The 115,343-nt window shown below is 59.4% G+C and carries 93 protein-coding genes, 1 tRNA gene, 1 other RNA gene, 1 pseudogene and 1 riboswitch (2 of these 97 only partly in view); of the genes and pseudogenes, 50 read left to right on the top strand and 46 right to left on the bottom strand.

The features are described from left to right. Positions 1 to 92, top strand: the 3' portion of a protein-coding gene (cmoB, locus tag ACQKEN_RS07510) for a tRNA 5-methoxyuridine(34)/uridine 5-oxyacetic acid(34) synthase CmoB (RefSeq protein WP_427684792.1). 868 nt of this gene lie to the left of the window's left edge; the window shows 92 of its 960 coding nt (coding positions 869-960); its start codon lies off the left edge, out of view; it ends in the stop codon at positions 90 to 92. A gap of 165 nt (positions 93 to 257) precedes the next feature. Here the strand turns inward: cmoB and pdxJ are convergent, their stop codons facing one another. The 11 genes from pdxJ to rpoE form a co-directional block, all read right to left on the bottom strand. After that, positions 258 to 1,004: a pyridoxine 5'-phosphate synthase gene (gene pdxJ, locus ACQKEN_RS07505; RefSeq protein WP_108122243.1), complete on the bottom strand. Its 747-nt coding sequence runs from the start codon at positions 1,002 to 1,004 to the stop codon at positions 258 to 260. 89 nt (positions 1,005 to 1,093) lie between these two features. Beyond that, positions 1,094 to 1,783, bottom strand: a complete 690-nt coding sequence (gene recO / locus ACQKEN_RS07500) for a DNA repair protein RecO (RefSeq protein ID WP_427684789.1) — start codon at positions 1,781 to 1,783, stop codon at positions 1,094 to 1,096. Positions 1,784 to 1,958: 175 nt separating this feature from the next. After that, positions 1,959 to 2,861, bottom strand: coding sequence for a GTPase Era (era, locus tag ACQKEN_RS07495; protein ID WP_074888856.1), 903 nt, complete (start codon positions 2,859 to 2,861; stop codon positions 1,959 to 1,961). Continuing rightward, the gene (gene rnc, locus ACQKEN_RS07490) at positions 2,854 to 3,543 is read right to left on the bottom strand and encodes a ribonuclease III (protein ID WP_037014347.1); all 690 of its coding nucleotides are present in this window, start codon (positions 3,541 to 3,543) and stop codon (positions 2,854 to 2,856) included. Before rnc ends, era begins: the two co-directional genes overlap by 8 nt. After that, the gene (locus ACQKEN_RS07485; protein WP_427684787.1) at positions 3,540 to 3,917 is read right to left on the bottom strand and encodes a DUF4845 domain-containing protein; all 378 of its coding nucleotides are present in this window, start codon (positions 3,915 to 3,917) and stop codon (positions 3,540 to 3,542) included. The genes rnc and ACQKEN_RS07485 overlap by 4 nt, the downstream gene beginning before the upstream one ends. A 100-nt stretch (positions 3,918 to 4,017) precedes the next feature. Further along, a complete protein-coding gene (gene lepB / locus ACQKEN_RS07480) occupies positions 4,018 to 4,872 on the bottom strand; it encodes a signal peptidase I (RefSeq protein ID WP_074888847.1) in 855 nt (284 codons plus the stop codon). Positions 4,873 to 4,881: 9 nt separating this feature from the next. Continuing rightward, on the bottom strand, positions 4,882 to 6,678 hold the full coding sequence (gene lepA / locus ACQKEN_RS07475) for a translation elongation factor 4 (protein WP_133772455.1): 1,797 nt from the start codon (positions 6,676 to 6,678) through the stop codon (positions 4,882 to 4,884). 171 nt (positions 6,679 to 6,849) lie between these two features. Next, positions 6,850 to 8,286, bottom strand: a complete 1,437-nt coding sequence (locus ACQKEN_RS07470) for a DegQ family serine endoprotease (RefSeq protein WP_427684784.1) — start codon at positions 8,284 to 8,286, stop codon at positions 6,850 to 6,852. Between the two features lie 292 nt (positions 8,287 to 8,578). After that, entirely contained in the window at positions 8,579 to 9,541 is a 963-nt protein-coding gene (locus ACQKEN_RS07465) for a MucB/RseB C-terminal domain-containing protein (RefSeq protein ID WP_427684782.1), read from the bottom strand. An 8-nt stretch (positions 9,542 to 9,549) separates the two neighbouring features. Then, positions 9,550 to 10,137 (bottom strand): sigma-E factor negative regulatory protein, encoded by a 588-nt coding sequence (locus ACQKEN_RS07460; protein ID WP_133772449.1) that lies wholly within the window; start codon positions 10,135 to 10,137, stop codon positions 9,550 to 9,552. Positions 10,138 to 10,170: 33 nt separating this feature from the next. Then, entirely contained in the window at positions 10,171 to 10,752 is a 582-nt protein-coding gene (gene rpoE / locus ACQKEN_RS07455) for an RNA polymerase sigma factor RpoE (RefSeq protein ID WP_037014368.1), read from the bottom strand. A gap of 494 nt (positions 10,753 to 11,246) precedes the next feature. On the opposite strand from rpoE, the gene nadB reads away from it, so the two are divergent. Continuing rightward, positions 11,247 to 12,863, top strand: coding sequence for an L-aspartate oxidase (nadB, locus tag ACQKEN_RS07450; protein ID WP_427684779.1), 1,617 nt, complete (start codon positions 11,247 to 11,249; stop codon positions 12,861 to 12,863). On the opposite strand, the gene ACQKEN_RS07445 is transcribed toward nadB, so the two are convergent. Both ACQKEN_RS07445 and ACQKEN_RS07440 read right to left on the bottom strand, forming a co-directional pair. After that, the gene (locus ACQKEN_RS07445; RefSeq protein WP_427684778.1) at positions 12,832 to 13,299 is read right to left on the bottom strand and encodes a protein YgfX; all 468 of its coding nucleotides are present in this window, start codon (positions 13,297 to 13,299) and stop codon (positions 12,832 to 12,834) included. The genes nadB and ACQKEN_RS07445 overlap by 32 nt on opposite strands. After that, complete coding sequence (locus ACQKEN_RS07440; protein ID WP_427684776.1) at positions 13,283 to 13,537, bottom strand: succinate dehydrogenase assembly factor 2; 255 nt, start codon at positions 13,535 to 13,537, stop codon at positions 13,283 to 13,285. Before ACQKEN_RS07440 ends, ACQKEN_RS07445 begins: the two co-directional genes overlap by 17 nt. 142 nt (positions 13,538 to 13,679) lie before the next feature. Between ACQKEN_RS07440 and ACQKEN_RS07435 the strand changes: the two genes are divergently transcribed. Together ACQKEN_RS07435 and ACQKEN_RS07430 are read left to right on the top strand one after the other, a co-directional pair. Continuing rightward, the gene (locus ACQKEN_RS07435; RefSeq protein WP_427684774.1) at positions 13,680 to 14,621 is read left to right on the top strand and encodes a YgfZ/GcvT domain-containing protein; all 942 of its coding nucleotides are present in this window, start codon (positions 13,680 to 13,682) and stop codon (positions 14,619 to 14,621) included. Positions 14,622 to 14,717: 96 nt separating this feature from the next. Continuing rightward, positions 14,718 to 15,539 carry an HDOD domain-containing protein gene (locus tag ACQKEN_RS07430; protein ID WP_427684772.1) on the top strand — a complete coding sequence of 274 codons (822 nt, stop codon included), beginning with the start codon at positions 14,718 to 14,720 and terminating at the stop codon, positions 15,537 to 15,539. An 18-nt stretch (positions 15,540 to 15,557) separates the two neighbouring features. Here ACQKEN_RS07430 and ACQKEN_RS07425 read toward each other — a convergent pair whose 3' ends face one another. Both ACQKEN_RS07425 and ACQKEN_RS07420 read right to left on the bottom strand, forming a co-directional pair. Then, positions 15,558 to 16,982 (bottom strand): sensor histidine kinase, encoded by a 1,425-nt coding sequence (locus ACQKEN_RS07425; RefSeq protein WP_427684771.1) that lies wholly within the window; start codon positions 16,980 to 16,982, stop codon positions 15,558 to 15,560. Next, positions 16,975 to 17,646 carry a response regulator gene (locus tag ACQKEN_RS07420; RefSeq protein WP_427684770.1) on the bottom strand — a complete coding sequence of 224 codons (672 nt, stop codon included), beginning with the start codon at positions 17,644 to 17,646 and terminating at the stop codon, positions 16,975 to 16,977. Before ACQKEN_RS07420 ends, ACQKEN_RS07425 begins: the two co-directional genes overlap by 8 nt. 495 nt (positions 17,647 to 18,141) lie before the next feature. On the opposite strand from ACQKEN_RS07420, the gene ACQKEN_RS07415 reads away from it, so the two are divergent. The 4 genes from ACQKEN_RS07415 to ACQKEN_RS07400 all read left to right on the top strand — a co-directional run bounded on the left by ACQKEN_RS07415 (position 18,142) and on the right by ACQKEN_RS07400 (position 22,211). Continuing rightward, complete coding sequence (locus ACQKEN_RS07415; protein ID WP_427684769.1) at positions 18,142 to 19,122, top strand: Bug family tripartite tricarboxylate transporter substrate binding protein; 981 nt, start codon at positions 18,142 to 18,144, stop codon at positions 19,120 to 19,122. A 75-nt stretch (positions 19,123 to 19,197) separates the two neighbouring features. Continuing rightward, complete coding sequence (locus ACQKEN_RS07410; protein ID WP_427684767.1) at positions 19,198 to 19,656, top strand: tripartite tricarboxylate transporter TctB family protein; 459 nt, start codon at positions 19,198 to 19,200, stop codon at positions 19,654 to 19,656. A gap of 1 nt (position 19,657) precedes the next feature. Beyond that, entirely contained in the window at positions 19,658 to 21,172 is a 1,515-nt protein-coding gene (locus ACQKEN_RS07405; protein ID WP_427684766.1) for a tripartite tricarboxylate transporter permease, read from the top strand. Further along, positions 21,165 to 22,211, top strand: coding sequence for an AbrB family transcriptional regulator (locus ACQKEN_RS07400; protein WP_427684765.1), 1,047 nt, complete (start codon positions 21,165 to 21,167; stop codon positions 22,209 to 22,211). Before ACQKEN_RS07405 ends, ACQKEN_RS07400 begins: the two co-directional genes overlap by 8 nt. 199 nt (positions 22,212 to 22,410) lie before the next feature. On the opposite strand, the gene ung is transcribed toward ACQKEN_RS07400, so the two are convergent. Further along, on the bottom strand, positions 22,411 to 23,106 hold the full coding sequence (gene ung, locus ACQKEN_RS07395; protein WP_133772428.1) for a uracil-DNA glycosylase: 696 nt from the start codon (positions 23,104 to 23,106) through the stop codon (positions 22,411 to 22,413). A gap of 171 nt (positions 23,107 to 23,277) precedes the next feature. Here ung and ACQKEN_RS07390 point away from each other — a divergent pair, with 171 nt between their 5' ends. Then, the gene (locus tag ACQKEN_RS07390) at positions 23,278 to 24,390 is read left to right on the top strand and encodes an enoyl-CoA hydratase/isomerase family protein (protein WP_427684764.1); all 1,113 of its coding nucleotides are present in this window, start codon (positions 23,278 to 23,280) and stop codon (positions 24,388 to 24,390) included. Between the two features lie 152 nt (positions 24,391 to 24,542). On the opposite strand, the gene ACQKEN_RS07385 is transcribed toward ACQKEN_RS07390, so the two are convergent. Next, positions 24,543 to 25,115: a hypothetical protein gene (locus ACQKEN_RS07385; protein ID WP_427684763.1), complete on the bottom strand. Its 573-nt coding sequence runs from the start codon at positions 25,113 to 25,115 to the stop codon at positions 24,543 to 24,545. A gap of 277 nt (positions 25,116 to 25,392) precedes the next feature. Beyond that, positions 25,393 to 25,494: riboswitch (guanidine-I (ykkC/yxkD leader) on the top strand. 59 nt (positions 25,495 to 25,553) lie between these two features. Here ACQKEN_RS07385 and ACQKEN_RS07380 point away from each other — a divergent pair. From ACQKEN_RS07380 to ACQKEN_RS07330, 11 genes are all read left to right on the top strand, one after another. Beyond that, positions 25,554 to 26,621 carry a putative urea ABC transporter substrate-binding protein gene (locus tag ACQKEN_RS07380; RefSeq protein ID WP_427684762.1) on the top strand — a complete coding sequence of 356 codons (1,068 nt, stop codon included), beginning with the start codon at positions 25,554 to 25,556 and terminating at the stop codon, positions 26,619 to 26,621. Positions 26,622 to 26,639: 18 nt separating this feature from the next. Next, entirely contained in the window at positions 26,640 to 27,455 is an 816-nt protein-coding gene (locus ACQKEN_RS07375) for an ABC transporter permease (protein ID WP_427684760.1), read from the top strand. Beyond that, positions 27,452 to 28,216 (top strand): ABC transporter ATP-binding protein, encoded by a 765-nt coding sequence (locus ACQKEN_RS07370; protein ID WP_427684759.1) that lies wholly within the window; start codon positions 27,452 to 27,454, stop codon positions 28,214 to 28,216. Before ACQKEN_RS07375 ends, ACQKEN_RS07370 begins: the two co-directional genes overlap by 4 nt. A gap of 12 nt (positions 28,217 to 28,228) precedes the next feature. Next, the gene (locus ACQKEN_RS07365; RefSeq protein WP_427684758.1) at positions 28,229 to 28,954 is read left to right on the top strand and encodes an urea amidolyase associated protein UAAP1; all 726 of its coding nucleotides are present in this window, start codon (positions 28,229 to 28,231) and stop codon (positions 28,952 to 28,954) included. An 11-nt stretch (positions 28,955 to 28,965) separates the two neighbouring features. Further along, positions 28,966 to 29,601 carry an urea amidolyase associated protein UAAP2 gene (locus ACQKEN_RS07360; RefSeq protein WP_427684757.1) on the top strand — a complete coding sequence of 212 codons (636 nt, stop codon included), beginning with the start codon at positions 28,966 to 28,968 and terminating at the stop codon, positions 29,599 to 29,601. A gap of 135 nt (positions 29,602 to 29,736) precedes the next feature. Beyond that, a complete protein-coding gene (gene uca / locus ACQKEN_RS07355; protein ID WP_427684756.1) occupies positions 29,737 to 33,375 on the top strand; it encodes an urea carboxylase in 3,639 nt (1,212 codons plus the stop codon). Positions 33,376 to 33,524: 149 nt separating this feature from the next. Then, positions 33,525 to 36,950, top strand: coding sequence for a dermonecrotic toxin domain-containing protein (locus tag ACQKEN_RS07350; RefSeq protein ID WP_427684755.1), 3,426 nt, complete (start codon positions 33,525 to 33,527; stop codon positions 36,948 to 36,950). Between the two features lie 161 nt (positions 36,951 to 37,111). After that, positions 37,112 to 37,330: a cysteine-rich CWC family protein gene (locus ACQKEN_RS07345; RefSeq protein WP_427684754.1), complete on the top strand. Its 219-nt coding sequence runs from the start codon at positions 37,112 to 37,114 to the stop codon at positions 37,328 to 37,330. Beyond that, positions 37,320 to 38,012, top strand: a complete 693-nt coding sequence (locus tag ACQKEN_RS07340) for a pseudouridine synthase (protein WP_427684752.1) — start codon at positions 37,320 to 37,322, stop codon at positions 38,010 to 38,012. The genes ACQKEN_RS07345 and ACQKEN_RS07340 overlap by 11 nt, the downstream gene beginning before the upstream one ends. A gap of 83 nt (positions 38,013 to 38,095) precedes the next feature. Further along, positions 38,096 to 38,980, top strand: coding sequence for an alpha/beta fold hydrolase (locus tag ACQKEN_RS07335; RefSeq protein WP_427684750.1), 885 nt, complete (start codon positions 38,096 to 38,098; stop codon positions 38,978 to 38,980). Between the two features lie 185 nt (positions 38,981 to 39,165). Continuing rightward, positions 39,166 to 39,239, top strand: a tRNA-Gly gene (locus ACQKEN_RS07330). A 378-nt stretch (positions 39,240 to 39,617) separates the two neighbouring features. Here the strand turns inward: ACQKEN_RS07330 and ACQKEN_RS07325 are convergent. Then, positions 39,618 to 40,448 (bottom strand): hypothetical protein, encoded by an 831-nt coding sequence (locus ACQKEN_RS07325; protein WP_427684748.1) that lies wholly within the window; start codon positions 40,446 to 40,448, stop codon positions 39,618 to 39,620. A 443-nt stretch (positions 40,449 to 40,891) separates the two neighbouring features. On the opposite strand from ACQKEN_RS07325, the gene ACQKEN_RS07320 reads away from it, so the two are divergent. From ACQKEN_RS07320 to ACQKEN_RS07305, 4 genes are all read left to right on the top strand, one after another. Further along, positions 40,892 to 41,539: a TetR/AcrR family transcriptional regulator gene (locus tag ACQKEN_RS07320; RefSeq protein WP_427684746.1), complete on the top strand. Its 648-nt coding sequence runs from the start codon at positions 40,892 to 40,894 to the stop codon at positions 41,537 to 41,539. A 470-nt stretch (positions 41,540 to 42,009) separates the two neighbouring features. After that, positions 42,010 to 42,945: a hypothetical protein gene (locus ACQKEN_RS07315; RefSeq protein WP_169867463.1), complete on the top strand. Its 936-nt coding sequence runs from the start codon at positions 42,010 to 42,012 to the stop codon at positions 42,943 to 42,945. 71 nt (positions 42,946 to 43,016) lie between these two features. Then, the gene (locus tag ACQKEN_RS07310) at positions 43,017 to 43,763 is read left to right on the top strand and encodes a hypothetical protein (protein WP_169867462.1); all 747 of its coding nucleotides are present in this window, start codon (positions 43,017 to 43,019) and stop codon (positions 43,761 to 43,763) included. A gap of 144 nt (positions 43,764 to 43,907) precedes the next feature. Beyond that, positions 43,908 to 44,801 (top strand): viroplasmin family protein, encoded by an 894-nt coding sequence (locus ACQKEN_RS07305; protein ID WP_427684744.1) that lies wholly within the window; start codon positions 43,908 to 43,910, stop codon positions 44,799 to 44,801. Positions 44,802 to 44,882: 81 nt separating this feature from the next. Here the strand turns inward: ACQKEN_RS07305 and ACQKEN_RS07300 are convergent, their stop codons facing one another. After that, a complete protein-coding gene (locus ACQKEN_RS07300) occupies positions 44,883 to 46,184 on the bottom strand; it encodes an FRG domain-containing protein (RefSeq protein WP_427684742.1) in 1,302 nt (433 codons plus the stop codon). A 118-nt stretch (positions 46,185 to 46,302) separates the two neighbouring features. Next, positions 46,303 to 48,450, bottom strand: coding sequence for an AAA family ATPase (locus ACQKEN_RS07295; RefSeq protein ID WP_170040587.1), 2,148 nt, complete (start codon positions 48,448 to 48,450; stop codon positions 46,303 to 46,305). 317 nt (positions 48,451 to 48,767) lie between these two features. Between ACQKEN_RS07295 and ACQKEN_RS07290 the strand changes: the two genes are divergently transcribed. The 8 genes from ACQKEN_RS07290 to ACQKEN_RS07255 all read left to right on the top strand — a co-directional run bounded on the left by ACQKEN_RS07290 (position 48,768) and on the right by ACQKEN_RS07255 (position 59,643). Then, the gene (locus tag ACQKEN_RS07290) at positions 48,768 to 49,829 is read left to right on the top strand and encodes a tyrosine-type recombinase/integrase (RefSeq protein ID WP_427684740.1); all 1,062 of its coding nucleotides are present in this window, start codon (positions 48,768 to 48,770) and stop codon (positions 49,827 to 49,829) included. 184 nt (positions 49,830 to 50,013) lie between these two features. After that, a complete protein-coding gene (locus ACQKEN_RS07285; protein WP_427684738.1) occupies positions 50,014 to 50,226 on the top strand; it encodes a hypothetical protein in 213 nt (70 codons plus the stop codon). Between the two features lie 335 nt (positions 50,227 to 50,561). Further along, entirely contained in the window at positions 50,562 to 51,044 is a 483-nt protein-coding gene (locus ACQKEN_RS07280) for an HAD family hydrolase (protein ID WP_427684736.1), read from the top strand. An 81-nt stretch (positions 51,045 to 51,125) separates the two neighbouring features. Next, complete coding sequence (locus tag ACQKEN_RS07275; protein WP_427684734.1) at positions 51,126 to 55,085, top strand: DUF4365 domain-containing protein; 3,960 nt, start codon at positions 51,126 to 51,128, stop codon at positions 55,083 to 55,085. Between the two features lie 375 nt (positions 55,086 to 55,460). Then, positions 55,461 to 56,093, top strand: a complete 633-nt coding sequence (locus ACQKEN_RS07270; RefSeq protein WP_427684871.1) for a hypothetical protein — start codon at positions 55,461 to 55,463, stop codon at positions 56,091 to 56,093. A 171-nt stretch (positions 56,094 to 56,264) separates the two neighbouring features. Further along, complete coding sequence (locus ACQKEN_RS07265; RefSeq protein WP_427684733.1) at positions 56,265 to 57,983, top strand: ATP-dependent nuclease; 1,719 nt, start codon at positions 56,265 to 56,267, stop codon at positions 57,981 to 57,983. Between the two features lie 154 nt (positions 57,984 to 58,137). After that, positions 58,138 to 59,358 (top strand): UvrD-helicase domain-containing protein, encoded by a 1,221-nt coding sequence (locus ACQKEN_RS07260; RefSeq protein WP_346274607.1) that lies wholly within the window; start codon positions 58,138 to 58,140, stop codon positions 59,356 to 59,358. 105 nt (positions 59,359 to 59,463) lie between these two features. Then, a complete protein-coding gene (locus ACQKEN_RS07255; protein WP_427684732.1) occupies positions 59,464 to 59,643 on the top strand; it encodes a 4-fold beta flower protein in 180 nt (59 codons plus the stop codon). 385 nt (positions 59,644 to 60,028) lie between these two features. Here the strand turns inward: ACQKEN_RS07255 and ACQKEN_RS07250 are convergent, their stop codons facing one another. Continuing rightward, positions 60,029 to 60,946 carry an RES family NAD+ phosphorylase gene (locus ACQKEN_RS07250; RefSeq protein WP_427684731.1) on the bottom strand — a complete coding sequence of 306 codons (918 nt, stop codon included), beginning with the start codon at positions 60,944 to 60,946 and terminating at the stop codon, positions 60,029 to 60,031. A 1,086-nt stretch (positions 60,947 to 62,032) separates the two neighbouring features. Between ACQKEN_RS07250 and ACQKEN_RS07245 the strand changes: the two genes are divergently transcribed. Then, positions 62,033 to 63,097 (top strand): toll/interleukin-1 receptor domain-containing protein, encoded by a 1,065-nt coding sequence (locus tag ACQKEN_RS07245; protein ID WP_427684730.1) that lies wholly within the window; start codon positions 62,033 to 62,035, stop codon positions 63,095 to 63,097. 580 nt (positions 63,098 to 63,677) lie between these two features. Here ACQKEN_RS07245 and ACQKEN_RS07240 read toward each other — a convergent pair. Next, entirely contained in the window at positions 63,678 to 65,162 is a 1,485-nt protein-coding gene (locus tag ACQKEN_RS07240) for an SIR2 family protein (protein WP_427684728.1), read from the bottom strand. A gap of 673 nt (positions 65,163 to 65,835) precedes the next feature. Here ACQKEN_RS07240 and ACQKEN_RS07235 point away from each other — a divergent pair. After that, entirely contained in the window at positions 65,836 to 66,645 is an 810-nt protein-coding gene (locus ACQKEN_RS07235) for an EAL domain-containing protein (protein ID WP_427684726.1), read from the top strand. Between the two features lie 57 nt (positions 66,646 to 66,702). On the opposite strand, the gene ACQKEN_RS07230 is transcribed toward ACQKEN_RS07235, so the two are convergent. The 3 genes from ACQKEN_RS07230 to ACQKEN_RS07220 all read right to left on the bottom strand — a co-directional run bounded on the left by ACQKEN_RS07230 (position 66,703) and on the right by ACQKEN_RS07220 (position 69,038). Next, positions 66,703 to 67,473, bottom strand: a complete 771-nt coding sequence (locus ACQKEN_RS07230; RefSeq protein WP_427684725.1) for an alpha/beta hydrolase — start codon at positions 67,471 to 67,473, stop codon at positions 66,703 to 66,705. A gap of 633 nt (positions 67,474 to 68,106) precedes the next feature. Beyond that, positions 68,107 to 68,583: a hemerythrin domain-containing protein gene (locus ACQKEN_RS07225; protein ID WP_427684724.1), complete on the bottom strand. Its 477-nt coding sequence runs from the start codon at positions 68,581 to 68,583 to the stop codon at positions 68,107 to 68,109. A gap of 257 nt (positions 68,584 to 68,840) precedes the next feature. Then, entirely contained in the window at positions 68,841 to 69,038 is a 198-nt protein-coding gene (locus ACQKEN_RS07220; RefSeq protein WP_427684723.1) for an SPOR domain-containing protein, read from the bottom strand. A gap of 211 nt (positions 69,039 to 69,249) precedes the next feature. On the opposite strand from ACQKEN_RS07220, the gene ACQKEN_RS07215 reads away from it, so the two are divergent. After that, positions 69,250 to 70,284 carry a DUF4917 family protein gene (locus ACQKEN_RS07215; protein ID WP_427684721.1) on the top strand — a complete coding sequence of 345 codons (1,035 nt, stop codon included), beginning with the start codon at positions 69,250 to 69,252 and terminating at the stop codon, positions 70,282 to 70,284. A gap of 35 nt (positions 70,285 to 70,319) precedes the next feature. On the opposite strand, the gene ACQKEN_RS07210 is transcribed toward ACQKEN_RS07215, so the two are convergent. Then, positions 70,320 to 70,550, bottom strand: a complete 231-nt coding sequence (locus tag ACQKEN_RS07210; RefSeq protein WP_427684719.1) for a hypothetical protein — start codon at positions 70,548 to 70,550, stop codon at positions 70,320 to 70,322. A gap of 383 nt (positions 70,551 to 70,933) precedes the next feature. Here ACQKEN_RS07210 and ACQKEN_RS07205 point away from each other — a divergent pair, with 383 nt between their 5' ends. After that, positions 70,934 to 71,833: a DMT family transporter gene (locus tag ACQKEN_RS07205; protein ID WP_427684718.1), complete on the top strand. Its 900-nt coding sequence runs from the start codon at positions 70,934 to 70,936 to the stop codon at positions 71,831 to 71,833. Here the strand turns inward: ACQKEN_RS07205 and ACQKEN_RS07200 are convergent. The 4 genes from ACQKEN_RS07200 to ACQKEN_RS07185 all read right to left on the bottom strand — a co-directional run bounded on the left by ACQKEN_RS07200 (position 71,830) and on the right by ACQKEN_RS07185 (position 75,490). After that, positions 71,830 to 73,047 carry a class I SAM-dependent methyltransferase gene (locus ACQKEN_RS07200; protein WP_427684716.1) on the bottom strand — a complete coding sequence of 406 codons (1,218 nt, stop codon included), beginning with the start codon at positions 73,045 to 73,047 and terminating at the stop codon, positions 71,830 to 71,832. The two genes, ACQKEN_RS07205 and ACQKEN_RS07200, sit on opposite strands and share 4 nt — an antisense overlap. 437 nt (positions 73,048 to 73,484) lie before the next feature. Further along, on the bottom strand, positions 73,485 to 74,102 hold the full coding sequence (locus ACQKEN_RS07195) for a TPM domain-containing protein (protein WP_427684715.1): 618 nt from the start codon (positions 74,100 to 74,102) through the stop codon (positions 73,485 to 73,487). A gap of 27 nt (positions 74,103 to 74,129) precedes the next feature. Further along, entirely contained in the window at positions 74,130 to 74,927 is a 798-nt protein-coding gene (locus tag ACQKEN_RS07190; RefSeq protein ID WP_427684713.1) for a TPM domain-containing protein, read from the bottom strand. Further along, positions 74,927 to 75,490 (bottom strand): LemA family protein, encoded by a 564-nt coding sequence (locus ACQKEN_RS07185; protein ID WP_420793016.1) that lies wholly within the window; start codon positions 75,488 to 75,490, stop codon positions 74,927 to 74,929. The genes ACQKEN_RS07190 and ACQKEN_RS07185 overlap by 1 nt, the downstream gene beginning before the upstream one ends. Before the next feature lie 341 nt (positions 75,491 to 75,831). On the opposite strand from ACQKEN_RS07185, the gene bglX reads away from it, so the two are divergent. From bglX to ACQKEN_RS07150, 7 genes and pseudogenes are all read left to right on the top strand, one after another. Beyond that, the gene (bglX, locus tag ACQKEN_RS07180) at positions 75,832 to 78,129 is read left to right on the top strand and encodes a beta-glucosidase BglX (protein ID WP_427684711.1); all 2,298 of its coding nucleotides are present in this window, start codon (positions 75,832 to 75,834) and stop codon (positions 78,127 to 78,129) included. A 43-nt stretch (positions 78,130 to 78,172) separates the two neighbouring features. After that, positions 78,173 to 79,936 carry a sensor histidine kinase gene (locus tag ACQKEN_RS07175; RefSeq protein ID WP_427684709.1) on the top strand — a complete coding sequence of 588 codons (1,764 nt, stop codon included), beginning with the start codon at positions 78,173 to 78,175 and terminating at the stop codon, positions 79,934 to 79,936. Next, positions 79,930 to 81,276, top strand: a complete 1,347-nt coding sequence (locus tag ACQKEN_RS07170) for a sigma-54-dependent transcriptional regulator (protein ID WP_427684707.1) — start codon at positions 79,930 to 79,932, stop codon at positions 81,274 to 81,276. Before ACQKEN_RS07175 ends, ACQKEN_RS07170 begins: the two co-directional genes overlap by 7 nt. Positions 81,277 to 81,530: 254 nt before the next feature. Further along, positions 81,531 to 82,211: pseudogene (locus ACQKEN_RS07165) on the top strand (sulfite exporter TauE/SafE family protein); the annotation flags it as partial. Between the two features lie 181 nt (positions 82,212 to 82,392). Continuing rightward, entirely contained in the window at positions 82,393 to 83,775 is a 1,383-nt protein-coding gene (gene hemN, locus ACQKEN_RS07160) for an oxygen-independent coproporphyrinogen III oxidase (RefSeq protein WP_427684705.1), read from the top strand. Between the two features lie 149 nt (positions 83,776 to 83,924). Continuing rightward, complete coding sequence (gene fnr, locus ACQKEN_RS07155; RefSeq protein ID WP_427684703.1) at positions 83,925 to 84,659, top strand: fumarate/nitrate reduction transcriptional regulator Fnr; 735 nt, start codon at positions 83,925 to 83,927, stop codon at positions 84,657 to 84,659. Between the two features lie 63 nt (positions 84,660 to 84,722). Continuing rightward, positions 84,723 to 85,271: an adenine phosphoribosyltransferase gene (locus ACQKEN_RS07150; protein WP_427684701.1), complete on the top strand. Its 549-nt coding sequence runs from the start codon at positions 84,723 to 84,725 to the stop codon at positions 85,269 to 85,271. A 176-nt stretch (positions 85,272 to 85,447) separates the two neighbouring features. On the opposite strand, the gene recR is transcribed toward ACQKEN_RS07150, so the two are convergent. The 4 genes from recR to dnaX form a co-directional block, all read right to left on the bottom strand. Continuing rightward, positions 85,448 to 86,050 (bottom strand): recombination mediator RecR, encoded by a 603-nt coding sequence (gene recR / locus ACQKEN_RS07145; RefSeq protein WP_065988697.1) that lies wholly within the window; start codon positions 86,048 to 86,050, stop codon positions 85,448 to 85,450. 69 nt (positions 86,051 to 86,119) lie between these two features. After that, entirely contained in the window at positions 86,120 to 87,148 is a 1,029-nt protein-coding gene (locus ACQKEN_RS07140) for an NADP-dependent oxidoreductase (RefSeq protein ID WP_427684700.1), read from the bottom strand. A 183-nt stretch (positions 87,149 to 87,331) separates the two neighbouring features. Then, positions 87,332 to 87,658, bottom strand: coding sequence for a YbaB/EbfC family nucleoid-associated protein (locus ACQKEN_RS07135; protein WP_037011416.1), 327 nt, complete (start codon positions 87,656 to 87,658; stop codon positions 87,332 to 87,334). Between the two features lie 100 nt (positions 87,659 to 87,758). Continuing rightward, the gene (dnaX, locus tag ACQKEN_RS07130; protein WP_427684697.1) at positions 87,759 to 89,906 is read right to left on the bottom strand and encodes a DNA polymerase III subunit gamma/tau; all 2,148 of its coding nucleotides are present in this window, start codon (positions 89,904 to 89,906) and stop codon (positions 87,759 to 87,761) included. A 182-nt stretch (positions 89,907 to 90,088) separates the two neighbouring features. Between dnaX and ACQKEN_RS07125 the strand changes: the two genes are divergently transcribed. Both ACQKEN_RS07125 and acpA read left to right on the top strand, forming a co-directional pair. After that, entirely contained in the window at positions 90,089 to 90,850 is a 762-nt protein-coding gene (locus ACQKEN_RS07125) for a substrate-binding periplasmic protein (protein WP_427684695.1), read from the top strand. A gap of 320 nt (positions 90,851 to 91,170) precedes the next feature. Continuing rightward, positions 91,171 to 92,877, top strand: coding sequence for an acid phosphatase (acpA, locus tag ACQKEN_RS07120; RefSeq protein WP_427684694.1), 1,707 nt, complete (start codon positions 91,171 to 91,173; stop codon positions 92,875 to 92,877). 268 nt (positions 92,878 to 93,145) lie between these two features. Here acpA and ACQKEN_RS07115 read toward each other — a convergent pair whose 3' ends face one another. The 5 genes from ACQKEN_RS07115 to ACQKEN_RS07095 all read right to left on the bottom strand — a co-directional run bounded on the left by ACQKEN_RS07115 (position 93,146) and on the right by ACQKEN_RS07095 (position 97,476). Further along, entirely contained in the window at positions 93,146 to 94,363 is a 1,218-nt protein-coding gene (locus ACQKEN_RS07115) for an MFS transporter (protein WP_427684692.1), read from the bottom strand. Between the two features lie 100 nt (positions 94,364 to 94,463). Next, positions 94,464 to 94,832 (bottom strand): Rap1a/Tai family immunity protein, encoded by a 369-nt coding sequence (locus ACQKEN_RS07110; protein WP_427684690.1) that lies wholly within the window; start codon positions 94,830 to 94,832, stop codon positions 94,464 to 94,466. Next, positions 94,832 to 95,758, bottom strand: coding sequence for a type I pantothenate kinase (gene coaA / locus ACQKEN_RS07105; RefSeq protein ID WP_074889248.1), 927 nt, complete (start codon positions 95,756 to 95,758; stop codon positions 94,832 to 94,834). The genes ACQKEN_RS07110 and coaA overlap by 1 nt, the downstream gene beginning before the upstream one ends. Before the next feature lie 102 nt (positions 95,759 to 95,860). Continuing rightward, entirely contained in the window at positions 95,861 to 96,532 is a 672-nt protein-coding gene (locus ACQKEN_RS07100; RefSeq protein WP_427684688.1) for an HAD family hydrolase, read from the bottom strand. 656 nt (positions 96,533 to 97,188) lie between these two features. Beyond that, a complete protein-coding gene (locus ACQKEN_RS07095) occupies positions 97,189 to 97,476 on the bottom strand; it encodes a DUF3892 domain-containing protein (protein ID WP_427684686.1) in 288 nt (95 codons plus the stop codon). A gap of 131 nt (positions 97,477 to 97,607) precedes the next feature. Between ACQKEN_RS07095 and ACQKEN_RS07090 the strand changes: the two genes are divergently transcribed. Both ACQKEN_RS07090 and ACQKEN_RS07085 read left to right on the top strand, forming a co-directional pair. Further along, positions 97,608 to 97,964 (top strand): helix-turn-helix domain-containing protein, encoded by a 357-nt coding sequence (locus ACQKEN_RS07090; RefSeq protein ID WP_427684685.1) that lies wholly within the window; start codon positions 97,608 to 97,610, stop codon positions 97,962 to 97,964. Beyond that, positions 97,964 to 98,842 carry an ImmA/IrrE family metallo-endopeptidase gene (locus ACQKEN_RS07085; RefSeq protein WP_427684683.1) on the top strand — a complete coding sequence of 293 codons (879 nt, stop codon included), beginning with the start codon at positions 97,964 to 97,966 and terminating at the stop codon, positions 98,840 to 98,842. Before ACQKEN_RS07090 ends, ACQKEN_RS07085 begins: the two co-directional genes overlap by 1 nt. Before the next feature lie 216 nt (positions 98,843 to 99,058). Here the strand turns inward: ACQKEN_RS07085 and ffs are convergent. Then, positions 99,059 to 99,155, bottom strand: an RNA gene (gene ffs / locus ACQKEN_RS07080) — signal recognition particle sRNA small type. A 236-nt stretch (positions 99,156 to 99,391) separates the two neighbouring features. Between ffs and ACQKEN_RS07075 the strand changes: the two genes are divergently transcribed. Further along, positions 99,392 to 99,886 carry a GNAT family N-acetyltransferase gene (locus tag ACQKEN_RS07075; RefSeq protein ID WP_427684682.1) on the top strand — a complete coding sequence of 165 codons (495 nt, stop codon included), beginning with the start codon at positions 99,392 to 99,394 and terminating at the stop codon, positions 99,884 to 99,886. A gap of 4 nt (positions 99,887 to 99,890) precedes the next feature. Here the strand turns inward: ACQKEN_RS07075 and ACQKEN_RS07070 are convergent, their stop codons facing one another. From ACQKEN_RS07070 to ACQKEN_RS07045, 6 genes are all read right to left on the bottom strand, one after another. Next, positions 99,891 to 101,696 carry a putative bifunctional diguanylate cyclase/phosphodiesterase gene (locus ACQKEN_RS07070; protein ID WP_427684680.1) on the bottom strand — a complete coding sequence of 602 codons (1,806 nt, stop codon included), beginning with the start codon at positions 101,694 to 101,696 and terminating at the stop codon, positions 99,891 to 99,893. Positions 101,697 to 101,867: 171 nt separating this feature from the next. Further along, positions 101,868 to 103,034: a zinc-binding metallopeptidase family protein gene (locus ACQKEN_RS07065; protein WP_427684678.1), complete on the bottom strand. Its 1,167-nt coding sequence runs from the start codon at positions 103,032 to 103,034 to the stop codon at positions 101,868 to 101,870. Between the two features lie 970 nt (positions 103,035 to 104,004). Beyond that, complete coding sequence (gene ligA, locus ACQKEN_RS07060; protein ID WP_427684676.1) at positions 104,005 to 106,353, bottom strand: NAD-dependent DNA ligase LigA; 2,349 nt, start codon at positions 106,351 to 106,353, stop codon at positions 104,005 to 104,007. 227 nt (positions 106,354 to 106,580) lie between these two features. After that, positions 106,581 to 107,429, bottom strand: a complete 849-nt coding sequence (zipA, locus tag ACQKEN_RS07055) for a cell division protein ZipA (protein ID WP_065988711.1) — start codon at positions 107,427 to 107,429, stop codon at positions 106,581 to 106,583. 274 nt (positions 107,430 to 107,703) lie between these two features. After that, entirely contained in the window at positions 107,704 to 111,192 is a 3,489-nt protein-coding gene (gene smc, locus ACQKEN_RS07050; RefSeq protein ID WP_427684674.1) for a chromosome segregation protein SMC, read from the bottom strand. 3 nt (positions 111,193 to 111,195) lie between these two features. Continuing rightward, positions 111,196 to 111,855, bottom strand: a complete 660-nt coding sequence (locus ACQKEN_RS07045) for a GntR family transcriptional regulator (RefSeq protein WP_133775840.1) — start codon at positions 111,853 to 111,855, stop codon at positions 111,196 to 111,198. Positions 111,856 to 112,173: 318 nt separating this feature from the next. Between ACQKEN_RS07045 and xdhA the strand changes: the two genes are divergently transcribed. Next, entirely contained in the window at positions 112,174 to 113,643 is a 1,470-nt protein-coding gene (gene xdhA / locus ACQKEN_RS07040) for a xanthine dehydrogenase small subunit (RefSeq protein ID WP_427684673.1), read from the top strand. Next, positions 113,636 to 115,343: the 5' portion of a xanthine dehydrogenase molybdopterin binding subunit gene (gene xdhB / locus ACQKEN_RS07035; protein WP_427684672.1), read on the top strand. 701 nt of this gene lie beyond the right edge of the window; 1,708 of the gene's 2,409 nt are visible here — the first part of the coding sequence; the start codon lies at positions 113,636 to 113,638; its stop codon lies beyond the right edge, outside the window. The genes xdhA and xdhB overlap by 8 nt, the downstream gene beginning before the upstream one ends.

Below are 115,343 nucleotides of genomic sequence, written 5' to 3'. Positions count from 1 at the left end.
TGAGTGACTTCCTCGATCCGGCAGACCACAGCAAAACCGTGGAAGGACTGCCAGCGCCGCGGCGTGCGGTGATTGTCGGGCGCAAGCCTTAACTGCTGAAAGTCGCCACCGCGCGCCGATCAAACATGACAACACCGCAGATATAACTGCCGACGCATTACCTGTAGGAGCGCGCTTGCCCGCGATTGCATTGTCAGTGACTGAAAACTAACCTGATAAACCGCAATCGCGGGCAAGCGCGCTCCTACAAGATCGCCTCAGGCCTTCGCTGCCGCCGCCAGAATCAACGCCTTCATCTCCGACACCGCCGACTTGAAGCCGACGAACAGCGCATGGGCCACCAGCGCGTGGCCGATGTTCAACTCGTTGATGCCCTTGATCGCCGCGACGGCTTCAACGTTGTGATAGTGCAAACCATGGCCGGCGTTGACGATCAGGCCCTGGGCCAACCCAAAGGCGACGCCGTCGGCAATGCGCTTGAGCTCTTCGGCCACTTCCGCCGGGGTTTCGGCATCGGCATAACGGCCCGTATGCAGTTCGATGGCCGGCGCGCCGACCCGGGCCGACGCTGCAATCTGGCGCTCATCGGCGTCGATGAACAACGACACTTCGCTGCCGATGGCCGACAACCGTTCAACCGCTGCCTTGATGCGCGCTTCCTGACCGGCCACATCCAGCCCGCCCTCGGTGGTCAATTCCTGACGGGTTTCCGGCACCAGGCAAATGTGCGCAGGCCGGATGCGCTCGGCGAATGCCATCATCGCTTCGGTGACGCCCATCTCGAAGTTCATGCGCGTTTGCAGCACGTCTTTGAGCAGCAACACATCGCGCTCCTGAATGTGCCGACGGTCCTCACGCAAATGCACGGTGATGCCATCGGCGCCTGCTTCTTCAGCATCCAGCGCTGCCTTGACCGGATCGGGATAGCGCGTCCCTCGGGCCTGGCGCAGGGTAGCAACGTGGTCGATGTTCACGCCGAGCAGAATGCGGGTGCTATGGGTCACGGGGTTCTCCTGATAACTGAAGCGGTGCCAGCCAGTGGCGGCTGATTGCGCAAGCGAGGAAGGATTTTCTAGGTTTGCGCCGCAGGACGCTAGAGTTTGCGAAACAATTCACGGCTGACCAGCGGGCGCCCGCCCAGATGCACCGCCAGGGCCTGGCGCATTAGACGCTTGGCCGCCGACAGCGCGCCCGGCGAACTCCAGTCCGCTTCAGACATCGCCTGCAATTCGGCGCCCTGAAACAATCCTGGCTGAAACAGATAAACCCGCTCAAGGCCTGCGTCCACCTGAAGCCGGTACATGCCGTCGCTGGCCAGTGGATCGCCGTTGATGTCCGCGTCCAGCGCAAAGCCGTAGCCGAGATCGTCCAGCAGCCGCCACTCGAACGAGCGCAGCAGCGGTTCCAGAGCGCGCCCTTCGGCCAACGCAACAAGCGTTGCAGCATAGTGTTCGAACACGCCCGGGTGCGGGTCTTCGGCAGGCAGCAGGCGAATAAGCAGCTCATTGAGGTAAAGACCGCTGAACAGCGCATCGCCTTCCAGCCACGTGGCGACGCCGGCGCCTTCCATCCGCCCCACGTTCTTCAGCTCGCCCCGCCCGCGAAACTCGACTTCCAGCGGCACAAACGGCCGCGCCATCGTTCCCGCCTTCCCCCGCGCGCTGCGCAACACCGCGCGCAAACGACCCTGCGGGGTGATGAAGTCGACCAGCGCGCTGTTTTCGCGGTACGCACGGCTGTGCAACACATAGGCGAGCTGACCGACGGGAGGTGTCTGTGACATGGCTATCTCGATGAAAGAACGCGGCCGAACAGGCATCTGAAACGACTGTGGGAGTGAGGTTGCTCACAAAAACCGGGTCCATCCGCTAAATCTTCAGCGGCTGAATCGCCGTCTTCGTGAGCAAACTCACTCCCACAGTGTTACGTGACACAGAGCAGCGGTGCCGACCGCCGTGTTACAAGTCGCCGTAACCCAGCGAGCGCAACGCGCGCTCGTCATCTGACCAGCCGCCTTTGACCTTGACCCACAGATTGAGCATGACCTTGGAGTCGAACAGCACTTCCATGTCACGGCGCGCATCCGAGCCGATGCGCTTGATGCGCTCGCCCTTGTCGCCAATGATGATTTTCTTCTGCCCGTCGCGCTCGACCAGGATCAGCGCGTGGATATGCAGCGTCTTGCCCTGCTGCTTGAATTGTTCGATCTCGACAGTGATCTGATACGGCAGCTCGGCGCCGAGCTGACGCATGATCTTCTCGCGCACCAGTTCCGCTGCGAGAAAACGGCTGCTGCGGTCGGTGATCTGATCTTCCGGGAAGAAGTGCTCGTTCTCCGGCAGATGATCGGCGATGACCTTTTCCAGCGCTTCCAGGTTATGCCCCTGCTGCGCCGAGATCGGGATGATCTGGGCGTTCGGCAGTTGCTCCTGCAGCCAGGACAAATGCGGCATCAGCGCGCTCTTGTCTTCGATGCGGTCGGTCTTGTTCAAGGCCACGATCAACGGGCCGGTCACGTACTGCACGCGCTCGAGGACCATCTGGTCTTCTTCGGTCCACTTGGTGCGGTCGACCACGAAGATCACCACGTCGACGTCTTTCAACGCTGCCGAAGCGGTCTTGTTCATGTAACGGTTAAGCGCTTTGTCGCTGTTTTTGTGCATGCCGGGCGTATCGACGTAAACCGCCTGTACGGCGCCCTCGGTCTTGATGCCGAGCATGTTGTGCCGGGTCGTCTGCGGCTTGCGCGAGGTGATCGCCAGTTTCTGGCCAAGGATGTGGTTCAGCAGCGTCGACTTGCCCACGTTTGGCCGGCCAACAATGGCAACATAGCCACAGCGTGTTGCAGGTGAATCAGTCATTGCCATTCTCCACACCCAGGGCGATAAGGGCTGCGGCCGCTGCTACCTGTTCGGCAATGCGACGGCTGACGCCTTGTCCCCGGCTTTTTTCATTCAATAAAGAGATCTCGCATTCGACGAAAAAAATTCGGCAATGCGGCTCGCCCTGAATATCCACCACTTCATAGCGGGGCAGATCACAGGCGCGTGACTGTAGGAATTCCTGCAGCCGTGTTTTGGGGTCTTTGTTGGTGTCGACAAGCGTCAGGGTTTCGAACTCGCTGGCTAGCCAGGCGAGCACGCGATCCCTTGCCATGTCCATGCCGGCGTCGAGGTAGATCGCACCGATCAGGGCTTCCAGCGCATCGGCCAGAATCGACTCACGGCGAAAGCCGCCGCTCTTCAGCTCACCCGAGCCCAGGCGCAGGTACTCGCCCAGATCGAAACCGCGGGCCAGCAGGGCCAAGGTCTCGCCTTTCACCAGCCGGGCGCGCAGACGGGACAACTGACCTTCGCGGGCCTGGGGGAAACGCTCGAACAGCGCTTCGCCGGCGACGAAGTTAAGAATGGCATCACCCAGGAATTCCAGACGCTCGTTGTTGCGTCCGGCAAAGCTTCGGTGGGTCAGGGCCAGGATCATCAGTTCCTGATCCTTGAAGGTATAGCCGAGCTGACGCTCCAGGCGACTCAATGAAACGCTCACGGTTTACCCACGCTGAATTCGTGGTCGAACTTGACCACCAGATCGATGTTCTGGATCAGTGACTCACGTTTTTCGTAGTTCAAATGGGCGAGGAACCTGTTGTTCGCCGTCGTCACAGTTAACGCCTTGTTCAAATCCAAATCCCGAATGTTATTAACCTGCATGCCTTTGGCCACGTAGGCGTAAAGGTCACCGGCGTTGGTGATGTCTGCCGTGCGGTCAGTGCCGGCACTTTCGATGATTTTCTTCATCGACAGGTAGTCCATGTAGTGCGGCACGATCTTGGCGGCAGCGCTCCCGGCGAAGGCCAAAATCGCCAGCAACACCAGCCAGCCGATGAACGACAGGCCTTTTTGCGGACCGGCAGACGTCATGATCGCTTTCAAGAGTAGCCCTTCCCTGTCACCTGCAAGATCGACCACGCAACATGGCCCTGAATGACATACGGCGCTGCCAGTGGCAGCGCCGCATCGATTACTTGATCAGACCGACTCGCGAGAAGTTCGGAAAGTGGCTGAGCTTGGGTTCAGGCCAGCTCATCCAGACCGCGAAGGCCTTGCCGACGATGTTCTTGTCGGGAACCATTCCCAGCTCGTCCTTGGGAATATTGGGGTCATCCCAGTAACGGCTGTCGTTCGAGTTGTCGCGGTTGTCGCCCATCATGAAGTAATGCGCGGCCGGAACGGTCCATTCATGATCAGGCGGCGCACGGTAGCGGCTCATTTCCTGACGGATCTGGTGTTCCACTTCGCCCAGCTTCTCGTTGTAGAGCTCTGCGCTGCCGAGCGTGCCCGGCTCGGAACCGATCAACTGCTTGGCCACCAACTGACCGTTGATGAACAACTGCTTGTCGTTGGTGTAGCGAATCACATCCCCTGGCAGGCCGACGACGCGTTTGATGTAGTTGACGTTGGGGTCGCTTGGGTAGCGGAACACCATCACGTCGCCACGCTGAGGGTCGCCGACCGGGATGACCTTCAGGTCGATCACCGGCAGGCGGATGCCGTACGAGAACTTGTTGACCAGAATGAAATCGCCCACGTCCAGCGTTGGCTTCATCGAGCCCGACGGGATCTGGAACGGCTCAACCAGAAACGAGCGCAGGACCAGAACGATGAACAACACCGGAAAGAACGATTTTCCGTATTCGACAAGAAACGGCTCCTTGTTCAACCGCTCCACGACCGCGACATCAGGCTGGCTCACGCTGCCCTGATAGTTCGCTATCGCGTTGCGGCGACGCGGCGCCAATATGATCAGATCGAACAGGGCCAGCAAACCGCAGACAAACACGGCGACGACCAGCAACAGCGGGAAATTTAGTGACATAGGGCCTGACTATTCCAACCTGAGCACTGCAAGGAAGGCTTCTTGTGGAATTTCCACATTGCCGACCTGCTTCATGCGTTTCTTACCGGCCTTCTGCTTCTCGAGCAGCTTGCGCTTACGGCTGACGTCGCCACCGTAACATTTGGCCAGTACGTTCTTTCTGAGCGCCTTGACGGTTGTACGCGCGATAATCTGGCCACCAATGGCAGCCTGGATTGCCACGTCGAACATCTGACGAGGAATCAGTTCTTTCATCTTTTCAGTCAACGCGCGGCCTTTGTAGGCGGCGTTGTCACGGTGCACGATCAGCGCCAGAGCGTCGACCTTGTCGCCGTTGATCATCACGTCCAGGCGAACCAGATTGGCCGACTGATAACGATCGAAATGGTAGTCCAGCGAAGCATAACCACGGCTGGTCGACTTCAGACGGTCGAAGAAATCCAGAACCACTTCGTTCATCGGCAAATCGTAGGTCACTTGCACCTGCGACCCGAGGAACAGCATGTCGTGCTGAATGCCACGCTTCTCGATGCACAACGTAATGACGTTGCCCAGGTGCTCTTGAGGCACAAGGATATTCGCCCGCACGATCGGCTCGCGCATGTCCTCGATGGTGGACAGGTCCGGCAATTTCGACGGGTTGTCGACGTAAATGGTTTCACCGGTCTTCAGCAGCAGCTCGAAGATTACCGTCGGCGCAGTGGTGATCAGGTCCAGGTCGTACTCGCGCTCGAGGCGCTCCTGGATGATCTCCATGTGCAACATGCCGAGGAAGCCGCAGCGGAAGCCGAAGCCCAGCGCGTCGGAGCTTTCCGGCAGATATTGCAGGGACGAGTCATTCAGCGTCAGCTTCTGCAGCGCGTCGCGGAAGTCTTCGAAGTCATCGGAGCTGACCGGGAACAGACCGGCGTAGACCTGCGGCTGAATACGCTTGAAGCCTGGCAACACCGGGACGTCCGGGGTGGTGCTCAGGGTCAGGGTATCGCCCACTGGCGCACCGTGAATGTCCTTGATGCCGGCAATGATGAAGCCCACTTCGCCGGCTTTCAGATCAGCGGTGGCGCTGTGCTTGGGGTTGAACACGCCCACGCTGTCGACCAGGTGCATCTTGCCGGTCGACTTGACCAGAATCTTGTCGCCTTTCTTGACGCGGCCGTGACGCACACGCACCAGGGAAACAACGCCCAGGTAGTTGTCGAACCACGAATCGATGATCAGCGCTTGCAGCGGGTCTTCGATGTTGCCGGTCGGCGCGGGAATGGTCTGGACCAGACGCTCGAGCACTTCGTCGACGCCGAGACCGGTTTTGGCGCTGCAGGCCACGGCGTCGGTGGCATCGATACCGATGATCTTTTCGATTTCTTCCTTGACGCGGTCCGGATCGGCCTGAGGCAGGTCAATCTTGTTCAGAACCGGCATGACCTCCAGGCCCTGTTCGATGGCGGTATAGCAGTTGGCGACGGATTGGGCTTCTACGCCCTGACCGGCATCGACCACCAGCAACGCGCCCTCACATGCCGCCAGCGAGCGGCTGACTTCGTAGGTGAAGTCAACGTGGCCCGGGGTGTCAATGAAGTTCAGCTGGTAGGTGATCCCGTCTTTTGCCTTGTAATAAAGCGTGACGCTGTGGGCTTTGATCGTAATCCCGCGCTCACGCTCCAGGTCCATGGAATCAAGCACCTGAGCTTCCATCTCGCGCTCGGTCAGACCGCCGCACATCTGGATGAACCGGTCAGCCAGCGTCGACTTGCCATGGTCAATGTGGGCGATGATGGAGAAATTGCGGATATGACTCAAATCACTCACGGATCAACACTCGAAAAAGGTCGCAGGCAGACTGCCCGCCAAAAATAGCCGGGAATTGTACCTGAAGGAACGATCAGGCGTCACGTTCGCGCGCAGGGCCTGCACTCCACGCACCGTAGGGACATAAAAAAAGGAGCGGTCAGGCCGCTCCTTTTTGCTGTGACCGGCGGGTTATTCCGCCAGCTTGAACGTGATGAATGTCGCACGACCCTGACGCAGAACGCGCATGGACACAGAGCGATTCTTCGGCAGGTCCTTGGCCACTTCTGTGAACTGTTTCGATGAAGTAATGGCCTGGTTGTTCAGGTGAGTGATGACGTCACCCGCCTGCAGACCGATCAGCGAAGCCGGACCGTCCTGAACTTCCTTGATGACGACGCCGCCCTTGAGGTCCAGCGACTTCATCTGCTCGGCGGTCAGGTCGACCACCGAAACGCCCAGACGGTTGCTGCTGCGCTCGACTCCGGTGTCGGCCGCGCCCATCTCTTCGCCTTCGGCCGGCAATGCACCCACGGTGACGGTGAGCTTCTGACGCTTGCCGTCGCGAATCACTTCGAGCTCGGCCTTGCTGCCATCCTTCAGGTTGCCGATCAGGTGCGGCAGGTCTGCGGACATGACGATCGGCGTACCATTGGCGCTCAGAATCACGTCGCCGACCTGCAGACCACCCTTGGCGGCCGGACCGTCTTCAAGCACTTGCGCCACCAGCGCACCGGCCGGCTTGTCCAGACCGAAGGACTCGGCCAGGTCCTTGTTCACTTCCTGAATCACGACACCCAGCCAGCCACGATTGACCTTGCCGCTGGCCTTCAGCTGGTTGGCCACATCCATCGCCACGTCAATCGGGATCGCGAACGACAGCCCCATAAAGCCACCGGAGCGGGTGAATATCTGGGAGTTGATACCCACGACTTCACCCGCCATGTTGAACAGCGGACCGCCCGAGTTACCCGGATTGATCGCCACGTCGGTCTGAATGAACGGCACGTACGTGTCATTCGGCAGACTGCGGCCCTTGGCGCTGACGATACCTTTGGTCACCGAGTGATCGAAGCCGAACGGCGAGCCGATTGCCAGCACCCATTCACCGACCTTCAGCTTGTCGGAGTTACCCAGCTTGACAGTGGGAAGGTCCTTGCCATCGATCTTCAGCACCGCGACGTCGGTACGAGGGTCGGTGCCAATCAATTTGGCCTTCATCTCGCTGCGATCTGAGAGACGCACGAGAATCTCGTCAGCGCCATCGATCACGTGATTGTTGGTCAGGATGAAGCCGTCAGCGGAAATGATGAAGCCCGAGCCGAGTGACTGCGCCTCACGCTGACGATCACCCTTGCCGCCACCCGGTGCACGGGAGCCTGGCGGCGTGCTGCGTTCGAGGAATTCGCGAAGCATCGGTGGCAGCCCTTCCAGATCAGGCATCTGACCCTGGGCAACCGAGCGTTCCGGCAACTTCTGACGCGTACTGATGTTGACGACTGCAGGGGAAGCCTGCTCCACCAGAGAGGTGAAGTCTGGCAAGGCTTCGGCCTGAGCGGTGACGACCTGTCCAAGCATCAGCACAGCGGCCATCCAGGCCAGGTAAGGTTTCAAGCGTGGTATCGACATATGGCTCCCGTTTACAACGAGCGTGGTTAAGCGGTACGAGCCCGCAGGCTCGCGAAGCATCTGTACGTCACGGTTTCCCGGGACGCCTGTATCTGCTCCAGTTTCCTGGACCCTGAAACAACAAAGGCCACAGCTGCGAAGCTGTGACCTATAGAAAAAAACACATCCGATTGCAACCGACAAAGCGCACTAAACATTTCAGCATTACCAGTGAAGCCCATATTTAAAGGCTTGTGAACGTGAAATGACCAAATGAAACCTTTTTCATAGTGGGCATCACCGGTGTGCAGAATCAGTTTTTGCTCGTGGCTGCAGCGTCGTCCCGCATGGACAGAGCAATACGCTCGGCCGTCCCGATCGGAATCTCGCCCACCACGGTCACCATCGCATCGCCCTTGGGCGTTGTGACGCGACGGGAGACAGCGACGGTCGGACCCAGCTGGGTGCGGATATCCGTTACCGCTGCGCCGCTGACGGGCTCGACGAACACCGAGAAACGAGCAAGACCGTCGTCATACATCAGGCTGGTCACCAGATTCTTCGAATCCGGGTCCTTGCGCGCCGCAGCACTGCTCAGGTCAAAGCCCGGCGGCAACCAGTCAGAGCGCCATGCGACCTTCTGCTTGGGAGCGTCCGCTTTGGCCTTGACCACCTCAACAGGCTTGCAGTCTGCGTCTGGCGAAAGCATCTGATCAGTCAGTGACTGCGAGGTATTGAGGTCAGTGAACTGAAAACGCTCAAGCAACTGGCCCTTGTCGCTGAGCAATAAAGACTTCAGCGGCAGGCCGGTTTCGCTGTCCAGATGCAGTTCGATGCCGTAACGGTGCTGATCACGAGGGGTCAGTGTCACCACATTCGCCAAACGTCCGGCGACACGCGATGTACCTGCCGACTTGATGTCATACCAAGATGACAACCTGGCAGCGTCAAAAGCACGGGCCGGAGAATCGGGAACACTGGAAACGCCCTCTTCAAGAGTGCCACTGACGCATTGGGTCACCCCATTGACGCGCAGCACTTCCTGAGGAGAGCCATCCAGTTGGAGAAGATGCTCCCGAACCTTGCCGTCGGCGACGCGCTGCCAGATTCGGTGAGTGGAGAAGCTGCCGTTGCGCTCGTAAACGAACGTGCCGGTATAGCTTTGCTGCTGCTCAGCCTGCGCAAGACGTTTGAGCTGGTCTTGCGCATCATCGGCGTGAGCTGGAAGGACCAGCCATCCACCCAGCAGAAGCGGCAGTAGAGGGATGGCGCGCATGATCCTCCTTAACGGTTTTCCAGGCTTGCAGCACGAGCGTATGGCAGAGCGCCTTCAGCGCCTTTCATCGCAGCTTGCTGTGCATGCTGACGCAGATAGCCTGGCAGACGCTGGTCATGCCAGCCGGCCTGGTTCTGCAACACACCGCTTGCCATTGGACCCGGGGACTGCTCGCCCTCGGTGTAGCCTGCCAGCACCGCCGGGCCCTTGGCCTGCGGCATTGCAACGTTGGTCGGCTGCGATTGCTGGGCCAGTTGCGCCCCTGCAATTTCGTCCTGATTGTAAAGACGTACGCCCGCCAGAACGGCAACGGTTACTGACGCAGCTACGGCCAGACGACCCAGCGTGCGCCAAGGACCGCGACCGGCCTTGAGCGGACTGACTTCATCAGCGATTCCGGCAGCAACGGCGGCCGAAATATCCAGATGAGGTATCAGTAGTTCTTTATGCATCGCTGCACGGGCAATCTGATAACGGGACCAGGTGGCACGTGTGTCCGCATCTTCAATGGCGCTAAGCACGCGACGCAGTTCCAATTCGTCCGCTTCGTTATCCATCACCGCGGACAGCGATTCCTGCAGGGCTTCACGACTCATGGCGGTTCCTCTCTTGTGGCTATCGCCGCTGTCTCAGGTTTCCTGCAACAGAGGTTGCAAGGCTTTGTCGATGGCTTCCCGAGCGCGAAAAATGCGAGAGCGCACGGTACCAACCGGACATTGCATGACGCTGGCAATGTCTTCGTAACTCAGACCGTCGAACTCACGCAAAGTTAAAGCTGTACGCAAATCTTCTGGCAGTAGCTGAATGGTTCGATGGACGGTGCCCTCGATCTCATCCCGCAGCAATGCCCGTTCTGGCGACTCGATGTCCTTGAGGCCGTGGTCGCCGTCATAGAACTCCGCGTCTTCGGATCTGACATCGCTATCCGGCGGCCGCCGACCTCGCGACACCAGATAGTTCTTCGCCGTGTTGATGGCGATACGGTACAGCCACGTATAGAACGCACTGTCACCGCGGAAGTTACCAAGTGCGCGGTAGGCTTTGATAAACGCCTCTTGCGCAACATCCTGGGCTTCGTGGGTGTCGTGAACAAATCTCACGATCAACCCAAGAATCTTGTGCTGATATTTCACCACTAGCAGATCAAATGCTCGCTTGTCGCCGCGCTGTACGCGTTCAACCAGCTGCTGATCTTCTTCCTGGGTTAGCATGAACACTCCTCATAAAGCTTAAAGGAGCATCGCATCGGCTCTTTCGCAGGCTTGCAAACATAGACTCGGGCTTTAGGCAAAAGTTCTCCCCCCTTCAAGCAAGTTTCCGGCGAGCGTCTGTTGCCCGCACAGAAAACGCCGCTCGAACCAGGTCGGCTGCGTAAATAATCTTGTCGTCAAAAACGTTCGTATTGGCTTGAAACTACCAGTGCGTAACGCCGACGCTGTTCCTTTATGGGCAACCCACTATTGAACGTACGGGTTCATGAAAAGTTCCCATCGTTCATTATTGGGCGTAAGACACACGTCCGTCAGTTGTAGGACTCAATCCGTATGGAGCTGTAGGAAAGATCGCGACCATCAAACGGGGTGCAGGACGTTGCGGGGTAGCGCACACTCCGCTCCCACCGTGCTTCACCGTTGCCATAAAGCGCGGCCATTGTGCCGTTCCACCCTTGCTTATACTAGTGGCCATTTAGACGCCGAGACCCGAGATGAGTCAGCATTTCCAGCACGACGTATTGGTAATAGGCTCCGGCGCAGCCGGTTTGAGCCTTGCGCTGACATTGCCCGGGCACCTGCACGTGGCGGTCCTCAGCAAGGGCGATCTGGCGAACGGTTCGACTTTCTGGGCCCAGGGCGGCGTTGCGGCAGTGCTGGATGACGCCGACACCGTGCAGTCCCACGTCCAAGACACCCTGAATGCGGGCGGCGGCCTGTGCAACGAGGACGCAGTCCGGTTTACCGTCGAGCACAGTCGCGAAGCCATTCAATGGCTGATCGACCTTGGCGTGCCCTTCACCCGGGATGATCCGTCGACCGTTGTGGACGGCGGGTTCGAGTTTCACCTCACCCGCGAGGGCGGGCACAGCCACCGCCGGATCATTCACGCCGCCGATGCCACCGGCGCGGCGATCTTCCGCACCTTGCTGGCGCAGGCCAGGGCACGCCCCAATATCGAACTGCTGGAACAGCGCGTGGCGGTCGACCTCATCACCGAATCGCGGCTGGGCCTGGAAGGTCAGCGTTGCCTGGGCGCCTATGTGCTGGATCGCTCGACGGGCGAAGTCGATACCCACAGCGCACGCTTCACTATTCTGGCGTCCGGCGGCGCGGCGAAAGTCTATCTGTACACCAGCAATCCGGACGGCGCTTGCGGCGACGGCATCGCCATGGCCTGGCGCGCCGGCTGTCGCGTGGGCAATCTGGAGTTCAATCAGTTCCACCCCACCTGCCTGTACCACCCGCAAGCCAAGAGCTTTCTGATTACCGAAGCCCTGCGCGGCGAAGGCGCTTACCTGAAACTGCCCGATGGCGAGCGCTTCATGCAGCGTTTTGACTCTCGGGCCGAACTGGCGCCCCGTGACATCGTTGCCCGCGCCATTGACCACGAGATGAAACGCCTGGGCGCCGACTGCGTGTTTCTGGACATCAGTCACCAGTCCGAAGACTTCATCAAGAGCCACTTCCCGACGGTGTACGAGCGTTGCCTCACCTTCGGCATCGACATCACGCGTCAGCCGATTCCCGTGGTTCCGGCGGCGCACTACACCTGTGGCGGCGTTCTGGTTGACCAGCAAGGCCGCACTGATGTGCCCGGCCTTTACGCCATTGGCGAAACCAGCTTCACCGGCCTGCACGGCGCCAACCGCATGGCCAGCAACTCGCTGCTGGAATGCTTCGTGTACGCCCGCTCCGCTGCGGCAGACATCGTGACTCAGCTCGAACACGTCCCGCAGCCGCAACATCTGCCGGGGTGGGATTCGAGTCAGGTGACCGATTCCGACGAAGACGTGATCATTGCCCACAACTGGGATGAGCTGCGTCGGTTCATGTGGGATTACGTCGGCATCGTGCGCACCAACAAGCGTCTGCAGCGCGCCCGGCATCGGGTGCAGCTGTTGCTGGACGAGATCGACGAGTTCTACAGCAACTATAAGGTCAGCCGCGATCTGATCGAGCTGCGCAACCTGGCCCAGGTAGCTGAACTGATGATTACCTCGGCGATGGCGCGCAAAGAAAGCCGCGGGCTGCACTACACGCTGGATTATCCGGACATGCTGCCCGAAGCGCTGGACACTATTCTGGTGCCGCCCACCTTCGCCGGCTGAACTTCAGGCGTAAACGCAGGCGTCGGTGGTTGTCCGGCGCCATGGCGTCTGCCGGGATGCACAGGCTTTGCACCCGCGAGCGGCTCAGCCAATGGCCTGTCACCCCCCTGAAACGCAGCACGACCATGTGCGGCAGCGCGAGGCTGTCGGGTCGTAGCTGCACCGGCTGCCAGCCACCCTCCTCACTCCACAACGCCCAACCGCTGCTGTCACGCCGCAGCCCGGTGGGCGACTGCGGTCGATCGAGCAGAATGAAGAAGCGAAGACTGCGTGATGCGTGCAAGGCGCACAGCAGGACGCCGATGGCTTTCGCCCACAGGGGAATTGAAAGGAGAGCGGTGGACGCCAGCGCTAGGATTAGCGTGACGAGGTACGCCGTCAGCAGCGCTCGGGAGGGCGGCCAACGGCATTCGAAGCGATCACTTCGGCTGGACACGGTCCAGAATCATCCGAACCATGCGTTGCAGCTCCGGGTCTTCCGACTCCGCGCGCTGCATGAACCAGCCGAACATGTCCTGATCTTCACAGGTCAGCAGGCGCACGTAGAGGTCGCGATCGACCTGGCTGAGGGTTGGGTAGACTTCTTTGACGAACGGCACCAGCAATACATCCAGCTCGAGCATGCCGCGACGGCTGTGCCAAAAGAGGCGATTCAGTTCAACATCTTCGACCATGGAGGGCTCCTCGAATTTGCCGGCGAGTATACAGGCGCATCGTCGTGGGGCGTACTTGCAGTTGGTCGCAGCTTTTTGCGTATACCCATTAACGGCACGCGGCACTATGATGGTGCCCCAGACTTCTACCCTGCGATGACTCATGGCCGTTCCAGCATTTTTCTGCCCCCTGTCCCATGAAGGTGTGCTCGCCGTTCGCGGCGTGGATGCCGGCAAATTCCTGCAAGGCCAACTGACTTGCAACATTGATTACCTGAGCGAAGGCAAAGCCACCCTCGGTGCGCGCTGCACGCAAAAAGGCCGCATGCAGTCGAGCTTCCGCACCCTGCTTGAAGGCGACGGCGTGTTGCTGGCAATGGCCAGCGAGCTGATCGAAGCGCAACTGCTGGACCTGAAGAAGTACGCCGTCTTCTCCAAATCCAAACTGACCGACGAAAGCGCGTCCTGGGCGCGATTCGGTTTGCAGGATGGTGACGGCGCGCTGGTCAGCCTCGGCCTCGACCTGGCGCAGGAGACCGACTCGGTGGTCCGCGCCAATGACCTCATCGCGATCCGCGTCTCTCCTGCCCGCGCCGAACTGTGGGTACGTGCCGATCAGGCCGAGGACGTGCGCAGCCGGCTGATCGCCCATGTGCCGGAGGCGCCGCTCAACGACTGGCTGCTGGGGCAGATTCGCGCCGGCATCGGTCAGGTGTTCGGGCAGACCCGCGAAGAATTCATTCCGCAGATGATCAACCTGCAAGCCGTGGGCGGTGTGAGTTTCAAGAAAGGTTGCTACACCGGCCAGGAAATCGTGGCGCGCATGCAATACCTCGGCAAGCTGAAACGCCGGCAGTATCGCCTGACCATGGCAGGCACTGAAGTGCCTGAACCGGGCACTGCGCTGTTTTCGCCTGTTCATTCAAGCGCGGTAGGCAACATTGTGATCGCGGCCCGGTCTGATGTCGGGATCGAGGTGCTGGCGGTCTTGCAGGCGGATGCGGCGGAGGATGGGCGGATTCATCTGGGCGCGGCAGAGGGCGAGGCCCTGCAATTAAACGAATTGCCCTACACGCTCGACGCGAAGCTCGAAACCCAGCGTTGAACCCGGTTGAAGCCTGTGCAAGACGTCAGCGTAGTTGCCAGCGCCGTACCCTCTAGGGGCGGCTGCTGGCCGGAATGCAATGTCCAGAGATCCAATATGAGTAGCATGGCTGACGAAGTGCAGAGGGATCTGATCAAGGCGATCGACAAGGATGCTCTGTTTCTGCCAACTCTCCCCGAAGTTGCACTGAGGATCCGCCTGGCGGCGGAAGACTCGGAAATCTCCATCGCTGCGCTGAGCAAAGTCATTGGCAGCGACACCGCGCTGTCGGCCCGGTTGATCAAAGTCGTCAACAGCCCTTTGCTGCGGCCGAATTTCGAGGTCAGCGACGTGCTGACGGCGGTTCGACGTCTGGGCGTGAACTACAGCTGTAACCTGGCCATCGGGCTGGTAGTGGAGCAAATGTTTCACGCCAAGTCCGACGTCATCGAAACCAAGATGCGCGACATCTGGAAACTCAGCATGCAGGTGGCCGGGGTCAGTAATGTCCTCAGTTACAGGAGCCCGCGCCTCAAGGCTGACAAGGCCACGCTGGCCGGACTTATTCATCTCATCGGCGTGCTGCCGATCCTGACCTACGCCGAAGACAACTACGAGTTGCTCGCCGACCCGATCAGCCTCAATCATGTCATCGAACGCATCCATCCAATCATCGGCGAGCGGCTGCTGCGCTCATGGGATTTTCCGGAAGGCCTGGCGATCGTGCCCCGGCAATTCCAGAATTTCAGCCGTGTTTCGGATCAGGCTGACTATGTGGATCTGGTGCAGGTCGCGACGATTCACATTCACGAAATGAACGGCACGCCGTATCAGAATCTGCATTTTCAGTCAGTGCCGGCCGTGGCGCAGTTGGGCCTGAACATGGCCGATGGCGGGCTGATCAACGAGATGAACCAGGCGATGACGTTGTTGTACTGATCGCGTTGGCCTGACCGCTCAAGCCAGTCCCACCAGCCCGGACTCCGGGACCATAAAGCTCACCCTCACCTTCAAGCCTCGCTGTGCGCCGTCATGCAAGGTGATGCGCGCCAGATGGGCCCTGCAGATCTCTCCCACAATTGCCAGCCCCAGGCCGGATCCCTTGCTCTGCTGGTTGCGCCGGTAGAAGCGCTCGAACACTCGGTCGCGCTCGTGGGCCGGGATGCCGGGGCCGTCGTCCTCGACTTCAAGCACGCACGGGGAGTGAACACGCAGAATCACGTTGCCGCCCGCCGGAGTGTGGGCCAGGGCGTTGTCCACCAGGTTACTCAGCAGTTCGTTGAGCAACGTGGGTTCACCGCGCATCCACACCGGCTCGTCGGCTTCCAGCGCCAACGCCACACCCCGGGCGTGGGCCAGCGGTGCCATGGCCATCCCCAGCTCCCGCGCCAGTTGGCTGAGGTCAAGCAATTGCGCGCCGCCTTCGGCAATGGCCCGCGCACCATTTTCGATGCGCGCCAGCGACAGTAACTGGTTGGCCAGGTGGGTCAGTTTGTCGGTGCCGGAGGCGGCGCTTTCCAGGGTGTTGCGCCACGCCGCAGGCTCCTGATCACGCAGCCCCAACTCCAGCCGCGCCTTTAATGCAGCCAGCGGCGTACGTAATTCATGGGCCGCGTCGGCGATGAATTGCGCCTGGCGCTCGAACTGCATGCGCAGCCGCTCGGTAAAGTGGTTGAGCGAGCTGACCAGTGGGCGCAGCTCGTGCTGCACTTCGACCAGCGGCAACGAGCGCAAATCGTCAGGCTGGCGTTCCTCAACCGCCGTGCGCAGACGGTCCAGTGGACGCAACGCGGCGCTGACCGTGAACCAGACCAGCAACAATGCGCCGCTGCCGAGCATGCCCAGACGCAGCAGGGTATCGGCCATCAGCGCCTGGGCCATGTCCACCCGTGCCTCCTCGGTTTCCGCTACGCGGATCTCGGCCATGCCGTTCATGTTCGGTTCGCTTACGGCCTTGAGCAGGCTGACCACCCGCACATCCTGGCCCTGATAGCGGCCGCTGTAGAACTTGGCGAGGGCCGGATAAGCGTCGGTGCGCGGCGTGCCCGGCGGCGGCGCGGGGATGTTTTCGTAGCCGGAAATGAGCTTTTGATTGATGTCGTTGACCTGGTAGTAAATGCGCCCCGCGCTGTCATAGGCGAAGGTGTCCAGGGCCACATAGGGCACGTCGGCGCTGAGGGTGCCGTCGTGCTCCGACAGGCCGGCGGCGATGGTCCGCGCCGAGGCCAGCAGGGTGCGATCATAGGCGGTGTCTGCTGCTTCGCGTCCGTTCCAGTAAGCGCTCATGCCACTGGCGATCATCAGCACCACCAGCAGCAAACCCAGGTTCCACAGCAAGCGCCAGCGCAGGCTGTTTTCCGCTGAAGGAAACGGATTAAGCATCCCGGCTTTCCAGCAGATAACCCAGACCCCGAAAGGTGACGATCGCAATCGGGTGGCCATCGAGTTTCTTGCGCAGACGGTGCACGTAGATTTCGATGGCGTCGGCGCTGGCTTCTTCGTCCAGCCCAAACACCTGCGCCGCCAGTTGCTCTTTGCTCATCACCCGACCAGGCCGGGCGATCAGCGATTCAAGCACCGACTGCTCGCGGGACGTCAGCGTGAGGAGTTCTTCACCGAGGGTGAAGCGGCGCGTGTCGAGGTCATAGACCAGTTCGCCGCAGCGTTGCTGGCGTTCGCCGCCGAGTACGCTGCGGCGCAGCAACGCCTTGACCCGCGCTTCCAGCTCGGACAGCTCGAAGGGCTTGGCCAGGTAGTCATCGGCGCCGAGGTTCAAGCCATGAACCCGGTCCTTGACGTCGCTGCGGGCGGTCAGGACCAGCACTGGCGTGTTCTTGCCCCGGGCCCGCAGACGGGCCAGCACTTCGAAGCCGTCCATACGCGGCAGGCCGACATCGAGCACCACCACGGCATATTCTTCGCTGCTCAGGGCCAGATCAGCTGCAACGCCGTCGTGCAGAACATCAACGGTCAGGCCGCTGCTCTTGAGCGCAAGCGCGACACTTTCAGCCAGTTGCAGATGATCTTCGACGAGCAGGACACGCATCGACATTTCCCCAGTGAGCATTTTATGCACCGAGTTTACAGGCGCGCCGTCGTCTGTGAAGGGCCGGCACGCCGGAATGATCGCGGCGCTGATGAGGGATGTCCTGGGAGGGTTCTGCAGCCCGCCAACTGAAAGCTAATTGAAAGGTAGTTGAAAGGTTCACGAAAGCTTCGCTGATTAGGATCCCGCTACGACTTGTCACTCTTGCGCCCCGTGTGACGCTGCTGGTGCCAGGTTCGTGACGAAAAACGCCTCGATGCGTTTTCTACAATAAAAACAATATCGGAGTCATCAGTGATGCCCTCACTGCAATCCTCGGCCCTGGTGCCGCCTGAATCCCGTTGTGTTTACTGTTCACCTCGCAGCCCTGTTGCGCGGTGTTTCGTCACGTCCGCATTGTGTGGGCCCACGCGCTTGCCACTCAGTGGCACGCCTGCCTGACGACCGTATGACTGCCTGATCCCATTAAAACAACAACTCCTCTGGAGACGGACCATGAACCTATCGTTGCGCCATATCAGCGTTGCCGCCAGCTGCATGCTGATGGCCACCCAATTGTGGGCCGCCGAGCCCGGTCGTCCTGAATGTATCGCGCCGGCCTCGCCCGGTGGCGGCTTCGACCTGACCTGCAAACTGGCGCAAAGCGCTCTGGTCAATGAGAAAATCCTCACCAAACCGATGCGCGTCACCTACATGCCGGGCGGCGTCGGCGCCGTGGCGTACAACGCGGTGGTGGCTCAGCGGCCAAGCGACGCCGGGACTCTGGTGGCCTGGTCCAGCGGCTCGCTGCTGAACCTGGCCCAAGGCAAGTTCGGCCGTTACGATGAAAACGCCGTGCGCTGGCTGGCCGCCGTCGGCACCAGCTATGGCGCGATCGCCGTGAAGGCTGATTCGCCTTACAAGAACCTGGACGATCTGGTCAAAGCGCTGAAAACCGACCCCGGCAAAGTGGTCATCGGCTCCGGTGGCACCGTGGGCAGCCAGGACTGGATGCAGACCGCACTTATCGCCAAAGCGGCCGGTATCAATCCGCGCGAACTGCGTTATGTCGCCCTCGAAGGCGGCGGCGAAATCGCCACGGCCCTGCTCGGCGGCCACATCCAGGTGGGGTCCACCGATATTTCCGACTCCATGCCGCACATCCTCAGCGGCGACATGCGCCTGCTGGCGGTGTTCTCCGAAGAGCGTCTGGACGAGCCGGAAATGAAGAACATTCCGACCGCCAAAGAGCAGGGCTACGACATCGTCTGGCCGGTGGTGCGCGGTTTCTATCTGGGGCCAAAGGTGTCGGACGAGGACTACAACTGGTGGAAAGCGGCGTTCGACAAACTGCTGGCCTCGGAAGACTTCGCCAAGCTGCGCGATCAGCGTGAGCTGTTCCCCTTCGCCATGACCGGTGAAGAGCTGGACAAGTACGTGAAAACCCGCGTCGCCGAGTACAAGACGCTGGCCAGGGAATTCGGCCTGATTCAGTGATTGAACTGCATTGACCGGTTTTCGATTGACTGAGGATTGCGCCGCCTGCGCGGTGGCGTGATCCGGGAGTTTTCCATGGTGATACAACGACTTTTCGCTGTCGTGCTGCTGCTGGTGTGCATCGGCCTGGCAATGATGGCCTGGCCTTATAAGGCGCCCTTTTCCTACGAACCCGTTGGCCCCCGTGCCTTCCCGCTGCTGATGCTGGCGCTGATGGGTATTTCGCTGCTGTACATGGCGATTCGTCCGACACCGATCGTGCATTCCGAGGAAGAGCCGGCGCTGGACCGTCCAACGCTGATCAAGATCGGTATCTGCACCGTGTTGTTGCTGGTGTTTGCCGGGTTGTTCGAGCCGCTGGGCTTTGTGTTGAGCAGCATCCTGGTCGGCATTCCCATGGCGCGCTTGTACGGCGGCCGCTGGCTGCCGAGTGTCGTGATCATCACGTTGATGAGCATCGCGCTGTACGTGCTGTTCGACAAAGTGATGGATGTGCCCCTGCCTCTCGGCCTGCTCGACGTTCTGGAGAACTGATATGGACACTCTCGGCTATCTCGGCCAGGGCTTCGGCGTCGCGCTGACCCCTTACAACCTGATCACCGCCCTGTCCGGCACGCTGATCGGCACCGTCGTCGGCCTGCTGCCCGGCCTGGGCCCGATCAACGGCGTGGCGCTGCTGATCCCGATTGCCTTCGCCCTGGGCCTGCCACCGGAGTCAGCACTGATTCTGCTGGCAGCGGTGTACCTGGGCTGCGAATACGGCGGCCGCATCAGCTCTATCCTGCTCAACATCCCCGGCGAAGCTTCCACCGTCATGACCGCGCTGGACGGCTATCCAATGGCGCGTCAGGGCATGGCCGGTGTGGCGTTGTCACTGTCGGCGTGGAGTTCGTTCATCGGCGCGCTCATCGCCACCTGCGGCATGGTCATGTTTGCGCCGTTACTGGCGAAATGGGCGATTGCCTTCGGTCCGGCGGAGTACTTCGTGCTGATGGTGTTCGCCATCGTGTGCCTGGGGGGCATGGCCGGCGATCGACCGCTGAAGACGTTTGTGGCGGCGCTGATCGGGCTGTTTCTGTCGAGTATCGGTATCGACGCCAACAGCGGCGTGTACCGCTTTACTGGCGACAACATCCATCTGGCCGACGGCATCCAGTTCGTCGTGCTGGTGCTGGGCCTGTTCTCGATCAGTGAAATCCTGTTGTTGCTGGAGAAAACCCATCGCGGTCAGGAAGCGGTGAAAGCGACCGGCCGCATGATGTTCAACGTCAAGGAAGCCAGCTCAGTCTTTTTTGTGAACATCCGTTGCGGTCTGATGGGTTTCATCATGGGCGTGTTGCCAGGTGCGGGCGCGACGCTGGCCAGCGCCGTGACCTACATGGCTGAGAAACGCATCGCCGGTGCAAGCGGCAAATTCGGCCAGGGCGACATGCGCGGTCTGGCAGCGCCAGAAACTGCCATCGGCGCGGCGGCCTGCGGTGCGCTGGTGCCGATGCTGACGCTGGGGGTTCCGGGTTCGGGCACCACCGCAGTGATGATCGGCGCCCTGTCGCTGTACAACATCACGCCGGGGCCGCTGCTGTTTCAACAGCAACCCGACATCGTCTGGGGCCTGATCGCCTCGTTGTTCGTCGCCAACGTCATGCTGGTGATCCTCAACATTCCGATGATCCGCATCTTCACCCGCATTCTGTCGGTGCCGAACTGGGCACTGGTGCCGGTGATCGCGATCATCACCGGGATCGGCGTCTACGCGGTGCATGCCACCACCTTCGACCTGTTCCTGATGGTCGGCATCGGCATCTTCGGCTACATCCTGCGCAAGCTGGACTTCCCGCTGTCGCCAATTTTGCTGGGGTTCATCCTCGGTGGGCTGATGGAGCAGAACCTGCGCCGTGCGTTGTCGATTTCCAACGGCGGCCTGGAAATTCTGTGGTCGAGCCCGATCACCCTGGGCATGTGGGTCGGAACGGCGTTCATGCTGGTGTTCCCGCTGATCCGCATCTGGCGCAAGCGCTCCAGGCAGCGTCGCGCGCTGGCCGATGTCTGATCGACCCTTCAGTACGTGGTGGGGCACACCGCTGGTTGGCCTGCTGGGGGGATTCCTCGCCAGTCAGGTCGGCTGGCCACTGCCCTGGATGGTCGGCTCGTTACTCGCGATCATCCTGGTCCGCTGCCTCACACCGTGGCAGCTGGCTGAAATCCCCGGCGGCCGCAAATGCGGCCAATGGGTGGTCGGCATCGGCATCGGCCTGCACTTCACACCCGTCGTCATCGAACAAGTCCTTTCCCACTTCGGCCTGATCTTCATCGGCGCACTGGTGACCAGCGTCTCCAGCGTGGTCGGCGTGTGGCTAATGCTACGCACCGGTGAAGACCGCGCCACGGCGTTCTTTTCTAGCATGCCCGGCGGCTCGGGCGAGATGGTCAACCTCGGCGCACGCAACGGCGCGATTCTCAGCAACGTCGCCGCCGGGCAAAGCCTGCGGGTGCTCGCGGTGGTGCTGTGCGTGCCGGCGATCTTCAAGTATTTGATGGGCGACGGCGGCCCGCCTTCCCATGCGACGGTGGTGGACTGGCGGTGGCTGATGCTGCTGTTTCCGCTGGGCGCGCTGGTGGCCTGGGGCTGGCAGCGGTTGAAACAGCCCAATCCGTGGTTGTTCGGGCCGCTGTTGATCAGCGCGGTGATCAGCGTCAGTTTCGATTTGCACATCGGCCTGCCCCAGGGTGGCAGTCAGTTGGGGCAGTGGCTGATCGGTAGCGGTCTTGGCTGTCACTTCAACCGCGCGTTCTTTCGTCGTGCGCCGTCGTTCATTGGCCGCACGTTGCTGGGGACGGCGTTGACGATGAGCATCGCGGCGTTGTGCGCACTGGGGCTGAGCACGCTCACTCACTTGGACTTACGGTCATTGACGCTGGGGATGATGCCGGGCGGAATTGCAGAAATGAGCCTGACGGCGGAGGTGCTGCAACTGTCGGTCCCGCTGGTCACGGCGATGCAAGTGATGAGGCTGTTGTTTGTGTTGTTTCTGGCCGAGCCGTTGTTTCGGTATTGGGATCGCAAGGCCTGCGCAGGCAAAAAATTGTAGGAGCGTGGCTTGTCCCGCGATCTGGCGCGCAGCGGCAGCACACCAGCCATCGATTTCTTCCCTGATCCACCCCATGCGCCCATTCCACGCCCGGTTCCCGGCCGATCGCGGGACAAGCCACGCTCCTGCATGGGGATCTGCGGCCGGCGCAGATATTGGGCGCGCTCCTAGAAAATTCGCGGCGGACGAAGCATTTGCGTCAGACGCTGGCTGGCAATCGCCACTCGATCGGCGCCAGGCCGTTCTGCTCCAGAAACTTGTTCGCCAGACCAAAATGCCCGCAGCCCAGAAACCCTTTGTACGCCGACAGCGGCGACGGGTGCACAGCGGTCAGGATCAGGTGCTTGGACGCATCGATCAGTTTTTTCTTGCTCTGCGCATGGGCGCCCCACAGCAGGAACACCAGGTGCGGCTGCCGGGCGCTGACGGTTTCGATGATCTTGTCGGTGAAATGCTGCCAGCCCTTGCCGGCATGGGACGCGGCGTTGGCGCGTTCGACGGTGAGCGTGGTGTTGAGCATCAAAACACCCTGCTCGGCCCACGATTGCAGATAGCCGTGGTTGGGGATGTCGATATTCAGGTCGCGCTTGAGCTCTTTGTAGATGTTGACCAGCGAAGGCGGCGCCGGCACGCCCGGCTGCACCGAGAAGCACAGGCCGTGGGCCTGATTGGGGCCGTGGTAGGGGTCCTGACCGAGGATGACCACTTTCACGTTATCCAGCGGCGTGGAGTTCAGGGCATTGAAGATCAGCGGCCCCGGCGGATAGATTTCCTTGCCTGCCGCATGCTCCTGACGCAGAAATTCGCGCAGCTCGCCCATGTAAGGTTTTTCGAACTCGTCGCGCAGGGCCTGCTTCCAGCTGGCCTCCAGTTTGATGCGGTCGTCGTTTGTCATGGTGTGATCCGGCAGAAACAATGCGCAACTTTAGGGACTGTGGCTGATTATTTCCAGCGCGGCGCCGTCGGATCTTCCTACACTCGTTCACAGCCGCCGGTTTGCAACTTCCGGGCGTCGAGGGGACTCACATTTCTGGATAGATCCCCGTACCACTGACAAGAGGTCACGATGAATCTGCAATTTGAAGAGCTCACCGGCACGGACGGCGCCCGCCTGGGCATCGCCACGCTGGATGCGGAAAAATCCCTCAACGCCCTGTCGCTGCCGATGATTCTCGCGCTGCAGGACCGCCTGAACGACTGGGCCAGCGACCCGCAAATCGTCTGCGTGTTGCTGCGCGGCAATGGCGAAAAAGCCTTCTGCGCCGGCGGCGACGTGCGTGCGCTGGTCGAAGCCGGGAGCGGTCAGCCTGGCACGGTTCCGCCGCTGGCTGCGCAGTTTTTCGCGGCGGAATACCGACTGGATTACACGCTGCACACCTACCCCAAACCGCTGATCTGCTGGGGCCACGGCTATGTGCTGGGCGGCGGCATGGGCTTGCTGCAAGGGGCGAACATCCGCGTCGTCACGCCCAGCAGCCGGCTGGCGATGCCGGAGATCAGCATCGGCCTGTTTCCTGACGTGGGCGCCAGCTGGTTCCTGTCGCGACTGCCGGGCAAGCTGGGTTTGTTCCTAGGATTGACCGGCGCGCACATCAACGGCCGTGACGCATTGGATCTTGGGCTCGCCGACCGTTTTCTGCTGGATGACCAGCAGGAGGAAATGATCGACCGGCTGCTGCAACTCAATTGGCAGGAACAGACGAAAGTGCAACTGACCAGCCTGTTCAGAGCGCTGCAGCTGGAAGCGGTGGATCAGATGCCTGCCGCGCAATGGCTGCCTCGTCGCGAGACCCTTAATGAGCTGCTGGACGTCGCCGACGCACCGAGTGCCTGGCATGCATTGAAACATCACCTGAATGTTGATGACCTGTTACTGGCCAAGGCGGCGAAGACCCTGACCGACGGCTGCCCGATGACCGCGCATCTGGTGTGGGAGCAGATCGAACGGGCGCGCCATCTGTCGTTGGCTGAGGTGTTTCAGATGGAATACACCATGGCCCTCAACTGCTGCCGGCATCCCGAGTTCGCCGAGGGGGTGCGTGCGCGGCTGATCGACAAGGATCAAAAACCCCACTGGCACTGGCAGGACATTTCAACCATCCCGCTGGCAGTGGTGGATGCGCATTTCGAAAAAGCCTGGGAAGGACGGCACCCGCTGGCGGATTTGTCGGAGTACTGAGCCTGTCATTCACACCACACACGTGAGGGTGCCCATACCGGCCTCTTCCCGGCTGAAGCCGGTCCCACAATTGGGATGCGTGCACCCTCATGGGCAGGATTAAACATTCAACACAAAAAACGGCGCTCCTCGGAGCGCCGTTCTTGTATCACTCAGCGATTACCACCGCCCGGCCCGCCGTGTCCGCCACGGCCGAAACCGCCGTCTTCACGGTGATTGCCGCCCGATCCACCAGGACCGGGACGGGGCCCGCCGCCACCGCCACCGCCGGGATTGCCATGCCAGCCGCTGCCGGGACCGGGACCATTGCCGCCTCCGGGTCGTGGACCTTGTGGCGGTGGACGATAGCCGTTGCCGCCACCGTTGTAGCCACCCCCTCCATGGTATCCACCGCCTCCACCATTCCAGTTACCGCCGCCATAACCGGGACGACCACCGTAGCCGGGGCGACCTCCCCCATATCCAGGCCCGTAATATCGGGGTGGAGGCGCGTAATAACGCGGTGGCGGTGCGTAGTAGCGAGGCGCCGAGTAATAACGCGGCGAGGAGTAATACACCGCACCGCCGGAATACACCGGAGCGACCGGGCGATAACTGTCGTACACATAACCGCTGCTGTAGCTACTGCTATAGATCGGCTGCGTGTAGCTTTCTGATTCGTAATAACCTCCGTAACAACCTGCCAGGGACAACGTCATCAAAGCGGTAAGCAATCGTCGATACATGGCGGCCTCCCGGACCGCGGTAGAGCTCGAACCAGCGGCGCTGGTCGGCGTTCCCGAAACTGCCGAGAACGTTAACTCAGACTCTTGAATCCAGAGCGAGTGCCCCACCGCAGTCCCCAGCCGCCAGACGGCGCCCTGCATCAGTGCACGTCTCGTCCTTCGTTGAACGACCTGCGCCTGCCCGACTCAGGCGCCACAAGGGTTTGCGCAACTTGGCACAACTCTCGCTTGAGGGATCCTGTGCAGGAGTCACCTCAGGTTCGCGGCACCACAATTTGCAATAGCCGACTAGGGTTCCGGCTCGCCTCAAGCGAGTGGCTGGTCCGAGAGTTGGCGACCTCCAGTAGAGGTTACACGGCGGGATAAAAGCCCGGGAGACAGGACACCAGTGGTGTCGCCGTACTCCTGACCGCCCTTTTCGCTACTGGAGACACCCCCATGCAAAAGTCCCGTATGTTCAGCTTGCTTACCGCAGGCGTCTTCGCGGCGTTGAGCCTCTCGGCCACCGCCGCTCCGAAAAAGGATTTCGACGTCTGCTGGACCATTTATGCCGGCTGGATGCCATGGGAATACGCAGGGACCCAAGGCATCGTCGACAAGTGGGCCAAGAAATACGGCATCCACATCAAAGTCACTCAGCTCAACGACTACGTCGAATCCATCAATCAATACACCGCCGGCCAGTTCGATGGCTGCACCATGACCAACATGGACGCCCTCACCATCCCCGCCGCCGGTGGCGTTGAAAGCACCGCACTGGTGGTCAGCGACTTCTCCAACGGCAACGACGGCATCGTCCTCAAGGGAGACGGGAAGAAAGTCACCGACCTCAAGGGCATGGACGTCAACCTGGTCGAGCTGTCGGTGTCCCACTACCTGCTCGCCCGCGCGCTGGATTCAGTGGACCTGACCGAAAAAGACCTGAAAGTCGTCAACACCTCCGACGCCGACATCGCCGCTGCTTTCAACACCAGCGAGGTCAAGGCCGTCACCACCTGGAACCCGATGCTCTCGGAGATCAAGGCCAAGCCCGGCGTCACCGAGGTGTTCGACTCCAGCAAGATCCCTGGCGAGATCATGGACATGATGGTGGTCAACACCCAGACCCTGAAAGACAACCCTGCATTGGGCAAAGCCCTGACCGGCGCGTGGTTTGAAGTGGTGGCGCTGATGAACGCCAAATCCGCCGAATCCAAAGCCGCGCTGGAGCACATGGCCCAGGCGTCGGGCACCGATCTGGCCGGCTTCCAGTCGCAACTGGACACCACCAAGCTGTTCGCCACGCCCAAGGAAGCGCTGGAATTCGCCACCAGCAAGCAACTGCCGATGACCATGCGCAAGGTCGCGGACTTCTCCTTCGACCATGGCCTGCTCGGCGAAGGTGCGAAAGACGCCAGCGCGGTCGGCATGACCTTCGCCAACAGCGTGACCGAAGGCGACAAGGCCAACCTCAAGCTGCACTTCGACCCGAGCTACGTGCAGATGGCTGCCGACGGCAAGCTGTAACAACCAAAGGTCTTTGCCATGCGTTTGATAAACCGCCGCCCGGATCGCGCCAGTCGCCTGATTCTGGTGCTCCTGCCGTTCGCCCTGTTGCTGTTCGCCTATTTCACGGGCTCGGCGACGCGGCTGACGGAAAACCCCAACGACAAGCTGTTGCCCAGCGCCGTGCAGATGACCGATGCGGTCAAACGGGTGGCGTTCGTGCCAGACCAACGCACCGGTGAATACCTGCTCTGGCAGGACACCGGCGCCAGTCTCCAGCGCCTGGCTATCGGCCTGACCATCAGCGCGGTGGTCGGGTTGTGCCTGGGCATCGCGTCGGGGGTGCTGCCGTTGTTCAGCGCGCCGCTGTCGCCGTTGCTGACGGTGCTGTCGATGGTGCCGCCGCTGGCGATTCTGCCGATCCTGTTCATCGTCTTCGGGCTGGGCGAGTTGTCGAAGGTGATGCTCATCGTCATCGGCATCACCCCTGTGCTGGCCCGTGACCTGGAGCAGCGCGCCCGGGAGATTCCGGTCGAGCTGCTGATCAAGGCGCAGACCCTGGGGGCCTCGACCTGGACGCTGATCCTGCGGGTGGTACTGCCGCAATTGCTGCCGCGCCTGTTGATCTCGCTGCGGCTGGTGCTGGGGTCGGCGTGGCTGTTTCTGATCGCGGCTGAAGCCATCGCTTCCACTGACGGGTTGGGTTACCGGATCTTTCTGGTGCGGCGCTATCTGGCGATGGACATGATTCTGCCTTACGTGGTGTGGATCACCCTCCTCGCCTGGCTGATGGACTGGGGCCTGAAAGCCCTCACCCGCAAAGCGTTCCCGTGGTACGAAGGGGCACGCCCATGAGCTTTATTTCGGTCAAAAACGTCTGGCAGCAATACGGCGATCAGGTGGTGCTCGAAGGCCTGAACCTGAGCATCGCCGAAGGCGAGTTCTGCACACTGGTGGGCGCCTCCGGCTGCGGTAAATCGACGTTCCTGCGCCTGCTGCTGGGCCAGGAAGTCGCCAGCAAAGGTTCGATCCTGCTGGACGGCCAACCGCTGGCGAACGAACCGGATTCGACGCGAGGCGTGGTATTTCAGCGCTATTCGGTGTTCCCGCACTTGTCGGTGCTGGACAACGTCGCTTTGGGCCTCGAATTGCCCCGCTCGGGGTTGCTCGGGCGGCTGTTCGGCGCCGCCAAGCGTGACGCCCGCGAACAGGCGGCGGCGCTGTTGCACAAGGTCGGCCTCGATCACGCGCTGGACAAGTACCCGACGCAATTGTCGGGCGGCATGCAGCAGCGTCTGGCCATTGCTCAGGCACTGATCATGAAGCCTCGGGTTTTGCTGCTCGATGAGCCTTTCGGCGCCCTCGATCCCGGCATCCGCAAGGACATGCATGGGCTGCTGCTGGAGCTGTGGCGAGAGACGAAACTGACGGTGTTCATGGTCACCCATGACCTGTCGGAAGGCTTCAACCTCGGCACTCGACTGCTGGTGTTCGACAAGGTCCGCATCGACCCCCACGCCCCCGGCGCCTATGGCGCGCGCATCACTTACGACATTCCCCTGAACAGCGATCGTCGCGCCGCCCGGGTGGCGCTCGATTCGCTGAAAACGGCTTGAAGGACATTGACCATGACTGATTCAACCACGCTGTTCCCCGTGTTCGCCGAAGAGCTGCTGCCCGGCGGCGGCCACCTGTCGTTCGTGCTCAAACGTGGCGAATTGTTGCGTCTGACCGATCTGAACGGCAACGCCAACATCAGCCTGACGCTGTTCAACGCCCATGAAAAAACCGAGCGCCTTAACCTGCCTGACAGCCTCAAATGCCAGCACACCGCCAAGCTCACCACCGGTCACTGCCTGTATTCGGACATGGGCCGCGTACTGGCGGCGATCACTGCCGATACCTGCGGCTGGAGCGACAGCATCGGCGGCGTGCTGTGCGCCGAAGAGGTCAGCGAGAAATACGGCCAGGGTCGCTATCAGGAACTGCGCAACGGCTTCTTCCGCAACGGCGCCGACAACCTGCTGGTGGAGATGGGCAAGTGGGGCCTGGGGCTTTCCGACCTGCTGATGACGCTGAACCTGTTCAGCCGGGTCAACGTCGACGATCACGGCGCGCTGACCTTCGTACCGGGCAACTCGAAAGCGGGCGACAGCATCGAGCTGTACGCGCCGATGGACACGCTGGTGGTCATGACCGCCCTGCAACACCCGATGGACCCCAACCCCGAGTACGCGCCGCAGCCGGTCAAGCTGAGCTGGATGAAGGCTGACCCCAGCGTTGCCGAACACTGCCGCACGTCCCGCGAAGAAAACGTGCGCGGTTTCATCAACACCGATCGCCTGTTCGCCTGAGGAGGCTTGCCATGAGCACTGCACACTCTCATCACCACACGAACGCCCCCGTTTCCATCACCCACATCCCGGCGGGCGAGCCATCGCTGACCGAACTCAAGGCCGGGCAAACCCTGCGCCTGCTCGACCTCGAAGGCAATCAGGCGGTCGACACGCTGTTCTACAGCCTGGCCAACCCGCGTGAGCGGTATGACGTGCAGCGCACGTTGCGCCGGCAGAACAACGTTTACCTGAGCAAAGGCAGCGTCCTGTATTCGAACCTGGGCAAGCCGATGCTGACCATCGTCGAAGACACCTGCGGACGCCACGACACCCTCGGCGGCGCCTGCGCCCAGGAGAGCAACACCGTGCGTTACGCGCTGGAAAAAAAGCACATGCACAGCTGCCGCGACAGCTTCCTGCGCGCCTGCCTCCATGACGGTCGGCTGAGCAAGCGCGACATCAGCCCGAACATCAACTTCTTCATGAACGTGCCGGTCACGGCGGACGGCGGGCTGACCTTCGAGGACGGCATTTCCGGCGCCGGCAAGTACGTCGAACTGCGCGCCGAGATGGACGTGATCGTGCTGATTTCCAACTGCCCGCAACTGAACAACCCGTGCAACGGCTACAACCCGACCCCGGCAGAACTGCTTGTCTGGGACTGACCGCTGACCACAGATTCAAGTGTTCAGGGCTTCAAGGCTTCGGCGCGAGGGACGGCCTTCGTGCAATGCGTACCACAGCGGGACGGCCCGCTACCCAGTGTGGGGTTGATCGCTATCGATCCCCGGGTCTATGCCATGTTCGACAAACTGCTGATTGCCAACCGCGGCGCCATTGCCTGCCGCATCCTGCGTACCCTTCGCGCCCTGCAGGTCGGCGGTGTCGCGGTGTACGCCGAAGCGGATGCTGCCAGTCTGCACATCCTGCAAGCCGACGAAGCCCACAGCCTGGGCGAAGGTGGCGCCGCCGGCACCTACCTGGCGGTGGACAAGATTCTCGCCATCGCCCAATCCACCGGCGCCAAAGCGATTCATCCGGGTTACGGCTTTTTGTCCGAAAACGCGGCCTTCGCCCAGGCCTGTGAAGACACCGGCATCGCCTTCATCGGCCCGACACCTGAGCAACTGCGGATCTTCGGACTCAAGCACACCGCCCGCGCCCTCGCGAAACAGCACGGCGTGCCGATGCTCGAAGGCACCGAACTGCTGGACAGCCTTGAATCCGCGTTGAGCGCTGCCGAAACCATCGGCTACCCGGTGATGCTGAAGAGCACGGCGGGCGGCGGCGGGATCGGCATGCGCGTGTGCCGCAGCGCCAGCGAACTGAGCGAGTCGTTCGAGGCCGTGAAGCGGCTGGGCCAGAACAACTTCAGCGACGCCGGCGTGTTCATCGAGAAGTACATCCAGCGTGCCCGCCATCTGGAAGTGCAGGTGTTCGGCGACGGTCGTGGCGAGGTGATCGCCCTGGGCGTGCGCGATTGCTCGGTGCAGCGTCGCAATCAAAAAGTCCTCGAAGAAACCCCCGCGCCGAACCTGCCCGCTGGCATGGCCGATGAGCTGTGCGCCGCGGCGATCAAGCTGGCGAAAGCGGTCAATTATCGCAGCGCCGGCACCGTGGAGTTCGTCTTCGACAGCGACGATCAGCGTTTCTACTTTCTGGAAGTGAACACTCGTTTGCAGGTCGAGCATGGCGTGACCGAGCAGGTCTGGGGCGTGGACCTGGTGAGCTGGATGATTCAGCTCGCGGCCGGCGATCTGCCGCCGCTGGTTGAATTGCGCACGGGTTTACAGCCTGTCGGCCATGCGATTCAGGCGCGTGTGTACGCCGAAGACCCCGGCCGGGATTTTCAGCCGAGCCCGGGCTTGCTGACCTCGGTGCACTTCCCCGCCGCCGACGGTAAACACCTGCGCATCGACACGTGGGTCGAGGCCGGGTGTGAAATTCCGCCATTCTTCGATCCGATGATCGCCAAGGTTATTAGCTGGGCGCCGGACAGGGCGTCGGCCAGCGACGGTCTGGCCCAGGCCCTGAGCGAAACGCGGCTGTACGGCATCGAGACCAATCGCGACTACTTGCGCCAGATCATCGCGGACGTGCCCTTCGCCAGCGGTCAGCCGTGGACGCGGTGCCTTGAAGGGCTAAGCTATCGCGCCGACACCTTCGAAGTGCTAAGCGGCGGCACCCAGACCAGCGTTCAGGATTACCCGGGGCGTCTGGGTTACTGGGCGGTGGGCGTACCGCCTTCGGGTCCGATGGACAGTCGCTCATTGCGTCTGGGCAATGGTCTGGTGGGTAACGCGGAAGGCTGCGCCGCGCTGGAAATCACCATGAGCGGGCCGACGCTGCGCTTTAACACCGATGCGGTCATCGCCGTGACGGGCGCGGTCATTCCGCTGACGCTGGATGGCGACGCGCAGCCGATGAATCAATCGTTCCTCGTTTCAGCAGGCTCGACGCTGGCCCTCGGCACCATCGCCGGCGCCGGTGCCCGCAGTTATCTGTGCGTGCGCGGCGGGCTGGACGTGCCGGATTATCTGGGCAGTAAAAGCACGTTCACCCTGGGCCAGTTTGGCGGGCACGGTGGGCGGGCATTGCGTGCGGGGGACGTGTTGCATGTCGCGCCGCTGGTGGACCGCAGCGCAGGCAAGCAGTTGGCACCCGCGCCGATCCCCGAGCTGCCGGCAGTGCGGGACATTCGGGTGATCTATGGCCCACACGCCGCTCCCGAATATTTCACTGAGCGGTACATCGAGACCTTCTTCGCCACCGATTGGGAAGTGCATTTCAACTCCAGCCGCACCGGTGTGCGCCTGATCGGGCCGAAGCCGGAATGGGTGCGCGCCGACGGCGGTGAAGCGGGCCTGCACCCGTCGAATATTCATGACAATCCGTACGCCATCGGCGCGGTGGATTTCACCGGGGACATGCCGGTGATCCTAGGGCCGGACGGGCCGAGCCTGGGCGGGTTTGTCTGCCCGGTGACGATCATCGAGGCGGATCTGTGGCAGTTGGGGCAGCTCAAGGCCGGGGACAAGGTGCGGTTTTATCCGGTCAGCGTCGAAGCAGCCCGCTCGCTGAAACTGAATACCGATCTGGGTAGGAGTGAGCTTGCTCGCGAAGAGGGCGGTACATCCGATGAATGTTTAGCGCCTGAGCCATTGCATTCGCGGGCAAGCGCGCTCCTACAGTCACCCATCGTTCTTGATATAGGTGAAGACGACACCCGCCTCGTTGCTCGACTTTCTGGCGACACCCATCTGCTGCTGGAAATCGGCGCGCCGGAGCTGGACCTGGTGCTGCGCTTCCGCGGCCATGCGCTGATGCAGGCGCTGGAACGCAAGCAACTCAACGGCGTGATCGACCTGACGCCCGGCATTCGTTCGCTCCAGGTGCATTACCAGCCCGAGCAACTGCCGCTGAACACGCTGCTCGATGTGGTCGCCGGGGAGTGGGACGGCGTCTGCGCCAGCAAGAACCTGGAGGTGCCGTCGCGCATCGTTCATCTGCCGCTGTCCTGGGACGATCCGGCCTGTCAGTTGGCCATCGAGAAGTACATGACCACCGTGCGCAAGGACGCGCCCTGGTGCCCGAGCAACCTGGAATTTATCCGCCGCATCAACGACCTGCCGAACCTCGACGAAGTGCACCGCACCGTCTTCGACGCCAGCTATCTGGTGATGGGGCTGGGGGATGTCTACCTCGGTGCGCCGGTCGCCACGCCGCTGGATCCGCGCCATCGGCTGGTCACCACCAAATACAACCCGGCGCGAACCTGGACCGCCGAGAACTCCGTCGGCATCGGCGGCGCCTACATGTGCGTCTACGGCATGGAAGGTCCCGGCGGTTACCAGTTCGTGGGGCGCACGTTGCAGATGTGGAACCGCTACCGCGCGGTGGCAGCATTCGATGGCAAACCGTGGCTGCTGCGGTTTTTCGACCAGATCCGCTTCTACCCCGTCAGCGCCGAGGAGCTGCTGACCATCCGCCGCGATTTCCCCCTCGGTCGATACCCGCTGCAGATCGACCACAGCACGCTCAATCTGACGGACTATCAGGCCTTTCTCGCCGATGAAGCGCAGAGCATCGCGGCCTTCCGCAACCAGCAGCAGAGCGCGTTCAACGCCGAGCGGGAGCGCTGGATCGCCAACGGCCAGGCCTCGTTCGAGAGCGACGAAGCGGTGGCCGAATCCACGGAAGAAGCCGCGCTGGAAAGCGGGCAGACCAGCATCGACAGCCACATTGCCGGCAATCTGTGGCAAGTGCAGGTCAGCGTCGGTCAGCGCGTCGAGGCAGGCGAAACGCTGGTGATTCTGGAGTCAATGAAGATGGAAATCCCGCTGCTGGCACCCCACGCCGGTGTGGTCAGCGACGTCCGCGTGCAACCCGGCTCAGCGGTGCGTGCCGGGCAACGGGTGGTGGTGCTGGACGTTGGCTGATTGGCACTGTTGTTACTTGCAGCTTGCAGCTTAGCGATTGCAGCTTTGCCCCAGGCATAAAACGCGGTGGCATACGCGATACATAGTTAACGCCATTGCAACCCGGCATCGCGCCATAGTGGGCACCTTTCCCCGTGGCGCGATTTTCCATGAACGACAGCAGCTCCCACCCCGCGAGCGGCCTTGACCTGACCTCCAACGACAACCTCCCCGATGGCAGCGCTTTCAGCGTTTCGCCATTCGCGGAGCACGTGCGCCCTGCAGAAACCCTGGAGCCCGTCGCCGTCGCGCCCGCCGAACCTCACACGCTCAACCACAAACGTTTGATGCGTCAGGCCGCCAGCCCGGTCGCCGAATTGTTGTACGGATCAGTCTGGGTGCTGAAGGCCTGGCAGCTCGATCTGGCGTTTCCGCCCTCGGTCGTCCGTCATCTGGACCAGAGGCTGGAGGAAACACTGCTGGCACACGTTGGCGGCCCAATTGACATCGATGAGCTGCACATCCACTTCAGCACTGCGCTGGAGCCGGCCGTGGAGGCCGATGGCCGGGAGCGTTTCGAGTGGCGCCTGACATTGCGGGAGCTGGGCCGGGAAGTGCTGAACCCGCCCGCGTTGCTCGCACTTCGACGCTGCGCCGAGCCTGATCGCCCGCTGTCGGCCTCGACGCCCGCCCTGACCGTCTCGGTGTTTTTCGAACTGCTCATCAAGGCCCGATGGACGCTGGAATATGAGCAGGTGCAGCGTCAGTTCTGGGAGCAGCACGGCGACACCTGGGAGATGCTCGCCAAGCTGGCGTTTCTCGATGGTGTGACCCGTTTGCATTCGCGCAAGCGCCTCGATAACGAGGGCCATCTGTTGGCGCTGGATGCGCTAGGGCTCAAACGTTTCCCGCAACACCTTCAGGACCTGCAGCCGATCAAGCCGCCGGCACGCTCGATCGTGTGCGGAGTGGCGCTGAACGGTGAGATCATCCCCGGTATCTTCCATGTACGATCCAACACCACGGGACATTGCTATGTCCATGTGCTGGGCAGCGCGCCTCACTGCCATGAGTACATCAGCGATGACGCGCCCTGGAAGGCGGACAAGGTGCTGGAGGCGATCAACGCATCGGCCTGGCATCGACTCAATCTCACCCTCGAGAGCGCGCAAACCACCCTCACGCTGGCGGACCCTTCAAACGACGTGTTCACTCAACTGCGTGCCGCCCAGCAACAGTTCTGGGCCGCGCGACTGACCGGCAGCGACGCGGTTGAATTACCAGAGGCACTCATCGACGACGACCATGCAGCACTGATGCCCATCGAACCCGCGATGGCATTGGTCAGCGCCCTTGATCACTGGCATCACCATGAGCCGTTGCTGGCGCGAATCCCTACGCCTCTCGGGGTGGCGAACCGGCTCATGGGCCAGTGGCTCAGGCAGATGTCTCCCCGGTTCAATCGGGTCCCGTTGAAGCAAACGCATGCCCTGATCACAGACCCGCAGCGGGTGTTCGTCCGCTACCTGCCCGGCGCATCGAGGACGCCCTGGGGTCATGCGCGGATTGCCGCGGCGAACGTGATCGTCACGCCGGATGAAACGCCCGTCACCCTGGGTCAGGCACTCATGCGCCGGTTCAGGGCACATCAGCCTCAGGGGTACGACGATGAAGGCGGTCGCTGGGTCGTCTATGCAGACCCGAGCGGCGATGGGACGTGGTCGCCCGAGGCGGAGCTGAATATCAGCGCGGCCAGCGTCGAGGCGTACATTCAGGGCATCGACTTTCTCGACCTCATGCAGCGCCGACTCGACCCGTTCTGGCAGCAGCAACGCGCTGATATCGAGCGTTCGCTCTGGTCGACGTTCGTCAGCCAGGCGCTGCTGGCCCTCAAGACCGGCGATCTTGACGTGGACAGTTTCGGAAGGGTCATCGATGCCGTGGAGCAGGTTCAGCGGGGTCATCTGCCGGAAACGCCGCGTCCCGTGACAGCAGCCACACGCTGGCGCGCAGCAGGCTTTTATGTGGGCAACGGCCTGCCACTGGGCGCTGACTGTCCTCCCTGCGTCGGCTTGCTGATGATCAGCGCTCCAGACCAGGAAGGCGGCGTGCTTTATCAGGCCGGACAGCCCACGCCCTTCGTGCCATTCAGTAATCGTCAGCAACTGATCAGCCATTTCAAGGCCGCAGCCGCCAACCCGGCATGGCGCGAGACAGTGCTCAGTTACATGCCGCGCCGTTTTCACGGCAGGCTCAGCTACATCCTCGAACTGTGGGGCGGCGTTCGTGCGCCGTCCGAACCGGTTTCGATCCTGCGCCCCTGGACCGAGCCGCTGTACAACCCGGACACCCATGCCGCCCGACAGCATCAGCTGTGCGAGCATGAGGTGTCCGGCTCGCCCATGGGATTCATCTGTGAGGGCCTGCGGCTTAACAGCCAGTACGACGCCGAGGACAGCATCGTGACCGACCGCGAGCAGTCCCTCGGCGCCTGGATTCAACACCTCAATCGTCTGCAACTGCTGTTGGCACCGATAGCGCTGGTGCTACCGGCCGCCTCCTTGGCCGCGCTGACGGCCAGCGCGGCCAGCGTTGCGCTGGGGATTCAGGCCGCCATCCTTCCCGGCGACCGCCAGGAGGAACGGCGCCAGGTGATGTTCGCCATCCTGTCCCTGGGGCTGTTGCACCTGGCGCCGGCTACCCCACGTCTGTTCCAGGCGTTCAGCAAACTGGCAGCGCCGACTGCTGCCCTGAGCCGAGGGTTTGGGCGGGGGCTGCAACAGGGGCTTCGACAGGGGCTTGCGCGAGACCATTCTGCTCCGCCTGTCCGTCGTTTTGGCGACTGGCTGCGGCGTGCGACTCAGCCGCGCAAAACGCTGATCAAGCCGTTTTTCAACGGGACTGCACTGATGAAGACGTGGAGCGTGGCGGGCAACGCCGAATTCGGCACCTCAGCGGTTCAGGTGTGGAAGCTGGGGCGCAAGTTTCTGCTGTGGACATCGGACCGGAGCCAGGCCCGCACCCTGGTCGTCAGCAGCCATGGGTATTACCTGCCGTGGACGCGCACGACGGCCATTCCCAATGGCACCGAACTGCGAACTTTCGCGCCCCACGGTCATGAACTGGTTGACCCGATGCTGCACCGTATCGCCAGCCAGTCGGTAAGGCCCTACGCGATGCTGAACAGTACACAGACGCTGCCCGGCCCGGGTGTCGGGCCCTTTCCTGACCTGATCGCCCGGGACACGCTGATGGCCGGCACCTCGCTGCCGGGGCGCATCAAGAACTACACCCTGGCGAAATTTCAGAGCGAGCGCTATGAGAGTTATCGGGACATCAGCCAGATCGTGCGCAACAGTCATCAGCCGCCGTTGCCCAGCCCGCTCCCTGCAACGCCCATGGATGTGCTGACCGTGCGCAACCGGTTCGGCATGACCAATCCGACCCTGCAGGACCTATTCGGGGAATTGCATCGGCAAGGGATTCATTACGACAAGATCCTGCTGGTGCATTGCCGCTGCCCTGCCGTGGGATCACTGCTGGGGCGCTCCCCCTCTTTTGTGGCACCCAAGGGCCCGTCGCCGATCACCCCGTAGCCGCGTTGCCCGAGATCACAGGCTCATGGCGCGAGACAGGGCCGCGCGCTAGCATTGGCGACGTTACAATCCCGCGCAAACCGGATCAGCCCGCAAGACAGGTGCTGTTCAGCGCAAGGCAGCGCGTCCATCACCCGCGACACTTGAAGGCAACGCCGTCCATGGACACTCACATCATCGACACCCGCATCTGCCCTGTTTGCGGCGCCAGTAATCGCTGCACCCTGGCTGATCCGCGCACAGTGGATCAAGCCTGCTGGTGTTTTACCGTCGCTATCGACCCTGAGGTATTGGCAGCATTGCCCGAAGCGGTGCGTGGACAGGCGTGTCTTTGCCCGCAATGCGCAGGCGTTGAGGCGAAGCGTCGCGATGCGTCTTGACCGTTTCCTCAGCAACCTGCCGCGCTTCAGCCGCAAAGATGTACGACTGGCGCTAATCGCAGGCCGCGTGCAGGTCGACGGGTTGCCGGTAAAAGACCCGCTGCATGAGGTGCGCGAATTCAGTCAGGTGCGGATCGACGACGAAGTCCTCCAGCTCGGCAAACCCGCCCGGTATTTCATGCTGCACAAACCCCAGGGCTGCGTCAGCGCGACCGTCGATCCGCAGCACCCTACCGTGCTCGACCTGCTGGATGAACCCGACAAGGACGATCTGCACATCGCCGGCCGCCTGGATTTCAACACTTCCGGGCTGATGCTCATCACCAACGATGGCCAGTGGTCGCGCCGGCTGACGCAGCCGACCACCAAACTGGCGAAGGTCTACTACGTCGAAACCGAAGACGACATCAGCGCGCATTACATCGAGAAGTTCGCCGAAGGGTTTTATTTCGCGTTTGAAGACCTGACGACACAGCCCGCCGAGCTGACGATTCTCGACAGTCATCGCGCCCGGTTGAGCATCGTCGAAGGGCGTTACCACCAGGTCAAGCGCATGTTCGGCCACTTCGACAACAAGGTGACCCGCCTGCACCGGGAAAGCATGGGGCCACTGAGGCTCGACTCCGCGCTGGAACCCGGACAGTACAGAGCACTGAGTGCCGATGAAATCGAGTTGATCTGAAACCTGCGTCAAATGGCCTACCTGTCACGAAACCTGTGCAACGTGTCTCTGCGCACCCCGTTTTTTCGTCAGGAGACATGGAGATGAAGCCAGAAATCGCTGTGCTGGACATACAGGGCCAGTTCCGGGTTTACACGGAGCTCTATCGTGCGGACGCCGCCGAGAAGACCATCATTCTGGTCAACGGCTCGCTGGCCACGACCACCTCCTTCGCTCAGAGCGTGCGCAACCTTCATCCGCAATTCAACGTCGTGCTGTACGACCCGCCTTACGCAGGCAAATCAAAACCCCACAATGTCCATGAACGCCCCCTGACCAAAGAGCTGGAAGGACAGTTGCTGCTTGAGCTCATTGACCATTTCAACGCTGAACTGCTGCTGTCGTTCTCATGGGGTGGTGCGGCGGCGCTGGTCGCCCTGGCGCACCGGCCCAAGCGTATCGAAAAGGCCGTGATCAGCTCGTTCTCCCCCGTCATCAGCGACCCGCTGCGCGATTACCTCGAGCGCGGCCTGCAGCACTTTGGCACTTGCAACGGCCACGGGGTCGGGGAGTTGCTCAACAGCACGTTGGGCAAACACCTGCCCTCGCTGTTCAAGCGCTACAACCACAAGCACGTCAGCTCCCTGGATTTGCACGAGTACGCGCAGATGCACCACCACATCAACCATGTGCTGGACGCGAGCAATCACCCTCAGATGAAAGCGGCCAAGCGCATCAACGTGCCGGTGCTGTTCATGAACGGCGCATGGGACGAATACACCTCGGCGGCCGACGCCCGGCACTTCGCCCACTACATCCGCGACTGCCACTTCAGCACCCTTCAGGAGGCCGGGCACTTTCTGGACATGGAGAACAAGGCGGCATGCCTGGCATCGAAAAGCGCACTGCATGCATTCCTGACGCCCGCACCCGAACCCCGCCGCGTTCACTACAGAACGGTTCAGTCTCAACAGGCGTTTTCGATGTGACTGGAACGGGAAATGAAAGGGCAGCACACGGGGAAGGAATGGGTCTGTTGCGAACTCTGATGAGTGCCAGTGGACGGCGAATCAGGGGTGAGCGAGATGGCAGTGGATCGGTGCGGCATATAACGCTTCAATTAACACGCGGCATCTGGTACAAAGTCAGCCGCGCCAAAGGCGTCGATTCAAAAGCGGGTATAGTTTAGTGGTAAAACGAAAGCTTCCCAAGCTTTAGTTGAGGGTTCGATTCCCTCTACCCGCTCCATCTCAAAGCCAGTAAATCCGGGCATTCCAGACGATCCCACCAAGCCCTGAAGAGCTATCAAAGCATCTCCGTCTAGCCTTCAAATCCTACCCGAGAGTCACCAAGAGTTACCAAAATCTGGTGCACCGTCGACGCTGTCCACAAGGATGACTTTATCGCTAGCTACCTGGCCAGCTCCCCTTCAATACATCCTCAAAGACTCGCTCCGACGCCATGTCTTAGAGCCATCCCTCGCTACCCTCAGGCCAACCCAAATCGAACCGAGCCAAGCCAAGCCGAGCCGAGCCAAAAACTAAATTCAGAAAGGGAGTTAGCGGACACCCCTCCTGATCCAGAAAACCCTCTCCCCCCGCAAGCACGCAGTAGCCAATTAGAAGCTCAGTCGCCCGACACCGGCCTCTCCCTCTTCGTGCGATCACGCTCACGTTGGCGGTAGCGTTTCACAAAGCTAGCATCAACTAAGTCCTCAACTCGCAACCCGATCCCACAGTTGACCAATGAGGCCATGGAACTATCCGACAGTGAAAACTCATCGGGGATAAGTCCGTTATTCTCCACTCTATTTTTATCAAGCGTCGCCTCAAAGGCTTTCAGAAAGTCAGCCAATCCAGGGCGACGAGCTTCAGTAGCCGCAATTGCCGTAGAGTCGCGTGCGACTGTGACCGCATTAGCCGCGTCAAAACCGATTTGCGCCACCACCGCACTAATGGCCGCCCAGTATTTCAGGTCATACTGATAGGCCAGGCCTTCTAATTTCCCCTTCAAATAAGAGCTAAAAAGCCCATTCTCCTCAGAAGCCCCTTCCACCACGTCGACAATGTGGTAGTAGGTATCACAAGTAAAACTCGATCTCTCTTTAACTTCCGTCCGGCGCGAAAGCAACTCAGATAGCATTTCTGAAACCTTTGCAATGCGCACATTCAGTTCAGTCAGCTCCTCCTTATCCTCCCGTGCCTTTTTTATTTTCTGAGGACTCCAGGAGGTGACTGCCGTGGTGTACATCTCAAAGAAATACTTTAAAGCCTCCGAATCAGCAGACAATCCATCACGAAGCTCGACGTAAGCATCGGCAAGCTCATGGCTACGCCCCAGCAGGCTTTCGATGAGACGATTGGTACTGCCCAAGATCCTGTGCTCAGCGTTGTATTGATAGTCTCCACGCAGTACGTCTTCACACAGTTCGACAGCAGCACGAGTGTTAGCATCCATTTTCAAAACCCCAATTAAAGAATAAACCGATGATAATTCCTCAACCGGAAGACGTCGGTACCTATCTGAAAAAACTCTGCCTTCTTCGGGTACCCATCCAACTACACCCCCTTTGAGCTGGCCGGCCAACACGATCCCATAACCACAGACAATCACGACCCGGAATCATCGACAAGCCGGCTCAAAAAAAAGACATGATCAGAGCAAAGGCCAATCCCGATATTTCAAAAAACCAAACAACTTTCCTTATCCCCATCAGCGCGACCTAATAAACCAACCTCACGCAAATGTTCAAATATTCCAACAGCAACTAAACCTACTCACCACCCGCACAACCAAAGCAGCTTTACTTTACACCCCAGTCAAGTTAATTAGATAAAACATGGGTGGCGTATTGCAGCTCTTTCAGTAACACTAAACCTATTCTGCTACAGGTAACCAATATGAATGCAGCCAGCCACTCCCCCGTCGAAGACCTGCTCAATCCTGGCGAAAGCGCATCACGCCCGGTCAGGATTCTCGCCGCTGCGGGTCGAATGTTCATCGAGCACGGGTGCGAAGGTGCCAGTATGGAGGAGATCGCTAAAGCCGCAGCGGTGACCCGCCAGACTCTGTACAACCGCTTCCCCGAAGGCAAGGAGTCCCTCTTCGTGGCGGTGGCAGAGCGGATGTGGAAGGCCTTCCCTGTTATGAATGTGGCAACGGATGAGCGCGCGTTGGCCGACCCTCGAAGCGGCCTCACACAGATCGCGACCGATTTCGCGTGCTTCTGGTCAGGCCCGACCGCCGCAGACTTCCTGCGCATGGTGATAATGGAGGGTCGACGGTTCCCCATGCTTGCAAACCGCTTTGACGAGGTTATCCAGGCGCCGGCGATGACCGTTGTCAGCGACTACCTCGCCGAGCTGAAACGCCGAGGTGTCCTGGCAGTTCAAGAGCCCGAGGCTGCTGCCCGCGATTTCATGGAGATGCTTGACGGTCGGATCCTCTGGAAGCAGGTCAAAGGTAACAGTGACCCGCTTGCCCGCGATGAGATTGAGCAGATTGTCGAACGCACAGTAGACGCCTTCCTACGGTTGCTTCGACACTGAGATGCCGCAACAACAAGACTGAGCCCGAGAGGCTGAGGGCTCTCTCTAACCCCGAATCCGAATGCAAACCAAACCAAACAAGACCAGGCGAGACCAAAGACCGCAGTTGGATCAGAAGCCCCCTTCCATCCGCATTGCCTGCATGCTTGTCGACAGCGGACGCATATAGTCCTGCAATGACCGTTTGTCCTCCGGTAGCGCCTGGCCATCCGTGTCGTACTTCACCTGCCGGATCCCGTGGCAGATAAGGCTGTCAGGGACATACTCGATGCAAGGCCCTAGCCACGACTCGTGCGAACGGCGATCTGTCACAGTTCGAGTACCTGGCCGAGCTGAAACGCCGTGGCGTGCTCCAGAATGACTTCTCCCAGGAGGACGCTGACAGGCTGGCAACTGAGTACGTCGCCGCTTGATTTGATGTCAAAGCCCCCATGCTCTCGGTATGCTGATCAATTTCCGGGAGCACATGCATGACGCTGATTGTGGCTGGTCACACGCTGGAACAATTGGACTTTGAAGGTATCAAGAGCGTTCATGGCCGAGGAACGTTCTTTGCCTCTGACAGTAGCATCACTCAGAAAGGCGAGGTGCTAGTCAATGGTTACAAGAAAGTCTACGAGATTCCCATTCGCGTGAACGGTGTAAACCTGCTTGGCAATTGGTTCAACGGCTATCACGGGTTCATCTATGAAGACGGCTGTGCTATCGCGTTTGCAGGAAGCACTCTTGTTTCCCAGCACATCATGAACTCGATCCGTAACCACCTGGGAGAGTTGAAACCGACCTATCGTGACGACAAATACCAGCTGGCCATGCCATGCGAGAGGCATAAATTCATCGGTCAGCACTGCGACGGCGATATGTTCAAGCGCAGCGACTATGGGCCCAATTATTTGCTGAGCGCCGCGTTCATTGCTGGCGTAGTTCAGCACTCGATTCAAGCTGTACTTGACCGCGCTAGCGAGCACAAGGGAATGAAAAAGAACTTCACCGCTTATCAAGCCGAATTCGTCCTGAGCGTGCGCTGCCCGCTTACGAGCAAGTACCACATCTATCAATACGACATCGTGCCAGGGCCTGACGATGGAGACGGGAGCAATGCTGACTCCATACCAGCTGTTGCTCAGATGGCGGAGATACCTGAGGGCAAGGTCGCAGTCATCGGCATGCGTGAATTCTTTGAGAAAGAGGCCAACGACGCATTCGCCGCCGCGATGGACGCAGGCCAGCGAACTGATGCTGCCATGCTCGAATTCGTAACAAACGCGATCCTTGATCAGAACGCTATCGGCGCTTTCGGCATCGGCCTTCCAGCCTTCCTTTACGAGCACCAAGGAATGCGGCTGGAACAGACAGAACGCAACGACGGATCCAGAGTTTCAGCGGTAAGCTCAGCAGTTGATTGACACACCAAGCTCATTTGATGTCAAAGCGCCTCCCTGCGGCTAAGCTAGCGGGCATTCACGGAGGTAAGTGTATGTGGATTTGGCGGGAAACGCGGGAGAAATGGTTGCTTGGCGCGGCACTGATGGTGTTGGCGCTCATCGTCCTGATTAACCTTAAGCTGGACTTGTGGCCTTTCCTGGAGGGCGGTCGGGTTCCTGCCTTTTTGCGTGCTGATGCCACAGCAAGCGTTTCCAGCGACCTGCTTGTAGGGCTTTTCTCAGCGTATATTTTCTACGTAATCGTTGAGCTTGTGCCCAAGAATCGCAGAGAGACGCTGACACTCCATCCGCTTAATCTCATCGCCGCTTCAGTCATCCATGCTTACGAGAGATCCAGTGTTTTCGGTCATGAGACGCCCATCACTTCCGTCGACAGTGCGGTGCTGGACGTAGAGAACCTGAAGCTATTGAAAAGCGGGATGCTTGAGCAGAAGAACATCATTAGTCTCAAATCTGCGATGGAAACTGCTCACTCCAGGCTTCCGGACTTTCATCACGCACTGAGCATGGCCGCTTCAATCTCTCCTGGACACGCCTTGGACTGGCTGGTGTTAACGGACAAAATCCGCCTGCTGGCCGAGGAACTCAATACCTGGCCGATCAGCCCTTTCGTGAATAGTCCTGGCGGCATAGCGAGTTTGCAGGAGCGTCTCGACCCAGCTTGGCTTGAGGCTCAGGCAGCTCATCAATTTGAAATCGTTAAGATGACCGGCGGACTGAAGCTACGCGTGATGGAAGCAATTGAAGCGACCATTTTCTGGATGGAAAGACAGGCCTAGAGCCCCAAACGCCCAGGGATGTCCCTATCGACGACGCCTTGACGCTTCTTGCGCTATCGAACATGGGGTTAGTGCCTGAATGGCTTACAAGGTTTACAGATCTGATCCTCAGGTCGAGTAAGTCATTCAGGGAGGTTGCACAGGATGGCCAAGAAACCGAAGTTCTACGCTGTCGTCCACGGACGGAAAATCGGGATTTTCAATAGCTGGGAAGGTGGAGCTCGCTTGTCGATTGACCGCTTTCCGGACGCGAGACACCAGTCATTCGCAACGCTCGCGCTCGCTGAGGAGTGGTACCGCCAGAACACCCCCACGCCAGGTTCGAACCACTCACCGGTTCTTCACTTCAGCACGCAAGCGTCGGAGCAACAGCCGACCGTCGTCCCTCAACAGTCGATCTTGGAAGGCGTGGTTGCCAAGCATTATGTCGTCTACCTGATCATTGATCCCGTGACGGAGGAGCCCTTCTACGTGGGGCAGACAGGCGACTTCGAAGGCCGACAGCGTGGCCATCTTGGGAAAGCCAAACACGACTGCAAGCGTGCGGCAGCCAAAATTGCCCAGATACTTGATGACGGGATGACCCCAGCATTCAAAGTCGTGGAAAACTGCGAGTCTGAACAAGCCTCATTGGAGGCAGAGACACGCTGGATCGAACACTGCACTGCCAGGGGTATCAAGGCTTGGAACCGCTGGCGGGAGCATCGCGAAATCCAAGCATTACATATGAAGCCAAAAATCGAGTTTGATCGAATTATCGGGGACGGCCCCTTCACCCTTGGCCCCTACCCATACGACTCTAGGTTTGAGCTGAAGAGCAAGCTCAATGCTTTCTTGTCCAAGTCCTCCCAAGGCGCGATAGAGGTGCGCATGGCCACCGAGAAGCTCAGGTTGATCTGGAAACTCACCCGCCAAGCAGGGGAAGTGAGCGAATTTCGCATCGTCAAGGACGCATCCAAGCTTCAACTCGAAGCAGTCCTCGTGTCCGGATCAACCGTAAAATTTGATTACGGTGCAGCGATCGATCGCCTCCCCTAACCGATTGCAACCAGGTGGCGAGCACCAGCTCTCCCCCGCCAGCAACGGCATCAAGCGCATAGAAGAAGTGCACTTGTCTCTTCATTCACTGGCTTGGAAGGCAAACTTTTGGGCAATGTACTTCGCTGAGCTTTCTATATAAGGAAACACGGTGCTCTCGTTTATATTCAACCGATCAAGCTCTCTCAAAATATTTCGTTTATTCGTCACCGCTATACGATGAAGAGTAATATCTGGAGTTCCTTCCTCATCTAAGACCGCCTCATCACCGAACAAAAGGAAAGCTCCTGACTGAAATGAGATCCTGCTATTGGTGTGTTTACCTTTGACGCACAACACGGAGCGAAGATGCCCAGGCTCCAGGCGGGGCTCAAAGAATGGTTTTTCTTCCTTAATGAAATGAAGCAACTGCTTCAGTGCTCGCTGATCGTTAAAACCACCGACGTCTTCAGAATCGAATGTGATTGAGTCCCTGACGCCTTTTGACAAACGAGACAGGTTAGCAATACAACTTGCCGTATCTGAATCGAAGTACTTTATATACTCAGAATCCATGGAGAGCACGATGACCTCTCCAGGATCATCTAAGTGGCTCTTGCAGCAGAAATACAAACCGATCAGTGGGTTCGATGTGATATCAAGCAATCGTGTCGGTAACGAATAATGTTGCATCCGCACCAAGCGATCCAGGGTATAAATGTCGCCACTGAAATCCAGGGAATTGGAAACCAGAAGCTCCCGATACATCCTATCCTCAGCATCTCGGTAGACGAAGTTACCATCCTGATCCCTGCGAAAAATTGAGGGTTCCAACCGATACTTTTTGCTATTGGAGTGCCCCCGATAAAAAACCTCGCGACGGCCATGGTCTAGTCGAAAAACATGCTCAATGAAAGCTCCAACGCTGTCAGCGTTAGTTTCCGGAGGCAAGGTGGCCGGGAGATCCTCCTTAGTTACTTTCGAGCCCACCACCCCGTCTGGTATGAGACCTACTTGGCAGAGAACATCGAGCAGATCCTCGTTTTTAACTGCCCAGTGCGTGCGGTTGATTTCCCAATCGCGGATATCAAGAGCGGCTTGCAGGGGTTTGATTTGTTCAAAATCAATGGGTGCAATCCGATCATCCATGATGGGGCGAACGAATAAAATTTTGCCGTTGTTGCGAAGTTTCACCTCAAGCATCCCCACCCTCATAGTGTGGCGAGTGCCCTCGTACGCAAAGAGACAAGGGAGCTCCATCAATGCTTTTAGCTGAGGCTCTTTCAGCTCCTTGAAACTTGCAGCAATATCATCGTTCGTATACTCCAAAAAACGACTCTTATCATACTCGTAGCCGAGACTTTCCCAAGCTCCCTCGCGAGAAGTCACTAGAAAATTGTACATAACCCTACCCCCTCCTTGCGTGGTTAATTTCAATGTAACAGGCTGTAGAATAAACAGGCTTGCAGTTGCCATGGCTGACGCGTTAACTGTTGCGGCAAATCTTACCACGACAGTCGACTCAGGTTTGCTCCCCCATCATCTTCTCATAGTGCTCTTCAAACCCTGTTTTTACGAATACCTGCCTGAATCGCTCCAGGTAATGCGCCGGCTCAATCTCACCAAAATCAGTAATGTTGACCGCATCGGCGTGTGACTCACGATTGACGTATCGATACAGGGCTTTGAAATCAGCATCCTCATCCGCTAGTGTGGCCAGCGCCGCTTGAAGTTTGTCCAGGCGGTGTACGAACGTGAAGTAATATTCCAGGATGTTTCGCATCATATTCGGAATGACGGTAGCGGAGGTACGCCCCGCTTGGGCATCTTTGATGGCCTGCCAAAATGATTGATAGTCATTCTGTACGTCAGTGGCCTTCATGGGCGTGATGACGCTGTGTGCTGCCTTGGTGATCCGGAATAACGAGAACTCGTCAGACTTTTTGAGGTGATTAAGCATCTCGTGAAAGAAGAACAGGTTGTGGGTGAGGATAAAAACCTGCTTAAAACGCTCTTTCGGGCTGAGGACTCGCCGGTGGATCATGGAGGCGATATCATAGATGTAGTTATGAGAAAGGCTTGAGATGGGATCGTCGATGACAATGATCCGCTCACTTTTCAGCTTGCCACCCTTTTCATCGAGCTCGCCGTTACAGACTTCCAGGAAATAGAGGAAGGAGATCAGCGTCTTCTCTCCCTCACTGAGCGTCTTGAACACGTCAGCCTGCTGGTCGGGTCTTTGCAGCTTGTAACGAGGAAGCTCACCCTCCTCCCTGACAACCAGAAAGCCCTTGAGCCCGAGCACAGCCAACGACATGTTGATGCTGTCGATGGACTGGTCGATATTCGTGATCTTGGCTTTGCTCAGAGCAATGGCATCCCGGTGAACCTGAGCCTTTATGCGGATCTCGTCAGCCAGCTTCCGCTTCGCTTCCTTTTTGACACCAAGCTCGCTATGTACCTTTCTCGCGGACGTGATGACCTGGTCGCAGCTCGCCCGAAAGCAGTTCCAGAAACGTGTTTTGATGTTCTCCAGATGGGTTTTCTTGTCTTTTACCTTCAGATTGAAGGCATCAATTTTCAGCTGATCTTCCGCGATCAACGCATTGATTTCGCCGAGAACGGCTCCAGTAGCCTCCAGCGCGACGATCATGGATGGACTCGCCAATTTGGCAGCCAAACCTTGAATGTTTTGGGTGAATAATGCGTCCAGCCTTGCCAGGAGTGCCTGGTACTCAGGGGCTCGATACTCCGCACGTTGGAACTGGCTTTTCAATCGAGCGACACCGCCGTCGTATCGGTTTTTCAGAGCTTTCAACTGAGAGACCCGCTGCTCGTACGTTTTGTCGAACACCTTCCGGATTTCATCGTAGAAACCAGCTGGCAGGGTTTGCTGGCAAAACGGACACTGCTCCCGTTCGTGAAACTCAAGGGCATGCTTGACCCAGTCCGAGTTACCCAGATCAGTAATCAATGCGGAAAGGTACGAGTCGCCGGATCCGGAAATAACTTCGGAAAGCAGGGGGCTGGTTTCAACCTCGCTTTCTGCAAATCTGAGAGTAGGTATCGCAGGGAGCTCGGTATCTCCCGCAGACTGCAACTGCTCCGCCTCAGTTGCCAACGCGGTGAAATCCTCACTCGATGTCACAAGCGCAATATCACGTAGTTTGTCGCCGAGGCGCTCTTTGGTATTGGGCCCAACGAGGCAATACCGGAGAGGGCCGGTTTCGAAAGGTTTTTTGAGGGCCCATAGCTGATCCAGCATGTCCGCTTTGTTGGCTTTCTGAGAGTCGCCAAACGCGTTCCCTGCCGCCACCTCGGCCTGATGTTCAGTCAACACCTGCTTGAGGGCCAGCTCGGCAGCCTCCAGCTCTTTCTCTGCCTCGATATTGCCTTCATTGAGCGTGAAGATGCCGGCCTGCGAACTGGCCTGGAAGTTGGCCTCCATGAAGGTATGGTTGTACACCAACACCTCACGCTCCGCTGAAGCAGGCTGAGTCTGGCATTGGTGATACAGCAAATCAGCAGGGTCTTGGAGGTAGTTCCCAATGGTGGTTTTGCCCGTGCCATTGTGCCCATAGAACATGTTCACTTTCGTGAGTGGGCCGACCTGGGAGTTGAGCTCGGGCGAGTAGCTCGATACGCCACGCAGTATGAGATTCTTGATCACGTCGCTGTCCTTAGCTGCCAGAAACTAACACGTCCGTATCCTATTACTGACACGCCCCAGAGGAAAGACCGCTTTCCTGGCCTCACGCCAAAGCTACTATTGCAAGTAAATGCCTCCCCGTTGCCACAGCATCAGCGCAGTGTCAGTTCGGGAGGTTGATGAAGCTTTAGCAGCGTGATACCGTCGAGCTTCGATCTATCTGAATCGAGCGGTCGGTCAGCAAAGCCTTTGCGCATCAGGTGTTTCTCCCTTCTTTTCGCACGCACTTCGACGATAGTCAGCGGAAAGCCGACACCCTGACGTATTGGAGAATTGCCATGCGCGTTCCGATCTATGCCCAAGATTTGCTGCCCAATGCAGCCTTCAAGAAGCTAGCCAAAAGCCTCAAAAACAGGTGGCCAGTTCAGTCCTCGATCCAGCAAACGCTAGCCAACGAAATCCTTTCTAAAGGCTTGGGGTATCTGGACTATTACGAGCTCAGAAGTTCGTCCCTAAACTGCCCTCCTGAAACGCCGACACCTTCTGAAAGCGACGCGCGCGCTGGGATTGTGGCTGCACTTGCGTCCGCTCTCCAATCCGCCAATGAGAAATCCGTCACTCTTAGCGGCCTGGAAGCTTTCGTAGAAACGCTTCCGTTGACAGCCTTGACCGCCTTCAAAATGGCGGGTTCAAGCGCCACATCATCGCTAATCACCAAGCCGTTAAAGCTCGACCCGACACTAGGTCAAGTCTGCCCAGTGAATCTCACCTGCCCTGCAAAGACAACTCCGATGTACACAGCTCCAATGATAAGAATGGAAATACCCACCTCTTTCGAGCGCCCGGAGAACTCGATTAGCCAGAAGGAGATTGAAGCACTAAGGCAGGTTGTCAAACGCACAAGCAGTCTGCGCGACCAGAGTATTTTTTTTCTGTTGGAGTCAGGGCTGCGAGCAAATGACATCCTCAGCAGTCAGGTACCCCATGTCCGCGATTTTGAACCCAGCTCGTACCAGTTCAAGATTTTGAATAGCAAAAGTCGACCAGTCGTAGCGAGAGCAGACGCGATTGGGAAATACATCGACTCGGCGGGACTAGCTCCGGGGGATTACCTGTTTCCGTCTAAAAAGGATCCCTCGACACCAATGTCCGCCCATGAGCTCTTGCAGATTTTTCGCTCGTGGCAAAAGGGTGCTCAACTCGCGCCCCCGCAGCGCAGCCCACGAAGTCTGAGAAACGCGGCCATCCTCAAGTCGGTGATCAAAGGCTCTGCGCCATCGTCATTTGAGCAGATCGCAACGCGGATGGGGCACCGTTACCAGTACACGACAGAGCATCATACGGTTCTGAGTGACACTGATCCTGCGAGCGCCCGCAGCGAGAAAACGCAAAAAAAATAACGAAATTCTTGGGCCACGGCTGCATCTGATCACATGGCCCAGCCACGATGCCCAGATGGCGAATGCCCCCGCAGGGCGTCTTACATAATGCCCTTTTCCCATGCGGCGGTACCCCAGTCACATGCCAAAGCCCAAGAGGTAGAAAAGGCCTTTCGGGCCCTCACAGCGCGCAGGAGAACAAACCATGAAAGTTCAGGCAAGTCAGCTTGTAACAACTACTAATGACCGCGTGCTGACCGATGACGGCCAGCAAGGGATGCGTGGCGAGCAGGGTATCGGTTCCTCAACAGAGCGACAGCAAGGTTACGTCGCTGCAGCGATCTACGCGAGTTGCGGCCAGTTGGATAATCGCCAACTGGATGAGATCATCGGATGGGTTAGTCTCTTCAAAAAGTAATCGAAAGCTAAAACAACGAAGCTCCCCCGTATAGGCCCCAGCCGTTGCGCCAAGATAGCCGTTGACCCCGCTGGGCGCCTCGCAGAAATCACTTTAACCAGCGCGGCGCCCACCAGCTATGCCTGATCCAAGATATCCTGCCAGCATCGCGGGGTTGTTGGCCCTGCCTTCGACACAAGCGCCCAGATGCCCATCAAATACATCCTCTTCGACGCCTTTGGCACCCTCCTCCAGATTCCCCATGGCCGGCACCCCTATCGCCAATCCTCAAGGAAGGCATCCGCCAAGGCCGCAGTCCCAAACCGGATGACCTGCGTCACATCCTCACCCGTAATTTGAGCCTCACCGATGCGGCAGAGCTTTTTGGAATCAAAATTCAGCCTGCACACATGGCCGACATCCAAGGTGACCTTGACGCAGACCTGAGTGCAATCGAAGCGTTCGATGATGGCCTACGTGCAGTGGAACGGTTGCAGGCCGAGGGCATCAAAATAGCGATCGCATCGAACCTAGCTGCCCCCTACGGAGCTCCAGTTCGACGCTTTTACCCAACGGTGGATGCTTATGGGTTTAGCTTTGCCGTCGGGGCGATGAAGCCTGAGCCGTTCCTCTATCGAGCAACCTGTGAGTTGCTCGGAGTAGATACCACCGACTATGTCGGTGACAACAGCGTTCTCATGGTCGGGGACTCGGAAAGATGCGACCGGGACGGGCCTAAGGCTGTCGGCATACACGGGTTTCTCTTGAATCGCGCGGGCGGAAAGGACTTCATCAACCTTGCTGACTTCAGTAGTTCAATCCTGTCCGGCGGGGAGTAGGCGGACGGCTGAAGTCGGTCACTGTATGCTCGCATTTCCTTTATCATCAGAGCGTCATTCAGACGTTGCAGAGGAAGCAGTATGCCAGTTGAAGGGCCTTTACCTGGGACGGGAATTCAGCACGATATCAATGCCGATGCAACGCGTTGCCTCATGGCCCGCCATCCGCAGGACTGGCGACTGCAAAGTCTGGAAGGGACTGACGATTATGGCTATGACTTTCAGGTTCAAACAACGCCGAACCAGCAGGCGACAGATATTTTCCGTATCCAGCTGAAAGGTACTCGCTCCCCCATCATTTCGGCGGATGGGGAATACATTTCAGTAGCTCTTAAAGCGACGACTGTTCGGTATTACGCTCGGGGCGTTGAACCCGTATTGTTGGTGATTTGCGACCTTTCGGTCGACGAGGATCCTGTTGATTGCCCACTCTACTATGCGTGGCTCAGCGATGAACTGCGTCGCATCAAAATTGAAGATCTACCGGTCGATCAGAAGTCCGTTACCCTCAGAGCTCCGATAACGAATCGACTAAAGAGAACAACAGACCTCTCAAAAGATATTCGTTACCAAAACGAGCTTTCCCACGCAGGTCATACCCTCGCTCTACGCGCGGAGCATGTGCATCCGGAAATGCAGGCGGACGATCGTCTGCTTTTGGTTCAAGGCGTAATTGAGAATGTTGCAACGAGGCCAGCATTGATGGATGCGCTTGCAGGCCCCACGGTGGAATATTGGGTCAACCCCGCACGCGACACGCTGGCTTGGAATTTAACTCAGGCTAGGGCCGACCTGCGGGTCAATGCGTTGGAACAAGCATTGGCTCAGCTCGACCAAGCAGAGTCCAAACTCGAAAACTCAAAGGCACTTGAGCTCGCGGAATACTGGTGCCTACGCGGAAATTGGCAGGTTGAAACAGGGGGCGATCAGGCGGCGATTTCGGCTTACCAGAAAGCGTATCAGGCAAATCCCCTGCCCAAGTATCTTGCCGCTAGGGTGGAGGCAGAGGTTCGCGTTAGATTCGACCACAATAAAGAATCGCTATCCGAACTGCACGACCTGCTCGAAGGAGATGATCCAGCAATAGTAGCGACTCGATCCCGGCTCTATGCAGTTCAAGGAAATTACGACCTGGCGCTGGAGACTGCCGCCCGCCTGCCAGAGCCTCAAAAATCTTTCACCAGCGCCTTTGCGCATTGGCTGGCTGGGGAACTAGAAGACACATTGACCGATTGCGAAGCTGGCCTAGCGGCTTGCAGCGCATCACATGAAACTCGCCAGTTGCTCCTACTCTTTCGCGCCCGTGCGAAATTCTCACTTGCGGTAGCCACTGCCAGCACTGAATGGCGATATTTCATACCTCCTGCCGGGCTGCCTGGTGTGGAATTACAAAAGCTGGAGGACGCTTGGTCGGCAATAACTGAGGCCGTATTGGCCCTGAAAGCTGTCGGATGGGATTCAAACATTGAGCACTTGGCTGACATATGGGCTGCAACTGCATCGGCCCTCGGCAGAGCAGAGTCAATACTTCCAGATCTTATTGATGCTACGAGGACGCGCCCTCGCTTACCCAATATCCATGAGGCGCTGAGAGCTATCGCAGGCCAGCTGTCTAATTTTGAACTTGCGCTATCGGCGAACGATCGCCTGCCTGACTCACCAGATAAACGTATCTGGAACACCTTGCTGCTCTACGAGACTGGAAAATTCAGGGCTTGCTGGCAAAGCTTTGCCTCGTACATGGAATCCCTGGATCGTAGCCATCCACTATTTGGGCCGGCCACAATTGCTGCATGTCTTTCAGCGCACAAGTCGATTCAGCCTGGCCTGGTAAAACAGTGGATGGACATCCTCGAATCGCACCCTGACCTCAGAGACCAAGCGGCGCTCGCGCAGTTCTACCTGAAGCTGGACATCAGTAGACTGTCAAAAGATGAAGCGCTCAACGCCTTGCTAACAAGGTATGAAGAACTCGAACAGCCTCTGAGCCTCGCACTTACCCTATTTCACGAGCTTGACCCTACCGACCATGGGCACGCATCGATCTGTGTGCGTCTTTCGAAACAGATTACTGAGCACCTGTTGTTGTCGCCGACGATGGCTGCACGTCTGGGACTCGCGTTGGTAACGCTCGACGATTGGCCGGGATTACTGGAGCTGTGTCAGAGCAACAAGGTTCGAGTTGACCCTGGAGATCGGATGGGTGCCTTCGAGGCGTTAGCACTCGACTATATGGGAGAGACTGAACAAGCGCGTGATCGCTTACTCGCTCTCGTTGCCAGTGGATCCAGTGATCAACTGGCTCTGAATACTTACGTGACCATAGCCACCCGATGTGGCTACGTCAGTGATGCGATCGAAGCAGCCGAACGAGTGCTGGAAAGCGCAAAAAACCAAAAGGAGCAATTGGAGTGCATAAAGCTGCTCTTCACGCTCATACAGTTCGCTGAGCCTGCAAGCGATAGGCTCATTCAACTAGCCCTACGGGCGGGTGACCTGGTCGATCAGAGTATCGAAGCACAGGAAGGCACCTATTTGATGATGCACCTGAGCTCCTCGCTGGCAGGAGGATCAGAAATCGATCTTGCCAGCGATCGGGAACAGTTCCGAACTCGCGCCGATGCATTCTTCAAGAGGTTTCCCGATTCTCGAATGCTGAGACGAGGGGAAATTCGAGAAGACTCCTCAGCCACAGAAATGATGGAGAGCCTAAAAGCTCTAGCCGGCATAACCCCAGATCGCGAGGCCTTTCAAAGGCGGCTGGAATATGGCCTGAAACAAGGCTTCAAAGTCGTGCCGTTCACTTGGCGGCCTCGATTGGTGCTGTCCTCGGTCTGCGATGTCTTGCACCTCTGGGAGATCGCAAAGGTATCGAGCCGCGATGATCGACAATACCACCTGGTCATGCAAAGCGATCTTGGCTGGCAGCCGCCAGATGCAGAATCCCTGCGTCAGCGGGTGCCGTTGCTGGATTGGACAGCATTGCTGGTACTTTACGACCTGGGTCTTATTGAGGAAGCGATAGGGTTCTTCGGGAGGATTGGCATCGCCAAGGCCACTATGGAGGAGCTCGCGGAATTCACCAATCCTCTCTTCGGTAGCCCTTATAGGGAAAAATGCCTGGGGCTTCAGAAAGCCCTACAACCCTATCTTGGTTCAGTTTTACAGCCATCTGCGCAAGAAACAATGCGCCATACCTTGCCGTTGGCGACAATTGGCAGGGGCAATGCTCAAATAGTGGAAATATGCGCCACAGAATCCGATCGGTTCAGGCTCTATTCGGACGACCAGGCTTTCCGTGTTTTTTGCGCCGGAGAGTCAGATGTTGATGGGATCTGCACCCTTGATGTCTTGGCCGCATTGGTAGAGGTTGGCCAGCTCACCCCTACTGCGAAAGCCCAAAAAATTGCCCAGTTGTGCGAATGGCGAGTCGGGGTGGTTGTACGCCTCCCGGATATTGTGCTCCTCCTCCCCCCTGCGCTGCTCTCTGCGAGAGGAGTGAGTCAGGGTGTAGAAATACTTGATGCCGCACCTGGGTTTGTATCTGTGATCTCCGCACTTTGGGACTATGCCTCCCCCTATGAACAGGCACTGCAACACGCAGCGGCAGTGCTACGTGCCCTTATAGGTGAGCAGTCACTTTCAGACGTCGCTTTAGCCGCGTTGATGCGACAGTGGTATGTCAAGGCCGCGATGAAGAAGGATGCTCCTGGGCATGGGCTCGAAACGATCACTCTCCTGATTATCACCGCCGCTTTGATGGGAGACTTGACCCAGTCTTCAGCAAATAAAGCTTGGTGTATATACCGGCGACTGGTCGAGGCCCATCACGGCCCAAGGATGGATGAAGCGCTTGAAATACAAGCCATCAGGAGCTTGGGAGTGCAATGTGCAAAGCTGGAGACCATTGAGCCGGGAGAGGGTCTGCGCATCTTCACAGCTTTCAACGAGAGCATGACCAGCGGAACTAGAGACCAGTCCGAGTTTTCATCTGCCTATTCCCATGCTCGCATAGCATTAGCCCGCTCCCAAGACAGGTGATACTCGATAGCGGATCTGTTCGCAGGCGGGAAAGTGGTGATCAAAATTTCCTGATTCGTCGCGTCGAGCAATAGCGGCAACCCGCCGCTCGATCGTTGGCTGAGCTGCAATCGGGCAATGGCGGGCGGCTGCTTGTGACCGTATGAGCTGTGACCGGGGTTTCTGATCGCAAGCAGTTGTCTGCTGCAGGCACAGATCTTCAACAATCCAGAGGCAGTTACCGAATAGAAGCTGGCGCAGAGCATCTACGAAGCCAGCTACGGGATACTTCGACTACAAAGATTTGACTGAAACGACTTCCACATATCGGTATTTCTTCCTCGCCGCCTTGACCGCCTCTTGCTCCGCCAAGAGCTTACTAAGAGTGTCGGCTTCGTGAATGCAGCCGTTGACCAGATGTCTCGCTACTTCCAGACAGTCGATGTTCGCGTGCGCCGGCAAGGCGCTCTGCCGATCCAGCAGTGCTTTAGAGAGATCGCCGGGATTGAGACGCGGATCGATGCAGAGGATGTTCAGCGCATTGCAGTTGTGTGTGATTGCCCAGAGATTTCACTTCTACTCAACCGACGGTATAGCTCGGTTCCAGCAGACACGAGAGTACCCAAAAAGGGGGATCTGATACGACTATCGCCGCGCGGCTTCCGGCGCCAGGATGACGCCCTGATTCGCGTAGTGAGCGTTAAGCCAAGCGAGCTTTTTGTGCTGCAATCACAGATGTATCGGACGATAAAAGCCGACGAGTTTGCGGGGTACTCCTGGGCTGCGGGCTTTGCGTTGAGTCCGAATGAAGCGATTGGGGTCGCGCTGCCTCCGGTGTTGGTGTTTACCGCTGCTCAACGCGGCTCTGATGTCTGCGGCTCTGGTGGGGAAATGAGGGGGATGGCCTTAGTCAGGAATCTGCAGGCGCAAGGGGTTCGCGTGATTGAACATTGCGTGTATGAGATCGAAGGGTATCCGAAGGTTGCGGGCGCTGGGACTTTGCAGCGGATTGTGCCGTTGGTTGAGTGATGATTGTCAGGCAGTCCCCAGTCTGTCTTCCAAGAGCCGACCCAAGCGCGATTAAACTCATTTGCCGTATCCACGGAGCTCCGACCGACTCTGAAAAACAATAAGCCAAATATTGAGTTATGTTTGAGCTCAGCTAACCTTGATCGCATTAGGCCACTTCTCGGGTGATGGATGCGAGTTGAGCAGTTGACTGTAAAAAATTTCAGAGGCATCAAGCATCTCGAATGGAAGCTGATGGGACAGTCCATTTGTTGCCTAATCGGCGTCGGTGACAGCGCGAAAACAACCGTGCTGGACGCTGTGGAGGCAGCCTTATCCCCACGGTGGATGACCTTCAACGAGGCCGACTTCCACCACGCGAACACCGCTGAAGACATCGAAGTGGAAGTCACTATCGGCGAACTGTCCCGCGCCCTGCTCTCTGATGGTCGCTTCGGCCTGTATCTTCGTGGCCTCTCCCCAACGGGCGAGCTCAACGATGAACCCGGGGACGCCGACACCCCAGTCCTGACAGTAAGGCTTTCGGTCGATGCGACCATGGAACCCGTTTGGTCTCTGGTCTGCGATCGCTATCCAGTTCCAAGAATCCTTTCAAACAGGGACAAGGCAATGTTCTGTCTTGTCCGACTGGCCGGTGACGAGGCACGCCATCTGACTTGGGCCCAAGGTTCAGTGCTCTCCAAGATGACTGAGACCAACGATGAGACCGCGCAGATGCTGGCTCATGCCTATCGTTCTGCTCGTCAAAGTGCCAACCTGGGCTCCATCCCGGAGTTAGCTCAGGCTGCAGCCTCTGCCGAAACGGCTGCCCGCTCACTCGGTGCCTACATCAACCAAGCCTACTGCCCCGACCTTGAGCTTGGGCGAGGTGGATTCAACTCTAGTTCGATCGCGTTGCATGACGGTTCCGTACCATTGCGGTTGGCAGGCCTCGGAACCAGGCGTTTGGCGACACTGGCTGTTCAACGTTCAGCTATCAGCGAAGGCGCGATTGTACTCGTTGATGAGCTGGAGCAAGGCCTTGAGCCACACCGCGTCCTTGGCGCAATGGCGCAGCTCAAAAAATGGCAACAGGAGGCAGAGAAGGCGCATCTGGCTAAAGGCCAAATTCTCATGACCACCCACTCCGATGTCGTCCTGGCTGAGCTGCCTCCACCTTCTCTGTTCATTGTCTCCCGCTCGTCCGAAGCGGTTGCAGACATCAAACATGCCCAGGCAAGCGGAGATATTTCCCGAGTTTTGAAGGGGGCTCCACGGGCTCTATTCGCCCGGAAAATTTTGCTCTGTGAAGGTGCAACAGAACTGGGAATGATGCTTGGATTGAGGGAGCGCTACCCCGACAGACACGATGGCGTTCCGATCGAGCAACTCGGCGCGGCCATTGTTGATGGAGGAGGATCAGCAGGCCCACCCTTGGCACTCGCGCTCCGGGCACTCGGATACGAAGTGGGTCTGTTCAGAGATTCAGATCGAAAACTGGACGCTCACTTTGCTACCAAACTACAAGTTCAAGACGTGCGCGTCATCGAGTATGAGGGTGGTCTGAACACGGAGCGGGCGGTGTTCCAATCAGCCACTGATGCCCAAATTGACGGCCTGCTCGATCTGGTGGCTGGCTTCATCAGTGAGCCCACGCTACTGGATCACTTAGAAAAGACCTTCGAAGGCCTTGATGTCGATGCCTGTTTTTGTGATTGGGATCTGGTTGGTTCCAGCCCAGACCTCCGGCTACGCCTAAGCGATCTTGCCGCCGAAAAAAGCTGGTTCAAAAATGCTGAGCGCGGTCGCGCTATATCCGCTCTCGTAATGCAAATAATCGACAACCCACAGGTGTCGTCCATAGGCATATGCCTCCGCACCGTAGAGAGCTGGCTTTATGGTAACGCCTGAGTCCATTCTCACGCTCAGCCGTCGGGCCGTTGTGGCCCCAGCGGGCCATGGGAAAACGGAATTGATCGCCAAGGTGGCCGCCCTAGGACGCCGAACATTGGTACTGACTCACACGCATGCAGGCGTTCATGCAATCCGGGCTCGCCTACAGCGAATGCACGTGCCCAGCGACAAGGTCGTTGTAGACACCATCGCGTCGTGGGCTCGCCAATACGTCCAGGCGTTCCCAGGTCGTTCAGGAAGATCTGAACTGCATCCCAACAAGCCCAATTGGGATGACGTATACCTTGGCGCGGCTTCGATCCTGCAAAGCCCTGTCGTCCAAGAGGTAATCAAGGCCTCCTACGACCGCGTGCTGATAGACGAATATCAAGACTGCGAGCAGTACCAGCATTTGATTGCTGGCTGGCTCTCCTGCATCGTTCCGACCGTTATTTTCGGGGATCCCATGCAGGGCATCTTTGAATTCGTCGAAACCAAAATTGGCTGGAGCGACTCCGTCGCCAGTTACTTCACCCACGCTTATGAACTTCAAATACCCCACCGCTGGGCCACAGCAAATACCGCGCTGGGTAAATGGATTGCGGAAACTCGGCAAAAGTTGATGGCAGGGGAACCAATCGATCTGCGAGAGGGGCCCATTAACTACATACAGAGCAATAACGCATTTGATATGTCGTTGTTCTTTGATGAGTTTAACTCCAGAACCGGTTCGACGGCAGCGATAAACTGCTGGAGAACCACCTGCAATGACTTAGCCAAGAGCACTAGGGGTGCTTTTCAATCGATTGAAGAAATAGCGGCGAAGCGTTTGATGGATTTTGCAGAAATCTGGGATATCGCAGTATCAGCGCCACAAGCACGCGCCGATGGGTTGAGATCACTTATTGATGATGCGATCACTCGTGCTCCGGCTGCGCCAGGGCATCCATCCGATGCCATTCTCGATAGAGAAATATCCGCCGCCTGGGCGCTACTGTCGATTAGTGGTTCAGCTGAAGGTGCTCTGGAGGTATTGAAACTGGAAAGGAGTCATCCCCTGTCGAGGACATTCCGAGGGGAGCTCATCGGTGACACCAGGCGGGCATTAAGTGAAATCATGGATGGCAGGCATCAGAGCCTTGTCGCTGCGTCGGAAGCAGTAAGGCTGCGCCTAAGCAGGACAGGAAGGGCACCGGTCGCCAGGACAATTTCAACGCCCCTGCTTCTCAAAGGGCTGGAGTTCGACCACGTGTTGATTCCCGACGCGAGCCACTACGCAAGGCAAAAATCTGCAGCTGCCAAGTCCTTCTACGTTGCCATTTCCAGAGCAAGGCACTCCCTCACGATCTCTAGTAAAACGCCTATTCTGGAATTCCCTCTACCGAACCTTTAGCGAATACAACCATTAGCGCTACACATGATATGTAGGGAGTGATATGGAAGAAACACTATACGACGGTAAGGGTCGACCAATAGCGTACATCTCCGACGCAATGAGATGTCTATTTATCTTTGGTCGGGCCATGCCGTGGCATACGTTGTTGAAGAAAATTTTTACGGCTGGAACGACCAGCACACCGGTTGGTTTGTTAACGGGGTACTTTACAACCGACGGGGGGCTGCGCGCGGGATCAATCGGTGGCAAATGCCCCTGCGCTCTGCATGCTACGCCAGTTAGCTCCAATCAGAGAGGTCAAACGCAAGGTTTCCGGCGGTACTCGCAAGGCCGACATTACCTCTGACTCTAAAGCAGAACTGACCGTCTTGCAGAAGCTATTGTAAGACAGTTTTAAGACGACAGATCCGCGCCTGACCTCATTCGACAGAACCTTACCGCCATCTGAAAACCATGGGTGCAATGCCGGAGCTAGGATAGCGCGGGCGTCTATCAACAAGGCCTAGGTCGCAGCGACTAAGCAATATCAGTGCCCTATGCAACCACAAGGATTACGGTCATAGCAGAAGCCCCTCCCCAGTACAGTGTTACGAAAACCCTGTACGACGCCGAGGAAGAGCGAGCCTTGTGCTCCTAAGCTAGCACTGTCCAGAGCCGCCAATTTCAATCACTTAAACAGCATCTTGACTGGCGGATGGCCAAAATCTTGGTAAGAGCCTCGATCGAGCAATCGCGAAATTTTGCCAATGTTTAAGTTTTGCCTTCTTTGTTCCTTCGTGACTTCGGCAATAAAGCGCGCCTTGTCATCCCAATAGCTTATATGGGTAATTTTGTTTTTCTTTTTATTACTTAGCGACTTAAACATTGCGTGTTGAAATGGTACAAACCCCTCGCCACAGTCAGAAAGCCATGCGACGTCAAGTTTTGTTTTACGAATAAACTCTCCCGACACGGCTATATTCATCGGCTCGGCAATCGCTCCCCATTTCTCGTCAATATACCCTTTGGGAATTTTCACCGAGTCATAAGCAATCCCGTGAAAACCTTCAAACCTGAGCATGTCGTTGCTGACCCGATTAATAACAGGATAAAACTTCTTATCCTTAGACATCAGAAGCTGATACACCATGTCGGTAAAAGCATCTACACCGGGAACTGCGTAGAAAAAACACATGTCGATGGACAACTCAATGTAGCTTAGAAGGAAATACTCGCCCGTCTGTAACTCACATTCTTTCATAGCAAGCAGAGGGTGCTGCGCTACGTAGAGCACACGACGATTCCCTTCGTTGAATCGCCCTTGCGGAATTGACATCTTATGTGGTTTAGGAGGATAAAAATCATCGAGGGTTATTTGCCCTGCGACAAACTTCTCAGCTTGTTCGACTGAAACACGTCTCACCCTGGAGAAAGAACTTCCCTTTCTGAAAATCTTGCCTTCCAATCGAAAGGCGGCGACATCAATACTGTTAGGCGAAGAATTCGGAAAAAGTTTGGCGCGGAACATTTCATAATATCCGTCAACACCAATTTCATCATCAAAAACGTCAAACATACTCTGCGCGGTCGTCTGGATCATATCCATATTTACCTGTTCGTTTTCTTAACATCCCAAATGGCTTTAGCCCTAAACCACGCGCCATCTCCAAGGAGATCAGCTCTCGCACCATAGTGCCGCGCTACAGTTACACGGCCTGTGGACAGTCAGCCTGCAACGAATGATCCGCCGATCTCCCTCATCCTACTCAACCTTTTCAGATTTTTACAGCCAAGCCCGTTAGAGCCCTCCCCATTGTTCCGAGCTCGGGAGCCACCAGTTGCCCAGGGGCAAGCCCCGCGATAGGTTCACCGCATCGATTTATCTGGATCGAGCGGTCGGCCAGCAAAGCCCTTGCGCACAGATGCTTCCCCCCCTTTTCGCATGCACTTCGACGATAGTCAGCGGGAAGCCGACGCCCTGAGGTATTGGAGAATTGCCATGCGCGTTCCGATCTATCCAAATGATTTGCAGCCCCGTGGATCCTTCAAGAGGCTCGCCGAAGTCCTCAAAAAAAATGGCCAGGCCATCTCCCAATCCAGCAAGCATTGGTCAACGAAATTCTGTCCAAAGGGTTGGGGTATCTCAGTTACTACCAAGTCAGAAGTACATCCCTCACCTGCCATCCTAAAACGCCTCCCCCTGAGGCCAAAGTACGCGCGCGCATAGCAGCTGAAATATCCTCGGTTTTGAACCAAAGCAACGACACCTCCGTACCGTGTACTTCTATGGATCGCTTCGTCGACACCCTCCCCTTGAACGCGCTCTCCGTGTACAAAAAAGCCGGCTCACCAATAAAACACTTCAAACTCGATCTCACGAGCGACCACACCGGCCCTGTGAATGATGAGTGTCCGGCAACCCAAATACCCAATTACACCTGCCCGGCCCCCGTTCAGGTACCAGTGCCAGTGCCAGTGCCGACAATATCGTTCAATAGAACAAGGCTGCTAAGGAAGCCAGCGAAATCGGTACATCAATCCTATATCAACGCGATCAAAAAGGTGGTTGAGAGCTCAGATAGCCGACTTCCTGCGAAGACGGCTACATCGGTAGATTTGATTTTGCTAGATTCGCCATACCGACGCTCATATCGAGCCGAAACCATCACCATGGGTGTTCAAGGAGAAGCAATTGTCGAAGGAAATTTTCATCAGTCACGCCGTAAAGGATAAAGCCCTCGCGGATGCTTTCGTGGATTTGATGGTTACGGCTATGGGCATCAGCGCGGACGATATCTTTTGCTCCTCGCTGGAAGGTATGGGCATCCCCAGTGGTGCCGATTTCGTAGACCACATCAAAGCGGCGATCCAATCCCCAAAAGCTGTTGTGGCCCTTATCACACCCAACTATCTTGCTTCCCAGTTTTGTCTCTGTGAGCTGGGCGCGACTTGGGCGATGTACCACAGCCTATTCCCTTTGCTCGTGAAGCCTCTGACCTTCGAAGATGTCAAAGGTGTGCTCACCGGCGCGCAACTCACTGAGATCAATAGCGCTACACGACTTTCCGAACTTCGAGATCAGCTCAACTCGACGCTTGGGCTCACTGGAAAGAACACTGCCCGCTGGGAGTCCAAACGCGATGTATTCCTCAAAGGCCTCCCGAAAATCCTCAAAAAGCTGCCCAGCCATCAACAGGTGTCCGCCGCCGCTCATGCGAAAGTTGTGAGTGACCTGGATGACGCCAGGCAGTACATAGCCGACCAGGAAGCGGATCTGGAGGAGAAGAAGGATCTGATTACAAAACTTGAGAAAGCCAAAGACAAAAACGAAGTGGCCGCGATCAAGCGTGCGTACGCGGTTGAGGCGGATCAGCTTGATCAACTCGAAACTGACCTTGGCCTCCAACTGGAGAATCTGCCCAAGCACGTGTCTTACGTGGCCTGCAAGGAAATCGGTCTCCAACAGCGCGTGAAAATTGATAACTTCAAAGACGCGGATTTAGCTGAGGGCCTTGAGAGAGCAGCAGGCCAGCAATTAATCGAGATTGATGACAGCGGATTCTGCACGCTGAATTCCTCGCATCCATTAGTCAAAAAGATGTTTAAGCCTCTTCGTGTGCTGAAAAAGTTTATCGACACCGCGTCGAGCGAGACCCATGAGGATTTCGAAACAGAGCACGAGACAACGTTGTCACTGGGCAACAGCGACTACTGGGCAATCCGCCTCGACAACCGACTCCACAGAATGTCTTTCTAAATCATAACGCCAGCGCCGATGATCGTATCGCTACGGCATCGGCGTTACAGCTCGGTTCCAACAGATACGAGAGTGCCAAAAATGGGTGATCCGATCCGGCGCTCACCTTGTGGCGTGCGGCGCCAGGATGACGCCCTGATGCGGGTTGTGAACGTAACGCCAGGTGAGCTTTTTGTGCTGCATTCGCAGATGTATCGGACGATCAAAGCCGACGAGTTCGCGGGTTACTTATGGGCTGCGGGGTTCGCTCTTAGCCCTCATGAGGCATGCGGGTTGGCCATCCCTCCAATGCTAGTGCTCACATCTGATGAAGATGGTTCTGGTGGGGAAATGAACGCGGTGGCTTTAGTCAGGAACCTGCATTCGCATGGGGTTCGCGTGAATTGAACACTGCATGTACGAGATTGAGGGGTTTCCGAGGGTTACGGGCGCTGGGACTTTGCAGCGGATTGCGCCGTTGGTTGAGTGATCCCTCGAATGGTTGTCTCTGGCGGAGGTAAGGACGGTCTGTGCAAGGCCTGCAACTGATCAATCCACCTGCTAGCTTTTGAACGACTCGTCTTAAACAAGCTTGGGCCACTCACCCGGCGTGTATCTTGCTCAAAATTTCCGGGATGTCGCCATACTCCTCGTACCAGATGACGCTCACCCCTAGCTCACGCATAAGCTCTTCGTTGGTGGCATGGTGTCTTTCAAGGAAGCGCTCAACAACAGCATTTGAGATTTTGAGAGGCCTGCCGCTCGCCCCTGCCATGAATTTCTTGGAAGTCAAACGCCGCATGAAAGCGAAGTGTTTGGGCTCCTCGATCGATTTGGACGCGATCTCCAATAGCCGGCGCAGATTCGGATCGGTCAGTGAAAGACCGATCATAAGGCACGAGCTTTCCTTGAAGCTGTTCAACTGAACCAAGTTTGACCAGTGATAGGCGTCACGGTAAATCTGATGATAGCCTTCCTCAGAGAAAACTAAGGTGCATCGATCCAGATTGGAGTAGCGCTGCCTATCCTCCGGTAAAAAACCATGCACATGGTATACAGGCAGTTCTTCAGCGCTTGGTGTCTCAAACTCTTCGAACACGCTTTTATGTACCAACGAGCGCGAGAGCAGCGCCCTCTCAATGAAATCATCAAAGTTATAGGTCAAAATAGATTTTACGTTGGCACCGGTTCGAGTCGGGGTACATAGCTTAGCGATGGAAGAAATCAGCTCTGACTCGACTGCGAATTTTTTGTCACGCAAAGAATAAAGCTGATGGGTGATCGCATCAACAAACCCTTGCTGTTCTACAGGTGATCCCACAGCAAGCCCTTTTCGGATATACCTTGCTAACATCAATGTGGACGGCCCATCTACTTCCATTAGCCTGGCGACGATTTCAGATACCTTAACCGGATCGCCGTGGGGGCCGCCGAAATTTTCCTGCGATAGCATAGAAACTAATAAGGAATTCAGCAGAGTATTCCAATCAGGTAATCCAGCGCTACTGGATACTCCAGCGCCAAGAATTAAAGAAAACCTGCCTGCTCGGTATTTTTCAGCAACTGCTTTTACTAACTGATCACGATCTTCCTTCCACGACCTGACAGTACGCTCCGCAGCCATTTTTAAACGCAGAGAAAACAAATTAGAGGTGAGCGTTTCTACAGCCTCCTTATGCTTCTGCATCAGCTCGTTGACTTCCTTCCCACCCCATAGGTAGACAAGATTGTCCACTTGTGGGTTTTCTTCATTGATATAAATACTTTTCTTCAGATCTGATATTTTTGGAGCAATGATCAGCAAACTGTAACCGCGACTAGAATGCCCTCTAAATTTTTCAACGGTAGCATCGAGCTTTGACCGGGAAACAGAAAATACGATTTCCACAACCAGCGGTGAAGAAATTTCACCGATACCACTTGGAGCAATGGCGTCAAAAGCTGAAACATGGCTGTCTTGACCCTCAACCTTCTGCCCTAACTGCTGTCCTTCGACCTGAAGGAGTTTGATAATGAATGCTTCTAAGAAAAGATATCCGCCCGATCCATAGTCCGCCAGGCGCTCTTCCAGAGTGTTGAAATCCATTGACCCAAATCCTAGTTCATGACATCGATTCGACTACGTTGAAGGCAAGGACACAGACTAGCCGCCATACCAAAGCCGCCGGGAGGGGCTCACGCTACCACAGATTCAGACGCCATTTATAGCCATTAGCCATCTCCTCGTCGCGCTGCTTTTGGTGCCTCTGGCACCTCTGATTGGAAGGACAATCTACGCCGAATTCACAGTTGGAGCCGCCGACCAAAAACGCGACATGAGCTTCGGTTCGGACGACCCTAGGCGAGTGTTGCGTTGCAATCGGCTCCGGGGATACTGTGGTATGACGGTGCACCGTGGTGCACGGTGGAGAAAACGGCTATCCCCCCATGAAGAGGGGGCTTGGGGACGAGAGATCACTACACGGATACACGCTTTAAGCCGGAAATATCCAATAAGGGTTCGATTCCCTCTACCCGCTCCATCTTCTCCAGTGTTTCCGGGCTTTTCAAGCCGCCCTCCGCTGTTCAGATAGCCCCCGCTTCAGCCCCGACCTGTCCAGGGTCAAATTACTTCGAAACCCCTCTCACGCGTCGATTTCGTTACCGCTAATCCCCTGCCCTAAATCCGCAGAACAGATTTTTCGCACGCTGCCGATACAGAGAAACCAGTTGCTCAAAATTCATCCATCGAGCGACGAAATCTCAAGGCAGTGACGATCATGCAACATATCCCCTTGGCAACCTTCGAGTCCATTGGCTGCGCTGAGTGTCGAAATCTGGAAGCGCTGGGATTCGACTTCACCATGGCCTTCCAGCCTATTTTCAACGTCACCACGGGTGCGCCCTTCGCTTATGAGGCGCTAGTGCGTGGCGTCAATGGCGAGTCCGCGGCGTTCATCCTGGGTCAGGTCAACGACGGCAACCGCTACCGTTTCGATCAGGCGTGCCGGGTCAGGGCCATTGAGCTCGCGACGCAGTTGGGTCTTCCCGCGATTCCAGACTGCAAGCTGAGTATCAATTTCCTGCCCAAAGCGGTGTACCGGGCAGAAACCTGCATTCGCGCAACCCTTGAAGCGTCCAGGACGTTCGACTTTCCGGTAGACCGGCTCATGTTCGAGGTCACCGAAGGCGAGCGCGTCGAAGACCCGAACCACCTCAAATCCATTTTTGAAGAGTACGCGCGGCAAGGCTTTACCACCGCCATCGATGATTTCGGATCAGGTTATTCCGGCCTCAACATGCTGGCGATGTTTCAGCCACAGGTCCTGAAAATCGACATGGCGCTCACCCGTGACATCGACCGGGACCCTGTACGTCAGGCGATTGTTGAAGGGATTGTGCTGGTTTCCAAGCGTCTGGGTATTACCGTCGTGGCCGAAGGCATCGAGACCTGTGAAGAGCGCGACGCCCTGCTGAACCTGGGCGTCGAGCTGATGCAGGGCTACCTGTTTGCCAGACCCATGATCGGGCGCCTGCAACCGATGCCGGTGGAACTGATAGGCGGCTCAGACGCTGTCGACGTGGCCTGATTCTCCTGGCGACATTCGACGTTGCATGGGCTGCAGGTCCGTCGCAAAAGCGAGACGTCAATCCGCTGCGTGGGTCGCTGCCTGTTCGATCAACGCGGCCACTTCCTGCGGTCGGGACTGGTACACCGAGTGACTGGCGCCTTTGATCTCGATGGTGTGACTGTTGGCCCGCTTGGCATACATGCGCTCAAGGTCCGGGTTGATGATCCGGTCCGCTCCGGCCACCGCGTACCAGCTAGGTTTGGTTTTCCACGCGGGCACCCCAGCGGGCGTGGTGAATACCGACGCAGCGGTTGGCTCCTGGGAAATGGCTTCGAATTCAGCCTGAGCCTTGGGCAGGTCAGCCGCGAAGTCCGCGGGGTAGAACGCAGGATCAAGGGACAGGAAGCCGTCAGCGGTTTTCTTCACCGCCTTGGTGGCGTTGGGGTACAGCTTGCCGTTCTGCGCTTCGGTTTCACCCTGGTCCAGCGCGTGGGCGGCGATGTACACCAATCCTACGACGTGGGCGTCGTTGCCGACATCCGTGATGATCGCGCCGCCATAGCTGTGACCCACCAGAATCGTCGGGCCGTCCTGCTGGTCAACGATGCGCTTGACCGCCGTCACGTCATCGGCGAACGACGTCAGTGGGTGTTCAGCGATCGAGACGTTGTACCCGTCCTTGCGCAGGATCTCGTAAACCGACTTCCAGCCCGACCCGTTCACAAAGGCGCCGTGGACCAGCACGATGTTCTTCACTGGTGCAGCCTGCGCCGCACTGGCAACGCCCAGCGCCAGGGCGCCCGCCGTAAAAACCTTTAGCAGCAATGACGCGTTGATTTTGTTCATGGGGTGCTTCCTCTGTGTGCATTCATGGTCGGGGGTTTGACCGGGACAGCTAAAGCCTGGCCAGCCCTTGGCTGTGAACCATTGAATGCGCTGCACGTATCTGCGGTGTGTCACCGAGGGGGAGCTTTTCAGTCAGCACGTATCGACAAGAGTGCTGGATACATAGGCTTACAAAGCTCGCGTTTTTAGGGGGGCCGTCTTTAGCCGGGAAGCGGCAAGTGAGTTCACTATCGATTTTGCAGCGTGTCGGCTGACGATTTCCCGGCTAAAGCCGGTCCCACAATGGAGTCCGCCGACAGCCCCACTGAATGCACGCAATTCAAATGTGGGACCGGCTTCAGCCGGGAAGACGCATGTGTGGTCGCTATCAATTTTGCAGTGTGCCGCCTGCCCCCTTCCCGGCTAAAGCCAGTCCTACAATGGGCTCGCCGCCAGTACTGCTGAACGCACGCAATCAAATGTAGGACCGGCTTCAGCCGGGAATAGGTCGGTTGCGCATCCGCCACATTGAAAGTGCTGCAGCAGGCTTGAGCGGAACCAGGGTGCTGGTCAAATCTCCGCCCGGCATACAGGCACAAACAGTCACCCACAAAAAAGCCCGGAAAACTCCGGGCTTGTTCATGCCATCAACGCTTACGCCGCAAGGCTCGGCGACGACAGGGACTTCTTGTACTCAGCCTTCATCGCTTCCATCTGCGCACCCAGCTCTTCCAGCTTCTTCTTACCCAGCAGCTTTTCAGCTTGCGGGAACATCTCTTCCTCTTCTTCCTCGATGTGGTGCTCCAGCAGCTCTTTGACCACTTTCACACGACCGGAAAACTCCGGGGTGGCAGGGTCAGTTTGCTTGAGGTCCGGCAGCACCAGAGCGTCGACGGTGCGGTGCTCTTCCTTGGCTTCGTAGTACATGATGTCCTGCTCTTTGCCGCCCGCCTCTTTGAACGCCGGATAGAGAATTTCTTCTTCAATCTTCGTATGGATGATGATTTCCATTTCCAGCTTGGCCAGCAAGTCGGTGCGTTTTTTAACGCCGCGCTCGGTCGACTCACTCAGTTGGGTCAAGATGGCTTTTACGCGTTCGTGGTCGGCTTTCAACAGTTCGATGGCGTTCATAGGGGTTTCCTCTGGATCACGGTAAGCGGATCGATCTAATTGCCGACCCTGCAGGTTCGTGATGAGAGTTGCATCGAGCGTGCCGATATCGCGAAGTATTGAAAAGCTCGATTAATCAAACCCTTAGAAAAACAGGTACAACTGGAAATCGTGCAGGCTGCATGAAACTTCGCAAACAGATAGTGCAGTTCACAAGTTGTTATCCACCTGATTGAGCTCCGGTGTAACCGAAGCTCAACGGGCGGCATTTCGCAGCATTAGTGCGCTTTAGTGGCAGGTGCCAACGCCGTTCGCTCTTGATAAGCAGGCAAGGAGGCCGCGAACGCCATGGCTTCTTCTCGGGTGGAAAACGAGCCTAATCGATCGTGATGGGTGCAGACCCGCCAGGGACCGTTATTCACGTTGATCACATCGTAGCCGTTGAAGTGCGTCTTGCTGAGCAGTGCGGTATGCATGGTGATCTCCCCTCATTCAAGAGAGTGTTATGGATTGTCGGATAAAACCTTACACCCGCCATTCACTCTATAGGCATTACCGAGACCGGCGGCTCCCTTCTCAAAATGGGTGGAAGCCGGGATGCCGCGTTGACAACGCTGACCTGGGTTTCTATAAGTCCCCTCCGTTCTGGCGTCTGGTCAGTACCTGCTCACCTGAAAGCGAAGCGAGATGATGGAATTCACGGATTTTGATGCCGAACTGGCCGACTGGAACACCCTGCAAGCCGCCACTCCCTGCTCGGGATTGCTGCTGGGTAACGGCGCCAGTCTTGCCGTGTGGAAGAACTTCGCCTACGACTCGCTGTTCGAGCTGGCGCAGACCACGCGCAACAAACCCTTGAGCGCCACCGAGCTGGCACTGTTCAAATCCATGGAAACGGAGAATTTCGAGCCCGTGCTCAGCGGCTTGAAAGTCGCCATGCGGGTCAATGCGGCACTGACGATTGGTTCGTCATCGCCACGAAATCGCTATTTCGCGATCAAGGAAGCCCTGATTCACGGCATCCGCTCGGCGCATATTCCCTGGCGCCTGATGGAAGCGACGACCATCGCCAGGATCAGCGAAGCCCTGAGCCAGTACCAGACGGTGTATTCGACCAATTACGACCTGCTGGCGTACTGGGCGGCGATGCATGGCGCGCAGCCGTTCGATGACCTCTTCGACGACGATGCAATATTCAACCTGCACCGCACCGACAGCCACGCAACGCGCATTTTGTACCTGCACGGCGGCATGCACCTGGTGAAGAACTTCGATGGCACGGCGCGCAAGCTGATGTCCTCGGAGAGCACGCTGCTGGGCAGTTTCGCGATCAACGCGCTGGAGGATGTGCCGCTGTTTGTCTGCGAAGGGCGCAGCGACGACAAGATGAAGATCATCCGCGGTTCGGACTATCTGTCGTTTTGCCACGGCCAACTGGCGCAGCATGAGGGCGCACTGTGCGTCTTCGGCCACTCGCTGGGCAAACAGGATCGACACATCCTCAACGCCATCCTCCAGGCCCGTCCCAAACGCGTCGCCATCTCAGTGCTGCCGCGCAGTGACGCCTTCATCCAGCATCAGAAACGCCGCTACAGCGAACTGTTTGAAGGGCAGAACATCGAGCTGACATTCTTCAACGCCACCACCCACCCGCTGGGCGATCCCACGCTTGCGGTGCCGGTGGCGCGGTTTAAGGAAGCGTTGGAGTTAAAGAAGAGCTGAGGGGGATCGCTTCCAATCTTCCCAGCCGTTGCCCTTTACTCGTTACCTTCCGACAACGACCCCACCACCACTGCCCCACCCTGCGTGTGTTTATTGACGCTGGTGGCGACCGATTCGGTGGTCAGGCGCATGCTGCTGAGGGCGGCGAGTCGGTCGCTGCTCGTCGTGTGCACGACGCTGCCTGACCATTGAGCCGCCGCCGTTGCCATCCATGCGAAAAGGAATAACACGACACCCTGCAACGCCCATTTTTCGATAACCGACACGATGGTTCTCCTGGCTGAATTCGACGGCATCAATTTGACCTTCAAACTGTTGCAGCAACGTTGCATTCAACTTCTGCACCAACATTTAGAACGATTCAGTCCGCAGCCACAAAATCCTCGAAAACGGCATTTCCACCCTTGCCACCCGTACACGATTCCCGGCTAAAGCCGGTCCTACAATGAGGACGCCCGCCAGTCCCGGTCAATGCACGCAATCCAGATGCAGGACCGGCTTCAGCCGGGAAGAGGCCGGTTTGAGCGCCGCAAGATTAACGCAGAAAGTGTACGGACGATTCCGCGCGCATCTGTAAAGGCCCGCCGCTGCGGTTCTGTGGCTGAATAAGCGTGCGTTTCGCACCAACAAGAACAAGGCACGCCCCACTATGTCCTCTCGTGAAAACACCGGCATGGTCCTCGGACTGATCGGCGTGGTGATCTTCAGTTTGACACTGCCCATGACCCGCATCGTGGTGCAGGAAATCCATCCCTTGCTCAACGGGCTGGGCCGCGCCCTGTTCGCGGCGGTGCCGGCGGCGGCGTTACTGCTGTGGCGCAAAGAAAAATGGCCGACCCGCGCGCAGTTCAAGGCGCTGATGGTGGTCGCGCTGGGGGTGATCGTCGGGTTCCCGGTGCTGTCGGCCTGGGCGATGAAAACCCTGCCCGCCTCCCACGGCGCATTGGTCAATGGCCTGCAACCGCTGCTGGTCGCCATTTACGCCGCCTGGCTCTCCCACGAGCGCCCGTCGAAAGCCTTCTGGGCCTGCGCGGCCATGGGCAGCGTTCTGGTGTTGGGTTACGCGCTGATCAGCGGCGCCGGCAATCTTCAGGCCGGTGATTTGCTCATGGTCGCCGCGGTGGCGATTGGCGGGCTGGGGTATGCCGAAGGTGGGCGCCTGGCCAAGGAGATGGGTGGCTGGCAGGTGATCTGCTGGGCGCTGGTGATTTCAATCCCGGTGTTGATCGTGCCCGTCAGCTATCTGGCATGGCAGCACCAGGGCCCGATTTCCCCCGGCACTTGGTGGGCCTTCGGCTACGTGTCGCTGTTCTCGCAATTCATCGGTTTCTTCGCCTGGTACGCCGGGCTGGCGATGGGCGGCATCGCGCGGGTCAGCCAGATTCAGCTGGTGCAGCTGTTCTTCACCATGGCCTTCTCGGCGCTGTTTTTCGGCGAGCACATTGATCCGACGACTTGGGTCTTCGCCGCCGGTGTCGTGGTCACGCTGGCCATCGGGCGCAAAACGGCGGTGATTGCACCCAAGCCGGTTGCTGCCGCTCGCATTTAGCCGATCAGACCGTCCGCCTGGAGCAAGCGCTCCAGGCACTGCTCCTGAATACCGTAGAACACTTTCAGCTCCTGAATCTTCGCCAGCAATTCAGCAGGATCCGCCGGGGTAGCGCGCTTGACCGCCAGAATCATCTTGTTCTTGTTGGTGTGCTCCAGGGAGATGAACTCGAAGACCTTGGTTTCATAACCGCACGCTTCCAGCAGCAACGCGCGCAGGGCATCGGTGACCATTTCGGCCTGCTGGCCCATGTGCAAACCGTATTGCAGCATCGGCTTGAGCAGCATCGGGCTCTGGATCTGCAGGCGGATCTGTTTGTGGCAGCACGGCGAGCACATGATGATCGAGGCGCCCGAGCGGATGCCGGTGTGAATCGCGTAATCGGTGGCGATGTCGCAGGCGTGCAAGGCGATCATCACGTCCAGTTCGCTGGGCGCCACCGAACGCACGTCACCGCACTTGAACACCAGCCCCGGATGCTCAAGCCGCGCGGCGGCGTTGTTGCACAGGGTGACCATGTCCTCACGCAACTCGACGCCGGTCACATTGCCTTCGGCCTGCAAGGTGTTGCGCAAGTAGTCGTGGATGGCGAAGGTCAGATAGCCCTTCCCCGAACCGAAATCCGCGACCGTCACCGGCTGGTCCAGCTTGATCGGTGAGGTCGCCAGCGCGTGGGAAAACACCTCGATGAACTTGTTGATCTGCTTCCACTTGCGCGACATCGCCGGGATCAGCTCGTGTTGCTTGTTGGTCACGCCCAGATCGGTCAGGAATGGCCGGCTCAGTTCCAGATAACGCTTTTTCTCGCGGTCATGCTCGGCGGTTGGGGCTTCGCGCTCCTGCTGAGCCTTGTTGCGGAACAGCGTGCTCTTGCCCTTCTTGCTGAACTCCAGCTGCACTTCATCGGTGAGCGACAGCAGATGAGCGTTCTTGAAGGACTCGGGCAGCAGGCTGGCGATCAGCGTCTGCGCCTCGGCGAGGGGGTGGTTCTTGGTGATGTCGCGGGTCTTGTAGCGATAAACGAAGGACAGGCACGGCTGATCCTTGACCGTGACGGGCTTGATGATGACCCGCTGCAACTCCGCTTCGCTTCCGACGTACTTGGCCAGCACCAGTTTGATCAGCGAATTTTGCGTCAGGCAGGTGTCAAGCAGACTCAGGAACTGAGCGCGGTGATCCTGCGCAGGAAGGGTGGCGGGTGCGGTAACGGACATCGGAAAGCGCCTCGGGAGCGGAAATGCGAGGCGCTATTTTAGGCGGGTCGTACGCAGCAGGTGCAATTAATTGAGGAGTACATGCATTTGTGGCCGGCTGACTGACGAACGCGTTTGGTGATCTACGGAGGATCGTCCCCACGCTCCACGTGGTGGCGCAGCCTCTGACGCTCTTCGACAACCGGGACGCAGAGCGTCTGTGGAGGCATTCCCACGCAGAGCGTCTGTGGAGGCATTCCCACGCAGAGCGCGGGAACGATCATTTCCTGACAACACGCGGTCGCACAGCGATACCCTTCTGTGGGAGCCGGCTTGCTGGCGAATACGTCTGGTCAGGCGCTGCAATATTGACGGCTCAATCGGGTTCGCCAGCAAGCCGGCTCCTACAGAAAGCCGTATGGCCTGCGGAGATCTGCGCTGCAGCGATCAAGCAAGACTCAGTCTAAAACCACCAACCGGTTCGGCAACTCATTGCGCGCCTGGGTCACCGGCACTTGCTCGCTCAGCACGTCGCCACAAGAACGGATGCACCCTACGAACCCTTCCAGAATCCGGCCGTCCTTGACCTGCTTGGTGAACGTCTCGACCATCGCGCGCCAGACCTCGTTGTCCACACGTCGGGCAATGCCGTCGTCGACGATGATCTCGACATAACGCTCGGCCTCGCTGACAAAAATCAGCACGCCGGTGCCATTGGCGGTGGCGTGCAGGTTCTGTTCGAGAAACTGCCGACGGGCGAGATTGCCCGCCCGCCAGTGCCGCACGCGGACAGGCACCAGCCGCGTGGTGATACCGGGCAACCGGCACACCAGCGCCACGACGATGAACGTAACAACCTGCGCCAGCAGCAAATGATTGGCATTGAACCAGCCCGTCAGCAGGCTGATCAGCCCCGGCACCAGTAACGCGACGACCCCGGCCCAGATGAGCGGCACGTAGGTGTAGTCATCAGCGCTGGTGGCCAGCACCGTCACCAGTTCCGCGTCGGTCTGACGCTCGACGGTCTCGATGGCGTGGGCAACCCGCTGCTGTTCGTCTTTATTGAGCAATGTCATGCACGCAAACCCTTCCTGAGCGTTCGACTACCAGCCACCGGAGGCACCGCCCCCGCCAAATCCACCACCGCCACCACGCATACCGCCCGAGCCCGAGCCCGAGCCCGAGCCCGAGCCCGAGCTGCCAGAGCTGAAGCCGCCAGAGCCGCCGGAACCGATACCACCAAAGCCGCCGCCTGAGCCGATCGACCTGCCCCGCCCGGAACGGGCGCTGATGTAACTGATGACCACGAACAGCACCAGAAACAGCAGGGTCACTTTCCAGTCGACGCCTTGGTCCTCGCTGGCGGCAGCGCTGCCGGTTGCGCCGACCGCGGGCTCGGCAAGAGGATCGCCGCCGAGCACCTGCACCATCGCTTCGGCGCCTTTGCTGATACCGCCGACGAAATCACCCTTCCGGAACGCCGGGGTAATGATCTGATTGATGATCACCGATGACTGCGCATCCGTCAGGCGATCTTCCAGGCCGTAACCCACTTCGATGCGCACCTTGCGCTCGTCCCGGGCGACCACCAACAGGGCGCCGTTGTCCTTGCCCTTCTGCCCGATGCCCCAGTGACGACCCAACTGGTAGCCGTAGTCCTCAATGGTCGAACCCTGTAAATCAGGCAAGGTAACCACCACCACTTGCTCGGTGGTCAGTTCTTCGTGCGCGCGCAGCATCTGTTCGAGATGCTCTTTGCTCGGGCCGTCGATCATCCCGGCGGTGTCGACGACGCGCCCGGTCAGCGGCGGAAACGTGAGGTCGGCTTGCGCCCACTGGGCAAACACACCCACCGACATCGTCAGTAACGCGACCAGCACTCCCCGGCGCGCGCGTCCCATCAGAATTTCACTTGCGGCGCTTTGTCAGCGTCAGCGGCAGTGGCTTCGAAGTTCGGGCGCACTGGCAGATCGCTGTACATCACGGTATGCCACAGACGGCCAGGGAAAGTGCGGATCTCGGTGTTGTAACGCTCGACCGCCGTGATGAAGTCGCGACGGGCCACCGCGATACGGTTTTCCGTGCCTTCAAGCTGTGATTGCAGCGCGAGGAAGTTCTGGTTGGATTTCAGGTCCGGATAGCGCTCCGAGACCACCATCAGGCGGCTCAATGCGCCGGTCAGCTGACCTTGTGCGTCCTGGAACTGCTTGAGCTTGGCCGGATCGTTCAAGGTGCTGGCGTCTACCTGAATGGACGTCGCCTTGGCCCGCGCTTCGATAACGGCGGTCAGGGTGTCCTGCTCTTGCTTGGCGTAGCCCTTCACCGTTTCCACCAGATTGGGGATCAGGTCGGCGCGGCGTTGATACTGGTTCTGCACCTGGGCCCAGGCAGCCTTGACCTGCTCATCATAGGTCGGAATGTTGTTGATCCCGCAGCCAGACAACAGGGTCGTCAGCAGCATCATCAACGCCAGTGACAATTTGTAACGACTGCCCCGGCTGTGGTCATAACGCTCTATTTGCATGGCGTGCGTGCTCCCTGTACTCATCAATAGTTAGTCCTGTCAGTCATGACTTTAGCCAAACCGGACGATCCCCGGCATAATCCCGCCCCATCGCGTTGTCAGGGCTCTGGATTGCCGGGCCACAATCAGATAAAACTCGTTGCGCTACTGATGCTCATATGAGGCAGGAGTTCAGCGACGTTGCCGTCCTGACGACAATAAAAACCAAAGGTTCGACACCTACAACAATGGCTGACCGGTATTACGCGCGAGTTGCCGGCAACGCCTTGAGAAAACCATTCATGAATAAGCTGTGTTTACTGAGTCTCGTCATCGGCCTGGTCAGTCAGTCCGCCTGGGCCGAAAGCGCCACCAACGGCGTCGGCACCGCTTCCACGCTGCCAGCCAAGAATGCATTCATCGCCAACCTGATGAAGCAAATGACCCTCGACGAGAAGATCGGTCAACTGCGCCTGATCAGCATCGGCCCGGAGATGCCCAAGCCGGAAATTCTCAAGGAAATCACCGCAGGCCGCATCGGCGGCACGTTCAACTCCGTCGTGCTGCCGGATAACCGCGCGATGCAGGACGCTGCCGGGCACAGCCGCAACAAGATCCCCATGTTCTTCGCCTATGACGTCGTCCACGGCCAGCGCACCGTATTCCCGATCAGTCTGGGCCTCGCGTCGACCTGGGACATGAACGCCATCACCCGCACCGGTCGCGTGTCGGCGATCGAAGCCGCCGCCGACGGCGTGGACATGACTTTCGCGCCCATGGTCGACATCACCCGTGACGCGCGTTGGGGCCGCAGCTCCGAAGGCTTCGGCGAAGACACCTATCTGGTGTCGCGCATCTCCGCCACCATGACCCGCGCGTTTCAGGGCACCAGCATGCAGGCGCCCAACAGCATCATGGCGGTGGTCAAACATTTCGCGCTGTATGGCGCGGTCGAGGGCGGTCGCGACTACAACACCGTCGACATGAGCCCGGTGCGCATGCAGCAGGATTACCTGCCGCCGTATCGCGCCTCCATTGATGCCGGCGCGGGCGGCGTAATGATCGCGCTCAATTCCATCAACGGCGTGCCTTCCACGTCCAACGCCTGGCTGCTGCAGGATGTCTTGCGCAGGGATTGGGGTTTCAAGGGCGTAACCGTCAGCGACCACGGCGCAATCAAGGAATTGATCGACCACGGCGTGGCCAAGGACTTCCGCGAAGCGGCCAAGCTGGCGATCAAGGCCGGTGTCGACCTGAGCATGAACGACAAGGCCTACGGCGAAGAACTGCCGGGGCTGGTGAAGAGCGGCGAAGTGTCGGAGAAAGAAGTCGACAATGCCGTGCGTGAAGTGCTCGGCGCCAAGTGGGAAATGGGCCTGTTCGCCAATCCGTACCTGCGCATCGGCGCGGCGGTCGATGACCCGGCCGACCGTAACGCCGAGAACCGTTTGCACCGTGCCGAAGCCCGCGATGTTGCGCGCAAGAGCATCGTGCTGCTGAAGAACCAGAACGACACCCTGCCGCTGAAGAAGCAAGGCACCATCGCCGTGATCGGTCCGCTGGCCAAAAGCTCGCTCGACATGATGGGCAGCTGGTCGGCGGCCGGTCTGGCGCGTCAGACCGTCAATGCCTACGACGGCATTGCAGCGGCAGTCGGCGACAAAGCCAAGCTGGTTTATGCGCTGGGCTCCAACGTCACCGACAACCAGCACGCCATCACTTACCTGAACAAGATGGACGACCAGATCGCCATCGACCCGCGTCCCGAGCAGGAGATGATCGACGAAGCGGTAAAAGCCGCGCAGCAGGCGGACGTGGTGGTCGCGGTGGTCGGTGAGTCGCGCAACATGTCCCACGAGGCGGCGAGCCGTGTCGACCTGGTGATCCCGGGCCGTCAACGAGACCTGATCCGCGCGCTCAAGGCCACGGGCAAACCGTTGGTGCTGGTATTGATGAACGGCCGGCCGCTGGCCCTGGGCGAAGAAAACGAGCTGGCCGACGCCATGGTGGAAAGCTGGTTCCTCGGCACCGAGGGCGGCAACGCCCTGGCTGACGTGCTGTTCGGCGACTACAACCCGTCCGGCAAACTGCCGATGACCTTCCCGCGTTCCGTGGGTCAGGTGCCGGCCTACTACAATCACCTGAACACCGGTCGTCCGTACCGCCCGAATGATTCGAACTACACCTCGAACTACTTCGAAGAGCCGACCAGCCCGCTGTTCCCGTTCGGTTACGGCCTGAGCTACACGCAGTTCAGCGTCTCGGACATCACCCTGTCGATCAACAAGATGACCCGCAAGGACAAGCTGACCGCCAGCGTCATGGTCAAGAACACCGGCAAGGTCGCCGGTGAGACCGTGGTTCAGCTGTACCTGCGCGATGTGGCCGCTTCCATCAGCCGTCCTGTGAAGGAGCTGAAGAACTTCCAGAAGGTCATGCTGAACCCAGGCGAAGAGAAATCCGTGAGCTTCACCCTGACCGAGGAAGACCTGAAATTCTTCAACCCTTCGCTGAAGTACGCGGCCGAAGCGGGCGAGTTCAAGCTGATGATCGGCCTGGATTCGGAGAATGTGAAAGAGACGACGTTTAACTTGCTGTAAGGCAGGAATCCGGGGCGAATGCACCAGCCACTGAAAGGAGGTCATGCCCATGCCCCGTTCCGTCCGCCTTGTGCTCTATGTGTTGCTGATCCTCGCCGGGGCCGTCATCGCGGCGACGCTGGCGATGCATCAGGCTCAGCGGCACGGCGTGGAAGACGATGCCGAACGTTCCAGGGATCGACTGGCGCTCTATGCCAATACGCTGCAAACCCTGATCGAGCGTTACCGGGCACTGCCGGCCGTTCTGGCCCTTGATCCGCAACTGCGGGCGGCGCTGAGCGGACCGGTTAGCGCCGATACCACCCAGGCGCTCAATCTCAAACTGGAGCAGATCAACGGCGCTGCCCAGTCCTCCACCCTCGAACTGCTCGACCGCAACGGCTTGGCCGTCGGCGCCAGCAACTGGCGTCTGCCGAGCAGCTATGTGGGCCACAACTACGGCTTCCGCCCCTACTTCACACAAACCCGCTCCACCGGTGTCGGGCGCTTTTATGCCGTCGGCGTGACCAGCGGCATCCCGGGTTACTTCCTGTCGAACGCGGTGCGCGACGAGGCCGGGCAGTTCATCGGCGCGATGGTGGTCAAGCTGGAATTTCCGGACCTGGAACACACCTGGGCGCAAAACGATGACCTGCTGCTGGTCAGTGACGCCAAGGGCATCGTCTTCATCGCCAACCAGCCGGGCTGGCGCTATCGGGCCCTGCGACCACTCACCGATCAGGACCGCGCCGAACTGGCCAGCACGCGTCAGTACGATAAGCAGCCGCTGACACCCTTACACCAGGAGCCGCTGCGTACGTTCGGCGAGAACAGCCACCTCAGCCGCGTTGACGCGCCCAACGAGCAGGCGGACTTCTTGTGGCAGTCAATGCCGCTGCCAAGCGAGGGCTGGACCCTGCACCTGCTGCGCAAACCTCAGCCTGCCAGTGAAGACGAGCGCAATGCCGGTCTTGCGGCGGCAGGCATCTGGCTGACGCTGGTGTTCCTCGGGCTGTTTCTCTATCAGCGCTGGCGACTTGGCCGGGTGCGTCAGCGCAGTCGCGAAGAGCTCGAACGATTGGTCGACGAACGCACGCGGGACCTGCAAACCGCCCAGGACGGTCTGGTGCAGTCGACCAAGCTGGCGGCCCTCGGCCAGATGTCCGCCGCCCTCGCCCACGAAATCAACCAGCCGCTGACGGCGCAGCGCATGCAACTCGCGACCCTGCGCCTGTTGCTGGAGCATGGCCGTGTCGATGACGCGTACAAGGCGTTGAGCCTGCTGGATCAGCAACTGACGCGCATGGCCGCGCTCACCGGCCACCTGAAAACTTTCGCCCGCAAAAGCCCCAGTGGCCTGCGCGAACGCCTTGATCTGGCCACGGTGGTCGATCAGGCGCTGCTGTTGCTGGATGCGCGGATTCGCGAAGAGCGCGTCTGCTGCGTGCTCGACCTGACACGTCCGGCCTGGGTGCGCGGCGACGCGATTCGACTGGAGCAGGTGCTGATCAACCTGATGCACAACGCCCTGGACGCGATGGGCGATAAACCGCTCAAGCGGCTGGAAATCCGCATCGAAGAACACGGCGAGCACTGGTGCATTTCCGTCATCGACAGTGGCGGCGGAATTGCCGAAGCGCACTTGGCCAATGTCTTCGATCCGTTTTTCACCACCAAACCGGTGGGCGACGGCCTGGGCCTGGGGCTCGCGGTTTCGTTTGCCATCGTCCATGAGCTGGGCGGCCGGCTCAGCGCCGAGAACGTCAATAACGGCGCGCGGTTTTTCTTCTGTCTGACCAGGGCCCCGGAGGCCGACGCCCCATGCTGAATTCGGTGATCGTGGTAGACGACGAGGCGCCCATTCGAGAAGCGGTGGAGCAGTGGCTCACGCTGTCGGGGTTCGAGGTGCGCCTGTTCAGCCGTGCCGAGGAATGCCTGGCGCAGCTGCCGGAGCACTTTCCCGGGGTGATCCTCAGCGATGTGCGCATGCCCGGCATGGATGGTTTGCAGTTGCTGGCCGAGGTGCAGCGGCGGGATTGCGATTTGCCGGTGATCTTGCTGACCGGCCACGGTGACGTGCCGATGGCCGTGGACGCCATGCGTGACGGCGCCTATGATTTTCTCGAGAAGCCGTTCACTCCGGAGACCCTGCTCGGCAGTTTGCGCCGGGCACTGGAGAAACGCGCGCTGGTGCTGGAAAACCGCGCGCTGCATGAACGGGCGGATAATCGCTCGCGCCTGGATGCAACGCTGCTGGGTATGTCTCCAACGATGCAGACCCTTCGGCGGCAGGTCCTGGACCTCTCGCCACTGCCGGTCAATGTGCTGATTCGCGGAGAGACCGGGAGCGGCAAGGAAATGGTCGCGCGTTGCCTGCATGATTTCGGGCCCCGAGCCGATAAGCCCTTCGTGGCGGTCAACTGCGCGGCGATTCCGGAACAGCTGTTCGAAGCCGAGCTGTTCGGCCACGAAAGCGGCGCGTTCACCGGCGCCCAGGGCAAGCGAATCGGCAAACTGGAGTACGCCCACGGCGGCACGGTGTTTCTCGACGAGATCGAAAGCATGCCGCTGGCTCAGCAAGTGAAATTGCTGCGGGTGATTCAGGAGCGGCGGATCGAGCGACTGGGGTCGAACCAGAGCATCGACATTGATGTGCGCATCATTGCCGCGACCAAGCCCGATCTGCTGGACGAAGCCAGGGCCGGGCGTTTCCGCGAGGACCTGGCCTATCGGCTGAACATCGCCGAACTGCGCCTGCCACCGCTGCGCGAGCGGCGAGAAGACATCCCGATGCTGTTCAGCCACTTTTCGCGAAATGCGGCGGAGCGCCTCGGCCGAAGCGCGCCGGTATTGAGCGGTGAACAGCTGATTCATCTGCTCAGTCACGACTGGCCGGGGAACGTGCGCGAGCTGGCGAATGCGGCCGAGCGCCAAGTGCTGGGGCTGGACGGTCCCGCGGCAGAAGGCATCCCGGCGGGTCAGTCGCTGGTGGCTCAGCAGGAAGCGTTCGAAGCCCACTGCATTCGCTCGGCACTGAGACGGCACCGGGGCGACATCAAGGCGGTCATGAACGAACTGCAACTGCCCCGCCGCACGCTGAATGAAAAAATGCAGCGGCACGGGTTGGTGCGCGAGGACTTCCTGGCTGAAGGTCATGGGCAGAGCTGATCTGTCTGGTCTGGTCCGAGTAGGACCTCAGCCGGGAAAGACCAGGGCCTGCCACGAGAGCTCATCGTTCGCTGCTGATCGGTGTAGGAGCGCGCTTGCCCGCGAAGAGGTTGGTACATCCAACGCATATTGGTCGTCCGTGCTTACGCCTTCGCGGGCAAGCGCGCTCCTACATTGGAATGCGATCCCCTGTAGGAGCGCGCTTGCCCGCGAAGAGGCCGGCACAAACAGCGCAGGACTTCCAGGTCTCGCCGATGTCTGACCTCCTCCCCCAACTCCTCTCCGCCCTCGTGCTGGGCCTGCTCGGCGGCGGCCATTGCCTGGGCATGTGTGGCGGTCTGATGGGCGCGCTCACCTTTGCCATCCCAAAGGAGCAACGCGGACGACGCCTGCGCCTGTTGATGGCCTACAACGTCGGGCGTGTTTTCAGCTACGCCTGCGCAGGATTGCTGATCGGCATGCTCGGCTGGGCCGCCGCCAACAGCCCGGGGGCCATGCTGTTGCGGGTGATCGCGGGGTTGCTGATGATCACCATGGGTCTGTACCTGGCCGGATGGTGGAGCGGCCTGACCCGCATCGAAGGCCTGGGCCGCTGGATTTGGCGTTACCTGCAACCGCTGGCCAGCCGCCTGATGCCGGTGTCGACGATGCCCCGGGCCTTGCTGCTGGGCGCGGTGTGGGGCTGGCTGCCATGCGGGCTGGTTTACAGCACGCTGCTGTGGTCGGCGAGCCAGGGCGATGCGCTGCACAGCGCGTTATTGATGTTCGCATTCGGCGTCGGCACCTGGCCGGTGCTGCTCGCCACCGGGCTGGCCGCCGAGCGCATCACCGCCCTGCTCCGTCGGCGCAGCGTGCGCGTGGCCGGCGGGTTGCTGGTGATTCTGTTCGGCCTGTGGACACTCCCCGGCCCCCATCAACAGTGGCTGATGGGGCACCCGCATCACACGATGAATCACGGGATGAATCACGAGATGAATCACGAGATGAATCCCGCCACGAATCATGAAGGCATGGCCCACGAGTCATCGCTGCCCCCCATCCATTGACCCAGATCAATGGCCTCGCCTGCGGCCTCCCTACACTTCCTGCACCGCCATCCTTCTCGGGAACACCCCCATGCTCGACGACCTTCGTTGGGATTCTGAACTCATCCGCCGCTACGATCTGACAGGGCCGCGTTACACGTCCTACCCCACCGCCGTGCAATTTCATACGCAGGTTGGCGCCTTCGACCTGCTGCAGGCGCTGCGTGACAGTCGCAAGGCGTCGCGGCAATTATCGCTTTACGTGCACATCCCGTTCTGCGCCAACATTTGCTACTACTGCGCCTGCAACAAAGTCATCACCAAGGACCGCGGTCGCGCCCAGGCCTATCTGCAACGCCTGGAGCGCGAGATCAGCCTGATTGCCGCCCACGTCGATGATCGTCAGGTGGTCGAGCAATTGCACTTCGGCGGCGGCACCCCGACCTTTCTCAGTCACCTCGAACTGCGGCAGCTCATGGCGCATTTGCGCCAGCACTTCACCCTGCTGGATGACCACTCCGGCGACTACGGCATCGAGATCGACCCGCGCGAGGCAGACTGGTCAACCATGGGCCTGTTGCGCGAGCTGGGCTTCAACCGCGTCAGTCTCGGCGTGCAGGACCTCGATCCGCTGGTGCAGCGCGCGATCAACCGTTTGCAGAGCCTGGAAGAGACCCGCGCCATCGTCGAAGCCGCACGCACCCTGCAATTTCGCTCGGTGAACATCGACCTCATCTATGGCCTGCCGCTGCAGACGCCAGAGGGTTTCGCCCGCACGGTCGAGCACGTAATCGCCCTGCAGCCCGACCGGCTTTCGGTGTTCAACTACGCCCACCTGCCCGAGCGCTTCCCACCTCAGCGGCGGATCGACACGGCGCAGTTGCCCAGCCCGGAACAGAAGCTGGACATGCTCCAGCGCACCATCGAGCAACTGACCGGCGCGGGCTATCGCTACATCGGCATGGACCACTTTGCCCTGCCCGATGATGACCTGGCCATCGCTCAGGAAGAAGGCACGTTACGGCGCAATTTCCAGGGCTACACCCCCCATGGCCACTGCGACCTCATCGGCCTCGGCGTCTCGGCCATCAGCCAGATCGGCGAGCTGTATGCGCAGAACACCAGTGATCTCACCGGGTACCAGACCCTGCTGGCCAGCGACCAACTGGCGACCAAGCGCGGCTTGCGTTGCAACAAAGACGATCAGTTGCGGCGCACCATCATCAGCCAGCTGATCTGCCATTGCCGCCTTGATTTCGCCCCCGTCGAGAACGAATTTTCCATCCACTTTCGGGAATACTTCCGCGAGCAGTGGCCGCAATTGCTGACCATAGCTATGGACGGCCTGATTCATCTGGGCCCGACAGGCATCACCGTCACCCCGACGGGACGACTGCTGGTGCGCTCGATCTGCAAGGTGTTCGACGCCTATCTGGGCGCAGATAACCGTCAGCGCTATTCCCAGGTGATATAAGCCCGGGTGATATAGGCCCAGGTAATGTAGGAACGTTACGCCTGATGCGGAGGAATCATTTCTGGCCATGGAAGGCGCGTGGTAGTCGGGCTGTTGACCCGTGGGTTACCCTTACGACTTATGTGTGTTTCTGCAAAAGGAATTACCCGATGTCTGAGCCAGTCAAACTGCGCGCTCACACCCAGGCTCACTGCAAGGATTGCAGCCTGGCCCCGTTGTGCCTTCCGCTTTCATTGAACATGGAAGACATGGATGCACTGGACGAAATCGTCAAACGCGGCCGCCCGTTGAAGAAAGGCGATGTCCTGTTTCGCCAGGGCGACACCTTCGCTTCCGTCTACGCCGTACGCTCCGGCGCGCTGAAAACCTTCAGCCTCAGCGACAGCGGCGAAGAGCAACTCACCGGCTTTCATCTGCCCAGTGAACTGGTCGGGCTGTCCGGGATGGACGCCGAGGCGTATCCCGTTACGGCGCAGGCGCTTGAAACTACCTCGGTGTGCGAAATCCCCTTCGACCGGCTGGACGAGTTGTCGGTGCAACTGCCGCAATTGCGTCGCCAGTTGATGCGGGTGATGAGCCGGGAAATCCGCGATGACCAACAGATGATGCTGCTGCTCTCGAAGAAAACCGCCGACGAGCGCATCGCCACCTTTCTGGTCAATCTCTCCGCCCGCTTCCGCGCCCGGGGGTTCTCCGCCAACCAGTTCCGCCTGAGCATGTCGCGCAACGAGATCGGCAACTACCTGGGCCTGGCGGTGGAAACCGTGTCCCGGGTGTTCACGCGCTTTCAGCAGAACGAGTTGATCGCCGCCGAGGGCAAGGAAATCCACATCCTCGACCCGATTCAGCTCTGCGCGCTGGCCGGGGGATCGCTGGAAAGCTGATGCATGATGATCCGGGCGGGCTTAGACTGGCGTCTTTTGTGTCATGTCCTGCCCGAGATCCTTATGATTTTCGACGAAGTCAGCATCAAATCCCTCATCCGCCCTGTGGTGGACTTCCCCAAGCCCGGCGTGATTTTCCGTGATATCACTCCGCTGTTTCAGTCACCCAAGGCCCTGCGCCTTGTCATCGACAGTTTCATCCAGCGTTACATCGATGCCGAGTTCACCCACGTCGGCGCCATGGACGCGCGCGGGTTTCTGATTGGCTCGATCGTCGCCTACGAACTGAACAAGCCTCTGGTGCTGTTTCGCAAGCAGGGAAAATTGCCGGCCGACGTGCTGGCAGAGGCCTATCAGACCGAGTACGGGGAAGCGCTGCTGGAAGTTCACGCCGACAGCCTGTGCGACGGGGATTCGGTGGTGATGTTCGATGACCTGATCGCCACCGGCGGCACCCTGGTCGCCGCCGCCAACCTGATCCGCCGCATGGGCGCCAAGGTCCATGAAGCCGCTGCGATCATCGATTTGCCGGAGCTGGGCGGTTCACAACGCCTGCGCGACATGGAAATCCCGACGTTCTGCCTGACCGAGTTTGCATTGACGGATAAGTAAAGCCTGCCCCGATAGCCGCCATCAGTCCCGTTGAACATTGATGGGCGGTGTATGACGGTGTAGGAGCGCGCTTGCCCGCGAAGGCGTCGGATTGATCAACATAAAATCTTCCGATGACATACCGCGTTCGCCAGCAAGCCGGCTCCTACAGTTTTGGCGTTGATCAGATGATGCGTTTACAACTGAATCGGCTTGCGCCCTGCGAACGAGTGCGCGAGCGTGCCGCCGTCAACCAGTTCCAGCTCGCCACCCAGTGGCACGCCGTGGGCAATGCGCGAGGTGACCAGACCTTTATTGGTGAGTAGCTGGGCGATGTAGTGCGCCGTGGCTTCGCCTTCGACCGTCGGGTTGGTGGCGAGGATGACTTCGGTGAACGAGCCCTGCTCTTCGATCCGCGCGACCAACTGCGGGATGCCGATGGCCTCAGGCCCCAGACCGTCCAACGGCGACAGATGGCCCTTGAGCACGAAGTAGCGCCCTCGGTAACCGGTCTGCTCCACCGCATACACATCCATCGGTCCCTCGACCACGCAGAGCAGCGTGTCGTCGCGCCGTACGTCCGAGCACTGCGGGCAGAGTTCTTCCTCGGTAAGGGTGCGGCATTGTTTGCAATGGCCGACGCCTTCCATCGCCTGACTCAGCGCCTGGGACAGACGCGAACCACCGCTGCGATCGCGCTCCAGCAACTGCAACGCCATGCGCTGGGCGGTTTTCTGACCGACGCCAGGCAGGATGCGCAGGGAGTCGATCAACTGGCGAATCAGGGGGCTGAAGCTCATTGGAGAAACGTCCGACAAAAACACGAGACGCGGTTTATACCCGCGCCTCCGATTACCGTCAAATCAGGGTCATGAGACCTTGACCACCAGCTTGCCGAAGTTCTTGCCGTCGAGCAGGCCAATGAACGCATCCGGCGCGTTCTCCAGGCCTTCCACCACGTCTTCGCGGAATTTGACCTTGCCGTCCTTCACCAGCGGAATCATGGCCTGCATGAATTCTTCCAGGCGGTGGTAATACTCTTCGTAGACGATGAAGCCTTGAATCTTCGCGCGCTTGGTCAGCAGCGTGCGCATCAACAGTGGCAGTTGATTCGGCCCTTCCGGCTGGCTTTGCGCGTTGTAGTGGGCGATCAAGCCGCACAACGGCACTCGCGCACGTTCGTTGAGCAGCGGTATGACCGCTTCCAGCACCTTGCCGCCGACCAGCTCGAAGTAAATATCGATGCCGTCCGGAACGGCCGCTTTCAACTGCTCGGCGAAGTCGTCGCTGCGGTGATCGATGCAGGCGTCAAAGCCCAGTTCGTCGACCACATAACGGCACTTGTCTTCACCACCGGCAACGCCCACGACCCGCAGGCCATTGAGCTTGGCCACCTGACCCACCACCGAGCCGACCGCCCCGGAAGCCGCAGCGACGACCAGGGTCTCGCCCGCTTTCGGTTTGCCGATGTCCATCAAACCCATGTAACCGGTGATGCCCGGCATGCCGAGCACGCCCACCGCCATCGACGGGCTGGGCAGATCCTTCGGCGCCATCAGCAGGTTGCTGCCGTCGGAAATGCTGTGGGTCTGCCAGCCGGTCTGACCGACCACCAGATCGCCTTCCTTGAATTTGGGGTTGCGCGACTGCTCGACCACGCTGACTGCGCCGCCTTCCATCACCGCGTCGATTTCCACCGGTGCTGCGTAGGACGGCGCGTCGCTCATGCGACCGCGCATGTAGGGATCGAGGGACAGATAGAGCGTGCGCAATTGCACCTGGCCGTCTTGCAGGTCAGGCAGCGCCTCGCGCTCGAGTCGGAAGTTTTCCGGGGTCGGTGCGCCCTGGGGACGGGACGCCAGGACGACACGCTGGTTGAGGATCAATTCTTGAGTCATCGGGATGGGCTCCATGATGAAGGGTTGCGAGGGTATAGAAAGCAGACCGTGGGCAGCCAGACGGGTTCGGTCGGATGTAACGTTCCATATGACGCGCGTAATCCCGGGCGGCTCTGGCGCCGTCCCCAAACAAAAATGCCAGGCACGAGGGCCTGGCATTCGGGTGTGGCAGCAGCCGTCCGATCAGAACGGCAGCTTCATGCCCGGCGGCAGCTGCATGCCGGCTGTCATGCTGGCGGTCTTTTCCTGGCTCGCCGCTTCGATCTTGCGTACAGCGTCGTTGACCGCGGCAGCGATCAGGTCTTCGAGAATTTCCTTCTCTTCCTGCATCAGGCTGTCGTCCAGACTGACGCGCTTGACGTCATGACGTCCGGTCATGACCACGCTGACCAGACCTGCGCCGGATTGACCGGTCACTTCAGCGTTGGCCAGTTCTTCCTGCATCTTGGCCATTTTTTCCTGCATCTGCTGAGCCTGCTTCATCAGGCCTGCCATGCCACCTTTCATCATGGGAGTTACTCCTCGGAAGTCATTGGATAGAAAGTCGTTGAACAGTCGGGGCGCCCCATCAGCTTAGCGCCCCCGGGAATCATCGGGTCTGAATCAACCCCTAGACCGGCGCCTGTGCCGGCGCATCCACCGGCGTAATCGTATCCTCGCGGATCGACGCACCAAACTGCTGCATCATCTGCTGGATGAACGGATCGCCGTGAATCGCCGCCTCGGCCTGCTTCTGCCGATCGGCACGCCGACGCGCTGCTGCCTGAGCCGGGGTTTCCTGCTCGGGCTTGATCAGTTCGATACTCAGGTTGAGGGTGCGTTCATGGTATTGGTTCAGCGCGTCATTCAAGCGGCGCTGCTGCGTCGAATTGAACAGTGCGCTGTGGGCCGGATCAAGGTGCAGCAGCCAATTGTCGCCCTCCACCGAAATCAGCGTGCAGTTGGCCGCGATGCTGCCGGTCATGCCGGAGATCGGCAGTTTCGGGAACAGCTCAAGCCAGTCTGCCGCAAGACCGGTGGCAGGCTTGGACGCCGGAAGCAGCTCGGGCTCCTTCTCCACCGCTTCGACGGCTTCATGGGCCAGGTCATCGAGATAAGCGAACGACGCCGGATCGATGTCGATGTCCGGCTCGATGTAGTCATCATCGGGCGGCGGTTCGTCGTCGCGCTCCATCGGCGCTGGCACGTAAGGCGTCGCGTCGGGCACGTGCTCGATCATTTGAGGCGTCACGGCGTCGGCGGCGGCTTGCAGTTGTTCTGAAGATGCGACTTCGGGCGCGTCCGGCACAGGGCTCGCGGGGGCCGGTGCCGGCATTGGCGTCAGATCCGGCTGCTCGGCGACGGTGTCGAGGACCGGCTCGGGAATCTCGTCGACGGGCGCGGACTCCGGGGACGGCTTGTCCTCGGGTTCAGGCTCTGATTCGGTCTCGGGCTCGGCGGGAGTGGCTGGCGCCACGACTTTTGGCGCGTTCCACGGCAGATCGATCTCTTCCTCGGCTTTTGCCGCCGCAGGCTCAGGCACTGCGACAGGCGCCGGCGTGTCGATGACAGGAGCCGGGGCGGTCTGTGGTCGGGATGCTGCGGATGCTGAACTTGCCACCGCTGTTTGGGAATCAACCGTGGCCGGGTTGATCCCCACTGGCTTTAACGGCTGCGTCGGCGCGTTGTCGGCGTCTGCCGGCCGGAACGCCAGCATGCGCAGCAGCACCATCTCGAAACCGCCACGGGGGTCCGGCGCCAGCGGCAGATCGCGGCGACCGATCAGGCCCATCTGGTAATAGAACTGCACGTCTTCGGCGGGCAATGACTGGGCCAGCGCCAGCACGCGATCACGATCGCCATGGCCGTTGTCCACCCCTTCAGGGAGCGCCTGAGCGATGGCGATCCGGTGCAGTACGTTGAGAATCTCCGACAGCACGCCACTCCAGTCGGGACCCTGCTCGGCCAGATGACGCACGGCTTCAAGCAACGACCGGGCATCGCCCTCGATCAACGCCGCGAGCACGTCGAACACCTGGCCGTGATCCAGCGTGCCGAGCATGGCGCGCACGTCGGCCGCCAGCACTTTGCCTTCGCCGAAGGCAATCGCCTGATCGGTGAGGCTCATGGCGTCACGCATCGAACCGTCGGCCGCGCGACCCAGCAGCCACAGCGCGTCGTCTTCGAACGGGACGTTTTCCACGCCAAGGACGTGGGTCAGGTGCTCGACCACCCGCTCAGGCGTCATGTTTTTCAGGGAGAACTGCAGGCAGCGGGACAGAATGGTCGCCGGCAGCTTTTGCGGATCGGTGGTCGCAAGGATGAACTTGACGTAGGGCGGCGGCTCTTCAAGCGTTTTGAGCAAGGCGTTGAACGAGTGACTGGAGAGCATGTGCACTTCGTCGATCAGGTAGACCTTGAAGCGGCCGCGGCTGGGCGCGTATTGCACGTTGTCGAGCAGCTCGCGGGTGTCTTCGACCTTGGTGCGGCTGGCGGCGTCGATCTCGATCAGGTCGACAAAGCGGCCTTCGTCGATCTCGCGGCACACCGAGCATTCGCCGCATGGCGTTGAAGTGATACCGGTTTCACAGTTCAGGCACTTGGCGATGATCCGCGCGATGGTGGTCTTGCCGACCCCCCGCGTGCCGGTGAATAAATAGGCGTGGTGCAGGCGCTGGCTGTCCAGCGCGTTGATCAGGGCCTTGAGCACATGGGTCTGGCCGACCATTTCGCGGAACGAGCGCGGACGCCATTTACGTGCAAGAACCTGATAACTCATTGAAAACCGTCGCGACTGGGTTGCGGAAGACCGCCAATGCTAGCGGAGCAGGGGCAAAATTGCATCTGGTGTCCGCTGCTTATCGCTATTATGGCTGGCCTGACTCCGCAAGACGTCCCGCAACTGGACTTCGCGAAGGGACAGCAGGCCCGAGCGTCACGCTGTTACTTCGAGGGATCCGGATGCGAGTGTGGGTGATGAGTGCGTTGGGGCTGTTGAGCGCGTCTGCTGCCGCAGAAGGCCCGCCGCTTCGCTTTGCCGTGGCCGACAGTTGGTCGATGCCGCTGATGCAGATTGGCCCCAACGGGCCCGAGGCCGGCATTCTTTTCGACATCATGGAAAGCCTGGCCCGACAGATCGGCCAGACCGCCCACTACCGCGTGTATCCACGGCTGCGCATACAGGCGGCGACCGAGCGCGGTGAAGTCGATGTGCGCTGTTACGCCGCGCAGTCCTGGTTGCCGGACATGTCGGGCGACTACACCTGGAGCCTGCCGCTGCTGACCCAGCGCAATGTGCTGGTCGGCAGCGCCTACGACACCGCGCCCTTTCAGTTGAGCGCGATTCTCGGCGACCACATTGGCACCGTGCTGGGCTATGCCTATCCGGTGCTGGACCCGCTGTTCGCCACCGGCGATCTGATCCGCGAAGACGCCAGACTCCAGGAACAGGTTCTGCAAAAGCTCTCCGCCCAACGCTACCGATACGCTGTGGACACTCAGTGGTCGCTGGACTGGTATAACCGCGAGCAGAAGGCCGACGAGAAGCTCAGGCCCGTCTGGGTCATCGATGAACAACCGGTGGGCTGCGTCGCCCGCAACGACCCGAGCGTGCCGGCGCAGCGAATCATGCGCACGCTGCTGAGGATGAAGATGTCCGGGGAAATCGAGCGGATTGTCGAGCGGTACCAGGTGCATTCAGGTAATCCGGACGATCCCTATTGAGGCAGCGCCGTTTCCTACGGTGGGACTGGCTTTAGCCGGGAAGGCGTCATGTGACACACCGCACTACTGATTGCGCACACACTGGCCTCTTCCCGGCTAAAGCCGGTCCCACTAAGTAGACCGCGCGCACTCGGTGGGACCGGCTTTAGCCGGGAAAGCATTAGGTGGCACACCGCACGACTGATGGCGCACGCACTGGCCTCTTCGCGGCTAAAGCCGGTCCGACTGAAGGCGTGGCCATCGCTGTAGCAATCCCGTCATATTCCCTCGCTAGGCTCCGGCGACATATGTTGTAACAACTCCACATGCGAGCGCCCGCCATGAGCAAAAAACCGGAAGATCCCGCACAGGCTTCGGCCCCCCAGACACCGGTGGATGGCAGCCGTCGACGCTTCCTCGGCGGCGTCGCGGTCCTGGGCGCTGGTGCAACCCTCAGTGGTGTGGTGGGGGCAGCCGAAGCACGCGTTGAAGGCAAGCCTGCAACAGACACAATGCTGACCGGCCCGGCGCTGGACAAGGCGTTGCAGGAAAACGTGAAAACCATCGTGGTCATCTACGGCGAAAACCGCAGCTTCAATAACCTGTTCGCCAACTTCCCGGGCGTCGAGCAACCGCTTTCAGCCGTCAAAGCCGATCAATACCGCCAGCGCGACCGCGACGGCAAGGTTCTCGACACCCTGCCGCAGTGCTGGGGTGGCGTTTGCCAGATCGGCCCGCAAAGCGTCGATGGCGTGACCTACGCCACAGGCGTGCAGTACCAGGAAAACCTGCCCAATGCGCCCTTCCCCCTCAAAGGCCCGAGCGGCGAAGACCTGCCACTGAGCATCGTCACCCGCGACCTGTGGCACGTGTTCTATCAGAACCAGATGCAGATCAACGGCGGCAAGAACGACGCTTTCGTGGCGTGGGCAGACTCCGGCGGTCTGACCATGGGCTACTACGCCCAGACCCAATACTCCCTGCGCTTGTGGGACGTCGCCAAGGAGTTCGTGCTCTGCGACAACTTCTTCCAGGGCGCTTTCGGCGGATCGTTCCTCAACCACCAATACCTGATCTCGGCCCGAGCGCCCTTCTACCCGGACGCGGCGAACTCCCCGGCCAAGTCGCAAATCGCCGTGCTGGAAAGCAGCGATCCGCTGGACTACCGGCTCAAACCGCTGGAGAAATCACCGGCCAGCGCCATGACCGGCCCGCCGCAATTTGGCCCGAGCGCGCTGACGCCGGACGGTTACGGCGTCAACACCATGGCCCCGCCCTACTGGCCAACCTGGCTGCGTGACAAGGAAAAACCGGACTATTCGCAGCCGGGACTGGCCAACGTGCTGGTGCCACAGACCCACGACCACATCGGCGACAAGCTGTCGAAGAAGAACGTCGACTGGGCGTGGTACGCCGGCGCCTGGCAGGTGACGCTGGACGAATACAAGGATTCGACCGGCATCCCGAAGATCCCGAACTTCCAGTACCACCACCAGCCGTTCAACTACTTCAAGCAGCAGGGCCCGGACAACCCGGCCGAGCGCAAGAAGCGCCTGCGCGACGGCGGGCTGGGCGACGAATCCTCCACCAATAAATTCCTGGCCGACGCGGAGGCCGGTAAGCTGCCCGCCGTGACCTTCTACAAACCCCAGGGCAACCTCAACATGCACGCCGGTTACGCCGACGTTGCCGCCGGCGACCGACACATCGATCGCGCGATCAAAGTGCTGCGTAATAGTCCGCAGTGGAAAAACATGGTGATCGTCATTACGGTCGATGAAAACGGCGGCTGGTGGGACCACGTCGCTCCACCGAAGGGCGACCGCTGGGGGCCGGGTACGCGGGTGCCGGCGATCGTCATTTCGCCCTTCGCGCGCAAGGGCACGGTCGACCACACGGTGTACGACACCGCCTCGATCCTGCGTCTGATCACGCGGGTGCATGGTCTGGAGAAACTGGAAGGGTTGACCGAGCGCGACAACGCCATGGCCGCACGCGGTCAGGCGCCGATGGGTGATCTGACCAACGCGCTGCAGTTTCCGGTGTAGCACGGAGGCCCCGTCGTTGCTGACAAATCTCCGATAAGTGTACGCAACACCCTGTAGGAGCCGGCTTGCTGGCGAATGCGGTGGTTCAGACATGCAGGTATCGCCAGCCAGACTGCTTTCGCCAGCAAGCCGGCTACTACGGTGGATTTACGTCAAGCACGCAAGTGGCGTCAGACCCAAAACCTGTAGGAGCGCGCTTGCCCGCGAATGCGGTGGATCAGACACGCAGGTGCCGCCAGCCAGACTGCTTTCGCCAGCAAGCCGGCTCCTACGGATTGGTGGCGTGCTCACTACTCATGTCAGAGCTACCGCGCTCGTTCGGCAAGCACACGGTCAACACAGCCAGTACAACCGCGACCCCCGCAATCACCCCATACACGGCAACGAACGAACCGCTCACGCTCGCCAGCAGCCCGGCGCAATAATTGCCGAGCATGCCGCCGACGCCCTGCATGATGTTGGCGATGCCGAAGATGGTCACGGCCAGCGCAGCACGGGACGCCATTTTCGACACGTATGCCGGGATCAGCCCGAAGATCGGGTAGAACGCCACAGCGAACACGACGCCTGCCACCAGCGGCCAGTAGCCGGTCGGCGCGATGACCAGAATCAACGCTGCCGTCGCCACGCAGACGTACACCAGCAGCATGGCCGCACGCAGGCCGATGCGGTCCGACAGCGCGCCAAGCGCCAGACCGCTGAACATGCCGACGAAACCGATGCTGGCCCAGATCTGAGCGGTGTACTCGACGCCAAAATGCAGCTCCGTGCGCAAGTAGGACGACAGGTAGTTCTGGAACGGAAAGGTCGAAAAGCCGATCAGAAAATTCATCGACCAGACGGCGTACACCCAGCCCTGCAGGGCCTCACGCAGTACGCCCTTACCTGGCGCGCCATCATTGCCGTCCTCGCCTTCGCGAACAAACAACTGCGCACGTTTGAACACCAGAAACACGCCGACGACCAGCGCAACGGTGATCACCCCGACGATCCACCACACCGTGCGCCACTCGCCCTGGGGCGCATAAAGCGGTACCAGCAGGCTGTTGATGAACACGCCATAACTGGTGCCGCTCGACACCAACCCCATGGCCATGCCCCGGTATTTGTAGGGCACGGCGCGCGCGATGACGTCGACCATGGGCACAAACACAGTCGCCGCCGTGCCAGCGAGCATCGTCAGCAGCAGACCGATCAGCACGACGTTTTGCGCCAGGGGCATGAGCAGCAAGGCCAACGCGCATACGACGCCGGATCCGAAGATCACCCACCCTCCGCCAACACGAGGCGTCAGCCATGCCGCCAACAACGCGCTGGCGAGAAACCCCGCCTGCCCCGCTGCGGTGATGGTGCCCACGTAGGCGATGTCGAAGCCCAGGCTGGCGCGCATGTCCGGCACCAGTTGAGCGAAGAGGTAGATACCGAAGCCGTAAGTAGCGGCCACGAGGCCCGTAAGTAACAGCACAATCAGCGCATTGACACGCATCGTCGGCATCCTTGCTGAAGGCCGTCGCGGGCGCGGCGGCACAGGGCGAACCGGATAATCACGTCTGGATCAAGCAACAGGCTAGCGTAAAACGTGAGGGTTACTGGCAGGGAAACGCGTTTTTCAGCGCCGCGACCACCAGCACTGATTCATTCAGATGCAGACTCTCGGGATGCGCCTGCAAGGACTGCACGATGATGCGCATCGACTGAATCATCGGAATGCCGCCTTCGGGCACGCAGACCAGCCGGGGCAATCCGCCCGCTTCGTGAAACAGATCCAGCGTGTCCATCGTCGCTTGCAGCACCCCGACGCAATGGCCGACGCCAACGCCGTTCTGCGCCACGCCGCCGCTCATGCTGTTGATGCCGTCCTGGCATTCGAGCAGCAACTTGTTGCCGTCCGCCAGAGCGCCAGTGCTGACGCACAGCGCGAATAACGCCGACACGCCCGCGATTGATTTGCCCATCAGCGTAGCCACAGTTCCTTCACCGAATGATCCGACGCCTTACGCACAACCAGACTGGCGCGCTCGCGGGTCGGCAGGATGTTTTCCAGCAGGTTGGGCCGGTTGATGTCGTGCCAGATCTTGCGCGCGGCATCAGGGGATTTCTCCGGCGGCAGGTCGGCCAATTCACGGAAGTAGGCGCCTCGCGCGCGAAACGCGGTGCGTTGCAACATAAGAAAGCGCTCGACGTACCAGCGCTCGATATCGCCCTCTTCGGCGTCCAGATAGATTGAAAAATCGAAGAAGTCAGAGACGATGCTGCCCGGCTTCTGCCCGTCATTGCCCTCGGTCTGCAATACGTTCAGCCCTTCGAAAATCAGGATGTCGGGCTGGCTGACCTTGAAGAACTGGTCAGGGACGATGTCGTAGCTGATGTGGGAATAGACCGGGGCGGTGATTTCCGGCGTACCGGCCTTGAGGTCCGAGAGAAACTTGACCATGCGCTTGCGATCGTAGCTTTCCGGAAAGCCCTTGCGGTGCATGATGCCGTCGGCGACGAGCCGGGCATTGGGGTGCAGAAAACCGTCGGTGGTGATCAGATCGACACGGGGATGATCCGGCCAACGCGCCATCAGCGCCTGCAGCACCCGTGCAAAGGTGCTCTTGCCGACCGCGACGCTGCCTGCCACCGCGACCACATAGGTCTGGCGTTTGGCAGGGCGTCCCAAAAAGGTGTCCTTGATGCTGTCCAGATTGCGCGCAGCGCTGACGTGCAGATTGATCAGGCGTGACAGCGGCAGGTAGATGTTGGCGACATCCTCCAGCGAGATGTCCTCGTTCACGCCTCGCAATGCGGCCAGATCTTCTTCGGACAACGTCAATGGCGTACTGGCGCGCAGCCCCGCCCACTCCGCGCTGCTCATTACCAGATAGTCATCAGGGGCCATCAATCGCGTTCCAGTCAGGTGTCCGTATCGACAATGGTGCGAAGACTATCGTATTGATCCAAATGGAGGGCAGATTTATTTGAATCTGTCGGGACCGATGGCTTACTTCGAGGACGTCATTTCCGCCAGATCCGCAGCCAGGGTTTCCAGCGTAGGCCGCATGATCAAAGGCGCCGGCGCGCCTTCGGGCGCTGACAGGCCGATACGGTTGTGCCAGATCGTCGGCAGTCCCACCTTGGCCGTGCCGAACAGATCGTAGGCCGAACCTGCGACAAACACGGCATGGCTCGCATCGACGCCCAAGGTGTCCAGCGCCAGACGATAAGGCGCGGGGTCGGGCTTATAAAAACCGGCTTTTTCCGAAGTGATCACCACGTCAAACGGGATCCCCAACACATCCGCCGCGATCTGGCCCAGGCGCTCGGAACAGTTGGTCACGACACCGAGCTTGTAATGGGGCTTGAGGGATTCGAGGACCGCCCTGGCTTCCAGCCAGGGCTGCAACTCCCCGAAGCGCCGTTCAAGCTCCGCCGCCGCGTGCTTGCCCAGGCCGACTTCCATCGCCGCCTCCTCCACCAGCGTGTCATAAGGGCGATAGCGGCCGCAGCCGTAGGTCGCCTTCAGATAGGCCATGCGCCAGGTGCGGCCCAGCTCTTCGGATCCGGCGACTGAGTTCCACAGGGTCCAGGAATTCAGCAAAGCGGTGAGCAGATCGAAGAGTACGAGTTGGACGGGGGGTGTTGGATGGAGGGGTGATGGGGTGGCGGTTGTCATTGTTGTTATTCCTGAGGGGGGGATGGCGTACGGAGGATATCCAGCCCGATCGCGTAATGGCGTCTTGGGAGGGTCCGCGGGTGACTCCATTCTAGGCTGCGGTTGCCGCCAAGACCCTCGCACGCGCTAACTCTATGATTCAGCGTTGGCTAACGGCCAGTCGTTCACGGGGTGGGTTTCGACTGGGCACACGTGGCGATTGCGTGCTGAACATTGCCGCGACCTCAAGCTCCTGGGCGGTTCAGGTAAGCGAAGGGAAATCAAGACGTTAGCCTAAAGTGCGCAAAGCTTATTTTTGAATCGACAGCGTTCATTTCGCTCCCTCGTACATGGGTTAGAGAATCCGGCAAAACCGCTACAATTCTTCTCCAGCTTGAGACCTAGACCGCTATCGACGGGAAATTCGGCGGTGGGAAAAAATGGGTGGCTAAGCCACCCGTAGAAAAGGTACATGATTTATCGCTTGCTATCGGGAGTTACTTTGACCGGAGCCCATGCATGACCAGGCTTTGTCGTAGGTGGAAGCTGACGGTTGTCAGGCACAGTTGTGTAGTTCGGTAGCCTGCCTCCACGTGGGCCTATCTCCTGATAAATCCCGCCCTTGCTTCCAGTGCTTTCACCTGGTTTTTTGTTCGTGCTCATATATATGTCCTCGATTATTTCAGTGGGCACTGGTTGAGGGATAGCAAGTTATTGTTCCAGTCCCCATCTGAATAGGTACGCACGTATGGTGCCTTCCCTGCTGCCCTTACTACGCCGATGTTTGCACGCTTACCGTTAACAGGGTCAACCACATAAAACGTGTTGGTTTTACTGTCAATGCTTTGAATTACCTGCTCGCGAGTCCACATCCATTTCCCGGCCGGGTTGCCCAGGTGGGTGATGTGCTCATGAGTACTCTGTGCGTTGGGTTTGGTGATACAGGTCACTTGTACATCAGCCATAACAGTTACCTTCCTTCTTGCATACGCAAGTATCGTCATCTATAGTTTGACGAATTCGTCATGCTTTTGGCCAAAATAAAAGGCCTCGCAGGCCATGACGAAACAGTCAACTCAAACTATACGGTTCCGTCATGCAGCAGTCAACCCCCTCATCCTCTTCCGAAGCATTCCCGAGGCGATTGCGTACCGCGCGCGAGTATCGCGGTCTAAACCAAGCCGAGCTGGGAAAAAAAACGGGCATGCAGCCTTCAGCAATTTCCCATTTTGAAACTGGCACTCGAAAACCATCCTTCGACAACCTTCGCATCCTTGCAGATAGCCTTGACGTTACCACTGACTACCTCCTAGGCCGCGTTGAGGACTTCAAGGAACTTGCTGGTGCTGATCGTCTGCACCGTCACTATGAGTCACTTGATGGCTCCGATCGAAAGATGGCTGACGACCTGATCATGATGCTGGCAAAGCGCGCCTTGGAAAAAGATAAATAATGTCCAAAAACGACCCCTACGCCTCTGCTTCGATGGCGGCTGAACAAATCATCAAAGGAATGGGGGTCGTTAGCCTGCCCATCGATCCTAAAGCAATTGCTCGCGACCGAGGCATCGAGGTCGTAGCAAAGCCCATGGGCAGTGTAGGGGCCTCAGGAATGTTGGTGCGCTTTGGCAACGACTTCGCCATTGCTTACGCTACCAATCTTCAAAACGAAGGTTTTGAAAACTTCAGCGTGGGACATGAGCTGGGGCATTATTTCCTTCCAGGTCACGTAGATGCAGTGATAACGGGTGATAGCGGCTCGCACCAATCGCGAGCGGGGTTTTCATCTGGTAACAGGTATGAAGCGGAAGCAGACCGTTTTGCCGCAAGCTTTCTAATGCCCAGACATCTGTTTTATCCAGCTATTCAAAAAGCCGGGACCGGACTTTTGGCAATCGAAAACCTCGCTGATCTTTGCAAGACGTCGCTGCATGCCACTGGCATACGCTACACCCAATGCACCCGCGAACCAGTTGCCATCGTCATCAGTCAGGGCAGCACTATTGACCATTGCTTCATGTCAGCTGCGCTTCAGAACGTTGAAGGAATAGATTGGCTAAGGAAGCGTGCAGCAATCCCACGTAACTCAGCTACTTTTTACTTCAACCAAGTGCCCGAAAATGTTTTACACGCCGCAAGAATCGAGGCAACGTCCAACCTTCAGGATTGGTTTGGCGGACGACGAAGCATCGAAATCAGCGAGGATGTAGTTGGCCTCGGCCGCTATGGCAGAACACTAACCGTACTACATGACATCAACGTCCCCGAACCAGATGACGAAGAAGAGGAGGAATCTTTGATTGAGTCGTGGACACCACGCTTCAAGAAATAGGCAGATTGCACGGCTGCCATAGCAGCAAGAGTCTTCATCAATAGGCTTGCGAAGTAAGACAGTCACAGCATGGGCTTCAGTGACCGCCAAGAACACGAACATATGTAGTAAAGACTTTACCGCGAATTAGTGGTTAAACACTGTCGCGCTTCGAGTTTTTGCAGCGAAATCCCTGCAGAGATGAGGGACTTTGAGAAGAGTTCGTTATGGAGGCAACCCCACCAGCCACACCCCGGCACACAATGTTCCCGCTGTGGCTGCTGCCTTCCGGCTCTGACCAGGTTCACGGGTAATCGTTGCGGGGGGACCGATGGGGTCACCATAACGACGCTCGCCAGTGGCGAGCCGCGCCATTGTACCGGTCTCGCGCGAAGTTACAACCTCTTGTTTCAGATTAAGATTTTGAGCGTATTCGAGCCCTTGCGGCGTACTCGACGCAGCCTTCAAGCCTCGGGATGCGGCACAATGGCGCCTGCATTTTCACCGTCCGCCAGCACTTGACTCGTCCATGCCCCGCCCTGCCGGAGCGCAAGACGCAGGTAATCACCGATGCACTTCGCGCTCACCCGCCATGAATCCCTCTCCCACACGCAACAGCACCAGTTGCTGGAAATTGAGCTGTTGCCCGAGCAGATCCGCCACGTTGGCGACATCTATGGCGGTCTGCACACGCTGACCGCGCGCCCCGTCGCCGACCGGCAAGGCTTCGTGCTGTTGATCGACGACATCCCCCGTGGCTTTTTCATACTTAAGCGCAGGTCGCTGTTGCCGGATTGGGCACGTGGCCACACGCGCGCAACCACGACGCTGCACGCGCTGATGATTGATAAACGGTTTCAGGGTCTGGGACTGGGCAAGCAGTGCCTGCGCGCGCTGCCGGAATTGACGCGGGCGTTATGGCCAGACACGGAGCAATTGATGCTCGCCGTGGAGGTCGGCAACAACCCGGCCTATCAGTTGTACTTGTCGCTCGGTTGGCAGGATCTGCCGGGCAGCGATTCGGATCACGCCAGTTTTGAGCGGTTGATGCTTCTCACGCTGTAAGGACTCAATGGGCCAGTGATCGCAACTGCCGAACCTTGCTGCGGCGCTCGACGTTCATCCAGTGTTCGAGCGCGGTGACGGTCATGGGTCGCGCGACGAGGAAGCCTTGCACCTCGTGGCAGCCCAGTTCGCAGAGAATTTCGTAGACGCCTTCGGTTTCGGCGCCTTCCGCGACGACGCGGTAGCCGAGGCGCTTCGCCAGATCGACGATGGCTTCCACCAGCCCGCGATCCTTGTCATTGCTGTCGATGTTTTCCACCAGCGACTTGTCGAGCTTGACCGTGGTGGCGGGCAATTGCCGAAGGTAAGTCCAGTTGCTGTAGCCGGTACCGAAGTCGTCGATGGCGATGTCGATGTTCAATCCGCGCAGGCGCTCCAGCTGAAGCCGGGTGACTTCAGGGTTATCGCACAGGGCGCTTTCGGTGAATTCAAGCTCGAAGCCACTCGGGTCGAGACCGCTGACAGTCAATTGCTCGAACAACGCGTCGCTGAACGATGAGTTGGCCAGATCGATTGCCGACACGTTCATTGCCACTTTGAAGGCATAGCCCTGCGCCTGCCAGACCGCCGCCTGAGCAACAGCCTTTTTCAGCACCCATAGGCTGAGCGAACGAATCAGCGCGGTCTTCTCCGCCAGCGGAATAAACTCCATCGGACTGATCGGGCCCAGCACCGGGTGCTGCCAACGCAGCAGCGCTTCGACGGTGACGATGCGGCCGGACGCCACCTCCAGCCTCGGCTGATACACCAGCGACAACTGATTCGGGCTGCGCACCGCTTCGGCCAGCGCCGCCAACAGCAAAAAGGCGCGTTGCTGGGCGAAGTCCAGGTGAGGCTCGTACCAGCGCCAGCCCGTCGATTTACCCCGGGCTTCGTCTGCCGCGCTGACCACCAGCCGAATCCAGTCATGCTCATCGCAGCGGTCCAGGCCCAACGGCAGCACGCCGATGCCGACGTCCATCTGAATCGGGATGTTGCGGCAGATCAGCGGCCGCCGGAAATGCTCCAGCAACTGCCGGAACACCCTCTCGGCCTGCTCGGGTCGGGCATGACGGGTGATCAGCGCGATGCGCGTGGGGCTGACTTTGTACAGCGCGGTGTCGGCAGGCAACTGGCTGCGGCAGTTTTCGATCATGCAGCGCACCAACTCCTGGGCGAAGCTGTAACCCAGGGCCTTGACGATGCTGTCGAGAAACGCCGGCGCCACCATGTCCAGCGCAACCAGCGCGTATTTGCGCCGATCGGCCAGGGCGGCGAGGTCTTCTTCCAGGCGCAGGCGGTTGAACAATCCGGTGGGCTGGTCGACGTAGCTGGCGTGGCGCAGGTTGTTGAGGCGCTTCATCACCAACTGGCCATACATCTCCAGCATGGTCAGGTCGCGCGGGCCGAGTGGCGGCCGAGGCGCGCTGTCGATGATGCACAACGTGCCCAGGGCCAGGCCGTCGGCGGTCACCAGCGGCACGCCGGCGTAGAAGCGAATGTGCGGCTCGCCGGTCACCAGCGGATTGTCGCTGAAGCGCGGGTCGAGCATCGCATCAGGGACCTGAAACGTCTCGTGGCTGAGGATGGTGTAGGCGCAGAAGGCGATCTCGCGGGGCGTCTCACGCTCTTCAAGGCCTGCCCGTGCCCGAAACCACTGGCGGTGCTCACTGACGATGGAAACGAGGGCAATGGGGACCTCAAAATAATGGGTCACCATGGTTATGACGTGATCGAGTACATCGTCCGCCGTCGCATCGATGAGCCCCATATGGGTGATGCGCGAAAGCCGGGAACGCTCGTTCTTGGGCAATGGAGCACTGGTGGCCATAGCTGAAATCCCTTTTAGACCGCTTCGCAGATCGCTTCGCCAGTAGTATCAAAACGATATGTATAGGGAAAATAGCACCCCTTTTTCACCCGTGCAGGCGTCGCAGACAAGCGGCGAAGTCCTTTCACCGCTTCGTACCAATATCTTTAGGCCACCATTCGCATGGAGGGATTACTGCACTTGCAGGACCTCATCGGCCTTGCCACCCGCACCCTGTATGACCAAATGGATGAAATGCAGCTTGGTGATGACGGCTGGCGGCAGCACGAACGGATAGAAATCCGCCTGGCCCATGGCGCGGGACAACTCATTGAGCATGCCGGCCAGTTCTATCCACGCATTGACGAACGAGAGGAACGCCGGACCGCCCGGATGCTGAGGGTCGTACAAGGTTTCCAGAGGGAACGGCTGGTAGTCGAGGTCCATGTCCCGGGCGCTCATGCCCAGGCTCAGGGCGGTGTCGACCGCGTCCATCATGTGCAGGTAATGCGCCCAGGTTTCAGCCCAGTCTTCCCATGGGTGCATGGTGGCGTAGGCGCTGACGAAACTCTGTTGCCAGTCGGCCGGGGCGCCGTTCTGGTAGTGATGGTCCAGGGCGTCGGCGTAGCTGGCGCGGTCGTCGCCGAACAGGTTGCGGAAACCATCCTGCCAGTAGGTGTCGGCAATCAGGCGGTCCCAGTAGTAGTGGCCCACCTCATGACGGAAATGCCCGAGCAACGTGCGATAGGGTTCGTGCATCTGCACGCGAACCTTCTCACGAATGGCGTCGTCCGCTTCTTCGACGTTGAGGGTGATCAAACCGCTGGCGTGTCCGGTGGTTGGCAGGTTGCCTTCCAGATCGACGCCGAGGAATTCGAAGGCGAGACCGCGCTCTTCATCCACGCTTTTGGGAATGACCTGAAGGCCGAGGGTGATCAACTGCGCCACCAGCCGACGCTTGGCGGTCTCGATTTTGCCCCAGCGCTCGGGATTCTCAGGCACGGACAGGTCGGGGATGGTCTTGTTGAGGCTGCAGGCGATGCAGAATTCCCCGGCATTCAGCGCGGGGAACACCCAGTTGCAGGCCGCCGCTGTGTCGAGGTTGGCGCAACGACGGTAGAGCCCGGCCTGGGGCTCGTCGCTCAAACGCCAGGTCTGCGGCTCGGGACCCGGTTCCAGGGCGGCAATCTTGCTCTGCTCAGGGAGATAGCCCAACGCTGCGGAGCAGGCCAGGCACTGGCTGTTGCGGAAAAACACCGACTGGCCGCAATGGCATTGCCAGACCTTGCTGTTGCGTTTGTTCTCACCGGCGAACGGCGCCGCGATCCGTGTGCTGAGTTGCTCGAAGAACTGGAACATGGCGATATCCTGATGGGGCTGCAAGCACTAGATCGTCAAGGGTGACGGGGGTTCCGTTTTTTGCGCAGTCTTCCCTCCCGCCTAACGGCGGGACATTTCGCCTTCGGCGACTTACTTTTGAAAAGCACCAAAAGTAAGCAAAAGTGCCTGCTCCTGGTTTGGCCCTTCCTTCGTCAGGGTTCCCTCACTTCGACGACGCTCCGTGGGCCCGCGCCGAACGGACATCCATGTCCTGGCGGCGCTCTCGCGGCATCCATGCCGCTCGGCCCACTCCACGTCGTCTGCGTTCGGCCTGCACCCAAGTCGCGATTGGCGGTGTCTGGGCTTTTTGCGTATGAAGATCAAGAGCAGATCACAAGCAGATCAAGGGCTCCCCGGCTGAAGCCGGTCCTACGGAGTGCGCGTTGTTTCAGCTGATCGCTGATCGTTCCCACGCTCTGCGTGGTAACGCCGCCTTGGACGCTCCGCGTCCCTGGATGACGCGGAGCGTCTTGGGGATGCGTGCCCACGCGGAGCGTGGGTACGATCAACTGGTGAACTGCGAAATTGATGGTGACTGAACCGGCCCCTTCCCGGCTAAAGCCGGTCCCACTAACGGCAGCGCGTGCATTCCGTGAGAGTCGCGGCAGACCTCGACCGTAGGACCGGCTTTAGCCGGGAAGCCCTTGATCTGCTTTTAATCTGCTTTTGATCTTCGTACACAGAAAGTCCAGTCACCACAAAACGCGACTTGGGTGCAGGCTGAACGGAGGTCTCGTGGAGTGGGCCGAGCCGCATGGATGCGGCGAGAGCCGCCCCCCGCCATGGATGGCGGATGGCGGCGGGCCCACGGAGCGAGACCGGAGTGAAGGAACCCTGAGGAACGAAGGGCCCAACCAGGAGCAAGCACCCTTGGTTACTTGGGGTGCTTTTCCAAGTAACTCGCCGAAGGCGAAACCGAGGCCGTTAGGCCGACGCCTTTGATCTTGATCTAGCTGAGGTCAACAGCATGTTGCTTCAGAAACGCTACAAACGCCTCTTCGTCCAGCACCTTCAAGCCCAGCTCATTGGCCTTGGTCAACTTCGACCCAGCCCCCGGCCCCGCCACCACCGTGTGGGTCTTCGCCGAGACCGAGCCGGACACCTTCGCCCCCAGCCCCTCCAGCTTCTCCTTCGCCACATCCCGGCTCATCAACTCCAGCGAACCGGTCAGGACCCACGTCTGCCCTGCCAGCGGCAAACCCTCGACCACCTTCTTCTCGCTCTGCCAGTGCATGCCGAAATCCTTCAGCTGCTGCTCGATCGCCAACGCCCGCTGCGCATGCTCCGGGACATCGAAAAACGCCCTCACCGCCTGCGCCTGCTTCTCCGGCAGGGTCTGCCGCATATCCAGCCAGTCCGCCTTGACGACCGCCTCAAGGGTGCCGAACTTGTCCGCCAGCTTCTGCGCCGCGCCCGGCCCTACCGACGGAATGTTCAACTTGTCCAGCATCCCGCCCAACGTCGCGCTGGCTGCGAACTCCGCGCCGAGATCGCCCGTATCCTGCAGCTGCAGCTGGCATTCGCCGAGCAAGGCGCCGATCACGTTCTGGTTGTGGTCGTCTTCGAAGAAACTGTGAATCTCATGGGCGACTTCCAGACCCACGTCCGGCAGATACGTCAGCACCTCCGGCAGCGCGACAATCACCCGATCCAGCGAACCCAACGAACGCGCCAACACCTTGGCCGTCTCCTCGCCCACGTCCGGAATGCCCAGCGCGTAGATGAAGCGCGCCAGCGTCGGCTGCTTGCTGTCGTCGATGGCCTTGAGCAGCTTCTTGCTGGAGATGTCGGCGAAACCCTCCAGATCGATGATCTGCTCGTACGTCAGTTTGTACAGATCGGCGGGCGAACCGATGAGCTTCTCGTCCACCAGTTGCTCGATGGTCTTGTCGCCCAGCCCCTCGATGTCCATCGCCCGGCGCGAGACGTAATGGATGATCGCCTGTTTGAGCTGCGCGCCGCACGCCAGACGGCCGACGCAGCGATACACCGCGCCTTCGCTGATGGTTTCCTTGCCCTTGCTGCGCTTGATCAGTTGCGTGCGCTCGACCTGGGAGCCACACACCGGGCAGGTCTGCGGGATCTCGACGGCGCGCGCGTCTGTCGGGCGGCGCTCCTGGACGACCTGCACCACCTGGGGAATCACATCGCCGGCGCGGCGGATGATCACCGTGTCGCCGATCATCAGGCCCAGACGCGCCACTTCGTCCATGTTGTGCAGCGTCGCGTTGGCGACGGTCACACCGGCGACTTTCACCGGTTTCAAACGGGCCACCGGCGTGACGGCGCCGGTGCGGCCGACCTGGAATTCCACGTCGAGCAGCTCGGTGAGTTCTTCCATGGCCGGGAATTTGTGGGCAATGGCCCAGCGCGGTTCGCGGGCGCGGAAACCCAGTTCGCGCTGGGACGTAATGCTGTTCACCTTGAACACCACGCCGTCGATTTCGTACGGCAACGACAGACGTTTCTCGCCGATGTCGTGGTAGTACTTCAGGCACTCTTCGATGCCGTGGGCGATTTTCATCTCACGGCTGATCGGCATGCCCCACGCTTTCAGCTGCTGCAGGTTGCCGGTGTGGGTGTCGGCGATGTCGTGGGACACCTGGCCGATGCCATAACAGCAGAATTCCAGCGGGCGGTTGGCAGTGATTTTCGAATCCAGTTGGCGGAGGCTGCCCGCCGCCGCGTTGCGCGGGTTGGCAAAGGTCTTGCCACCCACTTCAAGCTGACTGGCGTTCAGACGCTCGAAGCCGGCCTTGGACATGAACACTTCGCCGCGCACTTCAAGGGTGTCCGGCCAGCCTTTGCCGTGCAGCTTCAGCGGAATATTGCGCACGGTGCGCACGTTGACGCTGATGTCTTCGCCGGTGGTGCCATCGCCGCGGGTGGCACCACGCACCAGCGCGCCGTTCTGGTACAGCAGGCTCACCGCCAGGCCATCGAGTTTCGGCTCGCAGCTGTATTCCACCTTCTTCGACGCAGCGGGCAGGTCCAGCCCTTCGTTGACCCGACGATCGAACTCGAGCATGTCGGTTTCTTCGAAGGCGTTGCCCAGGCTCAGCATGGGGATTTCGTGGCGCACCTGGGTGAACGCCGACAGCGCCGCACTGCCCACCCGCTGGGTCGGCGAGTCCGGGGTCACAAGATGAGGGTTCTCCGCCTCCAGCGCCTTCAGTTCGTGGAACAGGCGATCGTACTCAACGTCCGGGATGCTCGGCTCGTCGAGGACGTGATAGCGGTAGTTGTGCTGATCCAGCTCAGCGCGCAGTTCAAGGATGCGGGTTTCGGCGGCTTTCATAGGTGTGGTCTCGAAATGCAAAAGAGCAGCCGAAGCTGCTCAATCGTGGTACGTGCATAACCTGTGGAAGCGTGGCTTGTCCCGCGATCGGCTGCGCAGCAGTCGCAGCTCATCCAACGCGGTGTAGCTGAAATACCTCATCCGTCAGATCTACTGCCGCTTCGCGCCAGATCGCGGGACAAGCCACGCTCCTACAGAATTGCATCGTCCAATAAACGTGCAGCCAATCAACGACGCTGGGTCAGGGCGCGGCGTTCGAACTCGACGATGCGCTGACGGTAATGCTCGATGGTCTGCGCGGTCATGACGCTGCGCTGATCGTCTTTCAATTCACCGTTCAGCTCGTGGGCCAGCTTGCGAGCGGCGGCGACCATGACATCAAACGCCTGCTTCGGATGACGCGGCCCTGGCAGACCCAGGAAAAAACTCACGGCGCGGGTGCTGAAGTGGTCGATATCGTCCAGATCGAACACGCCCGGCTTGACCGCATTGGCCATCGAGAACAGCACTTCGCCGTTGCCGGCCATGCTTTCGTGACGATGGAAAATGTCCATTTCGCCGAAGCGCAGACCGCTTTCCAGAATGTTCTGCAGCAGCGCCGGGCCCTTGAAGCCGCTTTCGTCCCGGGAGATCACGCTGATCACCAGCACTTCTTCAACCGGTGGCAGGTCCTTGTCTTCGGTGATGCGCTGGTTCGGCTTGTCGTCCGGGAAATCATCGTCGCGGGCACTGAACAGGTCAGGGCCGGCGCTCAGGTTGAGGTCGCCCTGGTGCGGCTCGTCCTTGCGCTTGCCGCGTCGCGGTTCACGTTCGGCGCGCTCGCGGGGCGCTGCACTCATCGTCGGCAGGTCGTGCTCGTCGAGTTTCGGTTCTTTATGGGTGTCCAGCACGCGCGCCGGGCCCAACACTTCGGCGGACGTCGGTTCGTCGTCGTCCGGCAGGTTGGATAAGTTGCGGTCCAGCCTGAATTTCAATTTGCCCTTGCCACCGCGCATCCGGCGCCAGCCGTCAAACAGAATACCGGCAATGACAATAATGCCGATGACGATCAGCCACTCTCGCAGACCGATTTCCATGTAGTCCCGTGCCTCTAATGAAATTCTGAAAATTAAGGGCGCAAACCCCTTTAAAACGTGGAGCCAACTCTATGTTCTGAATGGCCTTTTACCCACGCGAAATGGAAAAGTGGACATTAAGCTAGCACGACCAAAGGCAACTTTACACCGTCTGTTACATCTGGCAGGTCACAAGCATCTGTCACGCTGCAACGGTGGTTCCTGTACTGGACGCCCGTGCGCCACTTTTCCCTGCAAATCTGCCTGATCGCCACGCGACCAACTGCGCATCCTGCTACGACTCCACCAGCGCCATCGCCTCCTCTACGTCCACCGCCACCAGCCTTGAACAACCCGGTTCGTGCATGGTGACGCCCATCAACTGGTCAGCCATTTCCATGGCGATCTTGTTGTGGGTGATGTAGATGAACTGCACCGTCTGCGACATCTCTTTGACCAACCGGGCGTAGCGCCCCACGTTGGCGTCGTCCAGCGGCGCATCGACTTCGTCGAGCATGCAGAACGGCGCCGGGTTGAGTTTGAAGATGGCAAAAACCAGCGCCAGCGCGGTCAGGGCTTTCTCACCCCCGGACAGCAAATGGATCGTGCTGTTTTTCTTGCCGGGAGGACGCGCCATGATCGTCACCCCTGTATCGAGTAAATCTTCGCCCGTCAGTTCCAAGTAAGCGCTGCCGCCACCGAAAACTTTTGGAAAAAGTGCCTGAATTCCGCTGTTTATCTGATCAAAGGTCTCTTTGAAGCGATTACGGGTTTCCTTGTCGATTTTGCGGATCACGCTTTCCAGCGTGTCCAGCGCTTCGACCAGATCGGCGTCCTGGGCGTCCAGGTAGCGTTTGCGTTCGGACTGCTGCTGAAACTCGTCGATGGCCGCCAGGTTGATGGCGCCCAGACGCTGAATCCGCGCGGCGATGCGTTCGAGTTCTTCTTCGGCGTCTTTCTCGTTGGCTTCGGCAGTCAGGGTGGCCAGCACGCCGTCCAGGTCGTAGCCGTCTTCGTGGAGTTGCTCCTGAAGTGCCTTGCGTCGCACGGTCAGGGTCTGCCATTCCAGGCGCTGCTGCTCCAGTTGCCCACGCAACAAAGCCGATTGCTGCTCGGCCTGGTTGCGACGCTTCTCGGCTTCGCGCAGTTCGCGGTCGGCGTCTTCCAGGGCGTTCTTGGCGGTGCGCATCTCCTCGTCGACCACCATGCGCTTTTCCAGCAGCTCTTCGAGCTTCATGCGCAGTTCTTCCAGCGGCGCGGCGCCCTCCTCCAGATTCAGGCTCAGTTGCTCGCGCTTCTCGGTCAGGCGCTCGGACTGCATCTCCAGACGCTCCAGGGCCTGGCGCGTGGAATCATGCTGCGCGCGCAACGAACCCAGGCGAACGGCCAACTGGTTGGCGTGATCCTTGTGCTGGCGGGCCTCCTGACGCACCCGGTCCAGACGCTCGCGCAGGCTGTCGCGTTGAGCGAGCAGCAACTCGCGCTGTTCAGTGTCCAGGGCCATGCTGTCGAGGGCGTCCTGCAACTGCAGGCGGGATTCGCCGAGGGTTTCCTGCTCCATGGCCCGCTGTTCGGCGAGCTCGGTCAATTCTTCGTCGAGCCGGGTGCGGCGCAGGGTCAACTGCTCGACCTTGGCTTTGGCGGCGGACAGCTGCGCCTTGAGCTCGCTCTGCTGACGGGCTTCGTCCTGCAGGCGACGGCGCAATTGCTCGCGATTGTCTTCCTGGAGGCGCTGCTGCTCGCGCTGGGTCGACAGCTGCTCGTCCAGCGCGGCCAAGGTCGCTTCGCGTTCTTCGCGCTCGGCTTCCAGGCGCTGCAATTCCTGCCCCCGCGCCAGCACGCCGCTTTCGGCTTCGCTGGCACGGCGCACGCGCAGGAAATCCCGACCGACCCAGTAGCCGTCGCGGCTGATCAGGCTCTCACCGGCGCCCAGTTGGCTGCGCAGCGACAGCGCGTCATCGAGGGTTTCAACGGGTTTGACCTGGCCCAGCCAGTGGGTCAGATCGACCTGCGTATCGACCTTGTCCAGCAGGCTGCCGGGGATCCGCATGACGTCAGCGCCGGGACTCACCAGGCGCAGGTCGCCCTGACTGAATCCGGCCAGATCAAGGCCGGCGAAATCATCCACCAGCACCGCATTCAGGTCGGCGCCCAGCACGGTCTCCACGGCCATTTCCCAGCCGGCCTCGACCCGCAGCCCTTCGGCCAGACGCGGACGTTCGCTGAGCTGATGATCGCGCAGCCATTCGGCGGTGCCGGTGCCCGGATCAAGTGCCGCCTGTTGCAGGGCTTCAAGCGAAGCGAGGCGACCGTTCAACCGCTGCAGATCGCCCTGGGCCTGTTGTTGCGCCTGGGTGGCCTGTTGCAGATCGACGCGCAGCTGCTCAAGGTGCTCGATCAATTGTTCTTCTTCGGCGGTCAGCTCTTCAAAGGCCATTTCCCGCGCGGCGAGGTCCTCGCTGAGTTCGAGAATCGCCGCGTCTTCGGGGTCAGCCGCGAGCAATTGGCGCTCTTCACCCAGACGTCGTTGACGCTCGGCCAGGCGCTCCAGGCTGGTTTCCAACTGCTGAATGCGCGACTGCTGGACTTCTGCCTGACGCCGGGGTTCGGCGGACGTGAGGTTGAAGGCGTCCCACTGTTCCTGCCAGCCGTGCATGGCGGTTTCGGCGTCTTCCAGCGCGGCGGCGGATTCTTCGGCCGCCGCGAGGGTGATTTCCTGCTCCGGCTCGAGCATCTCCAGCTCTTCGCCCAATGTGGCCAGCAGCGTGCGGTCGTGGCCCAGGTGGGACTCGGTCTCCAGGCGCGCGCGCTCGGCTTCGCGCAGGTCATCCTGCAACTGACGCAAGCGTTGCTGGCCGTGCTGAATGCTCTGCTCGACCCGGGCGATGTCGCCGCCCACGGAATAGAAACGCCCCTGCACCAGATTGAATCGCTCGGACAGGTCGTGATGACCGTCGCGCAGACGCTCGATGGCCGCGTCGGCGCTGCGCTGGTCGGCGACCAGTGACTCGAAGCCGACTTCCTGATTGCCGATCACCGATTCGCGCTGGGCCACTTGCTCGTTCAGCGCCTGCCAGCGCAACGCAGACAGTTGCGCCTTGAGCTGACGCTCTTCGGCTTTGTATTCCTGATATTTCTCGGCCGCCTGGGCCTGACGCTGCAAGCGCTCCAGTTGACGACCCAGTTCTTCGCGCAAATCGGTCAGGCGCGCGAGGTTTTCGTGGGTGCGACGAATGCGGTTTTCCGTGTCGCGGCGGCGCTCCTTGTACTTGGAAATGCCCGCGGCTTCTTCGATGAAATTGCGCAGGTCTTCGGGCTTCGCTTCGATCAGCTTGGAGATCATGCCCTGCTCGATGATCGAGTAGCTGCGCGGGCCCAGGCCGGTGCCGAGGAAGATGTCGGTGATGTCCCGGCGGCGGCACTTGGTGCCGTTCAGGTAATAGCTGTTCTGGCTGTCGCGGGTGACTTTGCGACGAATGGAAATTTCCGCGTAGCTGGCATATTCGCCGACCAGGGTGCCGTCGGAATTATCGAAAACCAGCTCGATGCTCGCCTGGCTGACCGGTTTGCGGCTGGTGGAGCCGTTGAAGATGACGTCGGTCATCGACTCGCCGCGCAGGTTCTTGGCCGAGCTTTCGCCCATGACCCAGCGCACCGCGTCGATGATGTTGGACTTGCCGCATCCATTGGGGCCGACCACGGCCGCCATGTTGCTGGGGAAGTTCACCGTCGTCGGGTCGACGAACGATTTGAATCCCGCCAGCCTGATGCATTTGAGGCGCATGAATCAGCTGGCCGCCAGGGCAGACAACACCGATTGGCAGCTGCGCTCGGCGTAGCGGGTCAGCACGTCGCGGATGCGCGCCAGATCCCGGGCTACCACCGCTTCGAGCAACTGGCCGAAAAGGGTCAGGTATTCGCTCATTTCCGCCTGGCGCTGGTCCAGGGCGAGGAAGTAGAAGCGGCTCATGGACGGCTGCAGGTTCTCGACGGTCTCTTCCAGGTATGGGTTGTTGGCGAACGGATAGGCCGCGCGCATCACGTTGAAGCTCTCTTCGACGAAGCCTTTGACGTCCTGGCGTTCGCAACTGGCGATGAGCCGCTGCTGGATCTGCTGGAACGCCGCCAGGTCGACCGGCTCCTTCCAGCTGCGCGCCACGGCCAGGCCGAGGAGGATGTACATCTCGCTCATCAGGGCGCAGAGGCTGGTGATGTTGTGCGGGGTCAGGACCGACACCTGCGCGCCGCGACGGGGCAGGATCACGATCAGATGGCGGCGTTCGAGGATCAGCAACGCCTCGCGCACCGAGCCCCGGCTCACGTTCAGCGCGGCCGTGACCTTCTGCTCCTGAATCCGCTCCCCTGGCTTGAGTTCGCCGCGGATGATGCGCTCGGCAAGGTGGTGAGCGATCTGCTCGGCGAGGCTGTCAGGTGCCTTGAACGTCATTTCTTACCTTCAACTTCTTTGGTCGCAAACAAGCGGCGGAGTGTATCGCACTGCAGGTCTGTGGCGCAGGGCCATACTGTGGAAACTGGCACGAATTAAGCAGAAACACGGACATGTTCCGATCACGAGCACACAGTCTTTAAACATCATTGTCAGGCGGGTTATCGGCAATTTCAGGAAATAATGAATTTCTTGACCTTTGAGTCAGAAATTAATTGACCCAATAGTCAGAGCTGATAGATTCATCGACATGTTCGATGACCCATCCGCCGGCAGCTGTGACCAGTGCTTTTTAACGACAAGAACGAGGCGCGACCCGTGATCCAGTTTCTCCTGAACCAAGAGCTGAAAACCGAACAGGCTCTGGACCCCAATGTGACGGTGCTCAACTACCTGCGCGAGCACCTGCATAAATCCGGCACCAAAGAAGGCTGTGCCAGTGGTGACTGCGGCGCGTGCACCGTGGTCGTTGGCGAGCTGACCACCGACGCGGCAGGCCGGGAGCAGCTGAGTTATCGCAGCCTCAATTCCTGCCTGACCTTCGTGGCCTCGCTGCACGGCAAGCAATTGATCAGCGTCGAAGACCTCAAGCATCAGGGCCGCTTGCACAGCGTGCAGCAGGCGATGGTCGACTGCCATGGTTCCCAGTGCGGTTTCTGCACGCCGGGCTTTGTGATGTCGCTGTTCGCGCTGCAAAAGAACAGCGCCGAATCCGCCTCCTCTGAAACAAAACATGCCCAGGCCCACGAAGCCCTGGCCGGCAATCTGTGCCGCTGCACCGGGTATCGACCGATCCTCGCGGCAGCCGAGCAAAGCTGCGCTCAGCCGCAAGCGGACCAGTTCGACGCCCTGAAAGCTCAGACCATCGCCCGCCTCAAGGCCATCGCACCGACGCAGACAGGCGAACTGAACAGCGGCGACAAGCGCTGCCTGGTGCCGCTGACCGTCGCCGATCTGGCCGACCTCTACGACGCCTATCCCCAGGCCCGTCTCTTGGCCGGCGGCACCGATCTGGCCCTTGAAGTGACGCAATTCCATCGCCCGCTGCCGGTGATGATCTACGTCGGCAATATTGCGGCGATGAAGAAGGTCGAGCACTTCGAAGACCGCATCGAGATCGGCGCGGCCACGGCCCTCACCGATTGCTACGAAGCACTGAGCCGCGAGTACCCGGATTTCGGTGAATTGCTGCACCGTTTTGCATCGCTGCAGATCCGCAATCAGGGCACCCTCGGCGGCAACATCGGCAACGCCTCGCCGATTGGCGACTCCCCGCCCCTGCTGATCGCCCTGGGCGCGAAGATCGTGCTGCGCAAGGGCGATCAGACCCGCACCCTGGCGCTGGAGGATTACTTCATCGACTACCGGGTGACGGTGCGTCAGGAAAGCGAGTTCATCGAGCGCATCATCGTGCCCCGCGCCAACGCCGGGCAGACGTTTCGCGCCTATAAGGTGTCCAAACGGCTGGACGACGACATCTCGGCGGTCTGCGCAGCGTTTCGCGTGCACGTCGAAAACGGCGCCATCGTTGACGCCCGCGCGGCGTTTGGCGGCATGGCGGCGATCCCCAAGCGCGCGGCCCATTGCGAACAGGCGCTGATCGGCCAGCCCTGGACAACGGCCACCATCGAGCGCGCCTGCGCCGCACTGGCCGAAGATTTCACGCCCCTGACGGACTTCCGCGCCAGCAAGGAATACCGCCTGCTCAGCGCGCAGAACCTGCTGCGCAAATACTTCATTGAAGTGCAAACGCCTCATATCCAGACGCGGGTGACAGCTTATGTCTAATCATCATTCAGCCAGGTCCCAGGAAGAAATGGTCGCCCTGTTTCAACAGGACCTGACCACCGGCGTCGGCCGCAGCGTCAAGCACGACAGCGCCGACAAGCACGTCTCCGGCGAAGCGATCTACATCGACGACCGTCTTGAATTCCCCAATCAGCTGCATGTGTATGCGCGGCTGTCCGACCGGGCCCACGCGCGCATCGTTCGCGTCGACGTGTCGCCCTGCTACGCCTTCGACGGCGTGCGCATCGCCATCACCCACGAAGACATTCCCGGCCTCAAGGACATCGGCCCGCTGCTGCCCGGCGACCCGTTGCTGGCCATCGATACGGTGGAGTTCGTCGGTCAGCCGGTGATTGCCGTGGCCGCTCGGGATCTGGAAACCGCGCGCAAGGCGGCGATGGCCGCAATCATCGAATACGAAGACCTGGAACCGGTGCTCGACGTGGTTCAGGCCTACCGCAACAAGCATTTCGTGCTCGACAGCCACACCCACCAGCGCGGTGATTCGGCGACGGCGCTGGCGGCCGCTCCCCACCGGATTCAGGGCACGCTGCACATCGGCGGTCAGGAACACTTCTACCTGGAGACGCAGATTTCGTCGGTCATGCCCACGGAAGACGGCGGCATGATCGTCTATTGCTCGACGCAGAACCCGACTGAAGTGCAGAAGCTCGTCGCCGAAGTGCTGGATGTGTCGATGAACAAGATCGTCGTCGACATGCGCCGCATGGGCGGCGGCTTTGGCGGCAAGGAAACCCAGGCCGCGAGCCCCGCGTGCCTGTGTGCGGTGGTGGCGCGCCTGACCGGCCAGCCGACCAAAATGCGCCTGCCGCGCATGGAAGACATGATCATGACCGGCAAGCGGCACCCGTTTTACGTCGAGTACGACGTGGGCTTCGACACCGACGGACGCTTGCACGGCATTCAGCTGGAGCTGGCGGGCAACTGCGGTTACTCGCCTGATCTGTCGGCGTCCATCGTCGACCGGGCGATGTTTCATGCCGACAATTCGTATTACCTGGGCGACGCCACGATCAACGGCCATCGCTGCAAGACCAATACCGCGTCGAACACGGCCTACCGCGGCTTCGGCGGCCCCCAGGGGATGGTCGCCATCGAAGAAGTGATGGACGCCATCGCCCGGCATCTGGGCAAGGATCCGCTGGCGGTGCGCAAGGCCAACTACTACGGCAAGACCGAGCGCAACGTCACCCACTACTACCAGACCGTCGAGCACAACATGCTCGAAGAAATGACCGCCGAGCTTGAGGAAAGCAGTGACTACGCCGAGCGGCGCAAAGCGATCACAGCCTACAACGCCAACAGCCCGATTCTGAAGAAAGGCCTGGCGCTGACCCCGGTGAAATTCGGCATTTCCTTCACCGCCAGTTTCCTCAATCAGGCCGGCGCGCTGATCCACATCTACACCGACGGCAGCATCCATCTCAATCACGGCGGCACCGAGATGGGCCAGGGTCTGAACGTCAAGGTGGCGCAAGTGGTGGCTGAGGTGTTTCAGGTCGACATCGATCGCGTGCAGATCACCGCGACCAACACGGACAAGGTGCCGAACACCTCGCCGACGGCGGCCTCAAGCGGCGCCGACCTGAACGGCAAGGCGGCGCAGAACGCTGCAGAAATCCTCAAGCAGCGGCTGGTGGAATTCGCGGCGAAGCATTACCAGTGCGATGAGTCGCGGG

Source organism: Pseudomonas sp. NPDC078416 (genome assembly GCF_050268485.1).
Classification (GTDB): Bacteria; Pseudomonadota; Gammaproteobacteria; order Pseudomonadales; family Pseudomonadaceae; genus Aquipseudomonas.
This window is presented reverse-complemented; position numbering and strand designations above follow the sequence as displayed.

Excerpts from the sequence above, each read along its gene's own strand:
- ACQKEN_RS07405 (WP_427684766.1), top strand. The coding sequence starts at position 19,658 with ATGGACACTCTCGGCTATCTCGGCCAGGGCTTCGGCGTCGCGCTGACC.
- ACQKEN_RS07190 (WP_427684713.1), bottom strand. The coding sequence starts at position 74,927 with ATGGGACGCGCGCGCCGGGGAGTGCTGGTCGCGTTACTGACGATGTCG.
- ACQKEN_RS07385 (WP_427684763.1), bottom strand. The coding sequence starts at position 25,115 with ATGTATCGACGATTGCTTACCGCTTTGATGACGTTGTCCCTGGCAGGT.
- ACQKEN_RS07370 (WP_427684759.1), top strand. The coding sequence starts at position 27,452 with ATGAGCTTTATTTCGGTCAAAAACGTCTGGCAGCAATACGGCGATCAG.
- hemN (WP_427684705.1), top strand. The coding sequence starts at position 82,393 with ATGCTCGACGACCTTCGTTGGGATTCTGAACTCATCCGCCGCTACGAT.
- ACQKEN_RS07430 (WP_427684772.1), top strand. The coding sequence starts at position 14,718 with ATGAGTAGCATGGCTGACGAAGTGCAGAGGGATCTGATCAAGGCGATC.
- ACQKEN_RS07095 (WP_427684686.1), bottom strand. The coding sequence starts at position 97,476 with ATGGCTGATGTACAAGTGACCTGTATCACCAAACCCAACGCACAGAGT.
- ACQKEN_RS07345 (WP_427684754.1), top strand. The coding sequence starts at position 37,112 with ATGGACACTCACATCATCGACACCCGCATCTGCCCTGTTTGCGGCGCC.
- ACQKEN_RS07410 (WP_427684767.1), top strand. The coding sequence starts at position 19,198 with ATGGTGATACAACGACTTTTCGCTGTCGTGCTGCTGCTGGTGTGCATC.
- ACQKEN_RS07110 (WP_427684690.1), bottom strand. The coding sequence starts at position 94,832 with ATGGGCAAATCAATCGCGGGCGTGTCGGCGTTATTCGCGCTGTGCGTC.
- ACQKEN_RS07090 (WP_427684685.1), top strand. The coding sequence starts at position 97,608 with ATGCAGCAGTCAACCCCCTCATCCTCTTCCGAAGCATTCCCGAGGCGA.
- ung (WP_133772428.1), bottom strand. The coding sequence starts at position 23,106 with ATGACAAACGACGACCGCATCAAACTGGAGGCCAGCTGGAAGCAGGCC.
- ACQKEN_RS07045 (WP_133775840.1), bottom strand. The coding sequence starts at position 111,855 with ATGACGTTCAAGGCACCTGACAGCCTCGCCGAGCAGATCGCTCACCAC.
- rpoE (WP_037014368.1), bottom strand. The coding sequence starts at position 10,752 with ATGCTAACCCAGGAAGAAGATCAGCAGCTGGTTGAACGCGTACAGCGC.
- lepB (WP_074888847.1), bottom strand. The coding sequence starts at position 4,872 with ATGTCACTAAATTTCCCGCTGTTGCTGGTCGTCGCCGTGTTTGTCTGC.
- ACQKEN_RS07305 (WP_427684744.1), top strand. The coding sequence starts at position 43,908 with ATGGCCAAGAAACCGAAGTTCTACGCTGTCGTCCACGGACGGAAAATC.
- ACQKEN_RS07335 (WP_427684750.1), top strand. The coding sequence starts at position 38,096 with ATGAAGCCAGAAATCGCTGTGCTGGACATACAGGGCCAGTTCCGGGTT.
- ACQKEN_RS07340 (WP_427684752.1), top strand. The coding sequence starts at position 37,320 with ATGCGTCTTGACCGTTTCCTCAGCAACCTGCCGCGCTTCAGCCGCAAA.
- ACQKEN_RS07425 (WP_427684771.1), bottom strand. The coding sequence starts at position 16,982 with ATGCTTAATCCGTTTCCTTCAGCGGAAAACAGCCTGCGCTGGCGCTTG.
- ACQKEN_RS07375 (WP_427684760.1), top strand. The coding sequence starts at position 26,640 with ATGCGTTTGATAAACCGCCGCCCGGATCGCGCCAGTCGCCTGATTCTG.
- fnr (WP_427684703.1), top strand. The coding sequence starts at position 83,925 with ATGTCTGAGCCAGTCAAACTGCGCGCTCACACCCAGGCTCACTGCAAG.
- ACQKEN_RS07195 (WP_427684715.1), bottom strand. The coding sequence starts at position 74,102 with ATGACATTGCTCAATAAAGACGAACAGCAGCGGGTTGCCCACGCCATC.
- ACQKEN_RS07300 (WP_427684742.1), bottom strand. The coding sequence starts at position 46,184 with ATGTACAATTTTCTAGTGACTTCTCGCGAGGGAGCTTGGGAAAGTCTC.
- ACQKEN_RS07310 (WP_169867462.1), top strand. The coding sequence starts at position 43,017 with ATGTGGATTTGGCGGGAAACGCGGGAGAAATGGTTGCTTGGCGCGGCA.
- acpA (WP_427684694.1), top strand. The coding sequence starts at position 91,171 with ATGAGCAAAAAACCGGAAGATCCCGCACAGGCTTCGGCCCCCCAGACA.
- ACQKEN_RS07240 (WP_427684728.1), bottom strand. The coding sequence starts at position 65,162 with ATGGATTTCAACACTCTGGAAGAGCGCCTGGCGGACTATGGATCGGGC.
- ACQKEN_RS07260 (WP_346274607.1), top strand. The coding sequence starts at position 58,138 with ATGCACGTGCCCAGCGACAAGGTCGTTGTAGACACCATCGCGTCGTGG.
- ACQKEN_RS07460 (WP_133772449.1), bottom strand. The coding sequence starts at position 10,137 with ATGAGTCGTGAAGCCCTGCAGGAATCGCTGTCCGCGGTGATGGATAAC.
- ACQKEN_RS07350 (WP_427684755.1), top strand. The coding sequence starts at position 33,525 with ATGAACGACAGCAGCTCCCACCCCGCGAGCGGCCTTGACCTGACCTCC.
- ACQKEN_RS07320 (WP_427684746.1), top strand. The coding sequence starts at position 40,892 with ATGAATGCAGCCAGCCACTCCCCCGTCGAAGACCTGCTCAATCCTGGC.
- ACQKEN_RS07435 (WP_427684774.1), top strand. The coding sequence starts at position 13,680 with ATGGCCGTTCCAGCATTTTTCTGCCCCCTGTCCCATGAAGGTGTGCTC.
- ACQKEN_RS07135 (WP_037011416.1), bottom strand. The coding sequence starts at position 87,658 with ATGATGAAAGGTGGCATGGCAGGCCTGATGAAGCAGGCTCAGCAGATG.
- recR (WP_065988697.1), bottom strand. The coding sequence starts at position 86,050 with ATGAGCTTCAGCCCCCTGATTCGCCAGTTGATCGACTCCCTGCGCATC.
- bglX (WP_427684711.1), top strand. The coding sequence starts at position 75,832 with ATGAATAAGCTGTGTTTACTGAGTCTCGTCATCGGCCTGGTCAGTCAG.
- ACQKEN_RS07365 (WP_427684758.1), top strand. The coding sequence starts at position 28,229 with ATGACTGATTCAACCACGCTGTTCCCCGTGTTCGCCGAAGAGCTGCTG.
- era (WP_074888856.1), bottom strand. The coding sequence starts at position 2,861 with ATGACTGATTCACCTGCAACACGCTGTGGCTATGTTGCCATTGTTGGC.
- ACQKEN_RS07065 (WP_427684678.1), bottom strand. The coding sequence starts at position 103,034 with ATGTTCCAGTTCTTCGAGCAACTCAGCACACGGATCGCGGCGCCGTTC.
- dnaX (WP_427684697.1), bottom strand. The coding sequence starts at position 89,906 with ATGAGTTATCAGGTTCTTGCACGTAAATGGCGTCCGCGCTCGTTCCGC.
- ACQKEN_RS07440 (WP_427684776.1), bottom strand. The coding sequence starts at position 13,537 with ATGGTCGAAGATGTTGAACTGAATCGCCTCTTTTGGCACAGCCGTCGC.
- ACQKEN_RS07215 (WP_427684721.1), top strand. The coding sequence starts at position 69,250 with ATGATGGAATTCACGGATTTTGATGCCGAACTGGCCGACTGGAACACC.
- ACQKEN_RS07265 (WP_427684733.1), top strand. The coding sequence starts at position 56,265 with ATGCGAGTTGAGCAGTTGACTGTAAAAAATTTCAGAGGCATCAAGCAT.
- ACQKEN_RS07380 (WP_427684762.1), top strand. The coding sequence starts at position 25,554 with ATGCAAAAGTCCCGTATGTTCAGCTTGCTTACCGCAGGCGTCTTCGCG.
- ACQKEN_RS07390 (WP_427684764.1), top strand. The coding sequence starts at position 23,278 with ATGAATCTGCAATTTGAAGAGCTCACCGGCACGGACGGCGCCCGCCTG.
- ACQKEN_RS07075 (WP_427684682.1), top strand. The coding sequence starts at position 99,392 with ATGCACTTCGCGCTCACCCGCCATGAATCCCTCTCCCACACGCAACAG.
- ACQKEN_RS07415 (WP_427684769.1), top strand. The coding sequence starts at position 18,142 with ATGAACCTATCGTTGCGCCATATCAGCGTTGCCGCCAGCTGCATGCTG.
- ACQKEN_RS07360 (WP_427684757.1), top strand. The coding sequence starts at position 28,966 with ATGAGCACTGCACACTCTCATCACCACACGAACGCCCCCGTTTCCATC.
- ACQKEN_RS07325 (WP_427684748.1), bottom strand. The coding sequence starts at position 40,448 with ATGGATGCTAACACTCGTGCTGCTGTCGAACTGTGTGAAGACGTACTG.
- ACQKEN_RS07150 (WP_427684701.1), top strand. The coding sequence starts at position 84,723 with ATGATTTTCGACGAAGTCAGCATCAAATCCCTCATCCGCCCTGTGGTG.
- ligA (WP_427684676.1), bottom strand. The coding sequence starts at position 106,353 with ATGAAAGCCGCCGAAACCCGCATCCTTGAACTGCGCGCTGAGCTGGAT.
- ACQKEN_RS07175 (WP_427684709.1), top strand. The coding sequence starts at position 78,173 with ATGCCCATGCCCCGTTCCGTCCGCCTTGTGCTCTATGTGTTGCTGATC.
- ACQKEN_RS07470 (WP_427684784.1), bottom strand. The coding sequence starts at position 8,286 with ATGTCGATACCACGCTTGAAACCTTACCTGGCCTGGATGGCCGCTGTG.
- coaA (WP_074889248.1), bottom strand. The coding sequence starts at position 95,758 with ATGGCCCCTGATGACTATCTGGTAATGAGCAGCGCGGAGTGGGCGGGG.
- ACQKEN_RS07225 (WP_427684724.1), bottom strand. The coding sequence starts at position 68,583 with ATGAACGCCATCGAACTGTTGAAAGCCGACCACGAACGCGTAAAAGCC.
- recO (WP_427684789.1), bottom strand. The coding sequence starts at position 1,783 with ATGTCACAGACACCTCCCGTCGGTCAGCTCGCCTATGTGTTGCACAGC.
- uca (WP_427684756.1), top strand. The coding sequence starts at position 29,737 with ATGTTCGACAAACTGCTGATTGCCAACCGCGGCGCCATTGCCTGCCGC.
- ACQKEN_RS07235 (WP_427684726.1), top strand. The coding sequence starts at position 65,836 with ATGCAACATATCCCCTTGGCAACCTTCGAGTCCATTGGCTGCGCTGAG.
- ACQKEN_RS07125 (WP_427684695.1), top strand. The coding sequence starts at position 90,089 with ATGCGAGTGTGGGTGATGAGTGCGTTGGGGCTGTTGAGCGCGTCTGCT.
- ACQKEN_RS07275 (WP_427684734.1), top strand. The coding sequence starts at position 51,126 with ATGCCAGTTGAAGGGCCTTTACCTGGGACGGGAATTCAGCACGATATC.
- ACQKEN_RS07100 (WP_427684688.1), bottom strand. The coding sequence starts at position 96,532 with ATGACAACCGCCACCCCATCACCCCTCCATCCAACACCCCCCGTCCAA.
- ACQKEN_RS07250 (WP_427684731.1), bottom strand. The coding sequence starts at position 60,946 with ATGGATATGATCCAGACGACCGCGCAGAGTATGTTTGACGTTTTTGAT.
- ACQKEN_RS07170 (WP_427684707.1), top strand. The coding sequence starts at position 79,930 with ATGCTGAATTCGGTGATCGTGGTAGACGACGAGGCGCCCATTCGAGAA.
- ACQKEN_RS07420 (WP_427684770.1), bottom strand. The coding sequence starts at position 17,646 with ATGCGTGTCCTGCTCGTCGAAGATCATCTGCAACTGGCTGAAAGTGTC.
- ACQKEN_RS07070 (WP_427684680.1), bottom strand. The coding sequence starts at position 101,696 with ATGGCCACCAGTGCTCCATTGCCCAAGAACGAGCGTTCCCGGCTTTCG.
- ACQKEN_RS07400 (WP_427684765.1), top strand. The coding sequence starts at position 21,165 with ATGTCTGATCGACCCTTCAGTACGTGGTGGGGCACACCGCTGGTTGGC.
- ACQKEN_RS07185 (WP_420793016.1), bottom strand. The coding sequence starts at position 75,490 with ATGATGCTGCTGACGACCCTGTTGTCTGGCTGCGGGATCAACAACATT.
- ACQKEN_RS07290 (WP_427684740.1), top strand. The coding sequence starts at position 48,768 with ATGCGCGTTCCGATCTATGCCCAAGATTTGCTGCCCAATGCAGCCTTC.
- ACQKEN_RS07140 (WP_427684700.1), bottom strand. The coding sequence starts at position 87,148 with ATGACTCAAGAATTGATCCTCAACCAGCGTGTCGTCCTGGCGTCCCGT.
- ACQKEN_RS07485 (WP_427684787.1), bottom strand. The coding sequence starts at position 3,917 with ATGACGTCTGCCGGTCCGCAAAAAGGCCTGTCGTTCATCGGCTGGCTG.
- ACQKEN_RS07230 (WP_427684725.1), bottom strand. The coding sequence starts at position 67,473 with ATGAACAAAATCAACGCGTCATTGCTGCTAAAGGTTTTTACGGCGGGC.
- ACQKEN_RS07285 (WP_427684738.1), top strand. The coding sequence starts at position 50,014 with ATGAAAGTTCAGGCAAGTCAGCTTGTAACAACTACTAATGACCGCGTG.
- ACQKEN_RS07220 (WP_427684723.1), bottom strand. The coding sequence starts at position 69,038 with ATGCATACCGCACTGCTCAGCAAGACGCACTTCAACGGCTACGATGTG.
- smc (WP_427684674.1), bottom strand. The coding sequence starts at position 111,192 with ATGCGCCTCAAATGCATCAGGCTGGCGGGATTCAAATCGTTCGTCGAC.
- ACQKEN_RS07115 (WP_427684692.1), bottom strand. The coding sequence starts at position 94,363 with ATGCGTGTCAATGCGCTGATTGTGCTGTTACTTACGGGCCTCGTGGCC.
- nadB (WP_427684779.1), top strand. The coding sequence starts at position 11,247 with ATGAGTCAGCATTTCCAGCACGACGTATTGGTAATAGGCTCCGGCGCA.
- ACQKEN_RS07465 (WP_427684782.1), bottom strand. The coding sequence starts at position 9,541 with ATGCGCGCCATCCCTCTACTGCCGCTTCTGCTGGGTGGATGGCTGGTC.
- ACQKEN_RS07255 (WP_427684732.1), top strand. The coding sequence starts at position 59,464 with ATGTCTATTTATCTTTGGTCGGGCCATGCCGTGGCATACGTTGTTGAA.
- zipA (WP_065988711.1), bottom strand. The coding sequence starts at position 107,429 with ATGGAAATCGGTCTGCGAGAGTGGCTGATCGTCATCGGCATTATTGTC.
- ACQKEN_RS07200 (WP_427684716.1), bottom strand. The coding sequence starts at position 73,047 with ATGTCCGTTACCGCACCCGCCACCCTTCCTGCGCAGGATCACCGCGCT.
- ACQKEN_RS07205 (WP_427684718.1), top strand. The coding sequence starts at position 70,934 with ATGTCCTCTCGTGAAAACACCGGCATGGTCCTCGGACTGATCGGCGTG.
- ACQKEN_RS07315 (WP_169867463.1), top strand. The coding sequence starts at position 42,010 with ATGACGCTGATTGTGGCTGGTCACACGCTGGAACAATTGGACTTTGAA.
- ACQKEN_RS07085 (WP_427684683.1), top strand. The coding sequence starts at position 97,964 with ATGTCCAAAAACGACCCCTACGCCTCTGCTTCGATGGCGGCTGAACAA.